This is a genomic window from Mucilaginibacter sp. (genome assembly GCF_965277465.1).
Classification (GTDB): Bacteria; Bacteroidota; Bacteroidia; order Sphingobacteriales; family Sphingobacteriaceae; genus Mucilaginibacter.
Window position 1 is genome coordinate 1,845,489 of sequence record NZ_CBDICW010000002.1, and the last position, 115,343, is coordinate 1,960,831.

Consider the following 115,343-nt stretch of genomic DNA (forward strand, 5'->3'; position numbering starts at 1 on the left):
TAAGGGAGCTGATATTAGCTGGGTAACACAAATGGAATCGTCGGGGGTAAAGTTTTATGATAAAACAGGTACGCAGCAGGATCTTTTTGCCTTGATGAAAAGCCTTGGTTTTAATTCTATCAGGTTACGTGCATGGGTAAACCCAACAGACGGCTGGTGCAATACTGCTGATTTGGTGGCAAAAGCTATCAGAGCTAAAAATGCAGGTATGAAGATCATGATCGATTTTCATTACAGCGACGTTTGGGCTGATCCCGGCCACCAAACAAAACCCGCAGCATGGGCATCAATGGATATAAACGCTTTAACTACTACCTTGGGCACTTATACAGTGAACGTAATGAATACCTTAAAAACCAATGGCATTACCCCTGATTGGGTACAGGTAGGTAATGAAACCAACGACGGTATGCTATGGGAAGATGGCCGCGCTTCAAAAAGCATGGCCAATTTTGCAGCACTCATTAAAAGTGGTTATGCCGCAGTTAAATCAGTAAGCAGCACTACAAAAGTAATTGTACATATTTCAAATGGTTTTGATAATACACTGTTTCGCTGGATGTTTGATGGTTTAAAGGCTAATGGTGCTCAATGGGATATTATAGGTATGTCGCTTTATCCGTCAACAACAAACTGGTCAACCTTAAATGCACAATGCCTTACCAATATAAATGATATGGTTTCTCGTTACTCAACCCCGGTAATGATAGTTGAGGTTGGTTTAGATGCCACGGCAGCAAGCACCTCCAGAGATTTTTTGACAGACATTATCACCAAAGTAAATTCAGTTGCTAATGGCAATGGTCTGGGTGTATTTTACTGGGAACCTGAGGCTTATAACTGGCAAGGTTATGGCTTAGATGCGTTTGACAATACTGGCAAACCAACTATAGCGCTTGATGCTTTTGGTAAGTAATATTATAATTTAAGCAGCAAGCAGCCCTGTAATTAAAAGCACAGTGCTTACACAAAATATAAATACTATAAAGTACATTATTGACATTCCTATCATCTTGGAAATGGTTCTTAAGCTGCTGCGGTGATAAACCTGTTTTAGTGAGCGGAATATATACCAGATGATGTATATAAAAGCACCAAAATTTATCCAGTCGCTGATAACCCATGCCGCGGGGATTATCAACTCAAGCAGCATAATCATTGCCAAAAATATAAACAGAAAGCAATGCAGGTGAAAGGTGTAGATAAGGTGCTCTACATAGAATTTTTTATTGTTTGAAAATGTTACCTTAAGTATCAAAGCAAACAGTGGCAGCATCAGGAACATCATTTTGGGGATGTTATGTTTAAACTCATCAAAAAATACTTCTTTTGATCTGTCGCCATATTTTTGCCTGTAGCTAATTATCTTTTTACGAGCCTGCATCTTAAAAAAGCCATCGCGTTGATTAGCCGGTAATTGTTGCTGTTCTTTTAAGTATTGGCTATAGCTGGTATCTTTTTTACTGAACAAGCCGGTTTTGCTGGTACTGCTATCAGCATCTTCTGTAACTGCTACTAAACCACCACCGTATTGGGTTACTTTTTTTTGTATCTGTTTCTTTTCAACAGCGCTTAAGTCTGGGTCCTGGGCTATCTGTTTATTTAAGGAGTCAATTACCAGGCCCTTAATCCCGGGTTTAACTGCAACAGGTACAGTTTTTACCTTTTCGTGCCCGCTTTGAAAAAGCAGTACAAAATATACAAGGCTTATAAAAATGTACATCTTTACCGGGTGCAGGTATTGTGCCCGCTTACCGGCCATATACTCATTGGTAAGGTATCCCGGTTTAATGAGCAGGGGTTTAAGCGTATGAAAAAACTGGTGATCGAAATGAAAATAATCGCTGATGGCATGGTTCATCATGTGCCCGAAGCTTTCTTTTATCTCCAGGTTTTCCTGCCCGCAATTATGGCAGAACTTACCATCTAAGGTAGTTCCGCAATTAAGGCAATTGTTTTCACTACGATAATGTTTCTTCATCAGGAATTACATTAATATGCCGGCAATAGTGGCTGATAAATAGGAGGCAAGTGTACCGCAAATTAATGCCTTTACACCTAATTTTGACAGATCAGTACGTCTTTCGGGAGCAAGCTCACCTATACCGCCAACTTGTATGGCAATGGAGCTAAAGTTAGCAAAACCACAAAGCGCAAAACTGGTGATCACCAATGTTTTTGGAGCCATAGTGCCTTTTACCTTTATCAGGTCAAGATAAGCCACAAATTCGTTCAATACCATTTTGGTACCCATTAATGAACCTGCGGTTTGAATATCCTTGTGAGGCACCCCCATAGCCCATGCAAAAATGGCGAATAACGAACCCAATATCTGTTTTAGACTGAGTGTCTTCAGATCGATATTGATAAAATCCAGGCTCATGTGCAGGTTAGTTGACAGGAATAAACCGGTTTTGCCCAACACATAATCTAACAAACCTATTATAGCTATAAAGCCAATAAGCATGGCTATAACGTTTAAACCTATTTTTAAACCATCACTTGCACCGTGAGATATGGCACCAACTAAATTAGCATCTGCCTTTTTTACCTCAAGCGATACTTTTCCTTTAGTTTCGGATATTTCTGTTTCGGGCCATACAATTTTTGAGATAACCAAGGCTCCGGGGGCGGCCATTATACTTGCCGCTAATAAATATTCAGCAGGTACACCTAAGGCAATATAGGTTGCCATAACACCGCCAGCTATGCAGGCCATACTACCCGTCATCGAGGCTAAAAGCTCAGACATGGTCATCGCTTTAAGGTAAGGTTTTATCATGATCTGTGCTTCAACCTGGCCAACAAATGCACTGCCTACGTTTGAAACGGCTTCGGCACCGCTAACCCCCATTAGTTTGTACACAATCCATGCAAATACTTTGACTATGCGCTGCATAATGCCTAAGTGATACAATATACTGATGAGCACCGCCACAAAAATAATGGTAGGTATCACCCTGAAAAAGAAAATGAAACTATACTGTGAACCTAATACCCGGGTTAGCTGGGCATCCTTATTAGCTACAATACCGAAAACAAACTCGGCACCCTGATCAGAAAAGGAAAGGATTTTTTTTACCCCTGTCGCCAAAAAACCAAAAATATCTTTACCAATGGTGGTTTTTAAAATAAACAGCGCTAATAATAACTGTATCCCTAAACCTGATAATACTACGCGGTAGTTAATAGCCTTGCGGTTATTTGACATTGCAAATGCGATTCCGAAAATTAATGCAATACCTATTAAACCGGTATATCTTTCCATATAAGCGTGATCAGTTAATTTTGAGGGTTAAATTATTAAAAAGATTTGATATAAGTTACCGGCTTTTGAACCGGAGGACAGAAAATTATAAAATTGCATAACAAAACAATGCTTTATGCTTAATAAAAATAAAGCATTATGATTATACAATTATTAATAATGATAAGATCAGGAAGCTTTACGGCGGTTAAGTTCATCGCGAATTTTGGCAGCCTTTTCGTATGATTCTTCGGCCAAGGCCTCCTGGAGTTTGGTTTTTAACTCATCGGTGCTTAAAGTAGCGAAGCCCCCTGTTGCCGCGGCGGTAGTTTTTTCTTCAGGGGTTTCGTTTATATTTTCTAAATAAACAAAATCATTGCCTTCAATTACAATACCCGCGGTTGATAGTATAAACTCATAAGTAAAAATAGGGCAGTCAAATCTTACAGCAACGGCAATAGCATCACTGGTACGGGCATCTATCTCCACCACTTTTTTACCATCCGAGCAAATTAGCTTTGAGTAAAAAATACCGTCAACCAGGTTATAAATTATAATTTCCTGTACGGTAATATGGTATGCCTGGCCAAAACTTTTAAAAAGATCATGGGTAAGCGGCCTGCTAGGGGTCATTTTTTCAATCTCGATAGCTATTGCTTGTGCTTCAAAACTACCAATAATGATAGGTAATCTTCTGCGGCCGCTAACTTCGCCCAAAACCAAGGCATACGCACCAGACTGCGTTTGGCTATATGACAAGCCAACAATATCCAGTTTTATTTTTTTCATATCATTACCCATCACAACGCATGCTTTTTTTATACCGAAGCTTTATACTCCTTAACAGCCGAAATTAATTTTGGTATTACCTCAAACGCATCACCAACAATACCATAGTCTGCCACTTTAAAAAATGGAGCTTCGGGATCTTTGTTAATAACCACAATTACCTTTGATGAACTGATGCCAGCAAGGTGCTGAATTGCGCCCGAAATTCCTATTGCAATATACAAATTTGGACTGACAGCTATGCCGGTTTGTCCAACATGTTCGCTATGCGGGCGCCAACCTGCATCTGATACCGGTTTTGAGCAGGCTAAAGCAGCACCCAATAAATCTGCAAGTTCCTCAACCATAGCCCAGTTCTCAGGGCCTTTAAGGCCACGGCCGCCCGAAACAACAATATCCGCATCAGGTAAAGAAACTTTATCAGTTGAGCGTACAATGTCTTTTATCATCGCTTTAAAGTCTGATTCTTTAGCCTCTGCCGCAAAATCTTCAACAATTGCTGCCGAACCTGTTTCAACTAACTTGTACGAATTGGGTATTAGCGATATAACTTTATTAGCCGATGTTAGCTCAACTATAGCAAATGCCTTACCCGAAAATGCGGTTTTTTTAACCGTGAATTTACCACCGCTTTGATCTGGCAGTGAAACGGCACCATCGGCTACGCCGGCTTGCAGCTTAACGCCAATACGGGGCGCTAAACCACGGCCCGAAAACGAATTGGATAATACAACAATATCCGCACTTTCTTTTTTAGCTGCTTCGGCAATTACCGAGGCATAGGCCTGGTTAATAAAATTCTTTAATTTCTCGCCGGAAACATTTAAAACTTTTACGGCACCATATTTACCAAGGCTGGTTAACTCATCTGCACTAACGTTACCAATTGAAATGGCAACGAGGCTGGTATTATTTTGATCGGCAACGGCACGGGCATAAGAAACCGCCTCAAAGGTTGATTTCTTGAATTTGCCATCTACATTTTCCGTATATACTAAAACTGACATATTAAAATACTAAGATCATCGATATAGTTAAAAATCCGGTGGTTATATAACCCTTGCTTCTTCGTGCAATAAAGCTACTAACTTAGCCGGATCATCCGCAGCAACTAATTTTACCTGTCCGCGCGGTGCAGGCGTTTCATAGCTGAGTATTTCTGAAAATGTTTTTACTTCAACCGGCTCAATAACGGTTAATGGCTTGGTACGTGCAGACATAATGCCCCGCATATTTGGAATTTTAGGTTCTGCAACGCCTTCGGCAGTTCCGGCTACAATGGGTAGGGGAATGCTCAATATTTCTTTACCACCTTCAATTTCGCGCTCAACGGTTACTTTACTACCTTCAATATCTAATTTTTTGATGATGGATACCGAAGGCAGATCTAAAAGCTCGCCCAGCATAGCTCCAACTTTTGAGCCGTTATAGTCGATAGACTCACGGCCGGTTAAAATCAGATCAAATGAATTTGCTTTGGCATATTGTGCAATTTGATAAGCTACAAACCAGGCGTCGTGCGGTTTAGCATTGATCCTTACCGCATCAGTTGCACCAATGGCAAGTGCCTTGCGGATGGTTGGTTCGGTATTAACTTCGCCAACGTTTATTACCGTTACTGATCCCTTACCACCATCAGTTAGCTCAATAGCACGGGCTAATGCAATTTCATCATAAGGGTTTAATATAAATTGAACCCCGTTGGTATTAAATTGGGTGTTGTTATCAGTAAAAGTTATTTTTGTCGTTGTATCGGGAACATTGCTTATACAAACCAGTACATTCATAAAAATAGATTTGTGCAAATTTAGTTAAAAAAGAGAGAGTTTAAAATGCAGATAAGCAGATTAGAGAAGCTATTGGAATTTATTCAGAATGAACCTGAAGATCCGTTTTTAAAGTATGCACTTGCAACGGAGTATCTGCGTATCAATCAGCCCGATAAGGCCCTTGAATATTATGAAGACCTGGTAAACAACCACCGTAATTACACAGGCACTTATTACCATTTAGGTAAATTATACGAAGCATTGGGCCGCAAGCAGGATGCAATTACCACTTATGAAACCGGAATGATAGTTACCCGCGAACAACGTGATAACCATGCATTTTCAGAATTACAGGGCGTTTATAACCAGCTTACCGGGCTTTATGATGATGACGACGATGATTAAAAATCAAGTAGTTAATAAATGATTGCTCATTTGTATTAATAAACAAGCACTGAATAAGCGAACGGGATTGAATAACTATACTAAATGAACAAACGCCAGCTGATTTTTTTACGGGATGTAGTTTTTTACACCTTTACTGCATTTGGCGGTCCTCAGGCTCATATAGCTGTTTTGCTGCGCGAATTTGTTGAGAAACGTGGCTATATTACCGAAGAAGAATTAATGGAGCTGAACGCTTTATCGCAGGTGTTGCCGGGCCCATCATCAACCCAAACCCTTGTTGGTATTGCCTGGAAAGTTGGTGGGTTGTACCTTGCGCTGGTTACATTTTTTATTTGGATACTGCCTTCAGCAACCATTATGTGCATGGCTGCCATCAGTTATAAAATGTTTGCTGATAAAGCCAAATTTACCGAGATTTTAAGATTTGTACAGCCAATTGCGGTTGGCATTGTAGCTTATGCAACTTATACTTTTGCGCATAAATTTTTAAAAACGCAGGTAAGTACCATGCTGGCAATAGGGGCGCTGATTGCAACGCTGATATTGCAAAATGCCTATGCATTCCCGCTGCTGGTTTTATTAGGTGGTATTATTTCATCAGCGCTGGAAACACAGCCGCATGAAAATGAATTAAGGGTAAAGCTATTTTCAAACGTTAACCCTAAAAAAGTTACTTATTTTATTGGTATCCTGCTGCTTTTTGCCGCTATGGGTGCATTGGTAAATCAAACCTCGCCATTCAGTTTGCCCATTCGCTTGTTCGAAAACTTTTACCGTAACGGCATCCTGATTTTTGGCGGCGGGCAGGTATTGGTGCCATTGATGTATACAGAGTTTGTTGAGGCAAAACATTACTTAACCAATTCTGAATTTCTTTCAGGATATGCCCTGCAACAAGCTTTGCCCGGGCCAACATTTTCATTTACTTCCTTTTTGGGTGGCATTACTATGGGCAATAAGGGTGGGGGAATAACCGGGCAGATAATAGGCAGTGCCGTGGCTGTTATAGGTATCAATGCTCCCGGCTTGATCCTTATTTTATTTATAGTTCCCTTTTGGAACGATCTGAAAAAAATTGCCCGTATAAAAAACTCACTGAGCGGCATAAATGCTGTAGCCGTAGGTTTTATGGCAACAGCGCTTATTCTTTTAGTAAGGCCGTTTGGCTTAAACTGGATGGCTTACCTCATCATGGCCGGTGCATTTTTGCTGCTGCGTTTCACCAAAATAAAAACCCCAATGATTATTATCATCGGGATTGCATTGGGTTTAATATTTTAATGTTTATTATTAAAACGGCGGCTGTTCATCTTCCATATCGTCCATACGTGACGGTCTGATGATGAAGTTACTTGGCTTATCAAAATCATTTGAAGGTGTTAAGCCCGAGAAAGCATTTGCAGGTGCAAATGAGCCGTCCATGCCCTGGTCAATATCAGTGAATTTAACAAACTTGCCAACAAATTTAAGCCTAACCCGTCCAGTTTCGCCATTACGGTGTTTGGCTATAATTACTTCACCAACGCCGGCAGTTGGCAGGTTATCCTCATCAACATCCAAACCATAATATTCAGGGCGATATAAGAACAATACCATATCCGCATCCTGCTCAATAGAACCAGACTCACGCAAATCCGAAAGCATTGGCCTTTTTGAACCACCCGGGCGGCTTTCAACCGCACGGCTTAACTGCGATAGCGCAATTACCGGTACATTAAGCTCCTTGGCTACAGATTTTAAGGCCCTTGAAATACTACCAATTTCCTGCTCACGGTTACCGCCACCCTTGGCATCTGCCGATTTTCCATGCATCAGCTGTAAGTAGTCAATGATGATCAGCTGAATATCGTGCTGTGATTTTAAACGGCGGCATTTGGCCCTGAACTCAAAAATGTTAAGCGCAGGCGTATCATCAATAATTAACGGTGCCTGCTCAAGCCTGCCAATTTTTGAGTGGATCTGTGCCCATTCCCATTCTTCCAGGTTACCCTTACGGATCTTTTCCTGCTCAATTTCTGTTTCTCCGGATATTAGACGGTTAACCAACTGAACAGATGACATTTCGAGCGAGAATACAATAACCGGTTTGTTAAAATCAACTGCGGCGTTGCGTGCGCAGGTTAATACAAACGCGGTTTTACCCATTGCCGGGCGGGCAGCTATAATAACCAGGTCGGATTTTTGCCAGCCTGATGTCATCCGGTCAAGATCGGTAAAGCCTGATGGAACACCGGTTAAACCGTCTTTTTTATCTTTCAGTGCCTCAATATCCTTTAATGCTTCGTGCATCAGGTCATCCATCTTGCGCGAATCGCGGCGAAGGTTGTTCTGTGCAATTTCAAAAAGGTTTTTTTCGGCCTTATCTAAAAGGTCTAACACATCCGAGGTATCTTCATAAGCACTCTGGATCACTTCTGTCGAGATCCTGATCAGCTCACGCTGAATAAACTTCTGGATAATGATCCTGGAGTGGTATTCAATATTTGCTGCTGATGCAACACGGTTGGTAAGCTCGGTAATGTAATAAGCACCGCCTATCATTTCCAGCTCACCTTGCTGGCGTAACTGGGCGGTTACGGTTAAAATATCAACCGGGGATGATTTTTCAAACAGGAGCCTGATGGCATGGAATATTTTTTGGTGACTGTCTTTATAAAATACTTCACCCTTTAAAATATCAATAACTGATGATAGGGCATCTTTCTCCAACATCAGTGCACCTAAAACAGCTTCTTCCAGGTCAATGGCCTGTGGAGGAAGTTTCCCCAACCCGGTAAATGGAGCAGGGGTACTGATTCTGCTCTTGCGGTCGCTGGTATTTGGCTTACTGTATTGGTTATCGTTCTCAAAAATCATACGGAACAAAAATATATTAAAAATCTGCGGATGTACCCATCGTTAACATCTTTTATTTTAATCAGACAAATGTCCAAATTCATAAAAAAAATAACGATTGATATTAACACACGAATGTTGAAAACTAAAATTTTCAGCTGTAAAAAGGCCTTTCAGCAGCCTTGTTAATAAAATGATTTTGCTAATTTCTCTGAAAGTTTTTAATTACAAAACAGCATTATCCTACTCCCGTGCAAAGTTAATTAATATGGCTATTTTTGCAGCCTTAATTTAATATTAATAATGTCTTATAACAACAGGGAAAGTCGCGAAAGTAACCAGGTAGTTTTTGGTACACGTGCAGTTATTGAAGCCATACGTGCAGGCAAGGAGATCGAATCGTTATACATCCAGAGGGGTATCAGCGGCGATCTGATCAATGAGCTTAGGGCATTATTGGTTGAATATAACATTACTGCCCAGCAGGTTCCGGTTGAAAAGCTGAACCGTATCACCATGAAGAACCACCAGGGTGTGGTTGCTTTTATTTCGCCAATTATTTATCAAAAGATAGAAGATATAATCCCGCAGATATTTGAAAAGGGCGAAGTGCCTTTAATATTGGTTTTAGATTCAATTACTGATGTGCGCAATATGGGCGCTATTGCCCGTACGGCTGAATGCAGCGGGGTACATGCAATAGTAGTACCCGCTAAGGGATCGGCACAAATTAATCCGGATGCTATCAAAACATCAGCAGGAGCTTTGTATAAGATCCCGGTTTGCAGGCATGATAACTTTATGCAAACGGTTAAGTTTTTGCAGGAATCGGGTTTACAATTGGTTTGCTGTACCGAAAAAACAACCGAATATATTTACAAGCCTGATTACACCGCACCAACTGCAATTATAATGGGATCGGAAGAGGATGGAGTGCGTAACGAAATCATCAGGATCTCGGATCACCTGGCAAAAATACCGATGTACGGGGAAATCGAATCACTGAACGTTTCTGTAGCTACGGGTATTATTTTATATGAAGCTATTCGCCAGCGATTGGTATAATAAAAAAAGCCGGTGATTAATAACTGGAATTAAATCCTGCTATTAATCACCGGTTTTAATTACTAAATATATTTTGTTCCAAATTGCTGCTTAACGTCAGCAACTACTTTCTTAACGTTCTGTTCCTGGTCGCGCGGACAGATCAACAGTGTATTGTTTGATTCCACAACGATATAATCATGCAGGCCCTGTAATATAACTAACTTATCTTCAGGTACATTTACCATACAGTTAGAGGAATCGTACATGATCACTTTGTCTGACGGGATAACAGCATTACCCACATAATCCTTATCGGCCAGATCATAAATGGATGCCCAGGTACCTAAGTCAGACCAGCCAAATTCCGAAGGTAAAACATATACGTTATCGGCTTTTTCCATAATCCCATAATCGATAGAGATGTTTATGCATTGTAAATATGTTTTATGGATAAGAGCTTTTTCTTCGGCTGTATTGTAAACTGATCTTGCGTCAGCAAATATTTCGTGCATATCAGGTAAATGCTTGTTAAAGGCATTCACAATTGATTTGGCCGACCATATAAAAATACCCGCGTTCCATAAAAAATCGCCACTTTGTATAAAGGTTTTTGCAATCTCAAGTGTTGGTTTTTCGGTAAAGGTTTTTACTTTAAAAAAGTCGCCATTAAGGTTTTGCTCGGTATATTGAATATAGCCGTACCCGGTATCAGGGCGCGATGGTTTTATACCCAGGGTAATCAGGCAATCGTTGCCCGATGCCGCTTCTAATGATTTTTCAATAGCGCTGATAAAAGCTGCTTCATCTAATATCAGGTGATCTGATGGCGCTACAACAATTGCAGCGTTGGGGTCAAGGTTCTCAATTTTAAATGATCCATATGCAACGCAGGGGGCCGTATTGCGCATAACCGGTTCGGTCAGGATCTGGTTATCCGTCATATCCGGCAATTGTTTTTTTACCAGATCAGTATAAATTTCATTTGTAACCACATAAATATTTTCCTTAGGGCATATTTTAAGAAAGCGGTCGTAAGTGTTTTGTATCAGTGTTTTACCCGTGCCAAGTATATCAATGAATTGTTTTGGGTGTGAAGTTCGGCTGATAGGCCAAAAACGGCTGCCAATACCGCCTGCCATAATGATGGCATAGTAGTTTTTATTCATGTGTATTTAAACAATTTTAATTTGGTAAATGTGTGGTAAAGTTGAACAATAATTTGTAATTTATATATTAAATAAAACTAAATAAAAGCCTTGTTCAAATACCGCAAGTTAAACGGCTTAAATAAACAAATTGTTTTTGAAGGAATAATCATTTTTGTATAAAATTTTAAAGTAAATCCATCGTTTATTGAGAAAAATTTGTTACTTTAAACTTTTAATAGAATCAAGGATACGTTATAATGATAGAAACAAAGAAGTCGCTTTTTGATAATCTCCAGAACTTTTTCGGGTTCGATAATTTTAAGGGAGAGCAGGAATCGATTATTACTAATATACTTGCAGGCAATGACACTTTTGTGATTATGCCCACCGGTGGTGGTAAATCCATGTGTTACCAGTTGCCTGCTTTGATGAGTGAGGGGACGGCGATAGTAATTTCTCCATTGATCGCGTTGATGAAGAACCAGGTTGATCAGTTAAGGGCTTTTGGAGGATCAGACAGTATAGCTCATTTTTTAAATTCATCGCTTACAAAATCAGATATTGCAAGGGTTAAGGAGGATGTGTTAGCAGGTAAAACCAAACTGCTATATGTAGCTCCTGAATCACTTACCAAACAGGAAAATATTGACTTTTTACGTTTAAACCATGTTTCGTTCGTGGCGGTGGACGAGGCTCATTGTATTTCAGAATGGGGACATGATTTTCGCCCGGAATATCGCAAGATAAGGCAAGTTATCAGCAACATTGGGGATAATATTCCCATTATTGCTTTAACCGCAACGGCAACGCCAAAAGTGCAGCAGGATATTCAGAAAAACCTGCAGATGAACAATGCCACCATATACAAATCATCGTTTAACCGATCAAACCTTTTTTACGAAGTACGCGCCAAGCGCAATGTGATTAAGGAGATTGTTAAGTTTGTTAAACAGAACCAGGGCAAATCAGGCATTATCTATTGCCTGAGCCGTAAAAAGGTTGAGGAGGTTGCAGAAGCACTAAACCTTAACGGTGTTAAAGCCCTGCCTTATCATGCTGGTTTAGACCCTAAGGTACGCGCCGATACACAGGACAAATTCCTGATGGAAGATGTGGATGTAATTGTTGCAACCATTGCATTTGGGATGGGTATTGATAAACCCGATGTGAGGTATGTAATACACCACGATGTGCCTAAAAGCATGGAGGGATATTACCAGGAAACCGGGCGTTCCGGTCGTGACGGCGGAGAAGGAGTATGTGTTGCCTTTTATTCTGAGAAGGACATCGACAAGCTTCAAAAATTCATGAAGGATAAACCGGTAGCTGAGCGCGAAATTGGCACACAGATACTGAAAGAAGTTATTGACTACGCAGAATCATCTGTTTGCAGGCGCAAGCAACTGCTTCATTACTTTGGCGAAAACTTTAATGAGGCCGGCTGTAATAACATGTGTGATAATTGCTGCGCATCAAAAGATCATTTTGATGGTGAGCTGCATTTGCATAAAACACTGAGCCTGATCAAACAGATTGGTGAAAAATTTGACGATCATTATATTATCAGCATCCTGATGGGTGAAGATAATGCCCAGATAAAAAGCTATGAGCATGATCTGCTTGATTATTTTGGATCGGGTAAAGAAGATGGCCGCAATTTGTGGAACTCCTTATTACGCCAGGCCCTGCTGAATAATTTTTTAGCTAAGGATATTGATCATTATGGGTTGCTGCATTTAACCAAAGCCGGTAACGACTTTATTGAGAACCCGTACAGCATCCGTTTTGTACTGAACAGGCCAATTGAGGTTGCTGATGATGATGACTCTGAAGATGGCCCTAAACAAGGCGGAGGGGCGCTGGATACTGCATTGTTGCAGATGCTTAAGGACCTGCGTAAAAAGCTGGCCAAGCAAAAGGGATTACCACCGTTTGTGATATTCCAGGATCCTTCATTAGAGGAGATGTGTACGCATTACCCGGTATCGACAGAGGAACTTAAACAGATTTCGGGCGTAGGGGCCGGTAAAGCGCTTAAATTTGGTAAGCCGTTTACTGATCTGATCCAGAAATATGTAGAGGATAATGATATCGACCGCCCTATTGATATGGTGATCAAGAGTGCTGCCAATAAATCAGCACTTAAGGTATTTATTATTCAAAATATAGACAGGCACTTAAACCTGGATGATATTGCGGCTTCAAAAGGCTTATCCTACGAAGAGATTTTGAAAGAGGTTGAAACTATTGTTAACTCAGGTACAAAGCTTAACCTTAACTATTATATTGACGAAATTATTGATGAAGACAAGCAGGAAGAGATATTTGATTATTTCCGTACTGCCGAGGTTGATTCAATAGATGATGCGCTGGCTGAATTAGGAAGCGATGATTTCACTATGGAAGAAATTCAGCTGGTTCGCATAAAGTTCCTTTCAGAAATGGGGAACTAAGGCTAAGCAAATCTTAACATAATACTATAAAATGAAAGCCCTTGAATTTGATTTCAAGGGCTTTCCTTTTATGTATTAATATTGTTTACTTTGAAATAATTTTAAACTCTGTCCTGCGGTTCTTTTTCCGGTCTTCGTCTGTTGTATTAGGGCTAATGGGTTGTGTTTTTCCATATCCTTTATAAACTAACCTTGCGGCCTCAATTTTATTGGCAATAAGATATTGATATACGGCTTTAGCCCGGCTTTCTGAAAGCGTTTGATTTAGTTCGTCGTTACCCACATTATCAGTATGCCCCGATATTTCGATATGCAGGGTAGGGTTAGCGGTCATAAACTGCACCAATTGTTGCAGCTCGGCTAATGACTCATCTTTCAAATCAAACTTATTGGTATTAAAAAATATATTATTCAGGATCACCTTATTACCTACTTCTATGGGCTCCAGCAAAACAGTTATTTCAAACGGGTTTTTAGGTTCGTGCCCCACTAACGAAAAATTGGCCGAATAAAACAGGTAACCGCTTTTTGAAATATTCAAACCGTAGTTTTTACCAGAGGTTAGCGTAGCTAAAAAATCACCTTCCCTTGCATCGCTGTAATCCTGAAAAACAGGTTGATCTTTTTGCAGATCTATAATTTCGACGGCGGCCTCTAATGGCACCAACGTTTTAACATCCTTTACAATACCTTTTACATAGGTGACTAAATGCGGTCGCAAATTTGGTGGCAGCTCGAAGGTGTAAATATCAAATCCTCCGTAACCGTTTAAGTTGTTTGATGAGAAAAACGCATAACTACCATTAGCAGTTAACGAAAGGCCGTTTTCATCGCCATTTGAATTTATCGGGTAGCCTAAATTTTCAGGTTTTTGCCACTTACCATCTTTACTTAAACGACTTACGAATAAGTCTTTGCCACCTAAACCCGGCCATCCGTTTGAACAAAAATATAAAGTGCTGTCATCCGGATGAATAAAGGGCGACTGTTCATCATACATGGTATTGATGTTTGGTCCAAGGTTTTCGGGCTCGCCCCAGCCTTTCTCGGTAAGGGTTGATTTCCAAATGTCATAACCACCGTAGCCACCTTTACGGTTACTTACAAAATAAAGCGTACGGCCATCGGCACTGATGGATGGTTGCGATTCCCATCCCGAGGTATTTATTGGCGGGCTCAGGTCAAAAGGTTTACCCCAATCGTCTCCTCTTTTCTGCGCTATATAAATATCACAGCGACCAAGCCCATCAGGGCGGTTACAACCGGTAAAAAACAGGTATTTACCATTTTGCGATATGGACTCGGCACCCTCATTATATTGAGGGGTATTTATTTGATTGCTTAAATAAGTAGCTGTTTGCCACTTGCCATCTAACTTAAGGCTTTTATAAAAATCTTCGTTATTGTTTATTTTGCGTGTAAAAAGCAGCATGCTTTCATCAGCAGTGGCAACGGGCAGGTATTCATCATCGGCTGTGTTAATTTCGGGGCCCATGTTAATAGGCTTAAATGGCACCGGGTGTGCAATAGCCTGGATGCTAAAGGTACAGTCGGCTATCAGCTTTTGCGCATAGGCCATATTGGGCGCAGTAATGTTAGGATAAGTTATATACTTTTCTAAATGCTTTTCACCGGCGGCATATTGTGCTGTATTTACTTCCTCTTCGCCAATTTTAAGGTACACAGAGCGGTTAAAATCGGGGTTTAGTTCAATTACTTTTAGGTATTGATCTATAGCAGGCTTATAGTTACGCATTATACGGTAAACATCAGCTAACTGGGCATGTGCCTCAATAAAGTTTCCGTCAGATTCTATGGCTTTTTGAAGTAGCTGTATGGCATCATCAAACATGTGATCATCCAGACTTTGATTGGCCAGGGCAAAATTCTTAATGGCTTCTCTATCGGTGGTAGAGTATTGTTTTTGCTGGGCAAATGCAAAAACGGATAAAAATAATAACAGAACCGAGAAGAAAATAACTCTCATTGGTTTTGATACGTGATTTTGTATCCTAAGTTACATTTATTATGGAATATTAAGGTATTTATGTGTTTGCAATGATATTTCCCACTGCGGATTATTCATTACGTAATCAACAATCAAAGGGATCATTTCCTTTGATTTTGACCACTCTGGCTGTAAAAATAGCTTGCAGTTTGGCGATACCAGTTTTGCATTTTCCTCAGCAAAAATAAAATCAGATTTATTGAAGATGATCACCTTCAGCTCATCTGCATTGGCAGCAACAAGGTTCATAGGAGCCTTGAATTTTTTGGGTGATAGGCAAATCCAATCCCAGTTGCCTGATAGGGGGTAAGCTCCTGATGTTTCAATAAAAGTTTTAATCCCTTTTGTTTGAAGGCCGGCAGTTAAATAATCAAGGTTATAGATCAATGGCTCTCCACCGGTTACCACAACAGCTTTTGATGGATGTTTGGAGGCATTTTCAACTATCTGATCAGCAGTGGTAAGGGCGTGCAGTTCGGCATCCCAGCTTTCTTTAACATCGCACCAATGGCAACCTACGTCACAACCACCTAAACGAATAAAATAAGCAGCCTTTCCTGTATTAAATCCTTCGCCTTGTATCGTATAAAATTCTTCCATTAAAGGAAGCAGTGTGCCGTCGTCCGGAATCTGGTGTGCCATAATTAAAGTGCAAAAGTACGGTTTTAAGCCGAAAGCAAAAAGGCGAACAGTTAATGCTACATGACGAAGGTTAAATTGTGATATTACACAGACAGGTTTCATGCTTTTTATTCCGGTAAACACCTGATTATTTTATATTTGCTTTAATTTTTTTTTAGCTATCATTACCTTAAATTTTCAACATGAAAAAGATACGCCCCCTGTTTTTGTTTTTTGTGTTGCTCAGCTTATCTTCATGCGTTGATATTGAGGAGCATTACGATTTTAAACAGGATGGATCGTGCAATGTTGTTTACGGTTTTGATATGAGCAGTGCCGTGTCGGTACTGATGAATCTGATGACAGATTCTATTAAAGAAACGCCCCAGTTTTCATTAGTAAAAGATACCACTCTTAATTTTTATACAGCACTGCCGGATAGCACACAGCAAAAAATGACTTTGGATGAGGCCAATATGGCCCGGAGTAGCAACTTATCTATAAAGATGAATCTTAAAAAAAGCATCATGAAGGTAAGTGTTAACCATGTGGCCAAAAATGCTGCCGACCTTGAATACTACCTGAAACACATCTCAAAAATATCAATGAACAGCCAGATCCATTCTGTTACCAATACGGCTGATAATAAACAAGGTTTAGGCTTTGATGCGCAGCAATTAGTAGCCGGAGAGGACTATTACGTGTATGAAATAACCCCTCATAAGTTTTACAGGATTATTGACAAAGCAAAATTCAATGCGTTTTTAAAAAAAACACAGTCGGCTTTTACAATGGCCAAAGCCATGCTGATAGATATGCCTTACAAAGTGATATTGAATTTTGCACACCCTGTAAAAAAAGTAAATAACCCGAGGGCCATCGTATCGGCTGATAGAAAAAGAGTGACCCTTATTACCAATATGGATGATGTGATGAAAAACCCATCGCTCATGAACCTAAAGATTGACTTTTAGTATTATATGAGGTGGTATAAAATACCCGGTATCCAAAATACTGATCAGCCATTTATTAAAAAAGTTAAAGCCGGCAATAAAACTGTTTGTTTAATAGGGTATGAGGGTTCTTTTTATGCCCTGTCGGCAGTGTGCCCGCATGCCGGGGCCGATCTGAGTAATGGCTGGTGCAATAACCAAAAACTAATCTGCCCGTTCCACCGTTATTCTTATGATCTGCGTACCGGCAAAGGAAGTGGAGGACAAAACGATTATATTAGCAGCTTTCCTGTTAAGGTAAAGGATGATATAATTTATATAGGAATAAACACCTTTTGGGAGCGAATAAAACAAGCATTTAAATAGAGATGAACGCAAGAGCGATTGATTATGTGACTGAAGATTTTTACGAATCATTAAGCTTTCAGGATGGAGAAATGCCCGACCTGGAAACGGTAAGAACACTTTTTTATGGGGACGGACTACTTATTAATAACAGCTTTGGCAAGCCGGTTAAATATACGGCCGAATTGTTTGCCCAAACGCTGGAAACACAGGTAGCAGATGGTACCCTGTTACAATTTATGCAAAGAGAACTTTATTCAAAAACTGAAGTTTTTGGCAAGATAGCCCAGCGGATAAGCGTTTATGAGTATAGCCTGGCCGATCACGAAATTGAGAATTTACCCAAAGGGATCAATTACATACAATTTATATTGGTTGATGACAGCTGGCGCATAACCTCAATGGCCTGGAGTGATGAGAATGAAAACTACCAGATCCCCAAAGAATTTGTGAGCTAAACAAAAAGCCATGCCAGATAGATTTTGCAGGGCTTTTTGTTTATAAATATCTTTTATTTATTGATAAACTTCTTTATTGGCGGATGACAGGGTGTTTTTTAACAAGCCTATAATCGTCATTAAACCTACGCCTCCCGGTACAGGAGTTATCCATGAAGCTTTTGGCGCTACATTATCAAAATCTACATCACCATAAAGCTTAAAGCCTGATTTGGTAAGGGTACTGGTTTCGCGGTTCATTCCTACATCAATAACTACCACACCATCTTTTACCATATCGGCAGTGATAAAATTCTTTTTACCAATGGCTACGATCAATATATCAGCCTGAAGCGTAAAGTTTTTAATATCAGGTGTGCGGCTATGGCATATTGTAACTGTACAGTTACCCGGCGAGGTATTACGTGCCATTAAAATGCTCATCGGCGAACCTACTATATTACTGCGGCCAACAACCACACAATGCTTGCCTGCTGTTTCAATACCGTACTCTTTAAGCATCAGTGTGATGCCATAAGGGGTTGCAGGGATGAATGATGGCAGGTTACGTTGCATGCGCCCTAAGTTAACCGGGTGAAAACCATCCACGTCTTTGCGGTGATCAATTTTCTCTGTTACCTTTTCCGGATCGATGTGTTTAGGCAATGGAAGCTGCACAATGATACCGTCAATATCGGTATCAGCATTAAGCTCAGCTACCTTAGCTAATAATTCTGCTTCGGTAACATCACTTTCATACCTAACTAATGATGATTTAAAGCCTACAGCCTCGCAATTTTTAATTTTGCTGGCTACGTAAGTTTCGCTGCCACCATCATGCCCAACCAATACAGCAACCAAGTGCGGTTTACGCCCGGTATCTGCTAATATTTTAGCTGCGGCTATGGCTATTTCGCCCTTAAGTTTTTCTGATACGTATTTTCCGTCGAGTAATTTCATTTTATAGATTCAAGAGTTAAGCCTCAGGAGTCAAGATAAAAGTTCATTTAAATCTTGCTTGCGTGTGCTTGTTCTAATTTATTTAATCCAATTTTAAAACAGCCATAAATGCTGATTGTGGAATTTCCACATTACCTACCTGGCGCATACGTTTTTTACCTTTTTTCTGCTTTTCTAACAGCTTACGCTTACGTGATATATCACCACCATAACATTTAGCAGTAACATCCTTACGTAAGGCCTTCACCGTTTCGCGGGCTATGATCTTGGCACCTATTGATGCCTGGATAATAATTTCAAACTGCTGGCGTGGGATTAGTTCTTTTAACTTTTCGCAGATCTTTTTACCAAAATCGTATGAATTACCCCTGTAGATCAGTGATGACAAGGCATCAACCGGTTCAGCATTCAAACGAATATCCAAGCGTACCAGGTCAGACTGGCGGTAACCTATCTGGTGATAATCAAAAGAGGCGTACCCTTTCGATATGGTTTTTAATTTATCATAGAAGTCAAAAACGATCTCGCCCATTGGCAATTCAAATACCAGCTCAACCCTGTCGGATGTCAGGTAAGATTGATTAACAATCGAGCCTCTTTTTTGAATACAAAGCGACATTACCGGGCCAACATAATCAGATTTAGTGATGATGGTAGCCTTGATGTAAGGTTCCTCCACAAAATCTATACGACTTGGGTCGGGCAGGTCCGAAGGATTGTTAACCACAATCGGATCTCCCTTTGTGGTATGTGCTATGTAAGATACGTTGGGAACAGTATTAATTACTGTCATATCAAACTCGCGTTCCAAACGCTCCTGGATGATCTCCATGTGCAGCATTCCTAAAAACCCGCAACGGAAACCAAAACCTAAAGCCGCTGATGATTCCGGTTCAAAAACCAATGATGCATCATTTAACTGCAGTTTGGCCATTGATTCGCGCAGTTCTTCGTAATCCTCAGTATCAACCGGGTAGATACCCGCAAATACCATAGGTTTCACTTCTTCAAAACCTTGGATCCCGCCAGCACAAGGGCGGTCAATACGGGTTATGGTATCACCAACCTTTACTTCGCGTGCTTCTTTTATACCCGATATAATGTAACCAACATCGCCGGTTTTAATTACATCTTTAGGGAGTTGTTTTAATTTTAATGTACCAACTTCTTCAGCTATATACTGTTTTTCGGTAGCGAAAAACTTTACTTTATCACCTTTTCTTATTTCGCCGTTTACTACTTTAAAATAAGCAACGATCCCTCTGAACGAGTTGTATACCGAATCAAATATTAAAGCCTGTAAAGGTGCTTCCGGATCGCCGACAGGAGCAGGGACACGCTCAACAATAGCACGTAAAATATCATGCACACCCATACCTGTTTTACCTGATGCTGCTAATATATCTTCGCGTTTACATCCTATCAGTTCAACAATCTGGTCTTTCACTTCTTCGGGCATAGCACCCGGCAAATCCATTTTATTTAAAACCGGGATGATCTCTAAATCATTCTCAAGCGCCAGGTATAGATTAGATATAGTTTGTGCCTGGATACCTTGTGCCGCATCCACAATAAGCAATGCACCCTCGCAGGCAGCTATTGAACGCGAAACCTCGTACGAGAAATCCACATGCCCGGGGGTATCAATCAGGTTTAATATATATTTCTGCCCGTCAAGCACATAATCCATTTGTATGGCATGGCTTTTTATGGTAATGCCACGCTCACGCTCCAGATCCATATCATCAAGCAATTGTGCCTGCGATTCGCGCTGGGTAATGGTGTTGGTATATTCAAGTAACCTATCGGCAAGTGTACTTTTACCGTGGTCAATATGTGCTATGATACAAAAATTACGTATGTGTTCCATTGAAGCGCAAAAATAGCTTTTTAGGCTGATAATTTGGCATGCCGAATTATGTAATTCAGGTTTTAAACCTGCGGGACGAATTTTAAAGAATAAATGACCCGTAATTATTTTACACCCTCAACAAATAAAGGGGTTTCAGTTACTTCTATTTTAAGTTTACCATTGGTAGTATTTACGGTGCTTTTTTCCATAGCATCGGCACCAACCCTTAATTTATAAACATTGGCTTTTGCAGTTCCCAAATCAATAGTGTAACTGCCTGTTCTGCCTGTTTCATCAGGGATCATCAGGATATACATGGTTTTATTACCCAATTGATACTGATCAACCAACGGATCTTTATTAATGGTTTTTACATAATTATAATTACCCATTAACTTATTTACCTGCAAAATATAATCGTCAGCGGGGCGCCTTTTTACACCTTCGGCAAGGCCTGAAGTTGCATACTGGCTGGTGCCATTTGCATGATCGTCAAACAGCTGGTAAAAGAATAATCTTTTAATACCGAAACGAATATATAGGAGTGAAGAGCGTAAAATCCAGTTGGCTTGGTTCTCCAACACGGTTTTCTTCCCGATAGATTCAGCCTTTTGATAACTTTCCTGGTTAATATCATAACCAGTTTCAGTAAGCCAAACTTCAGGGTGCTGCGGCAAACTGTTTGCCAGGCTTACAAATGATTTGGCAATGCTGGCAGCATCTGATAGTTCGGGAGCTATGCCGGTTGTAGCTCTTTTATGTATCCTTACGTCGCCATTGTTTGAGTACAGGTGATAGTTTATAATATCGAAGCATAAATTAATACTGCCATCTTTTTTATAACCCCGGTTTTGCTTACACCAGTCAATCATTTTTTGAACATACCCGGCATCGGCTGATGCCAAACCGCCCATAACTACCTGCATGGCTGGATCTGCTGATTTTACGCCAACACCGGGGCCAAGTTTCCCCATATTGCCGTCATAAAATGCCGACATGTTAGCCGCATATTGCTCTGCGGATTGATGGGTTTCATCGCCACCCCACCACCTGTCGCGCTCATTGCCGCATTCAATATATTTGATGAGGCCCATGCCAATTTTAACCTCATTTGGGGTATCGTTATCCCAGCGTTTGCGGGTATCAACCTTAACCAAGGCCTTATTTATATTTTTATTGTATCCATACCTTGCCGTAAACTGAAATGCCGTACGCGCCTGATCGGCATACGAAGCCGGATCCTTCAGACTCAGGCCGTAAGGTGCAGGCGCATTATCATCATCGCGCGAGCTTGCAGGGTAGGTGTTCATCATCCACTCGGGTATGTTTTTAAGATCAGCAAGTACCAAAATATCATCCTGCTTACAACGCTCATAAATAAGGTCATAATCCCAGCCTCCGTTTATTGCGGGGTTAAAAGTGTAGTTGCCTTTAGCGTTCTCAATCCGGTTTATGTTAAGGTAGTGCCTTACTGCCGAAAAGGTCTTGATGAGGGCCATGTTATCCTCAAAAATGTGGTTACGGTCGTTAGGGCTAACCGGATTTTCTAAAAAGTTCCATTCATAACCGTTAATGCCAAACATATTTTTTAAAGGCACAGGTGTTCCCTTAGCTGCAATGTTTATTGCTGGTTGGTTAATGGAATTTATATGAGTGGTATCGGGTAAACCAGTTGAAATATTTTTAACAGCAATTTCATTGGCATCGGGCTTAGCGCCCGACCGGCAATTGGTGCTGAACAAAATAATGAAAGTGACAAAAAGGATAGGCTTGTAATGGAATGTCATATAATGCTTTAGTACTATAGGTAAACACCATTCTTATACGCAATTTTTATTCCATTGTTGTTTTAAATAATTTTATGAGCTAACATCAAACTGTAAACGGCTTAAATAACGGTAAAGTCCCTGCTCGTTGGCTACTAACTCCTGATGACTACCCGACTCAATGATATTACCTTTTTCAAGCACAATGATCTTATCAGCTTCGCGGATAGTTGAAAGCCTGTGGGCAATAATAATAGAGGTACGGTTCTTCATCAGCTCTTCCAGGGCTTCCTGAACCAAACGTTCTGATTCAGAATCTAAAGAGGAGGTAGCCTCATCCAATATCAGTATAGATGGATTTTTTAACAATGCACGTGCAATGGCAATACGCTGCCTTTGGCCACCTGATAATTTAACACCACGTTCGCCAACTATAGTATCATATCCTTCGGGGAACGACATGATGAACTGATCGGCATTGGCTCGTTGTGCTGCCTTTATGATCTCGTCTTTTGTTGCGCTTAATTTTCCGTAAGCTATATTCTCCAGTATCGATCCGCCAAAAAGCATCACATCCTGTGGTACTATAGCAACCTGGTTACGAATATCAGTTAATGAGTACTCACTGGCTGGTTTTCCATCAAATGATAAATTACCACTTTGAGGATGATAAAATTGCAATATCAAAGCTGCCATTGTTGATTTGCCCGAACCGCTTGGCCCCACAATAGCTACTTTTTGCCCGGCAGCGGCATCGAAAGAAATATCTTTTAACACCGTAATTTCTGGGCGGGATGGATAAGCGAATATGACGTTATTAAACGACAGGTTGCCTGTGATTTTTTGCTTAATGGTGTTGTCAATTTCATCAATTGATATTTCTTCGCCTTGTTCAGCTAATATTTCTAATACACGTTCGCTGGCACCAACGGCTTTTTGCACATTGGCATACAGATCAGGAAAGCTTCCCATTGCGCTGCCAACAAATACAGCATATAAGGCAAACTTAAACAGTTCGCCAACGGTAAGCTCATGCTGGCTGACCAGCAAACAGCCGTATCCTACTACCGCTACAATAGCACCAAACATGCAGAAAACTATAAAAGATACAAACATACCCCGGTATTTTGCACCGCTAATGGCTATACCGGCAACTTCCTGTATGTTTTTTTGATACCTGCTGGCCTCGAAAGATTCATTTACAAAAGCCTTTACATTAGCTATACCTTGCAGTGTTTCCTCCACTATGGTATTTGATTCGGCCAACTTATCCTGGGCCTGCCTGGATATTTTACGGATAAAACGCCCAAAAAATATGGCTACTACTACCAAAACCGGTAAAATTATCAATAAGGCAATGGCTAACTTTTTTGAGATCACCGCCATAAAAATGATACCGCCAACCAGTAAAACCAATTGCCTTATCATTTCGGCAATGGTGGTGGTTAAAGTATCCTGCACTTGTGAAAGATCGGCAGAGATGCGGCTGTTTAATTCCCCGACCCTTCGGTTCGAGAAAAAATTCATGGGCAGGGTGATCAGCTTAAAATATGTATCTCTCCTTATATCGGCCAGTGAACGCTCAGCAACCTGTACGAACCACAATATCCTGAAAAAGGAAACAAATGCCTGGGAGAACAAAACGATAAAGGCCAATAATAAAATGCCTTGTATGGTGGTGGGTAAAAATCCGTTATTATGTTTACCCAAGGCGGTATCAATCAAGGCACCTAAAAACGATGGGAATGCAAGACCTACTAAGCTTGATAAAAACAAGAACACTAAAGCGGCTATAAATTTACCCCTGTATGGTTTGATATAAGCTATTAACCTGCTTATATTATTGATGCTTTGCCTGTTTATTTTTGCCTTAGGGAGTTCTTTTTCTGCTGCGTTACCGCTATTAAGTCTTTGTCTTGCCATTTATTTTGAATGTATCCTGATATACAATGAAAGACGATTGATGCGCCTAAACATTTTACAGCAGAATTTAATAATCAGCAAAACTATGCTTTACGTTTGTTTTTTAGGGATAGGAGGATTAAAATTGACGCAAACATGAGTATCAGGACAATGATTAGTATATTCCTTGTTTTGCTTTGCTGCTGTTGTTCTTTTTCTGATTCGGTCTTTAACTTGTCTAACTCGTCGCGCAGTTTGTTAATGGTGTTCATGTAACCCAGCTTGGTATCCTCAATTTCCTGAGAGTGGCTTTGAACCTGCGTTTGCTGAAAGGTGCGGTACTCTAATAATATTTTTAGCTCTTTATAAATATTGTTATCGGTTTTAACAATATCCATTAAAATATCATTAGACCGGCGAATATCCTTTTTAGTTTGCAAACCAAATATGCCGGTATGCATACTTAAGCTTTGATCATACTGCCCAAACTTTTGCGACCGCTGTGCCAGCATGCCATTTATTTTTTTACGTTGTAACTGGTAAGCCAGCGAATCGCTGTTGCCCTGCCCGAAAGCGTTAACCGATAAAATACAAACGATTGCAAAAAGTATTATTTTTTTCATGCTTCTGTAAAGTCAATTATTACGCTATCACCTAAATTTAATCCTAACAAGCCGCTGGCGTTGCCCTTGTTAATGGCAATTTCCAAATGGTCACTTATACCAAACAGGCAAAGCTTTTCGCCTTCCGGCACTTCGTTATAATGCCAGCTTAAATGGTTAATGGTTTCGTTCCTTTTAAACGAGAGCATAAACCTGCGCCCTTGCTGAACGGTGTTAAAAAATTCCTTGGTTATATTGGTGATCACATTTTGAAACGAATCAATATAGATAACCACCCCCTTTATCAGGTTTTTTTCGATCACCGGCTGCAGGTTCATCTTTTTCTCAATATCATTTACCGGGATCCCTATTTCAGTAAGCGGGCCGCCTTTGGCTAAGTGACAAGCGGCCTTAACAAATATATCGGCAAGCGGAAAATGCAGAAATTTAAGGTCCTGCATAATGTTTATTTCTGCAATTTCATCAGGCTCGCTGTCAAACATCAACGAGAATATACCATTATCAGCCCCTACAAAATAGTGCCCCTTGTACTTAACTGCCAGATAACGAGTATCATTATTAAAAACAGTATCAATACCAATTAAGTGTACCGTAGCATCCGGAAAATAGTAAAAACTATTCTTTAAAATAAAGGCTGCCTGTTGTATATTGTATGCGGCAACACTGTTTGTTATATCAACAATATTAACCGTGGGTAATAATTTTAAAATACTTCCTTTTAGGGCAGCCTGATAAATATCTTTATCGCCCAAATCAGTAGTTAAAGTTATTATTGCCATTAATTTTATAAATATTTATCGCTAATCTTGTACAAGCATTAGCAGCTACAAATATTCAATTTTAATTCATAAAATTCTGCAACTAAAAATCAATTTGTATTGAACGAGCTTAAATTGTCAATCGAACAAGTCAACCCCGCAGTATTATGGGGACCTAATAATGATCATTTTGAGATCATTAAAAAACAATACCCCAAACTTAAAATAGTTGCCCGCGGCAGCGAAGTAAAGGTATTGGGCGACGATCATGAGCTGAATATTTTTCAGGAAAAATTTGCTCATTTATTACAGCACGTTGAAAAATTTGAAAATCTGAGCATAACGGACCTGGAAAGGATATTGGGTTCAAAAATATCCCATACACCTGCTGCCGATCCGGCGGCTGATAAATTTGCCAGCGGGGAGGTTATTGTGTTTGGGCCTAATGGGGTTATGGTTAAGGCGCGTACAGCCAACCAGCGCCGTATGGTTGATGGTATTGATAAAAGCGATATTCTTTTTGCCATTGGCCCTGCGGGTACCGGTAAAACCTACACAGCTGTTGCTTTAGCGGTAAGGGCATTGAAAAACAAGGATATTAAAAGGATAATACTAACCCGCCCGGCTGTTGAGGCAGGGGAGAACCTCGGTTTTTTACCCGGCGATCTGAAAGAAAAAATAGATCCTTATCTGCGCCCTTTATACGATGCTTTGGATGATATGATCCCGGCAGAGAAGCTTAAGCTTTACCTGGAGAACCGTACCATTGAAATTGCACCACTGGCATTTATGCGCGGCCGTACACTGGATAATTGTTTTGTTATTTTAGATGAGGCACAGAATGCTACCGATATGCAGTTAAAGATGTTTTTAACGCGTATGGGCCCATCTGCAAAGTTTATTGTAACAGGTGATGTTACCCAGATAGATTTGCCTAAAAAGCAGCAATCCGGTTTGCATACGGCTTTAAGGATACTTACGGATATAAAAGGTATTGAGATAGTTTACCTAAGCGGCGAAGATGTGGTAAGACACAAATTGGTAAGGAAAATATTAGAAGCTTACGGCGATATACAATAATTTAGAAATAAAGAGCAGGAGCGGTAGCAAAGATATTTTGATATTTTATCTTTGCTACCGATTTATACTTCCCGACTCTTAGTAATAACATGAACGCAATAAAAGAAACGCATTTTAATTTCCCGGGCCAAACCAGCTTTTATAAAGGTAAGGTTCGTGATGTTTATACCATTGATAATAAATACCTGGTAATGGTTGTATCAGACCGTATATCAGCTTTCGACGTAGTTTTACCCGAGGCTATTCCATATAAAGGACAGGTGTTAAACCAGATAGCTGCTAAGTTTTTGCAGGCTACTGCCGATATTGTTCCAAACTGGGTGGTGAGTGTGCCTGATCCAAGTGTTACCATCGGGCGTATTTGTGATCCGTTTAAAGTAGAAATGGTGATCCGCGGATACCTTGCCGGCCATGCCTGGCGCGAATACAGTGCAGGCAGAAGAGAGGTTTGCGGTGTAAGCCTGCCGGAGGGATTAAAAGAAAACGATAAGTTACCAGCCCCCATTATAACACCTACCACCAAAGCGTCGGTAGGGCATGATGAGGATATATCAAAAGAACAGATATTGGAGCGCGGAATAGTTTCGGCCACAGATTATGAGCAACTTGAAAAATACACGCAAGCCTTATATAAACGCGGTACGGAGATTGCTGAAAAACAAGGATTGATATTGGTTGATACCAAGTATGAATTTGGTAAGGCTGATGGTACCATTTACCTGATTGACGAGATCCATACACCCGATTCATCAAGGTATTTTTACAGCGAAGGTTATGCAGACCGCCAGGCCAATGGCGAGCCTCAAAAACAGCTTTCGAAAGAGTTTGTAAGAAAATGGTTGATTGAAAATGGTTTCCAGGGAAAGGATGGACAGGTAGTGCCTGAAATGACCCCTGAGATTGTTTTATCCATTTCAGAAAGGTATATTGAACTGTTTGAACAGATAACCGGCGAAGGTTTTGTGAAGCCAGGAAATGAAAGTGTACTGCAAAGGGTTGAAAAAGCCATAAATAATGAACTTAGTGCCTTGTAATTTTTTATTTAAAGACAAATAATTATATCTTAGCTTCTTAATTAGTACAAAATGAAATTTACTGTTGATAAACACGAAAAATATATTCTGTTAAAGCTGAATGAATCAAAGCTAAACTCTTTGATTACACCGCAGCTTAAATCTGAACTTATTCTGATCAACACAGAAGGACAGAGAAATATTATTTTCGATCTTTCACAAGTAAAGTTTGCCGACTCATCAGGCTTAAGCAGCTTATTGGTTGGTCATCGTTTATGTAAAAATGCTTCGGGCACTTTTATACTAACCGGTTTAAACGAACCAGTTGCCCGACTGATCACTATATCACAGCTTGACAGCGTTCTTTCAATTGTACAAACACCAGAAGAAGCTATTGACCTTGTTTTTATGGAAGAAATTGAAAAAGAATTAAGAAAAGAAGCAAAATAATTAACAGATCGTTCTCCAAGTATGAAATTTGAAGTTACAATACTTGGCAGCAGTTCTGCGACCCCCATTTTTAATAGAAATCCTACAGCACAGGCGCTCAATATAAATGACCGCCTGTTTTTGGTTGATTGTGGCGAAGGTACCCAGCAGCAAATGCTGCGGTTTGATGTTAAAGCCAGCCGTATCGACCATATCTTTATCAGCCATCTTCATGGTGATCATTATCTCGGGCTTGTGGGTTTAATCTCATCAATGCATTTAAACGGCCGGATAAAGCCTTTAACTATTTACGGGCCGCCGCCGCTAAAAGAGATCATTGAAATGCAGCTTAAGTTTTCAGAAACTACGCTGCAATACCCGCTTTTATTTAAATTCACTGATCCTACAAAGGCAGAACTTATTCTGGATAATCAGGATGTGGCTGTTGAAACTATACCCCTTGATCACAGGATTGCCTGCACCGGCTTTTTATTTAAAGAAAAGAAAAGACTACGGAAATTACTGAAAGATAAGTTGGAGGCTTTAAATGTGCCGGTGGAATTTTTCTCAGCCCTTAAAAAAGGATTGAATTATGTGGCACCTGATGGTACCGTTTATAAAAATGATACGCTAACCACAGATTCGAGCGAGCCCAAAACATATGCTTATTGTTCAGATACCATGTACAACGAAGCCTACTTTAAGCAGATAAGTAATGTTACCTTGTTATACCACGAAGCTACCTTTTTAAATAATATGCTGGATAGGGCCAATGAAACCCACCATACTACAGCATTACAGGCCGGGGAGATAGCCCTGCTAACTCATGCAAAAAGACTGTTAATAGGCCATTTTTCGGCCAGGTATAAAACGCTGAATGAACTGCTGGATGAAGCAAGGAGCGTTTTTCCGGAAACAGAATTAGCTATTGAAGGGAAAACCTTTATGGTAGGTAGTTAATACTGGCGCACAAAAAAAAAGTTCTTATACGCCAGTATTAAAAATATTAGTCTTTCTTGCCGCCGAAAACAGAGAAGCTTACATAGCGTTTTGGATGAGCCTTAAGGTCAATAAACAAATTGTTCATATTAGCCGAAGCATCCCTTAAATTATTATACATCTTATCATCACTGAGCAATAAGCCCAATGATCCTTTGCTCGAATTGATCTTGCTGATAGTTTCCTGCAGGTCGGCCATTGCCTTGTTAGCATTATCCAGCGTTTGCTTAATATTTGAACTGGCTATGTCATTACTTACCTTTTCAAAATTGGTGGTTATGCCTGTTAGGTGCTGTGTGCTTGATTTTAGGTTTGATGATACTACTTCAGCATTTGATAATATGCCATCAATGTGAACTGTCTGATTGCCTACCAATGCATCAATCTTTTTGGTTGTACCTTCTAAAGTCTGTAAAGAATTAGCAATGCTGGCAAAGCTTTTATCTACATTTTTTTGAAAATTAGGGTTCAATATTTTATTTACAGCGGCTAATGACGAATCTAATTTCGAGATCAGGTTCTCGGCTTTAGCCTGTATTGGTTGCAAGCTTTCTGCCAAACTACCTTGTATATCTGCGCGCAAGGTATCGTTATCATCGGCATAGGTATTGCTGTTTCCATATTCAAATACAATTGCTTTGCTGCCCAATAGATCGGTACTTACCAGTTTGGCCAGTGTATTTGAGGGTACATTATACTGACGGTCAACCTTAAATTCAACAATGGTATGCCCGTTTGATAATAATTTCATTTTTGAAACCCTGCCGATAGGGAAACCATTAACCAATATGGGTTTTGAAACTGAAAGCCCGTCAACGCTTTTATAAACTGCGTAAAACTTATTAGAGCCAGAAAAAATGTCATTACCCTTCAAAAAGCTGTAGCCTAATATAAGTACCGTAATGGTGATGGCCGTTAATGCACCTATTTTAGTTTCGTTTGATATTTTCATAGATATGTATGTTGTTGACAGGAGTTTAAAGATTTACAAGCGTTACTTATTAATTACCCGCTTATTTAATCTCTCAACTCACTGATCCTTTAACTTATTGTGATACTTGTTCAACTTCAGCCTTGTAACTGCCTAAGGCCCTTACAATACTTGCAACTATTTGATTTTGTCCGTCTTCGGAGTTTAAAAAATCTTCCTCTTCGTGGTTATTTATAAACCCTGTTTCAACTAAAACAGCGGGCATTGCGCTGTGGCACAATACCAATACACCTTGTTCTTTAACACCGTCACTATGCCTGCCATCGACTTCGGTAAACTCTGTGTTTAGCAAATTGGCAAAATGGATGCTTTGTTTACGGTATTTAGCTTTAAAGGCATTGATTGTTATAATAGAGGCCGGGTCATCCAAAACATTTGACTGTTCGGTATTATCCTTCTCTTCAAATAAGTTTTCCCTTAAGGCTTCCTGTTCTTCTTCAGACCTGTGAAAACCATAAACTAAAAACAAAACACCCTTACCTGAACGATCAGGAACGGAAACTGTTTTATAAATCGCTTTTCCTTTTCTATGCCCTACAACTTCCCGGCGATGTGTGTCAGAAAGGGAGTTACAATGTATGGATATAAACAGGTCGCCTTTGTTTGCATTCGCAATTTCTGAGCGTGCTTTTAAGCCTACATCCGCCTCTGTGGTGCGGGTCATAACTACTTTAACATCCGGAACATCTTTTTCTATTGCCTTCTGTAATTTAAGTGCTATTTGCAGCGTTACATTACTTTCTGTAGAATATGAGCCTGATGCACCGGAATGACTGCCATTTGGACGAGTACCATGGCCTGCATCAATAACAACAGTTTTAAGTTTATACCCATTGGTAACAACCGTATCATGCTGTACAGAAGAAGCTATTGCAAACGAAAAAAAAGGTAAAGATGCCAGTATTATCGATAAACCGTAAATCAATCTTTTCAATGCCCTATTTTTCATTATTTTTGAACGCTGTTAACTATATCTGCAAAAATACTATTCATAATCAATTTTGAAATTTATAAGCCTTTTTTTTCTTCTTGCAATAATTTTAATGGCACATGTGATGGCTGCATCACCTGTAAGTACTGCTTATAACTTTAATAATAAAGCAGATACAACTTTAAAACGAGATACTACAAAGAACCGTAAAGCACCTAAAGGTAAAAAATCTGCGGCAACATCGGGCACAAAAAGTACAGTAGCTAAAAATGATACCTCAAAAAAGAACGCAAACGGCCTTAATTCGCAGGTAACTTCACACGCAGAAGACTCAACCCATACCGATATAGTGCATGATGTAGTATATTTATACGGCAGAGCACGTGTTACTTATGAAGATTTTGAATTGGATGCCGATTATATCCGGCTCGACAAAAAAAATCATGTTTTATTTGCCAGTGGCGGTACCGACCCGATAACTCACCGTTATGTTGGCCGCCCTATATCTAAACAGGGAAAAGAAAAGCCCATCGAGTCTGACTCTTTGTTATTTGATTATAAAACAAAAAAAGGCAGGCTCTGGAACCCTGCCTCAGACCAGGACGGTAGCTATATATCAGGCGGAGAAGCAAAAAAGCTTAATGAAACAGAGGTTGCCTATCATAACGTTATTTTTAGCACCTGCGATCTGCCTTATCCCGATACCCACTTTGGTATTGTGATCACCAAAGGTATCGCAGAAAAAAACAGGATCATTTCGGGCCCGGCGTACCTGGAAATTGAAGGCATACCGCTTCCTTTAGCTATCCCTTTCGGCTTTTTTCCAAAGCCTGATCAAAGAGCATCGGGTGTAATTATTCCTACTTTTGGCGAGGATCAAAAATTAGGGTTTTATTTAAGAAACTTTGGTTACTATATAGGTATCAGTGATTACATAGATCTGACTACTACGGGTACTGTTTACTCCAAAGGATCGTACGAGTTAAGCACTACGGCGCATTATTTAAAGCGTTATAAATATGGCGGTACATTTACCCTGAGCTATGGCTCGCATAATTACGGCTTAGAGGGAGATCCGGCACAAAAGGATTTTAATGTTACCTGGTCGCACTCGCAGGATCCCAATGCCAATCCTGGCAGTACGTTCAGTGCGTCGGTAAATGCTGGTACATCAACTTATTACCGTAACAACCCTGCGCAATCAAACTATAATATATCATCGCTTACACAAAACAATCTGCGCTCAACTATTAACTATAGTAAAACATGGGCCGGTACACCGTTTAACTTAAGCGTTGGCTTATCACACAGCCAAGATTTAACCAATAAAACTGTTACCCTGCAATTGCCTACGCTTAGCTTTACTATGGCATCACTTAGTCCCTTTGATACCAAGGATAGGGTAGGCGACCAAAAATGGTATCAAAAAATAACCATCAGCTATAATTTGCAGGCTACAAACGAGGTAGATAACGTTCCGGAAGCCCAACTTTTTAAAGGTTCAACCTTGGCTAAAAAACTGCAAAGCCGTGCAACACACCAAATACCTGTTGGTTTAAGCTTAAACCTGTTTAAGAACTTCCAGTTCAATACCAATATTAACTATACCGAGCACTGGTATTTACAAACCATCAGAAAAAATTATGCGCGGGGAAGTATCTCCGGGCAGGATTCATTGGTAATTGATACCGTTAGTGGTTTCAGGCGTGCGGGTTCTTATAATTTTAGTGCGGGATTATCAACAAAGCTTTATAGCACCATCAACTTTAAAAAAGGGAATATTGAGGCGATAAGGCACGTAATGACGCCAACCATCAGTTTTAACTATAACCCTGATTTTTCGGCCTTAAGCTATGGCTATTATAAAACAGTAGCCAGCAATGCAACCATCCCTTATCCTTATAACAGTACAACATATTCTATTTTCGAGGATGGCTTTCCATCTGCAGGTAAACAGGCGGGGATAGGTTTCAACCTTGATAATACCATCGAGATGAAGCTAAAGCCAAAAACGACAGATACTTCGGGTAAGGCGCGCAAAGTATCTATTTTGGATGGTCTGTCCTTTTCAACCTTCTATAATTTTGCACAGGATTCATTAAGGCTTTCGCCGATCGCATTTTCGGCACATACCGCCATCCTGAACCAAAAGGTTAACTTAAGTTTTTTCGGATCATTTAACCCTTATGAAACACTGGTGCTGGATTCTATCTCGAACGGTGCCATTCTGAAATACACCCGTGAAATAAACCGTTATACGTTTCAGGATGGTAAATTACCGAAACTGACGTCAATCAGTTTCTCCATGAGCGGAAGCTTAAACTCCACCTCGTTTAAACCGCATGCCCCGGTAATGCCAGGTAGTGCTTTATCAACCATAAACCCTGTACAGGCACAAAAGCTGGCGTTTATTAACAGCGATCCAAGTGCTTATGTAGATTTTAACGTGCCATGGAATCTTTCGTTCAATTATAGCTTTAGCTACAATAATAATATTATTAACACCAGCAGCACAAACACCATTATGCTTAGCGGGGATGTTAACATTACCAATAAGTGGAAGATACAGTACAATACCAACTACGATATAAAGGCAGGAAGGCTGGCAGTGAGTTCATTTGGTATATACCGAGATCTGCACTGCTGGGATCTGAACGTGCAATGGGTGCCATTCGGGCTTTATAAATCATACAATATTACCTTAAAGGTTAAGGCCGCTATTTTACAGGATTTAAAACTGAGTAAAAGAAGCGATTACACCAGCGGCCAATACTATAATAACAGTTACTAATATGCTTGCAGAAATAATTACCATTGGCGACGAAATACTTATAGGGCAGATTGTTGATACCAACTCGGCATGGATGGCGGCTGAGCTTAATAATATTGGTGTCCGCATCAAACAGATCTCATCCGTGTCTGACGATAAAAAACATATATTAACAGCACTTGCAGAAGCAAGCAAGCGTGCCGATATTATTTTAATAACCGGCGGCCTTGGCCCCACAAAGGATGATATTACCAAAAAGACCATAGCCGAATACTTTGGTGTGGGCATGGTTGAAAGTAAAGAAGCACTGGATAATGTGATTCAGATATTTTCGCGCTACAACAGGCCCATGCTTGATGTTAACCGCCTGCAGGCACAAATACCCGCCAATTGCGAAGTTATACTGAACAAGAACGGTACTGCACCCGGTATGTGGTTTAATGAAAAAGGCAAAATATATGTTTCGATGCCGGGCGTACCGCACGAGATGATGTATATGATGGAAGATGCAGTGATACCCAAACTAAAATCGACCTTTACGCTGCCGGTTATCATTCATAAAACCATATTAACTGTGGGTGAGGGTGAATCGTTTTTAGCAGAAAGAATTGCTGATATTGAAGATTCATTACCTCCGTTTATTAAATTAGCTTACTTGCCAAAGTTGGGCTCGGTGAGATTAAGACTAAGTGGCTATGGCGAAGATGAAGCCATTGTAAAAGCCGGGATCAATGAATTTGCTGCCAAAATAGTTGAACGGGTTAAAAACGTAGTTGCAGCCGAAGAGGATATACCTATTGAAAAAGCCATATTGAACTATATGGAGCAAAAAGGCCTTACACTATCGGTTGCTGAAAGCTGTACAGGTGGCTACATTTCTCATTTAATTACGCAGCATGCAGGCTCATCAAAAGTGTTTTTTGGTGGTGCGGTATCTTATTCGTACGAGTTAAAGGAGCATATTTTGGGTGTAAAAAGCCAGACACTTGAAAAATTTGGAGCAGTAAGTGAAGAAACTGCCAATGAAATGGTAACAGGTGCCCTGAAAAATTTCAAATCAGATTTTGCACTTGCGGTAACAGGTATTGCCGGCCCTGATGGGGGCACTCCGGATAAACCCGTTGGTACTGTGTGGATTGCCGTAGCATCTGCCAACAAAACAGTAGTAAAGAAATTAACATTCGGTAATAAACGCAAGCAAAACATCGAAAGGAGCGCAATTTCGGCTTTAAATATGTTGAATACTTTACTCCGCGAAAGTGAGAAATTACAATAAAATCAGGTAATTTTGGCCTTATATCTATATAGTGTCTATGGCTAAATATAAACTGTTACTGCCAAAAATGGGTGAAAGTGTTGCTGAAGCAACAGTGATCAAATGGAACAAAAATCCGGGCGATCATATTGAAGCCGACGAAACAGTAATGGAAATTGCTACCGATAAAGTTGATTCCGATGTTCCGTCGCCCGTATCGGGCAAGTTGCTTGAGCAACTATACAAAGATAATGATGTAGTACAGGTGGGTGCAGTTATTGCGATAATTGAAACCAACGAACCTGAAGAAGTTAAAGAGCAGCCTGTAGCCGCTCCGGTACATCAGCCAGCTCCTGAAGCACCTGTAGCAACACCAAAACCAGTAGAAGAAGTAAAAGCACCTTTACAGGAGGCTGCTGCTGTTGCGCCGGTTGCTACACCTGAACCTGTTGAGCAAATGAAAACCCCGGAAGAATACAAAGCACCGGTATTTGCTGAGCAACGTAATGAAATTACAGAGGTTCCTTTTACTGAACAATTAGAACAAAAAGCCGACGAAAAAGCTGATGATGCCTCAAAAGGTTCATTACGCTTTTATTCGCCATTGGTTAAAAACATAGCAACGCAGGAAGGTATCAGCAATGCTGAGCTTGATCAGATCCCGGGAACTGGTGCCGAAGGGCGCTTAACCAAGGACGATCTTTTAAACTACGTTCAAAACAGGTACAAAGCAGGTACACCTGCTCCAAAAGCAGCTGAACCAGCTATTGAAAGTTTACCTGAGCCTGTTGCTGCAATACCTGCACCACAACCAGCAGCCGAAGTTAAAGCTCCTGAGCCAGTTGCTGCTGCCCCAAAAACCGCACCGGTTGTTGAAGCAACGAAATCAGAACCAGTTGCTCCGGCTCCGCAGCCCGAAGCAGTAAAACCTGCGCCTGTTGAAAGCAAAGCAATATCCTTATCAGGCGGTGATGAAATTATTGAGATGGACAGGATGCGCCGCTTAATTGCCGATCACATGGTAATGAGCAAGCATACATCGCCACATGTAACATCATTTGTTGAGGCCGATGTTACTAACCTTGTTTTATGGCGCGAGCGTATTAAAGCCAGCTTTGAAAAAAGAGAAGGAGAGAAGATAACCTTTACACCAATATTTATTGAAGCGGTTGTAAGAGCAATAAAAGATCTGCCGATGATCAATGTACAGGTAAACGGTACACAGATCATTAAAAAGAAAGATATAAATATCAGTATGGCTACTGCCTTACCAAGCGGTAACCTGATTGTGCCGGTAATTAAAAAGGCTGATGAACTGAACCTGATAGGGCTTACCAAAGCTGTTAACGACCTGGCAAGCCGTGCCCGTAATAACAAGCTAAAACCGGATGACGTGCAGGGCGGTACCTTCACCATTACCAATGTTGGCACGTTTGGTAATGTTATGGGTACACCAATAATTAACCAACCTCAAGTAGCAATATTAGCTGTGGGTGCCATTAAAAAGAAACCGGCTGTAATTGAAACGCTTCAAGGTGATATGATCGGCATCCGCCACATGATGTTCTTATCCTTATCTTACGATCACCGTGTGGTTGATGGTGCCTTAGGAGGATCGTTTGTTAGGCGTGTAGCTGACTACCTGGAGAACTGGGAAACAGACAGGGATATTTAAAAATTTCCAAATAAAAAAGAAAAAGCCTCATTAGTATTAATGAGGCTTTTTTTTACCCGGCAATGTTAATAATTTATTATGCTGAAATTTCTTTATTAACTGCTAAATCCCGGTCAAAATTACGGGTACAAATCTCATACGTGATTTTTAACCATATTAAAAAGCAGGGAAGTGCCTTTAACTTATAAGGCACTACCAGGTGGAATTTTATATACTGGGGAAACAAATCAGATGGTGACATGATGGTGAACAGGAAAGCGAAAATAAATAGTGAAACTTCAAGCGTTGTGAATGGCCTGTTAAGGTTCATATACCAAATGGCCAGACCAGCTACCGCAATGATATAGGTAGGCGATTCGGACGAGCTGCTGAAAATTATAACAAAGATGAGTGTTGATGCCAGCAACAATAACTGGTAAGGTAAAACCTCATAATATTTTATCCTCAAATACCATAAGCCAAATAGTAATAAACCTGGTACTAACACCACTATGTTTGAAAGTTGGTGGTAATTAAAAATATTGCGGATCATGCCCATTACAGAAACATCCTGTAGGGTAAAGCCCATGTTACTTAGATTTTTGGCAACCAGGTCGCCATACCAATCGTGATAAGTTTGAATAATGTATGCTGGCGACGAAATAAACATCGGCAGTACAAACAGTATAACTGACCAAAATACAAGCCCTAAAATAAACTTCAGTTTATCTTTTGATAAGAAAAAGAAAGCCAGACCAACTATACCATAAAGCTTTATAAAGGTACCGATGATGATCATCAGGGCAGCCCAAAAATCCTTTTTATCCCTGATAAATACAAAACTTAATATAATCAAGCCGCCAATTAAAGGGTTGATCTCCACGTTTGAGGCCGAGGTCATCAGTTCATGTGCACATACCAGCAGAATAATGGTTTTATGCGTATCTTTTATTGGTAAAAGCTGTACCGCCTTAAATAAAACCAAGGCGTTAAACATTACCCAAAGTATTACACCCAATCCATCTGGCAGTAGGGCAAAAGGGGCCATTAAGATGGCAAAAGCCGGGCCGTAATGATTCAGGTCGGTAAAGTGTTCAGGCTGTGGGCCAAATACCGTATGCTGATGAATAACGTTGATAAAGTTATACTTATAAACAAAGTAGTTGTTATGGATATGGCTTAAAATAACACTCTTGGCAACGGCAAAAAAACTCAATCCAAAATACAAAGTATATACCAGGGGTTTGTTAATTAACAGTTTAGCAAGTTTTGACATCAGCCGTTTTTTATTAGGTTAGCGCAAATATAGCAAACCACTATACTAAGGCAATTCATATTTTAATTATAGCCCATAAAAAAGGCCCCGGTAAAGGAGCCATTTTTAAAAACTATAAAATCTATAAAAAAAATCATTAGGAGGCTTCGGCTACCTGGGCTACTTCTTTAGCTAACTCAATACCGGCTAACTGATCTGCAAAAGCAACAAAGGCTTTGCCATCAGCAATCAGTTGCTGGTTATCAACCAGGTTTTGAAGGTTTATCTTCCCGATCACAAACTTATAGCTACCGGAATAATAGCGCTCATGGATATGCGAGAAATTCAATGCTTCAACAAGGCTTTCGTCATCATATCTTAAATAAATATTCAGTTCAATATTGTTGGTAAAGTTAAGGCCCTTACGCTCCTTAGCCTTTTTATATTCGTACTGATAACCATAACGAAGTGCGGCAATGTCTGACAGTACAGCTGATCCTGTTGGGTGGCCGCCGGCTCCCTTACCAAAAAAGAATTGCTGATCGGCAAATGCAGCCTGTACAATTACACCATTATATTCATACTCCACGTTGTATAAAAACTCCTTATCGTTTACAAACTTGGGCAAAACAAATAAGGCAACATGGCGGTCGTCCAATTCCTTCGCAACCGGAACCAGTTTAATTTTCAGGTTCTTTTCGCGGGCATATTGAATATCGTTGGCAGCCAGGTTTTGGATCCCTAAATTAAAAACCTCATCAGGCTGAACAATAACGCCATAAGCATGCGAAGCAGCAATTACTAATTTATATTTAGCATCATAGCCGCCCACATCACTTGTTGGGTCGGTTTCGGCAAAGCCAAGGTCTTGCGCTTGTTTCAATGCCGAATCATAATCCAAACCTTCATTAAATCCTTTTGAAAGTATGTAGTTTGATGAACCATTAAAAATTCCGCTGATGGAGTGCAGCAATTCATTGTCATAATATTCTTCCAGGTTACGGATGATGGGGATACTGCCACAAACCGCACCTTCGTATAATAAAGATGTACCGTGTTTATGTTGCAGGGCTATCAGCTCTTCTAAATGAAGGGCGATCATTTTTTTACTGGCCGATACCACATTTTTCCCCGAGCTTAATGCCCTTGATACAATTTCAAATGCAGCTTCGGTATCGTTTATCAGTTCAACAATGGTATTTATCTCGGGGTTATTCAGCAGCTCATCCCTTTCGGTAGTAAATAAATGTGCCGGCAGGGACCGTTCTTTATGCGAATCCTTAATGGCTATCTTAACAATCTCCAGGTTAAGGTTTTTTGTCTTGATGATGTCGTACAAGCCCTGGCCAACAACGCCAAAGCCAAATAGGCCTATGTTTAATTTTTTACTCATTATGCAGTCCGTTGCAATTCTATAATTTTTCCTTTTACATCCGTTTTAAAAAACGATGTTATTACGTTTGTTAATAATTCTGTTTCAATCAAAAATCCATCATGGCCATAAAACGACTCCAACTCGGCAAAGGCCGATTTTGGAATATGCCTGAAAAGATACTGTTGTTCTTCTATCGGGAATAAAACATCAGATTTAATACCGATAACCAATGTACGTGCCTTTATTAAACTTAAAGCTTTTTCAACACCATGCCTGTTACGGCCCACATTGTGCGAATCCATACATTTTGATAAATACCAATAGCTGTAAGCATTGTAACGGTTCACTAACTTCTCGCCCTGGTAACTCTGGTAAGTTGCTGCTTTAAAGTTATCAAGTAAAGCATCTGCTTCTTCCTGTTGGGTAACTGCATAAGTTTTATAATTACGGTAGGATAGGAGCGCTATGCTTCTTGCTGCCTTTAAGCCTTTGCTACCGCCATCAGGTGTATTTGAATAAAATGTACTGTCGGCATCAATCGCTAATCGTTGCGACTCATTAAATGCAATTCCCCAGGGAGAATGCTTTGCATTTGAAGCAATCAGTATCAGGTTTTTAATTCGTTCAGGTTCAATAATTGCCCATTCAGCGGCTTGCTGACCACCTAATGAGCCACCGATAAGGATATGAATATTTTTAATTTTTAGATGTGCCGCCAATAACTGGTGTGCACCTACAATATCTCTGATGGTAAACTGCGGAAAAGACAGGTAATAAGGCTGCCCTGTTGCCGGATCAATACTTAGAGGGTTAGTTGTGCCGTATGGCGAGCCTAAAATATTGGCACATACTACAAAATGCTCATCAGGGTTAAAGTAGTTATTATCGCCAAAAAGACCTTTCCACCAATCGTAAACGTCGGAGTTTGCAGTAAGGGCATGGCATACCCAAACCACATTATCCGCGTTTTTATTTAATGTTCCGTAAGTATGAAAACCTATTTGTAACTCACTTAACTCCCTGCCCGATTCGAGCTTAAAAGATCCTTGATATTTAAATATTTCGAAGTCCATTTTCATTTTTGTTATCCGGGGCAGGTGCCTGTATTCCAGGCAACCAAACCCTTAATAACTTTACTATATCACTTTAAAAACTATACTAATTCGTGGGCCTGTGCTTTTATTTTAGCAAAGGCTTGTTCCAGATCTGCTTTCAGATCGTCTATATGTTCTAACCCAACTGCAATGCGCAATGAGTTTGGCAGTACACCTGCCGATAATTGTTCTGCATCTGATAATTGCTGATGCGTTGTGGCCGATGGCTGAATGATCAGTGTTTTGGCATCACCAACATTAGCTAAATGGCTTACCAATTGCAGGCTATCAATAAATTTGCTGGCATTTGCTTTATCGCCTTTAATATCAAAGGTTAATACGGCGCCAAATCCATTTTTTAAATACTTTTTAGCTAAAACATGGTGTGGTGATGATGGCAACCCCGGATAGTTTACTTTTTCAACCTGCGGATGTTGTTCCAGCCATTTGGCCAGTTCAAGCGTATTATCTACATGGCGCTGCACACGCAGCGAAAGTGTTTCTAAGCCCTGTATGGTTAACCATGAATTGAATGGAGATTGCGAAGGCCCAAAATCACGCAGACCTTCTACCCGGGCCCTGATGATAAACTGGATATTCCCAAACGGGCCGCCTATGCCAAATACATCGGCAAATACTAAACCATGATAACCTTCGGATGGCTCAGTAAACTGCGGAAACTTGCCATTTCCCCAATTATAATTACCACCGTCAACTATCACACCGCCAATGCTGGTACCATGCCCGCCAATCCATTTGGTAGTTGATTCAACTACTACATTAGCCCCATGTTCTATCGGGCGGAAAAGATAACCACCTGCACCAAAAGTATTGTCAACTATTAAAGGCAGATCATGCTTTTTTGCCAATGCCGATACCTTTTCAAAATCAGCTATGTTAAAACCGGGGTTACCTATAGTTTCAAGGTAAATGGCCTTTGTTTTATTGTCAATTAATAGTTCAAGATTTTCGGCAGTATCATCTTTTGAAAAACGTGCATCAATGCCCAAGCGTTTAAAGGCTACTTTAAACTGATTGTATGTGCCCCCATAAAGAAAAGGGGAGGTCACAAAATTATCGCCAACCTGCAATATATTATTTAATGCAATAAACTGTGCTGCCTGGCCCGATGCTGTTGCTAAAGCGGCAACGCCACCTTCTAAAGCGGCTATGCGTTTTTCAAAAACATCTGTAGTGGGGTTCATTAAACGGGTATAGATGTTACCAAACTCTTTAAGCGCAAACAGGTTTGCACCGTGCTCAGCACTTTTAAATACGTATGATGTAGTTTGATAAAGTGGTACAGCGCGTGAACCTGTTGTTGGATCAACCTCCTGACCTGCATGTAGCTGCAATGTTTCGAATTTTAAATTGGCAGATGACATAATTTTAAGATTTAATGGTTTTTTGAAATTTGTTGATTAATTGGTCACAATGGGGTATAGAACACCTTTGTGAAACACGTAACGTTTTCGGGAAAAAGAAAAGGTAAAACGTGTTAAGGCTTAGCAGCAGCAACAAATACACATATAGCCATTTGTAGGACTATAAACGTATAATATAGCAGTGCTTTTGGGCGCCTTAAAAATGTTTTGGAAAATTGTGTTAATCAAATTTTTCATGGTTGTTAATTTATATTCCCCGGTGTTATTTGCCGGGACAGGAATTGGCACCTTCTTCACCATTGAAGGGTTGCCAGCGGGTAATTGAGCCTGATCTCTCGCCGCTTCTTTATAAATCAAAACCTTTTGCGGAGGTAATGATCATGGTATTGCTACCAAATATTGTTTCAAAGATAAGGTGATAAATATTAAAATACCAAATTTTATTTTTATTTACTGATAGAAAAGCCAAAAGCAGGGAGGTTGATCTCCCTGCTTTTGTAAGTTTTTATTTGGCAAACGCTTGCTCAAGGTCTTCAATCAGGTCGTCGATATGTTCTAATCCTACAGATACCCTTAATAAATTGAAAGGTGTTTTGGTATCAGGGCCTTCAACCGATGCGCGGTGTTCAATTAAACTTTCCACACCGCCTAAGCTGGTTGCCTGGGTAAATATTTTAAGTTTGTTAATTACCCGCCGGGCTTCGTCAGGCCCATCTGCCAGGCAGAAAGACAGCATCCCGCCAAAGTTCATCATCTGTTCTTTTGCTATCTGGTGCTGCGGATGCGATAATAAACCGGGATACATTACTTTTTCAACCTTTGAATGGCTCTCTAAGAATGCAGCTAATAATTGGGCATTGTTTACATGGCCGCGCATGCGGTAAGGTAAAGTTTTAATACTTCGCGTTAGCATATAACAATCCATAGGCGAGGGGATAGCGCCACCCAATTCCTGCACCTTCCTTATCTTTAGCCACCAGTCACTTTTATCATTGGTTATTAGCGCACCGCCTATTAAATCACTATGTCCACCAAAGTATTTGGTGCAGGAGTGCATAACCAAATCGGCACCCAAAGCAAGTGGTTGCTGGCATATTGGGGTGGCAAATGTATTGTCGCATGCCACTTTTATGCCTTTAGTTTTGGCAATAGCTACTACTTTTTTAACATCCGTTATTTTTAATAGCGGGTTTGATGGGGTTTCAATCCATATTAACCCCGTTTCGGGCCTGATATGTTTTTGTAAAACATTGGTATCATTAACATCAATAAAATCAAAGGTCAATATACCTGCAAACAAGTTTTTAAGCTGATTACGTAAACCATGATACATGTCATCGGGGGCTATAATATGTGTACCCGGGAGCAGCGACTGAAAAACAGCCATGCCAGCAGCATTGCCTGATGAAAATGATGCCGCATCAACACCACCTTCTAACTTTGCCAATACATTTTCAAGCAGGGTACGGTTGGGGTTGCTGATCCTGCTGTATATATGCCCACCGGGGTAAGTTCCATCAGTACCGCGCTCAAAAGTACTTGACAGTACAATTGGCTGTATAACTGCTTTTGAGGTTGCATCAACGTGGTTACCGGCATGTATGGCTATAGTTTCAATCTTCATGTGTAGTGATTTTGTAACAAACTTAATGTTCAGTTATGTATTTAAGTATACTTATACAAATAAATTTAAAAAATGAAAGCATTAAGTACTCCATACCCTCAACTGCTCCATAGTTTGATGGTGCTTTAGCAGGGGTTATGTTTGTTTGTGGTTTATACTATACTAACCATTACATCAGTGCATGATTATAGACTTTGAAGAGGCAGTTATAGTTAGGTATTTACCCAAGCAGAAAGTTAATTGGTCAGTTATTGGTCATATTTAATGTTTCAACATTTATCTTAAAGCTAAAGAAGCGTCTTTATATATTTATTAACACATCTTGTTACATTCAGTTCAATCTTTACGTTAACATTTCCTATTTTTGCACAAAGTTTTTTTTAATGGAAGCTGAAAATAATTTACTGCTATTATTACAGAATCCGCATTTATCTGCCGGTTTAAAACAAATTGCCGAAAAAGTACTGCGCAGGGAGCGTATTACTTTTGATGAAGGTGTTTTGCTATATAAAGAAGGCGAACTTGGGTATCTGGGCATATTAGCCAACTATATCCGCGAAAAGCGGCACGGAAACAAAACCTACTTCAACCGTAATTTCCATATCGAGCCAACAAATCTTTGCGTTTACGATTGCAAATTTTGTTCCTACTCCCGCTTACTCAAGCAAAAGTCTGAAGGTTGGGAATATACTATGGACGAGATGTTTGACATAGTTAAAAAGTACGATGGCGAACCTGTTACCGAAGTACATATTGTAGGTGGTGTATTACCGCAGTATGATGTTGCTTTTTACAGCGAACTGTTCAGCCGGATCAGAGAACACCGCCCCGAACTGCACATCAAAGCATTAACCCCGGTTGAATATCATTACATATTTAAAAAGGCCAAAATTGATTATGCAACTGGTATGCGCCTGATGTATGAAGCCGGTTTAGGTTCAATACCAGGCGGTGGTGCCGAAATCTTCCATCCTGAAGTAAGAGAAAAAATTTCAAAAGATAAATGCACAGGCGATCAATGGCTGGCAATTCACGAAGAGTGGCATAAGTTAGGGCAACGCTCAAACGCAACCATGCTTTATGGCCATATTGAAGAGTTTTGGCACCGGGTTGATCACATGGAAAGATTGCGTGAATTGCAGGACAGAACAGGTGGTTTCCAAACCTTTATCCCCTTAAAATTCCGAAACCAGGATAACCAGATGTCGCACGTGCCGGAATCAACCGTGGTTGAGGATTTAAGGAACTATGCTATTGCACGGATCTACCTGGATAACTTTGATCATATAAAAGCATACTGGGCTATGATAAGCCGTACCACTGCACAATTATCATTAAACTTTGGTGTTGACGATATTGATGGTACGCTTGACGATACTACAAAAATATACTCAATGGCAGGTGCCGAAGAGCAGCACCCAGGAATGAGCACCAGGCAATTGGTTGAGTTGATAAAAAATGTTGGCAGGGAACCTATTGAAAGGGATACCTTATATAATGTGGTAACAGATTATACCAACTTTGAGTTTCCGCAGGAAGCAAAACCTCAATTTTATAAATTGCCTGTAATAAATTAGTCAGTGGGTATTTGTCATCAGGTTATTAGCAATGCTATACAATAAGCTGATGACAAATAACTTAATGACAAAGTGAGCTAATGACTAAAACACTATACATCGTCCGCCACGGGCAAACAGATCTGAATAAACAAGGCATTATACAGGGCCGGGGTATGAATACCGACCTGAATGATGAAGGCCGCAAACAGGCGCACTTGTTCTTTGAAGCCTACAAACAGGTACCTTTTGATAAGATCTACATATCTGCGCTTAAACGTACCCAGCAAAGTGTTCAGCCGTTCATTGATCTGGGTATACCTTACGAAAAACTTTCAGGGCTCGACGAGTTAGGCTGGGGCATCCATGAAGGACAGCCAAGTACGCCCGAAAATAAAGCAGCCTTTCTGCAAATTATGCGCGATTGGCTTGATGGCAGGCTCGATTCAAAATTTGAAGGCGGCGAAAGCCCCAACGAAGTAAAGAAAAGGCAGTTAGAGGCCCTTGAAGTAATAATGAGTCATCCGGAAGAAGAAACAGTACTTATTTGCATGCATGGCCGGGCGCTTCGCCTTATTTTATGCCTGCTTACTGATAAGCCGCTTACTGAAATGGATGGCTTTCCGCATCAAAACCTGGTATTGTATAAAGTTGCCTATAATGGCAATAAATACAAGATCATTGATTTTAATGATGCAAATCACCTGAAAAATTCCTAATAATATACATCTACCCCCTGTGAAAAAGATCAGAATATCAGCAGTTAGCTATACCAACACCAAACCTTTTATATATGGCCTTGAACATTCAGCTATTATCAACCAGATAGAACTTAGCCTTGATACCCCAACGGATTGTGCCCAAAAACTGATTGATGATGTAGCTGATATTGGTTTAATCCCTGTAGCAGCGGCTTTAAGCCTGCCGCAGTGGGAAATAGTATCTGATTACTGTATTGGTGCTATTGGTGCAGTAAACTCTGTTTTTATTTTTAGCAATTGCGATATTAAGGATGTAAAAACCTTACAGCTTGATCCACAGTCGCGTTCGTCAAATAACCTGTCAAAAGTATTACTTAAAAACTACTGGAAAATAACACCGGAATTAGTTGTTGATGCTGCCGACTATTCACAATCAACCGATGCAACTACCGCCTTTGTTCAAATTGGCGACCGCACCTTTGGAAAAAAGGGACAATATAAATTTGTTTACGACCTATCCGAAGAATGGCAAAAACTAACCGGCCTGCCTTTCACTTTTGCGGCATGGATAGCTAACAAACCTATCTCAGCAGAATTTATGGCGGAGTTTAACCAGGCCTTAAAATTAGGTTTGGATAACAGGGCCGAAGTATTGAAAACACTTACCCCAAGGGCCGACTTTGATTTGGAAGATTACCTGATGCACAAACTTGATTTTAGCCTTACCGAAGATAAAAAGAAAGCTTTGTATCTGTTTTTAGACTATATAAAGGCCCTGTAAGCTTTAGTTACAGGTGGGTAAAACTTTATTGTTGAAAATATATTAGCTTTATATACAACAATTAACTTACCCCTATGGATTCATCATCATTAAAAGGACAATCAGCATTAGTTACAGGAGCCGACAGCGGCATAGGCAAAGGTGTAGCATTGGCACTGGCAGCAGCCGGAGCAAATGTGATCATCAATCACGTGGATGCCCACGAAGTTGCACAACAAACCGTTGACGAAATAACAGCCGCTGGCGGTAAAGCCTACGCCATTCACGCAGACATAAGTAATGAAAGCGAGGTGCAGGCCATGTTTGCCGAAATGTACCAGCAATATGGCACTATTGATATTTTGGTAAACAATGCCGGCCTGCAAAAGGATTCGCGCTTTGTTGATATGACCTTAGATCAATGGAATACGGTTATCAGCATAAACCTTACCGGCCAGTTCCTTTGCTCGCGCGAAGCAGCTAAAGAATTTATCCGCAGGGGCGTGGTTGAAGGCAGGAGCAAGGCAGCAGGTAAAATAATATGTATGAGCAGTGTACATGAGGTTATACCTTGGGCCGGTCATGTTAATTATGCAGCCAGCAAAGGCGGTATAGCCATGTTTATGAAAAGCATAGCCCAGGAGCTTGCCCCGCATAAAATAAGAGTTGTGGCCATAGGCCCCGGAGCTATCCAAACGCCTATAAATAAATCGGCGTGGGATACCCAGGAAGCATTAAGCAAATTATTAACGCTGATACCTTACAATAGGATTGGCGAGCCCGATGATATTGGCAAACTGGCCACATGGCTGGCATCAGACGAGGCTGACTATATAACCGGTACTACCATTTTTATGGATGGCGGCATGACCTTATATCCCGGCTTTGCCGATAATGGTTGATTTTAACTTTCAAACTAATAGATTATCAGAGCATACTATTAATTATCAATAAGTTTAGATAATTACAAAACAACAAGCGTATTAACTGAAAGCTAATAATCAGCTTTTTTAACGTTAACTCCATGTAAAAAAGCCATTAACAATAGTGTTAGTGGCTTTTTTTATACTTTTTAAAGTTTACATATTGTAAAAAATACACTAAGTAGGTTACAATAATTTAAATTTAGCACCAAAAAACTGGTATAATTATGAAATATTCATAAAAGTGAAATAAAATTGCAATAGTTACCAATAAAACCCTACTTTTGTTATGGATTTAAAATTTAACATAACATGAAAAAGATATTTTTAACTATTACAACTGCTGCTTTATTAAGCGTTAGTGTATTTGCTGCTGATGGTGGTAAAAAAGTAAATGACGGTACAACTACAGCTTCATATGCTGTACAACAAGCATTTAGTGCTGACTTTTCAAATGCTACAAATGTAGTTTGGACAGTTACAAAAAATTGCCAGAAGGTTGACTTCGTTTCTGATGGCGTTAAGAAAACTGCATTCTACAATTTATCAGGTGAATTTTTAGGTACAACTCAATATACTACCTACAAAGCTATCCCTGCTAAATCACAAAAATTGATTGCTGATGACTACAAAGGTTACACAGCAGGCGATGTAATTGTTTACCAGGCTAATGAGTCATTAAACAGCGACATTGAACCAACTTCATATTTTGTTGATTTGAAAAACACAAGTCACGAAGTTTTGGTACGCGTTACCAACTCTGGTAATGTTGAGTTTTTTAAACAGGTAAAATAATTTACCCAACATATTAATTTAACTTTTAAGCTATTCACCTTTTTGGGTGAATGGCTTTTTTTGTTTTAAAAACGGCCTTTTTGAGCATTATTATACATTAATTTAAAACAACTTCAGGCTATAAGCCTTTTAATAATATAACCTTTCAGTTAAATTTTTAATTGATAGGTTGTTTATTAAAATCTACTTATATGTCTAAGACAATAATTGTTTCAAACAGGTTGCCCGTAAAAATTGCCAAAGCTGGTGATGGATATACTTTTTCAACAAGCGAAGGTGGACTTGCTACCGGTTTGGGATCAATATATAAATCCGGTAACAATAAATGGATAGGCTGGCCGGGTATTGAAGTTGGTGACTTCGATGATCGTAAGAAAATTAAAGGTCAGCTCGACGATTTAAGCCTTGTTCCTGTATTTCTGGATCAGGAAGAGATCAGCCAGTATTATGAAGGCTTTTCTAATGATGTACTGTGGCCTGTATTCCATTATTATGTATCCACCTATTCGGTTTACAAACAATCCAACTGGGATTATTATAATATTGTAAATCAGAAATTTAAAGATGCCATATTAGACATTGCCGAACCTGGCGATGTGATATGGATCCATGATTACCAGTTATTACTTTTACCCGCTTTGTTACGCAAAGAAATGCCTGATATTTCGATCGGCTTCTTTTTGCATATCCCATTCCCATCTAACGAAATGTTCAGGCTTATACCCTGGCGTTACGAACTGTTGGATGGAATGCTCGGGGCCGATCTGATCGGCTTCCATACGTTTGATGATGTTCGGCACTTTTTAGGGGCTGCAACCCGTATTTTACCCGTAACATCGTCCTCAAATATTATTACCACCGGAGAAAGATCAATTGTAGTTGAATCCTTCCCGATGGGGATTGATGAAAAGAAATATTCATCACTTCCGTTAGAAAAAGAAGTTATTGATCAGATTGCTTTGATAAAAGAAACGTTTAAAAGCAGCAAGCTCATCCTGTCAATAGACAGGCTTGATTACAGCAAGGGTATATTACAGCGTTTAGAAGCATTTGAGCATTTGTTGCAACGCCACCCGGAATATATTGAAAAAGTAACCCTTCAAATGATTGTGGTACCTTCAAGGGATACTGTACCGCAATATGCACACCTCCGCGATGAAATTGACAAAAGGGTTGGTAATATTAACGCGATGTACCGTAACCTTGACTGGACGCCCATCCATTATTATTACCGATCATTTTCGATAGAAACCTTATCGGCATTATACTATTCGGCTGATGTTTGCCTGGTAACGCCCATCCGCGATGGGATGAACCTGGTAAGTAAGGAATATGTAGCCAGCCGCATAAATAATGATGGCGTATTGATACTAAGCGAAATGGCAGGTGCATCAAAAGAATTGATAGATGCACTGATCGTAAACCCCAATAATACAATTGAGGTTTGCGATGCTATTATAACTGCCCTTAATATGCCTTTGGAAGAACAGCAACGCCGTATGCAGCAAATGAGGCAGTTGGTTGCCAAGTTCAATATCAAACACTGGGTAAAGATATTTATGGAGCGTTTAAAAGAAGTAAAGCTGATGCAGCGCTCCATGCAATCAAGGCACGTAAGTTTTAGTACAGAACAATCCATTATTAACCGTTATATAAAAACCAAAAAGAGGATCATCTTTTTAGATTATGATGGCACACTGGTAAATTTTAAATCCAATATTGAAGATGCATCGCCTGATAAGGAATTGTATTCGATTATAGATAAGCTGAGCGAAGATCCGGCAAATGAACTGGTACTTATCAGCGGGCGAAAGCACGAAAACCTGAGTGAATGGTTTGGCGATAAAAACATGTACTTAATTGCGGAGCATGGTTCATGGTTTAAACAGCAAAATACATCGTGGCATAAAATATCAGGCCTTTCGGATAGTTGGAAGCAGGAGATATACCCGGTGTTAGAAACCTATGTAGACAGAACTCCCGGCTCATTCATCGAAGAAAAAACATACTCCTTAGTATGGCATTACCGTAATGCACAAAAGGGCTTAGGCGAGCTGCGCGCCAACGAATTAATGAACAACCTGAAATACCTGGCAAGCGATAAAGGACTACAACTTTTACCCGGCGACAAAGTGCTGGAGGTAAAAAATATGGAGATCAATAAAGGTAAGGCCGCTATGATGTTGGTTGAAAAAGACGATTATGATTTTATTATAGCTTTCGGCGATGATTATACCGATGAGGACGTATTTAAGGCATTGCCTGATAGTGCATTAACTATAAAAGTTGGAAGTAATGTTTCAGCCGCAAAATTCTATTTAAGAAACCCCGCCGAAGTAAGGAAACTACTGTTAAACTTTACAGAGAATGTACCTGTGCATTAGGCTAAAGGTGAAAAGTTAAAGGATTGAAGTTTAAGGGCGAAAGGTAAAGGCTAAAGCTGGAAGCGTAATGGTAAAAGGTTTAATGTGAATCATTTATTATTCACTCATCTTTAATTTATAATATCGCAAAACCCTTAACCTTTTACCTTTCACCCTTCACTTTTTTCGCCTTTACCCTTTAACCCCTTCTATCTATAAAAATATCGGCCTGTCTAATTTCATGGCTATGCGGTAGGCGGCATTCATTAATCCAACATGGCTATAGGCTTGCGGGAAATTACCCCATTGGCTACCTGTTTCCTCATCAACATCCTCGCTGAATAATAATAGGTGATTAGAGTACTGCAGCAGGTTTTCAAACTCGCGCATGGCATCATCAATGCGTCCTACAGCAGCTAATGCTTCAACATACCAAAAGGCACAGATCAGGAAAGTTGTTTTCGGCTTTCCAAAATCATCTTTGTATAAATACCTGTAAAATAAACCATTGGATGCCTTTAACTCTTTCTCTAATGCAATCAGGTGATCTTTTGCCCTGTCTGATGCCGGGTCGAGATAATTCATCATAATCAATTGAAGGGTACTTGCATCCAGGTTAGAGCTGCCTGCCGAGTTAGTATAAACTTTTCTAACCGGATCATAACAGCTTTCAATATGTACAGCGGCACGTTCTTTTAACGAAATCGCTTTGGCAACTAATTCCTGGTTATCAATTGTTCTGGCCATTTTTTCGGCTGCTGATGCACCGGCCCATTGAAACAGGTTGCTGTAGCAATGAATATTTGCCATATTCCTGAACTCCCAGATTCCGGCATCTTTTTCATCAATGGTGCTTTCTATTTTAGTGAGCAGTGACTCTATCCATCTTACGGAATCCTTTCGCTCCGAAAATATAAACCGGTGATCGGTATAGAGCGGGAGCAATGAAATAAGTACCTGCCCGTAAATATCATTCTGAATATGTTCCGAGGCCTGGTTGCCAATGCGCACTGGCTGGTTCCCCATATATCCTTCAAGGTCTGTTAAAACCTCTTCAACCAAGTCTTTTTTACCGGTGATACCATATAAAGGCTGATAGCGTGAATCCTCATTCGAAGAAATATCAGTAACATAACTAAAGTATTTTTCCATTTCCTCAAAATGGCCAATGTGGTTAAGCGCTGTTATTACATAGTAAGTATCGCGCAACCAGCAGTAACGGTAGTCCCAGTTACGGCCGCTCCCAGGTGATTCCGGCAAACTGGTGGTACTTGCAGCAATTATAGCCCCGGTATCTTCATACTGGTGTATTTTTAAAGCCAATGCAGACCTGATCACAAATGGTTGAAAATAGGTAGCAATAGAAGAGTGTTTGATCCATGTACGCCAGTATTGAACCGTTTCGCGCAAAAATCTTTCGGCCGTACTAATCAATGGTGCTTCTAATGGCTCGCCATAGGTCATCACCAAATATTTTGGCTCATTCAGTACAAATGGCTGCTCATCAAAAACATAGCTGATTGATATATTAGTTGTTAACCTGATGCTTTCATCGCCACCTAAAAACTGGATGTGGTTACTGCCACGGTTTACATGGAGTTTTACTTTACCATAATCAGAAACGGGCTCACACTTCACCACAATCTGTGGCGAACCTTCTAAAGCTTCAATTTTACGGATCAGCATTAAGGGTTTGTAATAACGCTGGTGCTCATATAAACGCGGTGCAAAATCAGTAACCCTGTATTTAGCCCCTTTAGCGGTAGTTATCTCTGTGATCAGAACGTTGGTGTTTTCAAGATAATACTGATGTGAAGTATATTCTTCGTTATTAGGCAAAATAGAGAATATGCCGCCCTTGTTTTTATCAAGCAAGCCTCCAAAAATAAAAGTACTGTCAAAACGCGGCCAGCAAAGCCAGTCGATATTTGTGTTTTTATTTATATGCGCCAAAAAGGAGCAGTTACCAATTATACCGGTATCATAAGTATGTCTTTCCATAGATGTATAGCTTGTAAAAGCATTAAAAATGTACAACAAACATTAATGTATAATGTTGAAGTAATTTTTTATATACAAAGTCTATATAATTTATAGTATTTTTTCTTATTCCTATTTATTTATCAAACAATCGCCTACCTTAGTGCATTATTAAAATATTAAAATTCTATTATTATGAGTTTACGATTGGGAGATTTAGCTCCAAACTTTAAAGCAAAAACATCATTAGGAGAAATTGATTTTTACGATTATTTGGGCGATAGCTGGGGGGTATTGTTTTCGCACCCGGCAGATTATACACCCGTTTGTACTACAGAATTAGGTAAAACGGCATCATTAAAAAGTGAGTTTGATAAACGTAACGTTAAGGTGATTGCCTTGAGCGTTGATTCGGTTGAATCGCATGCAGGCTGGATCAAGGATATAAATGAAACACAGGATGTTGAGGTTAACTTCCCGATAATAGGGGATGAGAATCGTGAAATTGCCCTGAGTTATGATATGATCCATCCAAATGCATCTTTGACTGCAACTGTACGATCATTATTTATCATTGCGCCTGATAAAACCATTAAACTGATTATTACTTATCCTGCATCAACCGGAAGAAACTTCCAGGAGATATTAAGGGTGATAGATTCGTTGCAATTAACTGCCAAATACAGTGTGGCAACACCTGCCGACTGGAAGGATGGCGAAGAGGTAGTTGTAGTGCCTGCAATTAAAACGGAAGACATCCCTGCAAAATTTCCGAAAGGTTTTACACTGGTTAAACCCTATTTACGCCTAACTCCGCAACCTAATAAATAATTTTATTTGGTTATTAATTATTTTATATATTTGATAAAGATTGGTTTTTCTATGTCCTTTCTGAAAGTAAACGCTATTTTATTCAGGTTGGATTTAGTTTTTTAATCTTTAACACAATTTTTTTATACAACAATTATAATAATTTATGAAAACTGGAAAAGTAAAATGGTTTAACACACAAAAAGGTTATGGTTTTATTGTTACCGACGATGGTAAAGATCTTTTTGTACACTTTAAAGATGTACAAGGCGGCGTAAACGCCATTAAAGATAACGATAACGTTACATACGAAGTAGAAGAAGGCAGAAAAGGATTACAGGCAGTAAATGTAAAAAAAGCATAATTTAAAGTATCGCACTTTAACAGACCTCTGTAACCGCAGGGGTTTTTTTATTGTTATTTTTTTACTAATTATTAATATTCTGCTACTTTAGCTTAACCAATCATTGCAATTATGACCGATGCTACCGCTGCCAAAGCCACAAGGAATATTGTTTTTTTAGTACTTGTTGCCTCCCTTGGATATTTTGTTGACATCTATGATCTGCTTGTTTTTTCAATCGTTAGGAAAAGCAGCCTGCTTGATATTGGTGTTAGTGCGGCAGATGTGCTTCCAAAGGGATTGTTTATTATCAACGTTCAAATGTTCGGGCTTTTGCTTGGTGGTATTTTATGGGGTGTTGTTGGCGATAAATTAGGCAGAATAAAAGTATTGTTCGGCTCTATCTTACTTTACTCTATAGCAAACTTTGCCAACGGATTAGTTCATGATGTTAATACATACGCAGCCATCCGTTTTATTGCAGGGATAGGCCTTGCCGGTGAGCTTGGTGCCGGTATTACTTTGGTAACTGAAACATTAAGTAAAGAAAAACGCGGTTACGGAACTACCATAGTAGCCGTTATAGGTCTTTTTGGTGCAGCAGCAGCCGTTATAGTAGCCAAACATGGTTGGCGTAATGCCTATTTTGTTGGTGGTGGCTTGGGCGTATTACTGTTATTATTAAGAATAGGCACCTTTGAATCGGGGATGTTTAAAAACATAGAGCAAACCAATGTTTCAAAAGGTAACTTCTTTATGCTGTTCAGCAACTGGGCCCGGTTTAAAAAATATCTTTTCTGTATTTTGATAGGTGCTCCGCTTTGGTATGTGGTAGGGGTACTGGTTACCTTATCGCCCGAATTTGGTAAGGCCCTTGGTGCAAAAGATGTTTTAAGTGCCGGCGATGGCATTTTATACACTTATATAGGTATAGCTGTAGGTGGTATATTTGCCGGATTATTGGCTCAGCTCACCAAATCACGAAAAATAACAATGGCGGTTTTTCTGCTATTATCAGTTGTAAGTGTGGTAAGCTATTTGAGTTCAAAAGGCCTTAACAGCCAGCATTTTGTTTGGCTTTGCTTTTTTATGGGTTGTACTGTTGGCTATTGGGCCACTTTTGTCACCATAGCTGCAGAGCAATTTGGTACAAATATCCGCTCAACAGTAGCTACAACAGTTCCTAATTTTGTACGTGGATCATTAATACCTATAAACCTGGCATTTACGGCATTGGTTGCCCATTATGGGATGATAAACAGTGGGTATATTATGATGGGAATACTTACCGTTATAGCTTTACTTTCATTAAGTCAGTTAAAGGAAACTTATGGCAAGGATCTGAACTATATTGAGGTTTAATTTTACCTGATAACCTGAATTTATAAATATTCAATTTATTTACTTTTCCCTTAATCAACCCAATCAATTACCTTTGCCGCGATGATTAACAGGGAGCAAATAACTGCCGATTACCAACTGATACAAGACGAGATCTGTGCAGCACTTGAATTAGCCGACGGGAAAGCACATTTTGAAGAAGAAAAATGGGAGCGAGAAGGCGGCGGTGGCGGCCGTACCAGGGTTATTCAAAATGGTAATATATTTGAAAAAGGTGGGGTTAACTTCTCCGCAGTTCATGGCAAGCTTCCTGATAGCATGATAAAAGCCTTCAAAGTGGAGCAGGATGATTTTTTCGCGACGGGCATCTCTATCGTGATCCATCCAAATCACCCGTTGGTACCAATCATCCACATGAATATCCGCTACTTTGAAATGCCATCGTCATTTGGCGAAGGGCAAAAGCCTGTCAGATGGTTTGGCGGCGGCATAGACCTTACCCCGCATTATGTAATTGATGAGGATGCCCGGTACTTTCATGCTTACCTAAAATCAGTTTGCGATAACTATAACCATGATTTTTATCATCGCTTTAAGCTTTGGGCCGATGATTACTTTTTTATAAAACACCGCAATGAAACACGGGGTATCGGCGGTATATTTTATGATCGTTTAATGGAAAATGAGGAGAATAGCTGGGACTCCATTTTTGAATTTTCAAAAAGCCTTGGCCGTTCATTTATCCCTATTTATACCGAGCTGGTTAAGCGTAACCGCGATAAAACATTTACAGAATTGGAGCAGCAATGGCAATACCAGCGCCGAAGCCGCTATACCGAATTTAACCTGGTATACGATGCAGGCACTAAATTTGGTTTAGAAACCAATGGCCGTATAGAATCAATCCTGATGAGTTTACCTCCAACTGCTAAATGGCTTTACAATTACCAGCCGGAAGCAGGCAGCGAAGAAGAAAAAACACTTTCGTTATTAAAAAAAGGAATTAATTGGGTTTAGTTATGAAAAGAGTTTTAGCCGCAGCGGCCATGCTGTTTTTGTTATCATCCTTTTATGCCAGGCCTACTTTATCGGGCATGTGGGAGTACAGCGGTGGCATTTACAATGACAAGCCTGAAAAGGCACCCACTGAATATGCCTTGCATAGAAATTATGATGCCAATCAGTATGAAGCATTTTTACTTGAAAAAGGGCAGAAGCCGGAAAAGTATGAAGCAGGAGATTATACACTTACTGCCGATAGCTGCCTTGAAACCCAAACCTTTAGCGAACAGCCTTCAAAAACACTTAATGTAGCTATACATTATCAATATACGGTGCGTAATGATACCCTTACTTTTAACGGAACATTGCCAAATGGTACCCAGGTAAAGGAGTATTGGAAAAAGATCAAATAAAGGTTTTAAACATACTGTTTGCAGGCCTTATTTACACCAGATAATTGTGGAAAACCCCATAAATGTTACTAAAAATGGCATGGTAAAGCCATTAATTTTCTTAACTTCGCAGGTCGTTTAAAATTCAATTTTAAACACACCAATATAGAGAAGAATCTACAGAGAAATAAAAATGGCCGAAGGAACAGAAAACGATAATCCGCACAAAGAAGACAGAATAATTTCGATAAATATTGACGAAGAAATGCGATCAGCGTACATTGATTATTCAATGTCGGTTATCGTATCAAGAGCATTACCTGATGTTCGCGATGGCTTAAAGCCAGTTCACAGACGCGTTTTATACGGAATGCTTGACCTGGGTTTAAGTAACAATAAGCCTTATAAAAAATCTGCCCGTATTGTGGGAGAGGTGTTGGGTAAGTATCACCCGCATGGTGATAAATCTGTTTATGATGCAATGGTACGTATGGCCCAGGATTGGAGCCTTCGTTACCCATTTGTTGAAGGACAGGGTAATTACGGATCAATAGATGGTGATGAACCTGCAGCAATGAGGTATACAGAGGCAAGGCTTGAAAAGATTGCCGAGGAAATGCTTGCCGACATCAATAAAGATACCATTGATTTCCAGCTAAATTTTGACGATTCATTACAGGAGCCAACTGTATTGCCAGCTAAGTTTCCTAACTTATTAGTAAATGGTGCATCGGGTATTGCGGTAGGTATGGCCACTAACATGGCGCCTCACAACTTAACCGAAGTTATCAATGCTACATTAGCATTGATTGACAAGCGCGATATTGAGGTTACGGAATTAATGACCTATATAAAAGGTCCGGATTTTCCAACCGGGGGTATTATTTATGGTTTTGAAGGTGCTAAAGAAGCTTTTGAAACCGGCCGCGGCAGAATTGTAATAAGAGCACGAGCTGAAATTGAAACTTATAACAATGATCGCGAACGTATTATTGTTACCGAAGTTCCGTACCAGATCAATAAATCATTAATGATTGAGCGTACTGCTGAATTGGTTAATGAGAAAAAACTGGAAGGTATCTCTGCCATCAGGGATGAATCCAACCGCTTGGGTATCCGAGTTGTTTATGAGATAAAACGCGATGCCAATGCAGCTATCGTACTAAATAACCTGTACAAATACACGGCGCTTCAAACATCATTCAGCATCAATAATATTGCGCTTGTACATGGAAGGCCAATGTTACTGAACCTTAAAGACCTGATCCACCACTTTGTTGAACACAGGCACGAGGTTGTTGTACGCCGTACAAAATTTGAACTATCAGAAGCACAAAAACGTGCACATATATTAGAAGGTTTGTTAATTGCATTAGATCATCTTGATGAAGTTATCAGGCTGATCCGTGCATCAAATACACCTGATGACGCCCGCGAAGGTTTAATAACCCAGTTTGGATTAACAGACATCCAGGCACGTGCTATTCTGGATATGACCTTAAGAAGGTTAACCGGACTGGAGCGTGACAAGATCAAGGATGAGTATGATGGACTGATGAAACTGATCGATTACTTAAACTCAATACTTAATGATGAAGGTTTGCGGATGCAGATCATCAAAGATGAGTTAATAGAGATCAAAGATAAATATGGTGATGAGCGCAATACCGAAATGGTACACTCATCTGCCGAAATGAATACTGAAGACTTTATTGAGGATGAGGATGTTGTAATTACCATCTCTCGCGAAGGCTATATTAAACGTACGCCTTTGACTGAATATCGCAGACAGGGCAGGGGCGGTAAAGGATCAATAGGCAGTAACAGCCGCGACGCTGATTTTATTGAGCATTTATTGATCGCATCAAACCACAATTACATGTTGTTCTTTACCGAATCAGGACAGTGTTTCTGGTTACGTGTATTTGAAATTCCTGAAGGCAGCCGTACTTCTAAGGGCCGTGCTATTCAAAACATCATCAATATCCCTAAAGAGGAGAACATCAAGGCTTACATCAAACTTATCAACCTTAAGGATAAGGATTACCTTGAAAATAACTTTATCATTATGTGTACCAAGAAAGGTACCATTAAGAAAACTTCTTTAGAAGCATACTCCCGTCCGCGTGCTAACGGTATCAATGCTATTAACATTAATGAAGGCGATTCATTATTAGAGGCAAACTTAACCAGCGGAAGCAGTGAAATTGTAATGGCACTTAAATCGGGCCGTGCAATCCGCTTCAACGAATCTACAGTTAGGCCGATGGGACGTACTGCAACGGGTGTTCGTGGTATCTCGTTAGAGGATGAGCAGGACGAAGTTGTTGGTATGATCAGTATCGATAACCCGGAAACTACCGTATTGGTGGTATCAGAAAAAGGTTATGGTAAACGTACCGATATTGACGACTACCGCGTAACAAACAGGGGTGGTAAGGGTGTTAAAACTTTAAACATTACTGATAAAACCGGAAAACTTGTTGCCATAAAAGGTGTTACTGATAATGAAGATCTGATGATCATCAATAAATCGGGTGTTATTATAAGGATAGCCATCAGCGAACTAAGAACTATGGGTAGAGCTACCCAGGGTGTTAGGCTGATAACCCTGAAAGGAAATGATGAGATTGCATCCGTAGCAAAAATTGAGCACGACGAGGAAGAAGAAAAAGAGGGTGATGAAAATGCAGAAAATACAGATACTGAAAGCGCAGAAGGTGCAGAATCAGCCCCTGATGATATAATTGAATAAAAATGACTGGCCGTAAAATAGTATTACCGGTTTTGATCTTGCTGTTTAGTTCTTCGTCTGTTTTTTGTCAGACAGAGGCACTTAAAAATGTAGTTAATGGTCTTGCTTTTTATAAACAAAAGAAAGACCTTAAATACTTAGCTAATGCAAAAAAATCGGTTGATAGTTTAGTTACCACACGTGCTGACTCTGCCGATGTAGAGAAAAGCGTGTACAGGGCCATTGTTTATTCAAGCATTCTATATATCGACTCATTAAATAAGCTTAATCAACCGGCTAAGTTGTTTACCCAAACTACAGACCTGGTTGATAAGCTCTCTGCAAGCAGAAAAATTTACAGGTATCAGCCCGAAATGGACTATGCCAAACATTGTTTAGCCAATGTTTATATCCGTAAAGCTTTTGTTTACATGAAAAGCTCTGATTTTATAAATGCCTTGCAATTATTTGAAGCCGCGCAGAGATATGCACCTGCATTTAAACCGCTTAATGAGTATATAGCTTATTCGCATAATAAGTTAGGCAACTCTCAGTTAGCGGCAAAATACTATGCAAATTTAGTAGCAAATGATAGCACCAAGGCCGAATATGTACAGGCAGCATCAAACACCTATAAATTATTAGGCGATACAGCAAGTGCGCTCAGCATTATTAAAAAAGGCCGTAAGCTATTACCCAATGATAAAATGCTGCTGCTTGATGAGGCCAATATTTATAGTAACCGTAAGGATTACCGTTCATTAACCCCATTATTGCCCGCATTACTTGACATTAACTCAAATAACGCCGATATTGCCTTTGTTGCAGCGGTTTGCTATGATAATTTGGATCAATATGATAAAGCAGAATCACTTTATCTGCATTCGATAGAGCTTAACAGCTCGGCTTATGATCCCATATTTAATCTCGGCCTGCTTTACTTTAAAGAAAGTGAAGTAAAAAAGGAGAGGGGTAATAGTCCGAATAAAACACGTGCCGCCCAATGGCTTGAAAAAGCAAATGAAATATCACCAAACGATGCCAATTGCCTGCATTTATTGCAGTTACTATACGCACAGGCAGGAAACCAGGACCAATATAATAAGGTAAATAATAAACTAAAACAGTTAACAAATCAATAACCCATGAAAATCAAAATTTTGATGACATGCCTTTTAGGCTTAGCTTCTGCAACAGCGTTTGCGCAAAAAGGAGAATTAAAAAATGCCCAGGAAGGCTACGATAGCTATGAATCACTGCGCGGACAAAAAGCAGCCGCATTAGCAGCCAAAGCTAAATCAAGCATTGCCGATGCCAAAACATCTATAGATAAGGCCGCTGTAAACGAAAAAACAGCCACTTTACCACAAACTTATGCTTTAAAAGGCGCCATTTATTCGGCTTTAGCTGTTGATGATACTGTTGCTACAACATCAGAACCATTATTTGCTACCGCTGATGAAGCCACTAAGAAAGCTAAGGATCTGGATACCAAAGGCGAAAACAAAAAGCTTATTGATGCAGCCAATCTTAACCTGGCTCAATATAAATTAACAATGGGCGTAAAGGAGTATCAAACCGGAAAGTATACCGATGCTTACAGGGATTTTGATTACTACCGTACCGTATTACCTGAAGATACAAACGCTATCTATTACACAGGTCTTTCTGCTGCAAACGCCGGAAAAACTGATGCTAAGTATTATCCGTTAGCAGTAACTAACTATACTAAATTATTAACTACTAAATATTCAGGTAATGCAAGAGTGTATCTTGACCTTTCAACAATTGATTTGTTATCAAAAGATACTACAGCAGCGTTGAAAATTATAGGTGAGGGTGTAACCAAATACCCATCTAACTCTGATTTGCGTAAACGTGAGGTAGAGATCGCGCTTCAATCAGGCAAACAGAACGATGTATTGGTTAAAATACAGAGTGCAATAACCAATGATCCAAAAAATAAAGACTTATATTACTACGAAGGGCTTACATATTCGCAGTTAGCTGATGCTGCTGATGCAAAAAGTGATAAAGCAAAAGATGATGCAACTAAAAAAGCACAGCACCAGATAGCACTTGATAATTATGCAAAAGCGTCGGAGTCGTACAAAAAGGCATTAGAAGTTGATCCTAATTATTTTGAAGCAAATTTAAATTTAGGATATGTTTTAATGAGACCGGCTATTGATATTTACAATGCTGCAAACAAATTACCATCAAACAAGCAAAAGGAATACGAAGCTGAATTAGCAAAATCAAATGCACAGTTTGATTTAGCTAAGCCATACCTGCAAAAAGCAGTGGATCTCAATCCAAAATCAGCTGATGCATTATCAAACCTGAGAAACTATTACAGAGGTAAATCAGACCCGGCACATGCTGCCGAAAATAAGGCTAAAGCCGATGCGCTTAAAAAACAAATAGACGCATTAAACTAATATAAGATAGGGCCTTTACATCAAAGGCCCTATTAATTGAATATATTACTTAACATAATGTTAATTATGAGAATAAAATAATTGAGTTAAAGAAAACCTTTAGTCAGGCGTTTTCCATCTTTTTTAAAAGCTTGGAATGCAATTAAAAACATGCTTACCATTGTACTGTTAATTAACATCTATCAATTTTAAATAAAATGGATCTTAAAATAAAAAATAAAATAGCATTGGTAACCGGTTCAACTTTGGGCATTGGTTATTCGATTGCAAAAGCTTTGGCTAATGAAGGCGCCCGGGTAATTTTAAATGGCCGCTCTGCCGAACGTGTTAATTCGGCTGTTGAAAAATTAATTGAGGAGACCGGGAATAAAAATATCAGTGGCATTGCTGCAGATTTTGCAGATGTTGCGCAGATAAATAAGCTGATCGCTGAACTTCCTGAAGTCGATATTTTAATTAATAACGTTGGAATTTTTGAGCCAAAAGCATTTGCAGCTATTACTGACGAAGATTGGTTAAGATTTTATGAAGTAAATGTGCTGAGTGGCATTCGTTTATCGAGGGCTTATTTTGATAAAATGATCAGTAAAAACTGGGGCCGTATTATATTTATTTCGAGCGAGTCGGCCATTCAGATCCCCGAAGAAATGATCCATTATGGTATGACCAAAACTGCACAGATAGCAGTAGCCCGTGGCCTTGCCGAACTTACAAAAGGCACAAATGTTACTGTTAATTCAGTTTTACCCGGGCCAACCTTGTCTGAAGGTGTTGGTGGTTTTATTAAAGATCTGGCTAAAGAGAAAAGAAAAACAGAAAAAGAAACTGAACAGGATTTTTTCAAAACTGCACGGCCATCATCCATATTACAACGTTTTATTGAAACGGATGAAATTGCCAGTTTAGTTGCTTACCTGGCGAGTGATATTGCGATAGCTACAAATGGTGCTGCCGTAAGGGCCGATGGTGGCGTTATCAGGAGTGCTTTTTAAACTTGTATTACAAAACAAAGGCCCGGTTTATACCAGGCCTTTGTTTTGTATTTTTTAGTGATGCGTTGTGTCTTTCTTAGTCGTATCTTTTTTATTGGTATCCACCATTGGGGTACTCATTTTGGTAGTGTCTTTTTTGGTAGTTGTATCACTACTGCTTGCATTTTTTGACGAACTGCAACCCGTTGCTATAGATCCGATCATTGCGGCTATTAATGCAACGCTTAAAATGTGCTTTTTCATAGGTTTTTTATTTAATTTTTTAATATTATACTCATTAAATACAATTACTTAACGTTGAAAATCAACTTATTGTTTGCAATTCTTTTTATTGTGCGATAGCCTGTGGGTTGTTTATAATGGGGACGGAAGTAAAAGTGTTCATATCTTTCTGTTAAACTTTTGGAGAAATTTCTGATATTAGCCAGTAAGGCAATATTATGAATAACGAGGGAGCAGGCTTCTCCCCTCTTTTAAATTTCATTAATCCGCTTAATAAAATCAGATCAAAAATGCATGTTATAATGAACGATGATACTTTCCTTAAAAAAGGGTTTCATATTTCTACCGATCAAAGCTTGCTCGATTTTGATATGATATTCACTTACCTTGATGAGGAATCATATTGGGCACAGGGAATTCCAATTGCAACGCTAAAAAAGGCAATCAGCAATTCGCTATGCTTTGGGGTGTATAAACAAAATGTGCAGGTTGGCTTTGCAAGAATAGTTACTGATAAAGCAACATTTGCTTATCTGTGCGATGTATTTATCCTACCTGAATTTCGTGGAGCAGGGCTTTCAAAGTGGCTGGTTCAAACCATTATTCAATATCCGGATTTGCAGGGCTTAAGGCGATGGTCGTTAGCCACAGCCGACGCACAAGGTTTATACAAACAGTTTGGTTTTACAGAAATAACGCGTCCTGAAAGATGGATGGAAATATTTACCCCTTATCAATCGTTCAAAAAGGAGATACAGGACTGATGAATATTAAAAGGTTGATTTTTGAGGGCGAAGGTGTAACACTTGATTTTAAAAAGACAATTACCAGCTGCGAAAAAATTGCACGCACAATGGTGTCGTACGCTAATAACAGGGGTGGTAAGCTATTGATCGGTGTAGCTGATGATGGTACAATTAAAGGTGTAAAATCTGAAGACGAAGAACGCTACATGATAACCAAGGCGGCCCATCTGTATGCAAAGCCAGCGTTGGAGCCTACCTTTGAAGAAGTTTATGTAGATGATAAGCTGGTATTGATTGTTGAAATTGCAGGCAGCTTAACCAAGCCACATTATGCACTTGCCGAAGATGGTAAATGGTGGGTTTATGTGCGGGTAAAAGATAAAAGTATACTGGCCAGTAAAATTGTTGTCGACGTTTTAAAAAGATCGGCGGGTGATGAAGGTGTATTGATTGAATATTCGACCAATGAGAAAGCGCTTTTAGAATACCTGGAAAAGGCAGCGCGAATAACCATTATAGAATGCTGCGACCTGCTTAAAATAGGGCGCAAAAAAGCGCAGCGCCTTTTGGTAGATCTCATCCTTTCCGGGATAATCAAAATTAATACTACCGAAAAGGAAGAATTTTATACTGCCGCAATTTGAGGTTAAAGAACAGCCGGTAATTAATAATCCATTTTTTAACAGTTCATAATCTTTAAAAATCTGCTATACCATTATCCTAATAAATGAAAGCCATCTACCATAAATACAAAGATCATTACCGCGAAAACCTGCATCTGGCTATCCCGGTAGTAATTTCGCAGGTTGGCCATACCCTTGTACAAACTTCGGATAGTATTATTGTAGGGCATTTTGCAGGCACCGTGTCATTAGCGGCAGTAGCTTTGGCAAACAGTATTTTTGTAGTGCTGCTGGTTATTGGGATAGGTATCTCCTATGGTTCCACCCCATTGATAGCACAGCACAACGGCAGTAATAATTATGATGAATGTGGTAAGCTGCTTTCAAACAGCCTTTTCATTAATGTAGTTACAGGCGTAGTGTTATTTGCCATAACTTACTTTAGCTCAATCATTTTCTTAAATCATTTAGATCAAACGGAGCAGGTTGTAAGGCAGGCCAAACCATTTTTATTGCTGTTGGGGGTATCCATTATTCCCATGCTGGTATTCAATACCTTTAAGCAGTTTGCCGAGGGTTTGGGCTTTACCAAGCAAGCCATGATGATCTCTATATGGGGTAATGTGCTCAATATTTGCCTGGGTATAATTTTTGTAAAAGGTTTGTTTGGTGTTCCGCCAATGGGCATAAAAGGCGTTGGCTACAGTACGCTGATTGACCGTTGTTTAATGGCAACCGTGATGGGATTTTATGTTTTTAAATCCGTCCACTTCAAAAAATACCTCAAAAGCTTTGTGCTTACCAACGTGAAACGTATTTATTGTGCGAAGATTCTGCGTATTGGTGCGCCGGTTGCGCTTCAATATACTTTTGAGATCAGTGCCTTTAGCGGAGCGGCTATTTTAATTGGTACAATTGGATATAATGAGCAGGCCGCGCACCAGGTGGCCATTAACCTTGCATCCATCACGTATATGATGGCCAGTGGATTATCGGCCGCAGCGGCTATAAAATCAGGGAATTATTTTGGTAGTAATGATCATCAGAAGCTCAGGCATTCGGCTATCTCAAACTATCACATAGTTATTGTGTTTATGATGTTTACCGCCCTTATTTTTACTTTAGGCAATCATATATTACCATGGATGTACACTTCAGATAAAAAGGTTATAGCTATTGCAGCACAGTTACTTATCATAGCCGCATTTTTCCAGCTGTTTGATGGTACACAAGTAGTTGGTCTTGGCATTTTGCGCGGTATGGGCGATGTAAATATCCCTACCATAATTACCTTTTTAGCTTATTGGGTAATTGGTTTACCTGTAGGTTACCTGTTAGGCATATCAATGCATTTAGGTGTTGCCGGCATTTGGTATGGCTTGGTATTGGGATTAATGGTATCCGCAATCCTGCTGTTTTTTCGTTTTCAGTTCATCAGCAAAAAGCTTCGGGATAAAACGGTTTTAATTTTAGCGCAGGATTAGTCAGCCGCCTATTGATTTTTCAGCACCAGTTCGCCATTAACTTTAAACTTAAGGGTAATAAATCCATCATGGGTATTGATGATTTCTACTCCTTTTTTAGATGATACTGACCATTGCGCAAAAGGTAATTTCAATTTGGTATTTCCGCCTTTTTCTGCAAATATCTTTACTTCAGATGTCTGTCCGCCTTTTTTACTTGCGCTCACCAGGAAAGCACCCTGAGCCCTTAAAGTATGAAACGAAACATCTTTCCATTCGGCGGGTACAGCCGGGAAAACTTCAATAAAACCGGCATAGCTTTGCAGCAGCATTTCCTGCAGACCAGATGCAAAAGCGAAATTACCTTCGAGTGTGAAAGGGCGATAGGTAAATTTTGAATAGCCAGATTTTGTTTGATCGCCATTTAAATGGAAGCTATTGATAGAGCAGAATGCTTTGGCAAAAATAGTAAGGTCCTTAGCTGCCCCATCACCATCTTTGGCACGGGCTTTCATATTTGCTAACCACGAATACGAATAACCACACCAATAGGCCGGCCCTATACTGTCTAATAAATGAATGGTATTTTTAATAATAGTCTGTGATTTTGGACCATCCTCCCATTTGATTTCGCCAAGCGGATAAATAGACATGGCATGCGAAAAATGCCTGTGTGATTGATTATAGGCCATCGATGGCGAAAACATCAATTCATTATTTGGTGTAAGCGCAAAATCTCCAAACTGCGCATAGATCTTATTCCAATGGGCAGCCTCATCTTTTAAACCCAGTTCGTTAGCAAGTTCGGCTGCTGCATGAAATGTAAATTTCATTAAAGACAGGTCATAATTGGTATTCTGCGGAAACCAAGCTTCGGGTGAGTTGTCATTAATTTCCGGACTTGAACTTATTGGAAGTTTTCTTTTCCCGGCAGCATCAATAGTGGTGATGCCTTCTAAAAAAAAAGCGGCATCCCTAATCCACGGATAAGCCCGGTTTTTAAGAAAAACCTTATCCATACTATAACGCCATTGCAGGTAGTAATGCTGCCCCAGCCAAGATGATACTGTGGGCGATAGGGAATATTGGATCCAGCCACCCATTTCTGTACCGTTAAGTGTGGTTACGCCGGGTACTGCCAAACCATTTTTACCAAAATACAATTTGGTGTATCGCTTATAATTGGCTTTGTTAGCATCCAGGTGGTCGAGATAGCCAATTCCCTCATCCAGGTGATTGCCGCTATATGATGGCCAGTAGCTGAGCTGGGTATTTAAATCGTGATGGTAATCACCTTTCCAGGGTGGTATGCGGCCGTTATCTGCTGTCCATACCGCCTGTAATGAAATTGGCGGCGCACCTTGCCTGGCAGCCGAGCCAAATTTATATTGCTCCAGATACCATTGTTTCTCTATCAGTGTATCCGGGATATGGATGGCTGATTTACTCCAGAACAACCTCCACCAGTTTTGGTGGGTTAAGTAATCAGTGGTATAGCCACCTTTCAAAGTTACTGCTGTAACCATTGCAGCAGGGCTATTTGTCTTACTGTCTTTCTTTTGCGATGAAATGCTCCAAACGCCCTCAATAATTTTTCCGGTTCTTTTCCATCGTACGTTAACCTGGTAGGAGAAACCGCCCCAGCCTTCCTGCGTGTAAGTTATGTTGTTACCCTGCCTGTTTACAAATCCCTGTTTGTATCCTAATTTTGAAAGATCCTCGCCCACTACTGAATTTGAGTTCTCCTTTGTTATAGCTGCCTGGTATAATGGCGGAATAAGCTGCGGGTAAATATCAGTTGATAAATTCTCAAACCTGAACCAGCCAACCGGCTTGGTGGCATGTACAAAAGTTTTTAAAACAATGCCATTTGCCCATTTCACTTCGCATAGGGCGTTATCTACAAACAAGTGTACAGATTGTACCTTACCCCAATTTTTAGTATCAAACTCCATTGCCGCGCCGGGGATTTTTGATGGCGCAGGTTCATTATCGTAAGGATCATCAAAATATTTTTGTACAAGGCTGTAGTCTGCTTTATTCTTAACCTGCTCATAAACCCACTGATAGCTAAATTCTTTACGGTGCAGGCCTTTCATAGGGCGCTCATCCCAAAGATCGACCCTGTCGAGCGAGAAGCGCAGGTGATTTTGTTTTTGCCAGATAAGTGCACCCACAGTTCCGTTTCCTAATGGGATACCTTCGTCCCAGTGAGCAGCTAATGTATCAAAATGCAGATCGTGCTTTGAGGATACAATTTGGGCAATGGATGTCATCTGCCATAAAACAAAAATGATGATTAAGGCTGATCGGAACGTTTTAAACATACGAGCTGTTTTGAAATGGTAACAGGCTTGAAATTACTATTTTTAAGTTATAAATAATGTCAAAAGTACAATTCATTTGCGACACGGTATGTATTACAATGCGCCTCAACTATATCTTTTATATCAGGGGAATACCCGCCGCCCATACTTACCTGTACCGGGATGTTATTTTTTATACATTGCTCAAATACAAATACATCTCTTTGTTTACATGCGGTTTTACTTAAAGACATTTTACCTAACTTGTCAGAAACAAGTACATCAACTCCTGCTAAATAAAATATAAAATCAGGCTTTTGGGCGGCTATTAATTGGGGTAACGTTGTGTTCAGTAAATGCAGATATTCCTCATCGGCAGTACCATCAGGGAGTGCAATATCCAAATCAGAATGCTCTTTGCGGAAGGGAAAATTATTGGCTCCATGCATGGAAAATGTAAAAACGGCAGGGTTGTTCTCAAAGATCTGTGCTGTACCATTTCCCTGGTGCACATCAAGATCAACGATTAAGATAGATTGTGCAAGTTTGTTTTTCAATAAGTAATTAGCAGCTATGGCCTGGTCATTCAGTAAGCAAAAGCCTTCGCCCCAATTGGTGCCAGCATGGTGCGTACCGCCCGCAATATTAAAAGCAACTTTGTTTTGAAACGCATAATGACAGCCATCGATAGTGCCTTTTGCAATGTGGATCTCGCGCTCAACGAGTTGAGCGGATAACGGGAAACCCGTACGCCTTTGTTCTTTTGGCGGCAATGTCAGATCGCGCAACTGCTCCCAATACTGTTTATCATGTGTCCATAAAATTACCTCTTCATCAGCCAGGCCAGGTGAGAATAAGTTTTGAGGTTCAATAATGCCCTCATACAATAACTGAGCAGGGATCAGTTCATATTTGAGCATCGGGAAACGATGCCCTTCTGGTAAAGGATGTGCATATATAGGATCATAAGCTATTTTAAGCATAATTAAGCCCTATGATCAATTTTATTGTACTGACGCGGCAAGTATTCGCCCGGTTTCAAAAACTTGCTTAAAGCTGTTATAAAGCGGCACAGGGCTTAAACGAATAACATTAGGTTCCCGCCAATCGCCAATTAGGCCGTTTTCCGTCAGGTAATTAAAAGTCGCCTTTGCATTTTGCTTACAAACAATGGATAACTGGCAACCCCGTTCGTTTTTATTTTTAGGAGTAATGATGGTAAACAATTCGTCACCTTTAGTTTCATTGATACTATTTATTAAAAACTCTAAATAGCCGGTAAGCAATTCGCTTTTGGCTCTTAGGGGAACTAATCCGCCAGCCTGTTTAAAAATATCAAGGGCAGCCTTATGTAGTGTAAGCAGCATAATTGGGCTGGTACTTAATTGCCAGCCTGCTGCACCTTTATCGGCTTCAAAGCCCTTAGCCATTAAAAAGCGTTTATCTTCCCGGTAACCCCACCAGCCTGCAAAACGGTTTAGTTCCTTGTTATCAAAATGCTTTTCGTTCACAAAAACACCACTTATACCACCCGGACCTGAGTTCATGTATTTATACGAACACCAGCAGGCAAAATCGGTATCCCAATCATGCAGTTTCAAGGTTACGTTTCCGGCAGCATGCGCTAAGTCAAAACCCGCATAGGCGCCAATATTATGTGCTGCTTTGGTTATTGCTTCCATATCAAACAGCTGGCCGGTGTAGTAATTTATTCCGCCAAAAAGTACCAGGGCCAGTTCACCCGCATTATCATTTATGGTTTTGATGATGTCATCAGTGCGTAAAATATGCTCACCCTCGCGAGGAAACATTTCAATTATGGCTTCATCGGGCGCATGGCCATGAAATCTGGCCTGGCTCTCCATAGCATATTGGTCTGACGGAAAAGCGCCACCTTCCATCAGTATTTTAAAACGTTTATTTGTTGGTTTATAGAAACTTATCATCAGTAAATGAAGATTTACTGTAAGTGAATTCATAATCGTAACCTCTTCAGTTTTTGCGCCGACTATCTCCGCCAAAGTACCCGTAAGTTGTTTGTGATAGCTTAACCAAGGATCATCCCCCATAAAAAAACCTTCGATTGCAAGCTCCTCCCAATTTTTGAATTGATCGCTGATATACTGCCGGGCCGTTGCAGGTTGCAGACCCAGCGAATTACCGCAAAGATAAATTGCATCCTTACCATTATGCTTAGGCGATAAAAACTGACTTTGGAAACCCTTTAACGGATCCTGTTCATCAAGCTGCAAGGCGAAGTCTAAATTATTCTGATAGTTCATTGGTTGGCTTTAAAAATATACCAGTGTAAACACAATGCTTTGTGCCTTTCAACCGGATTAATGTAGTGTAAAAATAATTATTTATTCGGCTTGCTAACGTGAGGATTACCTTTAACATAAAAACGATAAGGCAGCAATGCATCGTCACCCGCATAATCAACCCCTACGCGTGGTACCGCTGCAATTGCTTCATCAGGAAAAATTAATCCCCTGTCTTCAATCCAGATGGTATCGCTTTGCAAACTAAATGCATTGATATTGCGCGATATACCCAGCGCTTTTGCAACAGAACCCGGCCCCATAGTTATATTGGGTTTTACCACTGGCATGTTACGACGATATTGCATAGCTTCCAAACCCTCAGTTGGTTGTATAGCCCTGATCAGTATGGCATGAGGTTGCCCCTCTACCGAAGTTACTACGTTAAACATCTCGTGAATACCATAGCAGAGGTACACATAGGCGATACCTCCCTGCATAAACATAGTCTTGGTACGGGGAGTTATCCTGTTTCCAAAAGAGTGTGAAGCTTTATCAACAATGCCATTATAAGCTTCTGTTTCAACAATATATCCACCTGTAGTTATACTGTCGATACAGGTAAATAAATACTTGCCAATCAAATCTTTACTTAAGGCAACAACATCGGTGCTATGGTAATAAGAATCTGCTAACTTCATTTTTTGAGGATCTTTTTCAATAGTTTATTGATCTCTTTAGCTTTATCAAATATCATAATATGCGTACCGCCTTTTACAATGATAGCATCCTTTATTTTTCTATAATTAAACACATGATCGTGATCCCCGGTTATATGAACCAGGTTTGGCGGCACAATCTGATTATCCCAGTGCAGGATAGCACCCATAGCCCATTTCATAAAAACAGGTGATGAGTTTTTAAGCATATCATTAAACAACCAGCTATCGGCATCGTTCATTTTACCGAACGCAAAACGGATTAGAAACTCCATTGAAGAAAACAGCTTTGGAGATATTAGCTTATAAACCGGAAGATTTTTAAAAAGGCTGAAATACCCCGGCGCTTCGTTGATCGTCTTGATACTTGAGATCAGGATTACCTTTTGGAGTGTTAATATTTTGGCTATCTCGACAGCCAACATACCACCTAAAGAGTTACCTACTACAATAGATTTGGGTGTGATATTATATTGGTAGACAAGTTTTTGTGCGTAAGTTGTTAAAGTATCTGTTTGATGTGGAAGTATCCAATCAACACAGGTAACGTCATGGTCATAAAAATCTAAATTATTGTAGATGCGGGTATCGGCACCAAGGCCGGGGATCAAAAATATTTTACTCATTTAAACCTTACCAGTTCAACAATCTTATTAAGGTAAAGCGCGTCGGTATCATCAAACTGATCTAACTCTTCGCTATCCACATCTAATACCGCAACAACCTGGCCATTATGAAACACAGGTACAACGATCTCTGAACGTGACAATGAACTGCAAGCAATATGACCAGGGAAAGCATCTACATCGGGTACGATCAGCGTTTCCTCCTGCTGCCAGGCTGCACCGCAAACACCTCTGCCCAAAGCAATCCTCGTACAGGCAACCGGCCCCTGGAAAGGGCCTAAAACCAACTCATTATTTTTAACCAGGTAAAAGCCTACCCAAAACCATTTAAATTGCTCTTTAAGGGCTGCGCTGATGTTTGCAAGGTTCGCAACAAGGTCATCCTCTCCCGTAAGCAATGCTTCAATCTGCGGAACTAACGACTGGTACTGTGTTTCTTTATTTGCTGATACAATTATGTTTAAATCCTCTGCCATGACACAAAAATAGGGATGATGTTTTAAAAGTAAATAAAGCCAATCTCATATTTGAGATTTTATTTGACTTTCTTTGGGTTGTTTACAAATTTTGTCTGCTTGCCAGGATCATTAAATTTAATACCATGAGAATTATTGCAGAATTACCACACCCGGATTTTAAAATATCTATCCTGAACATGAACCGGAAGTTTATTATAAAGATAGAGCAGGGGAACCTTGAGCAGACCTACAAAATTGCCGAGGCCGACCTGATGGATGGTGTAAACAGCGTTTTTGAATTGCTGGATGAAGCGCTTTTAAAAACTGTTGCCGCCCGTTTTATAGAGATGCGGAAAGATTTCAAAGAATCATACAATAGGTATAATTATTAATTCAATTAAATCATATAACTAATTGAAATATAGGTTATTAATTATTATTAAAATGCATCACAGAATTTTATTTGGCATTTTAGCTATTAATTATACTAATAAAAGGTTCTAAATTCAATTAATCTACATTGAATTTATATTTAATTTACTGATTATTAGAAATTTATATAAATATAAAATACAACGCAAAATTATATTTGGTGGGTTAAAAATGCCAAATAAATGGGAGGTCAAGCCGGAATAAGGTCACAATACCAAAATCCGGAGAGTTTTTTGGTGGTATCAGAAACACAGGTGTCATCAGCATTTTCGGGGGACTTATATTCCTTAAAAACCTTTATGCCGGTTTTGTATTTTATTTCGTTTTTAAAGATTGGACCTTTAAAAGAAAAGGTGTGAAACTCGCCATTCTCACCGCAAACGTCCACATCAACGGGTAATGATAAAATCAGTTCGTGGCTTATCTCCTTCCCCACTATATACTCCAACCGCTCCTGTGTGCAGGCTATAACTGTACCAAAACCGAGTGTCAAAAACTCGTTGATCAGTTCGGTAGTGTTGCGTTGCCATAAAGGATAGATACCTTTCATCCCTGCTTCGGCAAGGTGCTCGTCGCGGTATTTCTTCAGGTCTTCTAAAAATATATCTCCGAAAACAGCGTATTCAATGCCCTCCTCTTTGAAGCGTTCCATGTGCTGCCGCATAATGGCATCATAAGCATTCATCCCTGGCATTTCGGGCAGGCGGATCTGGTATAAAGGAATCCCTATACTTTCGGCCTGCTGAATCAAAAGCTCAGTGCGCACACCGTGCATAGATACCCTGTCTACCTCATCATTAACAGTTGTTACCAGATATCTAATATCCAGATCAGAATCTTGCAGGCAATGGTATAATGCTAAGGAGCTATCCTTGCCCCCGCTCCAGTTAAAAATGGCAGACTTTCTTTTACCTTGATTTACTGGTAGAATTGATTCTTCCATTTTGTTTGTTGAAACCATTAGCTATCTAAATCATCAGTCAGCAATTCATTAACCAATTGCGGCACGCCCACTGATGCTTTTTCTTCTATCCGGATAAAAGAACTATCGCTCAGATAAGGTATTTTGGGATCAATAATATACTTTGGTGTGTGTCGCGGTACAAAATCTATCAACCCTGCAGCGGGGTAAACGGCAAGTGATGACCCTACGAGAATAAAGATTTCGGCACCGTCACAAATTTGTGCTGCCTTTTCAATCATTGGCACAGCTTCGCCAAACCAAACTACATGCGCCCGCAACGGGGAACCTAATTCGCAAACCTCATCCATTTTTATCTCCCAGCCGTTGATAGGATAAGTAAGATTTGGATTGATGCTGGATTGTGAGCGGGTTATAATGCCATGCAAATGAACAACATTGGTTGATCCTGCACGTTCATGCAGATCGTCAATATTTTGGGTGATGATAGTTACATTAAACTTATCCTCCAGTTTGGCTAAGGCATAGTGGGCTTCATTAGGTTTTGCTTCTAATACCGATTTTCGCCGCATGTTGTAAAACTCCTGCACCAATGCCGGGTTCCGCTGCCATGCTTCGGGTGTGGCCACTTCTGCAATGTCGTATCCCTCCCACAGCCCATCGCTGTCCCTGAAGGTTTTTAAGCCGCTCTCAGCGCTGATCCCGGCCCCGGTTAGTATTACTATGCTTTTCATTTTTGTTAGTTTAAAGAGATACACAAAGCATTGTGTCGTTTTGTTGCGTCGTAATGCTTTGCAACACTTTTTAACTTTATAGATACACAAAGTATTGTGCCTCTACAAATAACTACACAATATTTCAAAAAAAAAGCGATCCTTTTATTTTCGGATCGCTTTTCAATTTTATAATCTTGCTTATAAAGCTAATTCGCTTTGGCTGCGCAAAACCGTGTATTTGTTTTTGGCAAATTCAAACCCGCCGAACAATATCGCACAAAATACAATATCGCCTAAAACCATATTCTTTTCAAACGGAATGGCTGCTATTAATGATTGGCCGTATCCTGCTAAGGTATGCGGATACATTGTTCCGTATAACCATGGCAGATCCATTATTAACCAATGTATAGCTACCGATACTAATGAGGCCATACCTACATTGGCAACATTTACCTTTTTTATCAGGCTGCCAACAAATACCATTATGGCAAATGTTAAATAAACCCAAAAAGAACCACCATAAAACAACACCAATTTTGAGGTGTACAAATAGTTGATCAGAATATCGCTCGAGAACAAGGTGATCAGCACCACGAGGTAAGCTTTCCACTTGTTAGTAAAGTAAGCACCTCCAAACAAGGCAATAGCACCTACGGGTGTAAAATTGCTCAGGATGTATGGAAACTTATAACTAACCAAACGCATGGCAGCTGCAGCTACTATCATCAGGATAAGTACAATGGTGCGGATATTGATTTTCTGTAACGACATATTTGAATTTATGAGGTAAAATTACGGATTATCCTTATAAATAGGATGATAATTTATTGTTCTTATTTGTTAACGATAGCGATCTTACCCGGGCTGATGCCTGTAGTAATTGCGTATTCCTTTTTACCTGTTTTATCAAAGGCATATAATACACCGTTTGATGAATAATCCTTGGCATCTGTAATAAAAATTTCGCCTGTTAAAGGATCGGCTGTTATTGCAAATGGAGTTGTGATAACGGTACCATCAGTAATAAAGTTTGTCTGCGCAGCAGTTTGTGTTTTTGCATTGTATACTGCTATTTTATTATCGGCAGTAACATAATAAACAAAATCGCCCTGTACGGTAATTGGGATATTGTAGCCCAGGTTTACAGCCGGCTGTGATTTTACAGCATCAGTTGTATTGTCAATAATGGTCATGCCGGCAGCTATGCTTGCAAAATCACCTAATGATAATACATATACATTACCATAGGTATCAGCTGCTAACGAAACAGGGTCAGCAATAACAGTGATCTTTTTAGTTTCGGTTAATGAAGTTAAATCTACTACCGATACCGTTTTATCAGGATTACCAAAACTTAAGCCACCTGAATTGGCCACATATAATTTACCATTTGATATTAACAATTGCTCAGGATTACGACCTACCGTAATAGTTTTATTTATGGTTAGTGTGGTGGTATCCATAACAGCAACATAACCATCATACGAAGTAATAAAGGCATTTCCCTTGTAAAATGCGATGCTTCTGCATTGGTGCAGGCTATCCTGTTTAATCAGTTTGCCTGTTTTAGCATTAACTACATCAACCCTGTTTGAATTATTTACAGTGATGTACATTTTTGATCCGTAGATCTCAATATCATTACCGGTATCGCCAAGCTTGGAACCGTTAACACTGCTGAAAAAATCAGCTGTTAACTGCTTGGTGGTATAATCGTAATAGGTTAATGTACTGTTATTGCCGCCAAAGTTACCCTGATTTAGTATATATAAACCCGCCCTTGTAACTGCTGTTGGCGTATCAGATTTTGGAACTATCTTGTCTTTATGGCAGGCAGAAAGTACCGATATAAGAGCAAGGGCGATAAATAGATAGTTAAGTTTAAATTGTTTCATGATGAATTATTATATAGTTATTTGAAATGAGATTCTGTATGAACGACCTGGCATTGGGTAGCTTTGCACCACGAAGTAGCTTTTATCAAACAAGTTATTCACCTCAAATGAGGCTCGTAATTGCTTATTATTTAATAGCTTATGGTAAACCAATGAAGCATCACTTATTGAGTAGGCAGGAATAAGGTCATCCGGAAGGTTATTGTTGGTATAATACCTTGATGATGAAATTACCTGGTTATAGTACAAACCAAAAGGTCCATGATCTATCCCCGCATTAACCGCAACTGTATTTTTAGGCGTATAAGGTAACTGGTTTAAATACACCGACGAGGTAGGGTCTGTTATATTAAGCGCCTGCAGATAACTGTAATTTACGGTCAGCGAACCTTTCCAATCAGTTGCTATTTTGGCTTGTGTTTTTATACCTAAATCCAATCCTTTAATATCAACCTTACCAAAGTTTTGGATAGATCCGTTATAGGCGTCCTTAGGGATAAATACAATTTTATTGGTTACATGGTTATAATAAGCATCGGCAGTAAAGGTTATGTAATTAAAAAATCCGTTTAGTGCTTTACTGTAGGTTGTACCCAAATCGTACTCGTTGGTAAACTCAGGCTTTAAGTTAGGGTTGCCTATACCGCCATAATACAGGTCATCAAACGTTGGGTTACGGAATATATATTTGTAAAATCCACGAAACTGAAAGTTAGGATCGGCAAAGGGCAGCCAGGTAGCCATTAATGTTGGCGAAAAGTTATTGCGTGCAGGGGCTGCCCTGCCTGTCCGCACGGTTTCAGTAATATTGGTATTCAACAGGCTACCCTGGAATTTAAACTCTCCTAAAGTTAAGTTCGATGCTAAAACATTTAACAGCGTAATCCGGGTTGGGTACGAGAAATTGAACAAATTGGTGTTCAGATCATTCACAGCAAAATCAACACCATAGGATACTTCCCAATTTGTTGTTACATGATAGGCCAATGCGGCTGACTGATACAACTCGCGCTGGGTAAAACGTTGATCTAATAAATGCTGTGCATTCAGAAAATCCGGATCCAGGTAGCGTAAATAGTTTTGCGATAACTTGGTATGCAGCAGCAAATGAAAGCCATTGTGCCAGATGCGCTCGTATCCACCCTGTAAAAAAAAGTCGCGGTTATATAATCGCTGATTGGATGGTGCAGCACTGTAAAGAATCACCGCACCGGGCAAACCGCGGTCTGACGTGTAATAATTAAAGTGCAAGTCAACCTTATTGCTATCACTTTTAGCCCAGTACAATGCACCGTCAACTTGCTGTGCACTGATGCCTGCATTGTTACGGGTTCGAACTGAGTCTGTTCCGTTGCCGCTGTTTTTATATTTGTAACGACCGTTGGCGTTTTCGGTATAACCATTTATAATGAACGACCAGTTATTATTGATCCGCTGCTGCCATTGCAAATAAGGCTCAACCAGACCAAAGGAGCCTGCTTTAATACCTGCGGTTATTTGATAAGGCTTATCTGCACTTAATGCAGGCTTTATTGTTTTAATGGATAATATACTTGCTGCCGAGAATGATTTTGCAGGCATGCAGATAATTGCTGACTGCCCGTTATACAGCGTAATTTCCTGTACATTATTCAGATTGATCTTGCTCAGATCAATTTGCCCGTTTTCGGCATCATTAATTTGCACGCCATCGTATAATACTTCGGTGTGGTTAGCACCTAAGCCACGTACAGATACCGTTTTTAACCCTCCTATCCCACCGTAATCCTTAATAATTACCCCGGCAAAGTTTCTGATGGCATCGGCAACATTGAAGGCATTATACCGCACAAACTCATTAGCCGAAATTTGCTGCATTGGCGTAATGCTTTGCACCTTAGGTATAGGCGAAGTTTTGATTTTAACCTCTTTTAGTTTTTTAGCAGTATCTGTTTGGGCTACAGATGTAAAAGGTAATGCAAAGCAAATACACAGCCATAAAGCGGATATAGGGTATAAACTACTTTTTAAGTAAAGTACTTTTCTTTGCATTTGCATGAGTTAAACTCACAGCAATAGAAATACAAGGTTTGAACAAGAAACCGTAACAGAAGAGTTTCACATTCAAGCTTCAATCCCCGAAAGCTGTGAATAATATATATGCTTTGGGCAGGTCTTCTGACTTACTCCCCTGTTGCCCGGTCTTCCCATCCCGGTTATACCGAAGACAGTGACCAAATGATTGGGCAATGGTTATGGAGCTTACAGCTGCGGGACAGTTACGGAGTTACGCCGTATTCCCTTTTAATTTCTTAAAATAATTGTTTTTAAGAAAACCTAAAGCGCTGCAAAAGTAGAATAAGAATTGATAAACAACAACTAAGCTCTGCATTTAATTAATACTTGTTGATAAGGCCAATTATTGCTGATTTAAGTTCAGGGCGCAGTAAATCATAAAAATCAAAACTAATCAGTACTATGGGTTGTTAAAAGATTATCTATTTAAAACAAAAATATGGCAACAATAGCAGTACAGCGGATAAATGGAAGTAAACCTGCACCCGCAAGCGACCTTATAAATTTAAACTGGCCCGAGCGTTATGTATCCATAGCTGCCGGTGTTAAACTAAGTTTTTCTGGTATCAGGAATATATTTTCAAGTCCGTTTACCAGTTTATTAAAACTTGGTGCAGGTGGCTACCTGGTTAACCGGGGCATCAGCGGGCATTGTGAATTATATTCGCAGATAGGTAAGATAAGTACCGATCCTGTTAATGTTTCTATTAAATCATCGTTCACAGTTGATAAACCACGTGATGTAGTTTATGATTTTTGGCGAAAACTGGATAATCTGCCACTTTTTATGAACCATTTGGAAAGTGTTGACGTTTTGGATAATGAACGTTCGCACTGGGTATTAAAATTACCTACAGGGGTAGCCAACGTAAGCTGGGATGCCGAGATTGTGATGGATGTTCCCAACGAAATTATTGGATGGAGCTCTTTACCGGGCTCAATTATTGATAATGCAGGCAAGGTACGTTTCCGCGAAACAGAAAATGGCGGTACTTTAATTGATGTATTGATCTCTTATCAGCCACCTGCTGGCGGTATTGGTGCAAGCCTTGCGCATGTATTAAACCCCGTATTTAAAAATATGGTTGATAAGGATGTACAAAACTTTAAGCAATTTATGGATATTGATAATAGCGAAGATGTTGTGATCATTCTATAAGGCTCATCACAAAACATATTCAAAACAGAAAAGGCCCCGAATTTCGGGGCCTTTTCTTATAATAGAAGAGATTCTGATTATTTTACAGCATCAACAACCGCTTTGAAAGCGTCTGGATGGTTCATTGCTAAATCAGCTAATACCTTACGGTTTAAACCAATTTCTTTAGCAATTAATTTACCCATTAATTGTGAGTAAGAAATTCCGTGCTGACGGGCACCAGCGTTGATACGTTGGATCCATAAAGCTCTGAACTCTCTCTTTTTGGTCTTACGGTCACGATAAGCGTACTGTAAACCTTTTTCTACTGTGTTTTTAGCAACGGTATAAACCTTGCTGCGTGAACCCCAATAACCTTTTGCAAGGTTCATGATTCTTTTCCTGCGTCTTCTCGACGCTACTGCGTTAACTGAACGTGGCATGTTGTTGTTTTTTGGTAGTGAGTGCCAGCTTTATGCTGAACTTAAAACTCTAATACCTGGTTAAAAATTTGTTAATTACTTACCTATGCAAAGCATACGTTTAACGTTACCCATGTCAGCTTTTGAAACAAGGCTGGTGTGTGTAAGGTTACGTTTACGTTTAGTCGACATCTTTGTTAAGATGTGGCTTTTGAAGGCGTTCTTCCTGGTGATTTTACCTGTTCCAGTAAGCTTGAAGCGCTTTTTGGCACTGGAATTGGTTTTCATTTTTGGCATAACCGTTGTATATATATTTATTTAATTAATTACTTTTTAGCGGCCTTTGGGGTAACGGTTAAAAACATCCGCTTGCCTTCCAATTTTGGTAATTGCTCAACCTTACCTACTTCTTCTAATGCTTGTGCAAAACGCAACAGAAGTATTTCGCCCTGTTCCTTGTAAACAATTGCACGGCCTTTAAAGTGTACGTAAGCCCTTACCTTTTCGCCTGCTTCCAAAAACTTAATGGCATGCTTTAATTTAAATTCAAAGTCATGGTCATCTGTGTTCGGTCCAAACCTAATCTCTTTAATAACAGTTTGTTTGGCGTTACTTTTAATCTCCTTCAGCTTTTTCTTCTGCTCGTAAATGAACTTGTTATAGTCCGTAACTTTACAAACAGGTGGTACAGCGTTAGGGGATATTTCAACCAGATCCAATTCCTGTTCCTCGGCAATAGCCAAAGCGTCTCTTAACGAGTATATACCAGGTTCCACGTTATCGCCAACCAGACGAAGTTCAGTAGCCCTGATAAATTGATTGATGTTGTGTTCGGCTTCCTTTTTCTTAAATGGAAGCCTTGGTCCTCTGTTGAAAGGTTTGTTTAATGCCAAGTTATACTGTTATTTCTTTAATTATTTGTTGCTTAAATTCTTCTATGCTCATACTTCCCAAATCGCCCTGACCATGTTTACGTACAGAAACCAGGCCTTCGGCTGTTTCCTTCTCTCCCACAATCAGCATATAAGGGATTTTTTTGACTTCGGCATCACGGATCTTACGACCAATTTTCTCATCCCTGAAATCAATAAGCCCGCAAATATCGGAATCTTTTAATGATTCTGAAAGTTTTTTTGCATAATCTTCATATTTTTCAGAGATCGGCAAAATAATAAACTGCTCTGGCGAAAGCCATAACGGGAAATTACCTGCACAATGCTCAATCAATACTGCAATAAAGCGCTCTAACGATCCAAAAGGTGCCCTGTGGATCATTACCGGGCGATGTTTCAGGTTATCGCTGCCTGTGTATTCCAACTCAAAACGTTCAGGTAAGTTATAGTCAACCTGGATAGTTCCTAATTGCCATTTACGGCCTAAAGCATCCTTCACCATAAAATCAAGCTTAGGGCCATAAAAGGCAGCCTCGCCGTATTCTACTATAGTCGACAGTCCTTTTTCTTCAGCCGCTTCAATAATTGCAGATTCGGCCAGTGCCCAGTTCTCATCAGTACCAATATACTTGGCTTTGTTATTTGGATCGCGCAGGGATACCTGAGCTGTATAGTTATCAAAGCCTAATGCACCAAATACATATAATACCAGGTCAATTACCTTTTTAAACTCATCTTTTACCTGGTCGGGGCGGCAAAATAAGTGTGCATCATCCTGAGTAAAACCACGTACACGGGTTAAGCCATGCAGCTCGCCGCTTTGCTCGTATCGGTATACCGTGCCAAACTCAGCATAACGAACCGGAAGATCCTTATATGAGCGTGGTTTAGTTTTGTAGATCTCGCAGTGATGCGGGCAGTTCATTGGTTTTAAAAAGAACTCCTCTCCTTCCTGCGGGGTTTTTATTGGCTGGAATGAATCGGCTCCGTATTTTTCATAATGACCAGATGTTACATACAAACTTTTATGACCAATATGCGGTGTAATTACCTGCTCATAACCTGCCTTAACCTGTGCTTTTTGTAAAAAGTTGGTTAATCGTTCGCGCAATGCAGCACCTTTTGGTAACCATAAGGGTAAACCCATTCCCACCTTTTCAGAAAAGGCAAACAGTTCCATTTCCTTACCTAACTTACGGTGATCGCGTTTTTTAGCTTCTTCTAATAAATGCAGGTATTCAGTTAGCTCACTGGCCTTTGGGAAGGTAACTCCATAAATACGGGTTAACTGTTTCCGGCTTTCATCTCCGCGCCAATAGGCACCGGCAACGCTCATCAGCTTTACAGCTTTGATAAAACCAGTATTTGGAATATGCGGCCCGCGGCACAGATCGGTAAAGTTACCCTGGCTATAAAAAGTAATGGCACCATCAGGCAGATCTTTTAACAGATCAAGCTTATACTCATCGCCTTTTTCGGTAAAATATTCAATGGCATCAGCCTTGCTTACAGGCTTACGGATAAATTCTTCTTTGGTTTTAGCCAGTTCTATGATCTTGTCTTCAATCTGCTTAAACTCATCGGAAGAGAATTCACGATCGCCGAAATCAACATCATAATAAAAACCAGTTTCAATCGCCGGGCCTATACCGAATTTTGTACCCGGATACAGCGCCTCTAAAGCTTCGGCCATTAAGTGGGCCGATGAATGCCAAAAAGTAGCTTTTGCCTGGGTATCGTTCCAGGTTAATAATTTAACATGCGAATCCTTTTCGATGGGGCGGCTGGCATCCCAAACCTGGCCATCAACTTCGGCTGCTAATACGTTTCGTGCTAATCCTTCGGAGATCGATTGTGCAATCTGCATGGATGAGATCCCTTTGTCATACTGACGAACGGAACCATCAGGGAGTGTAATACTAATCATCTACAACTATGATTTAAAAGTTTATAAAATTATTTTTTTATTGAATCACCTACAAAGTGATTTATGATTTAATTGCAAAAATAGAATAATTTGGCAGGAATGCACTGATTATTTTAATCGGATTAACCTTTGATTAATAACGATTCTATAAGCTAAATGGATAAAAGCTTATCAAAAATGAATCTTTAAGAAAAAAAATCAGCTGAATATGTGATCAGATGTTCCCCCAGCCCATAGCCAATACATCAGCCAGGTGATGAGTTTTAATGGGCAGGCTATTTTTATCAATATAGCTTTGCAGGTGCATTAAACACGATGCATCGGTCGAGATGATATAATCGGCTCCGGCTGCCAATGCGTTATCAACCTTTTGCTGCGCCATTGCTGTTGATATGGCATCAAACTTAACGGCAAACGTACCGCCAAAACCGCAGCAGGTTTCATTGTCTTTAAGGTCTACCAATTCCAAACCCAATACCTTTGATAATAGCTGGCGGGGTTCTTCCTTAATTTTACATTCGCGTAAGGCACCGCAGCTATCATGGTAAACTGCCCTGCCATCAAGCTCGGCTCCAAAATAATCAAACTGGAGTATGTTCACTAAAAAATCAGAAAGCTCGTAAATATTGGCTTGTATGCTGCGGCATTTATTATGTGCGGCAGTATTGGTAAACAGATCATTATAATAATTTTTCACCATACCTGTGCACGATGCTGATGGCGATACGATTACGCTGTCTTCCGAAAAATCATTCAGAAATTTGCTGCCTACAGCTTTGGCATCGTCCCAAAAACCGGCATTAAATGCGGGCTGCCCACAACAGGTTTGGGTTGGATTGTATTCAACAATACATCCGGCTTTTTCAAGCACTTTAACGGTATTAAAAGCAGTATCAGGAAACAACTGATCTATAAAACATGGAATAAATAACTCAACCTTCATCAATTCAAAAAATTATTCGGTGCTAAAATCAGCATTTTCATTGTTTTTACGTTCAAAAACATGCAAAGAAATTAATAACAGCAAGCCAATCACAAAAAATATAGCCAGTATCAGGGCCGAATTACGCATGCTGCTGGTTAACTCCTCAACAAAACCAAATGTAAACAATCCAATCACAATGGCCAGCTTTTCGGTAACATCATAAAAGCTGAAATACGACGCCGTATCCGGAATATCCTGTGGCAGGTATTTGGAATAAGTTGACCGTGAAAGCGACTGGATACCTCCCATTATCATACCCACAACAACTGCCAACAAGTAAAATTGTGTGGCCGTGGTGGTTAAATAAGCTGCGATACAAGCCATTATCCATATCAGCACCACCCCTATCAGCACACGTGTATTTCCATACTTGTCTGAAAGGCGCGACATGATGTTTGCCCCGGCAATAGCAACGATCTGTATAATGAGGATGATCAGGATCAGCGATTTTTCGGGCAGTAATAATTCCTTAGCTCCAAAGTTGGCAGCTACTAACATAATAGTTTGTACACCCATTGAATAAAAAAAGAAAGCCGGCAGGTATCGTTTTAAAGTGGGCATTGTTTTTACCTTATGCCACACCTTAACTAACTCTTTAAAACCACCGCTTAATACATTAACATCCTGAGCGCCACTATTGGGTTCGCCTTTGGGTAATACGGTATAAGGAATCATGGCGAAACCTATCCACCATACACCTACCAACAAAAATGATAAGCGTGCCGGGAAAGAAGCATCGGTAATACCAAAAGTTTTAGGCGACAGCACAAATATAAAACAGATGATCTGCAATATAACGCTGCCAACGTAGCCATAAGTAAAGCCTTTGGCGCTCACCGCATCCTGCTTATCTAAAGTAGCTATTTGCGGTAAGTATGAGTTATAAAATACAAAGCCTCCGCAATAACCTATAGCCGCCAGGCCAAAACACAACATCCCAAATTCTAATGAATCGAGCTTGAAAAAGTACAGGCAGCAGCAGGATATACCGCCTAAAAGGGTAAACCCCTGCATATAGCTTTTTTTGTTACCACGATAATCAGCAATGGAAGTAAGAATAGGCAGCAGCAACACAATAATAAGATAAGCCGCAGCCAACACATAGTTTGACAGAGCTGTATTAACAAAGCGATGCCCGAAAAACATCACCTTATCGCCATTTTGTTTAGTGGTGGTAATGGCGGTATAATATGCCGGGAAAATAGTTGAGGTTATGACCAGGTTATATGCCGAATTTGCCCAATCGAACATGGCCCATGCCCGTATCGTTTTTTTATCGTTCTTGATTTCCATCTATGTGATAAATGTATATAAAATTTGGTAGTTGCAAAACAGGTAAAGGAGATCGAATAAATAATTCGTTGTATTAATTTTCTAAGTTCATTATCAATATTTTTCACTTATGGTAATTTCTAACCAAATCCTAAATATACTTTGCTATTTTTGATTAGAGATAATTCTTTATCCCCACTATCAAACCAATTATTTATGAAACCAATTTTTTGTTTGCTGCTGCCTGCAGTATTTCTATTTAATCTGGCTATGGCACAACCCGATAATTCTCTTCAGGTTAAAATAAGCAATGGCACGCTTCAGGGTACTTTTAATCCGGCTACCAACATCCGTAGCTTTAAAGGTGTGCCTTATGCACAGCCCCCCGTTGGCGACCTGCGCTGGAAAGAACCACAACCTGCCGCTAATTGGACAGGCGTACTTAAAGCCGACCATTTTAGCCATATGCCTATGCAAAAACGTATGTTCAGCGATATGATCTTTCGTGCCGATACGATGAGCGAAGATTGTCTTTACCTCAATATTTGGACGCCCGCAAAAGCAGCAGCTGAAAAACTGCCTGTATTGGTTTATTTTTATGGAGGCGGATTCGTAGGTGGTGATGGATCAGAATTTAGATATGATGGCGAAAGCATGGCCACCAAAGGCATAGTTACCATAACCATCAGTTACAGATTAGGGATCTTCGGTTTCTTTAGTCATCCGGAATTAACAAAAGAATCACCGCATAATGCATCCGGCAATTATGGCTTGTTAGATCAAACCGCTGCCATACGCTGGGTGCAGGCTAATGTTGCAGCTTTTGGAGGCGACCCAAAACGGGTTACCATAGCAGGCGAATCGGCAGGATCAATAGCTGTATCGGCACAAATGGCATCGCCTTTAGCAAAAAATCTGATAGCAGGTGCAATTGGCGAAAGCGGCGCTATGATAAAACCAACACTACCTGCTATTCCACTTAGCGATGGCGAAAAGGCCGGTTCTGCTTTTATGGATAAAGTAAACGCCAAATCACTGGCCGATCTGCGTGCCATACCGGCAACGCAGTTACTTGATATGGCTTCAAAACCGGGCGCATTTAAATTATCGGCTACTATTGATGGTTATTTTCTACCAAAACCTGTTGTAGATATTTTTGAAGCCGGCGAACAGGCCCACGTTCCGTTATTAGTTGGATGGAACTCGGCAGAGATCCCTTACCAGGCATTTACCGGCGGCGATATGCCAACACCCGAAAACTATGCAGCCAAAGTAAAACAACAATTTGCTGATAAAGCCGACGAGGTTTTAAAACTATACCCCGGTAACACGCAGGATGAGGTTATTAAATCGGCCACGGCATTAGCCAGTGATCGTTTTATTGCCTATGCTACCTGGAAATGGGCCGATATGCAAAGTAAAACAGGCGATAAACAGGTATACCGTTACCTATTCTCGTGCCCCCGCCCGCCCGAAGTAACGCCCAATAAAGCACCTGCAGGAAAATTGCCTCCCGCTATGATAGGTGCCTCCCATGCATCAGAGATTGAGTTTGCAATGGGTAACTTAGCTTACGATAGGGTTTATGCCTGGACACCGGCAGAATACAAGGTATCGGCCACCATGGAGAATTATTTTGCCAACTTTATAAAAACAGGTAACCCTAATGGTAAGGGATTACCAAAATGGGCGCCTAATACAAAAGATAGTCATGTTAAATTCATTAATATTAATGTGGATACCAAGCTTGAAAATGAAAGCGACCGTGCCCGTTATTTGTTTTTAGACAAACAATACAACAAATAAAAACTGAAGATTACATTATTGAGACTGCTCCGTTTGGGGCAGTTTTTTTGTTTATTTTAGACCGGACGGATAAACCGGATCACAATTTTAAATGGACGAAATAAAAGAAACCGGTGGGGCAAGAATTGGAAACGGAAATGCTACCTGGCCTTTTGCAAAACTGATTGTAAATAAAGACGAACTACAATTAAATGCTGGAATAATTGGCAACCTTGTTTTTTGCCCGGCTGATATTATGTTTATTGAACCCTATACGCCGGTACCGTTTTTGGGGCAAGGGATAAGAATTATTCACAATGTTAATAATTACAACAATGATGTAATATTCTGGACATTTGCCAATCCTGTTGAACTTATTGAAAGGATAAAACAAACAGGCTTTTTAAACAATACAGCGCCACCACTTACAAATGATATTACAACCCATATAAGATCCGTACAATCAAGTGGAAGTTTCCCCATAAAGAAACCTGCTGCTTTTACTATTATCCTGATCTGGAATTTATTTTTCCTTATCGATCTTACTAAAATATTTAAACACAGCCAGGGTGCAGTTGTAGGTTTTGGAGCACAGTTAGGTTTGGGCTTTTTATTTTTAACAACACTTGCTGCTTTGCTGATTGAGCCCTTTAGAGACTTAATTTTAAAACCAGGCCGCACGCTTAATGATATTAAAACATCGGCTTGGTTTATATTATTCATTACGGGAGTAATGTTCGTTTTTTTAACGTTTCTTCAATAGCATTCCAAACGCTGTTTATTTGTTTTTGTATGATCTGATTACATCAGGATACTTTAAACTAAAACCATCTTTTTATCGCGCCACATTTTATGTTAGCGGTTTATTTAGAGTTTAGCTTCCCGTTAACTATCCTATCAGTATAATCCTGGATAAAGGCTTTGCAATCAAGCATTCCTTTACTTATTTCGGGATTGGTTGTGCTGGTTATCAGGTTCTTTTCAAGGCCTTTGTCTGATGCGGCAAACACACCTGTAACTATCTTTCCATCAAACAGGTAAATATAATTACCCTGCATAAACTGGTATATATTACCCGGCGAATTGATCACTCTCGGTGTTTCGGCAGCCGAATTAGTGATCAGGCTCCTTCCCCATGATCTGAAGGGTTTTTTATAGCCTATCAGGTCTATAATGGAAGGGTAAATGTCCATCTGCGAAGCAAGGTCAGTTCGTACACCTTTTAAAGCATAAGCTTTATTCGCACTAAAAAATAGTATAGGTACAGCAAAACGATTTATAGCTTTACTGTATTCGGGATAATAGGTTTGGCTGGTATGATCGGCCGTGATTACAAAAATGGTATTGCTATACCAAGGCTGCGTTTTGGCGTAATTAAAAAATGCCCGTAGCGCATTATCTGAGTATTGCACACATTTATCAATAGCTAAGGGGCCACCTTTAAATCTTTGTTTATATTTTTCGGGGATCTGGAAAGGATCATGTGATGACAGTGAAAACAAAGTAGCCATAAATGGTTGTTTTTGTTTACTAAGGGTTTTACCCATAAATTGAAAGAATGATTCATCCCAAATACCCCAGATGCCATCAAAATCACCATCGTTATTATATTCTGTTCTGCCGAAATAGTTTTTAAATCCTAAAATATTACCAAAACCCTGAAAGCCCATCGAGCCATTTGCCGCCCCATGAAAAAAAGAGGTTTGATAACCTAAACTATCACAAATTGACACCATCGACTGTATTTTTTGTTTAGCATAAGGTGATGAAGTAAAGGCTGTTTGAAACGATGGGATTCCGGCCAAAATTGACGATACGGCATGGATAGACTGGCGGCCATTGGCATAAGCGTTGGTAAATACCAGGCTGCTATCAGAAAGCGAATCTAAGAATGGCGTATACGTTTTAAAGCCGGTTATTTTAGTACCCCTGTTCATACTCCCCCAATACTCCCTGGCCATACTCTCTAATATAATGATCACCACATTGGGCTTTACAGCCGGGTTGCCGTTGTACTGCTTAATGGGTTTAATATTTGCATTGATATAGGCGCTGTCTGTCCAGTGTTCAAGCTTAAAGTTATTGCTGCTCAGGGTTCTTAAAATGGCAAATGGCGTGTTCAATACAATATCACCCTGGTTGGGGATAGTTACATGCTTGTAGGCATCAACCATATTAATTGGGCGGGTACTGTGGCTAAAATCTCCCCTTATGCCGCCTATAAGTAAAGCAATAACTATAAGGAACGAAACTACAGATGAGTAAAAGTAAGCTCTCTGATTTTTTACTATGCCGGGTTTAACCCTTACACGATAATAAAGCCATATCCAGCAAAGGCAACATATAATATAAACTGCTATTACATACCAGTATGCCCATGAAAAATGTTCAAATAAGGCTTTTTTATTAGTTTCATCAGTAAGCAAATCGAGGGTAGCTTTGGTTGATCTTACCTGGCTAAAACGGTAGTAAACAATATCAACAAAATTGGTAGCATAAGCTATTAAGTTGGTTACAAAATACAGTATGCTTAGGCCTTTTTGATACTTAGCACCAGTATTGATTTTTAAAGGGAGAATACTCAGGATAACGAAAAGACTGTTGATGTAAAATAAAGCCGTGGTATCAAATGCCATCCCATAATAGCATAATCTTAGCAGGCTATGCACATCATCAACAGCAAAAAGATTGGTATTAAATGCAAAAAATAAAACCCTGCTTACAAAGTAAAAGAAATAGCCTAATAATATTCTGTATAAGAGTGCTTTATATTCACCTAATCTAAATTTAACGTCCATTAAATAAAATGTTTTATTTACCCTTAAGTGGCATCAGGCAGGAGATATTTAGACCCTGTTTGCGATGGGTGAGAACTCTTATATACCTTAGCTTATAACTGGATATTTGTAAAAAAAACGAATATACCAAAAAATGCAATTAAGCATGAGTTATGTACCCCGCATAGTGGTTACAGCTATAAATATGAGATTTGCTTTACAATTATCAGGAATATTATAGCAAAATAAGGATAAGAAAGGTTAATCAACATTTCCCTTAATTTAACTTTACTTATCAATTAATAACCCCCTTTAAAATGAATTAAAGAGGGTTTATTAATTACGCAAAGGCTGTGCTCACATAACATTATTTTATTAAAGGTCTCTGAATCCACCGTCAAGCAACAGATCGCCCCCGGTCATGTAAGAGGAATCGTCTGATGCCAGGAATAAAAATCCTTTTGCCATTTCTTCAACGGTTCCGGCTCTTTTCATAGGGGTTACACTTACAAAAAAATTATTCATTTCGTCTTCTTGTTCTTGTGCAAATCCGGCTTTTTTAAATATTGGGGTATCAATTGAACCAGGAGAAAGCGCGTTAACCCTGATATTCTTACCCACTAATTCGGCTGCAAAAGCTCTTACCAATGCACGTTCAGCTGCTTTGGTTGATAAATAAACAGACCCGCCGGATAAACCCTTATTGGCCACCGTTGAAGATGTAATAATAATTGATGCACCATTATTAAGATACGGAAGAGCCTTTTGAACAGTAAAAAACACCCCTTTATAATTAATATCAATTACCTGGTCAAACATTTCTTCGGTAACACCTTCTATCGGTGATAGCGATACTATACCAGCATTTACTACAAGCACATCAATTTTACCAAAGGTGTCTTTAACTCTTTCGTAAAGCGGCTCAAAGCTGTTAATATTGATTACATCGCTAACTATACCAATAGCATCATAACCTATTTCGGTTATAGCCGTTTCAATAGTGGCAGCGTTACGGCCGGTAATGGTAACTTTTGCACCTTCGGCTGCAAATAATTTTGCAGTTCCTAATCCAATGCCGCTGTTACCCCCGGTAATTACGGCTACTTTATTTTTTAATTTAAATGACATTTTCGTATTGTTTTAATACCTCAAAATTGCCACATCTCATAAAATTTAAAGATGAACTACATTAGGAAATTTGATTGAACCAGTTCAACCTTTCTTACGCACTTTATGATTACGTATCTTGGAAAGAAACTCGGCCGTCATACCCAAATAAGAAGCAAGGGTGTATTGCGGCAAGCGTTGGGCTACACCCGGATAGGTTTCTAAAAAATCATTATACCGTTCTTCTGCAGTTCGGGTTAGTGACGAAATAATTCTTCGTTGATGAAAAGCGGCTGTACGTTCGGCTGATATTCTGAAAAAACGCTCAAACTTATGATTGGCTTGTTTTAAAAATTGTTCGGTTTCAAAATCAATTTGCATAACCAGGCTGTCTTCAAGGGCTACAACAAACATGGTTGCCGGTTTTTGATAGAGGTAGCTATTAATATCTGATATCCACCAGTCTTCAACAGCAAATTGAATAGTATGATCGATACCGTCCTGACTGATTACATAAGACCGAAAGGCACCATTTAAAACATAAGTACGGTATTTAGCAGTAAAATCGGGCTGAATAATAAACTGTTTTCTTTTTATGCTCCTTTGTTTAAAGGCTGCTAAAAAATCAGCAAGTTCATCGGGTTCCAGTGTTACAGCCCTTTGGATATACTTTATAAAAAGACTTATATCATTCATCCTACACTAATTATATAAAGCAAATTAACAAAAAAACCCGGCCAAACTGACCGGGTTTAATGCTTGTGCGGAAGAAGGGACTCGAACCCCCACGCCTCGCGGCGCCAGATCCTAAGTCTGGTGCGGCTACCAATTACGCCACTTCCGCATTTGGTTTTTTATGAGGTTGCAAAGATAGACTAAAAAGGTAAATTTAAAAATCTTTTTTACCATTGATTGCTTACTGTATGATTTTCAGCAGGTAAACTTTTAAAAGCAATAAAATAACAGGCTTTTAACCGGGGGATTAGCACCATCGTACTTTGATTTGAGCACAAACTACATCATAAAAAATATAAATGAGGCGTAGCTGTTATACTCCCATCTTCTAAACTCATTTTAGTATGGCTATATATCTGTGCTCTAATGGAATATAATAATACTTTTTTAATTTAAACGAAAGCACCTTTTAATTTCTGTACCTTTCCGCAGTAATTCATCCGTCAATAATGATGCTTGTTTTGTGTGCCAAATGGAAGATATCAAAACATTGAGAGAGCAGCTTGCTCGATCCAACAGACGAGAACAGGAACTTGAACTACGCCTTGCTAAACTAATTGATCCTGAAAAGGATAAAGCAATTTCGGATGAACTGGAGGAAAGCCAGGCAAGATTAAAAATGGCCATTGAATCAACCCATTTGGGTACCTGGGAGTACAACCCTGGCGATGATAAACTAATCTGGTCGGATGAATGCCGGAAAATTTACGGATTTGCACCCGACGACGAGATCACATTCAAAATATTTCTTGATCATATTTATCCTGAAGACAAATTATTTGTTGAACAGGAGATTCAAAAATGCCTTGAACCTGCCGGCAACCGGCTTTATGATCTAACTTTCCGTATTGTGCGATTGGATACTATCGAGGTGCGTTGGGTAAAAGCCCAGGGTAAGGTTTATTTCAAAAACGATCATCCTGAAAGGTTTATAGGTACTGTAATAGATATTACGGATAGCAGACTGGCCGAAGAAAAAAACTCCCGTTTAGTTGCTATAATAGAATCATCGGACGATGCAATTATAAGTAAAACGCTGCATGGAATAGTCACTACCTGGAATGAATCGGCTACACGAACTTTTGGGTATACCCCGGAAGAAATGATTGGCCAGTCGATAATAAAACTAATACCTGCAGACCGGCAAGAAGAAGAACCGCAAATTTTATCGCGGTTAACCAATGGCGAACGTGTGGAACATTTTGAAACCATCCGCTTAACTAAAGACGGCAATTTTTTAAATGTTTCACTAACTATTTCGCCAATTAAGGATAGCCAGGGCAAAATCATCGGGTTATCAAAAATTGTAAGGGACATTACCGAGAAAAAGCAGGAAGACATACGTAAAAACGATTTTATCGCAATGGTTAGCCATGAGTTAAAAACGCCATTAACTTCCATGAAATCATACGTGCAGGTATTATTGGCCAAAGCCAAAAAAGATGGTGATCCTTTTACAATTACTGCACTTACCCGGGCCGATGTACAGGCACAAAAAATGACTACCATGATCCATGATTTTTTAAGCCTGGCACGCTTGGAAGATGGTAAAATAGCGTTAAATAAGGAACGGTTTGACCTGCATCCGTTAATTAAAGAAACGGCGCATGATGCGCAATATCTGTCCTCTAATCACCACGTACAATTAAAGGATTGTGAGGATATTAATATATATGCCGACCGCGATAAAATTGGACAGGTGTTGATGAACCTTTTAAGTAACGCTATTAAATATTCGCCTAAAGGTGGAAATATCATAATTGGCTGCGAAAAAATGGCCGGCAAAGTAAAGGTCTATATAAGCGACGAAGGAGTAGGTATTAGTGAGTTTGATAAAAAACGCTTATTTGAACGTTTTTTCCGGTCAAAAAATGAAAAGATAAGAACAGTATCAGGTTTTGGGATTGGCCTGTTCCTTGTTTCCGAAATATTGAGGTATCATGACAGCAAAATTGAGGTAGAGAGCCAGGAAAACAAAGGCTCAACGTTCTATTTTATTTTAGATGCCAAAATAAGTTAAGTCAGGTTAATGCATCAACTCTTTAATCAAACTTTTAAAATACCCGTGGACCATTAGTAAGCGGCTACCATACCAGGAAAAGATTTCACCGTCGACCAATTTTATAATCGCCGAAGGCATAATTGCCCGCAGCTCCTCAATATGTTTTTGTTTAAACGGATAAGGTTCTGATGATAGCAGGATAATATCTGGCCGGGCCTCTATCAGCATAGCAGCATCAATTTCAGGATACCTTGGCAGATCAAAGGCGTTGATCAGACCACATTTTTGCAGCATATCATCAATAAAGGTATTTTTAGCCGCTACCATATACGGTTTTCGCCATATAAAATAGGCCGCCTTTAAGCCTGATGGTTTTATAAAAAGCGAAGCAAACAGTTGTTTAATGGCATTACTAAGTTCAAGTGCTTCAATTGGTTTACCAACCAATGCACCTACCCTGTTAATCATATCCGCAGCGCCATCAAGGTTATAAATATCACTTATCCAAACCGGGAAAAGTTTCATTAGCTCTTCTAACTGCCCGCGTTCGTTCTCTTCCTTATTGGCAATGATCAAATCTGGTTGCAGGGCTATGATCCCCGCAATATCCAATTGCTTGGTACCCCCTACTTTAGTGCTTAATTTAAATTTATCCTTTGGGTGGATACAGAATTTTGTTATGCCAACTACTTCCTCGTTCAACCCTAAATAAAACAACAGTTCGGTTTGCGATGGCACTACCGATATGATCCTTTTAGGGATAGACGGTAAAATGATCATCCGGCCTAACTGATCCTCAAAAACGGGCATAGCAATAGGTTATTGTAATACTATTATTGATTATAGATCTGGTAGATCCCGCTGATGCTGCGCTTATCAGCCGAGCCTACTAAAACGGTAGTGATCCTTTTATCCAGCATCAGTACTTCGGCCTGGTTTATAAATTCTTCTTCCTCAATAAAAACCGGCGTTTTGGTCATCATATCAGGCACGGTAAGCATTGTAGTATCAGGTGTGCGTACAAGTGCACGGCGAAGGTCGCCATCGGTTACAATACCTTTAACATGGGTAGTATCGCCCACTATTACCATCCCCAATCTACCTTCCGACATGCGGAGCAGCAGTTCTGTAAACGTTGCATCCTCATTTATAAAAGGCAGGTTATCGGTACGCATCAAATCCTTTACCCTGATCAGCAATTTACGCCCAAGGCTGCCCCCGGGATGAAACCTTGCAAAATCCTCGTGCTGAAACTGGCGCGATTCCATCAAGGCAACAGCCAGCGCATCGCCCATAACCAATGCGGCCGTGGTTGATGATGTTGGAGCCAATGCCAGCGGGCAAGCCTCCTGTTTTATATTGATATTAAGGTGGTAATGACTGTTTTTAGCCACGGTGGAGTTAGGGTTACCGGTAATACCGATAATGATATTTTTATTCCACTCCAAAAAAGGGATCAGTTTAAGTACTTCGTCAGTTTCGCCGGAGTAGGAGATCAGGATGATCATGTCATCGGTTCCCACCATTCCCAAATCACCATGAAAAGCCTCCCCGGGATGCAAAAAGAAACTGGGCGTACCTGTACTGGCCAGCGTAGCCGCAATTTTTTTACCAATAATGCCTGATTTGCCTATACCGATAACAATAAGTTTACCAGTGGTTTTTAATATCGCCTCAACAACTTTGTTAAATTCATCATCGAGCGAATCAGCTACAAAACGCAGGGATTCAATCTCGGTATCAAAAACTCTTTTGGCTATGTCCTTCATATTTTCAAGGCTGGTTTATACTAATGGCGCCATTACCTTATCTAAATCCTGTAGTTTGATCATGTTAGGGCCATCGCTCAACGCATTATCCGGATCAGGGTGTGTTTCCATAAAGTAGCCATCGGCACCAAAAGATTTTGCCGCTAAGGCCATCATCGGTACAAAAGTACGGTCGCCACCTGTTTTGCCGCCAGCACCACCCGGGCGCTGTACCGAATGGGTACAATCCATACAAACCGGATGACCGAATGCTTTCATATCATAAATATTCCTGAAATCTACCGCAAGGTTATTATAGCCGTACATGTTGCCACGCTCGGTTAATATAACCTGTGTATTACCGGCCTCAATTACTTTTTGCGCCGGGTAAAACATATCCTGGCCCGATAAAAACTGGGCCTTTTTAATGTTAACTATTTTACCTGTTTTTGCTGCAGCAACCAACAAGTCTGTTTGGCGGCATAAAAACGCGGGGATCTGCAATATATCAACCACCTCACCAACTATGGCAGCCTGGTAGCTTTCGTGTATGTCGGTTATTAATGGCAGGCCGAAACGTTCTTTAACTTTTAAAAGCATTTCCATGCCTTTTTCAAGTCCGGGGCCGCGGTATGAGTGAATGGAGGTACGGTTGGCCTTATCAAAAGATGATTTGAAAATAACCGGGACATTATATTTATGGCCAGCTTCGGCTACCTTTTCGGCAACGGTATATAATAGCTCCTGGTTTTCCATAACACATGGACCCAATATAAAGAACGGCTTTTGCCGCATTTGATCAAACAACATATTAATGAGATATAATAAGCAAAGATGATAATTTATTTGGGAAGTGCGAATTTGAAGCCATACCTGAAAAAGCAAGTATTTTAATTAATGATTTGCAGGTGACCTAATGATGTTTTGCCACCTTCGGACTTGACGGCACAATTGTATACCTTTGCTGCATGAATTATTTTGAATTTTACGGTATCGACGAATCATTTACCCCGGATACCGCATTGCTAAAAAAGAAGTTTTACGAATTAAGCAAAAAATACCACCCTGATTTTTATGCTACCGAAAGCGATGAAAAACAACAGGAAATATTAGAACTTTCTACGCTGAATAACAAGGCTCATCAAACGCTTTCTGACCCTTACAAGCGGCTTGAATACATATTAAAGACTCATAATTTGGTATCAGATGGTGCAAAACCACAGCTTCCGTCAGATTTTTTGATGGAAATGATGGATTTAAATGAGCGCCTGATGGAAGTTGATGATGCCAACGAATTAGGCCACATAACTGCCGAAGTACTTGCTATTGAGGGAGATATTGACGAGCGTATTGCCGTTTTGACCGCTGATTATGCCTCGCTGGATGACACCGCTAAGGAAAGCCGGCTGAACGAAATTGCAGATTGTTATTTTAGATCAAAATATCTGTTGCGTATTAAAGAGAGTTTAAATACATTTGCATCCCGTTTCTGAACGAAATAATCCACCGTTCAAAAACATGCCCAGCTGGCGGAATTGGTAGACGCGCTGGTCTCAAACACCTGTGGGCAACCGTGCCGGTTCGACTCCGGCGCTGGGTACAAAGCCCTCTCTGAGATATCAGGAGGGCTTTGTTGGTTTACAAGATTATCTTCGTCAGACACAACCAAATCATTGATTATCGGTATTTGTTGTAATTGAAATAAGTTTCCGGTTTATTAAAAAGGAACGCCTACGTTTTTCTTAAACAGTAAGCAAAAAGCTTCATCTCCGCCTGACCCGTACATTTTTTCATACCCAACTAAATTATCGATATAATTATTTATTGCTTTGTTTTTTAGTGTAGTAGTTGATTTCAAGTCTGAGATTTTAAATGGAAACCGTTTATTATTAGGTACGGGCGGGTGTAAGTATAATGAATCGTTTGCACTGTGAAAATCCAGCAACATGATATATAATTGAAATTCTATTCCTAAGCTTTTAGTTTCTTCAACTAAAATATCAAAATGCTTGAACAGTTTGTCAAGATGTGGCTTCCTTCTTTGAAAGCTATTGTTTCCATAACCATACCAATCGAAATGTAAATGCCAATAGCCACTTTGCTTATAACAATCTCGCCAATTAAATTTTTCAAAGTCGTTTTGAATGGCGAGATTTTTATAATATCGTTTTAGTCCTCTATGCTTCCTAAAACCTATCATCCTTTTAAAATCATATATATAACTGATTGATTATAACAAGTTCAATCGGTAAATCTTACCTAAACTACTCATTTCCCTCAATCTTCACTAAATTAATTCGAACTTTCTACGGTTGGGAGTACAAAGCCTAATACTAAAGTATCGGCTTTGTTGTTTAAGACTTAAATAATTATCCAACCTTCTTCAAAAAAAGTAAGTTTTGCACCGTTTACAAAATTGAAAGTTGATGTACTTATTATTGCCTTATTATTTGTTAACTCCATAAAACATACAGTTGGATTTATCAAACGATTTCTAAATAACCAAAAACGGAATCTCTTCCTTTTTGAATTTGTGCTCATATATTTCAATTCTTCAAAATTTGATATTGTCAGCGTATCTAATATGGAATCATTAGATAGAATTTTAGGTTTAGTTACGACTTTATCGGTTTCTGTTACAGGAATGTTAGTTACTGACTGCACCTTAAACCTACACCTTTCACAATATTCAAAAGCTTTTGATAAAATTTCGGGATAAAAAATTCCCTTTTGAATAATTGCAGTTACATAATTATTAGGAATCACTTTTATTGCAATGGTGCCAAACATATAAAATTCATTTTTTTTGATGATTCTTTTCTTATATTTTTTATAATTCTGAACTTTATAGTCTTTAGTAAATAAATCTTTTGCCCAATAATCTTCTTGTTCTCCTTGATTTTTAAATTTGGGTGTAATTGTGGTATCCTCAAAGCTATTTTTTACCATTTTAGCTATGACAGAATAAGAAGAGGTAGTTAGAAGTATAATTAAGAAATAGACTTTCATAAAATATCGGACATCATATTCTAAGTTAGCATTAACCAATTTAGAAATTGGTTAAAATTTTTTAAATTTTGAAAATAGCCTATTACAAAAAGAATTTTTTCAACTCATCATCCTTATCTTGACAGATTCCATTTTCCTCTATCATCCAAGAACTGTAAATTTGTTTTGAAGCAACAATTAGAAACAGATGCCATTTTTATCCCGTATATCGCTCCCGCCCCTGCAAGATGGCAGTTACCTGCAACAAATCCCAAGCCTTAATCAAGGCTTGCAGCTCAAACTGACAAATAATTTAACCTTCTTTGTTGGCGAAAACGGATCGGGTAAATCAACCCTATTAGAAGGCATTGCTGAGCAATGCGGATTTAGCCTGCGTGGTGGCAACCGCAATCATAATTTGAATACAGGCTACCGGTTTAAAGGATATGAATCGGCACTGGCGCCTCATTTGCAGCTGGCATGGACGCCACGCAGAATTACCGAAGGTTTTTTTATGCGGGCCGAAAGCTTTTTTAACTTCGCATCCTACATAGATGAATTAGCCATTGACGACAGCCGTATTTTAAAGGCCTACGGCGGGCGGTCGTTGCATGAGCAATCTCACGGAGAATCTTTCCTCTCTTTATTCAATAACCAGTTTGAATCGGGTATTTATATCCTTGATGAGCCAGAAGCGGCGTTGTCGCCTGCAAGGATAATGGCCTTTATGTCTGTAATCCATCAGCTTGACCAAAGCGGCAGGGCCCAATTCCTGATAGCAACCCACTCCCCTATGCTTATTTGTTATCCTTATGCAACCATATACCAGTTTGATGAAGACGGTGTGCGCGAAACTACTTACCAGAATACCGAGCATTTTAACCTCACCAAATCATTTCTGAATAACCCGGACTTATATCTTCGCCATTTAATGGGTAGTTAATATCTATTAAACTAATAATAACAGCCCCCATTATTATAAAACGAGAAAATCTGCCTCAAATAATAAATAATTAAAGTAATAGTTATTAATAAGGGATAAAAATTACTGAAATCAGACTAATATTATCGTCTTATCTACAGAAACCCTACAGATTTTTAAGCTATATTAGTAAAATAAAAAAACGGTTTACCTTTAATCATTGATATGGCTATATAAATACTCATTCGGTATTTTTTTTACACATAACTATTATTCAATTTGTCACGTATTTTCTGGGGTTATTTAGCAAAAGATGTTTTTAGGTTGTGGAGGATGCTCCTGTTCAAATACACTGAAAAGTCAAAAAAATTAAGTTTACTTTTATTTCTTATTATTCCTTTAAGTGTTGCTGCACAGCAGTCAAATACGCTTAAAAGCAAAAGTGATACCGTATTTACCCGGGTAAGCGGTGTAATTGCCGATGCCGTTTCGGGGCAGCCGCTTCCTTTTATAAGCATTCGTTTTAATGGTAGCGATTACGGTGTAAATTCTGACAAGATGGGCCAGTTTACATTAAGCGCGCCTGGCTCCTTTACCCATATTACGTTTTCGTATGTGGGTTATCAGTCTGTAACAAAAGTTATTAAACCGGGGCAATCCAATAAACTACAAATCCGTCTGCATAGCAGCCAAACACAGTTAAAAGAAGTTTCTATAAGTTCGGGCAAAAATAAAAAATACCGCAACAAGGGTAACCCAGCGGTTGAGCTTATCCAGCAGATAATTGACCATAAGCCCCAAAACCGGATGGAGAGCTCTGATTATTTGCAATACGATCAGTATGAGCGGATTGGCTTATCGTTTTTCAACCTGTCGCCAAAATTTATTAACGGTCGCTTTTTCAGCAAGTATAAATTTATGCTGGATACTACGCAAAAAATAAACGGGGTAAAACAAACATCGCTCCCGGTATTTTTCAGCGAAAAATTATCCCAAAATTATTACCGTAAAGATCCCTCCAAATCTATACAGATATTAAACGCACAAAAGCAGATCAATATCATCAAGTTTGTTGATACAGTGGGTCTCGATATTTACCTTAACAGGCTATACGGCAATAATTTAGATATCTACGAGAACAATATTTTCATTATTACCAACCAGTTTTTAAGCCCTATTGCCAACCATGCACCCGATTTTTATAAATTTTTTATAACCGATACCATACAAACGGCAAAGGGGAAATTGATAGCGGTTAGTTTTACACCGCGTAATAAAGGTGATTTATTATTTGAGGGCAAGCTATTGGTTACAATGGATGGGCGCTATGCTGTTGAAGGCTGTGAGCTAAACGTAAATAAGCAGATCAATATAAACTTTATGCGCAGCCTCAAGATCAGGCTTGACTTTGAGCAGTATCCGGGCGGTCGTTACTACCTAAGCAAAAGTGACGTTAAAGCCGATTTTGGCATTACGCGCAACAAAGGTTTAGGTGTTTTTGGGGAAAGGGCGGTATTTTATTCAAATTATAAATTAAACCAACCGCTTGCAGCTTCGTTTTACCAAGGTAAAAGCCTGCAAACGGCAGCTAATCCAAACCAATCAGATACCAGTTATTGGCTTAAACACCGTACCGATACCTTAAACCCGCAGCAAGCCCAGATCTATACACATATTAATAAACTGGAAAGCATGCCGTCCTTTAAAAAACTCACTTGGATAGCATCAACTTTTACAGGTGGTTATGCAGCCTGGGGGCCTGTTCAGATTGGGCCTATCGGGCAATTTTTCTCTTTCAATAACCAGGAAGGTGCCCGTTTCCAGGTTGGCGGACGCACAACACCAGACTTCAATAAATCTATTTATTTAGAAGGATATGCAGGCTATGGCACAAAGGACAAGCAAGCAAAATACGACCTGAGCACTTATTTTTCGTTAAACAAAACTGCCCCCTACCGTTTCCCTAACGACTACTTTAAAATCAGTTACCTGTATGATGTTGACCTACCGGGGCAAAGCTTTTCTATCAATAATTCGCAGGCTGCATTATCTTCTTTTCATACAGGTAAAACAGATTATTGGTTATACAATAAAATTTTCACCGTGGCTTATGTAAAGGATTTTGAAAATCATTTTTCCTATAACCTATCCTTCAGAAACTGGAACCAGCAAGCCGCCGGGACATTGGTATACCAGCTGAATGATGCCAACAGTACCATTGTGCATAATTTAACCACCAGCGAATTTGATATTGCCTTAAGGTATGCACCGCACGAGCAAATATTACAGGGAACCCAGCAACGGCATACTATTTACAGTAAATATCCCATTTTTAATTTACAGATAAACCACGGTTTTGAGGGTGTGCTTAATGGCTCTTACAGTTATACCAATATAAAGGCAAATATTAGCAAGCGTTTTTATTTCTCGCAGTTAGGATATTCGGATGTTACCTTATTAGGGAGTTTGATAACCGGGAAAGTTCCTTTCCCGCTATTAAATATCAGTCCGGCAAATCAATCCATTGCCTATGATCCGGATGCCTATAATAAAATGGATTACCTGGAGTTTGTGAGCGATCATTACGTGGGCTTTAATATGACACAAAGCTTTAATGGGTTTTTCCTGAATAAGATCCCCTTGATAGAACACCTTAAATGGCGTGAATATTTATCATTTAAAGTATTATACGGCGGTTTACGTAATGAAAACAACCCGCTTTATTCCAAAGGCTTATATCAATTACCTGTAGGTTCAAACGGTGGTAATAGTACCTACGCTTTAGGTAATACACCTTATGTTGAAACCGGGGCAGGTATTGGAAATATTTTTAAGATAATGCGGATTGATGTAATTAAAAGGTATAATTACCTGAGCCATCAGGGCATATCGCCTTATGGTATTAAACTAAGTTTCAGCCCTGATTTTTAAATTATATTTGCGACTATAATCAATTAAACAAATGAGTAATCCGGTTATCCATAATACCTATTTTGAAGGACAGGTTCAAAGCCTTGGGCTGCAAACAGCAAAGGGCACTGCCACAGTTGGGGTAATGAAAAAAGGAAGTTACCGGTTCTCGACATCATCGGCTGAAACGATGGTTATAATTGCCGGCGGATTAAATGTAAAATTAGCAACCGGCGATTGGACTGCTTATAATGAGCAGGAAAAATTTGAAGTAGCTGCCGGAACTTTTTTTGATGTGAGCTGCGAAACTGATGTAGCTTATATTTGCTATTACGCCTGATAATCTAAACCAAGCCAAGTTTAAGAATAGCTTCGCTCAATGTTTCTTCGAGTGGTAAAAAAGCAGGTGGACATGCTGGTTTGTCGGCTATATAAAACTTACCTTCCTCATTGATCTGCATATGAAAACGCTTGCGCGCTGCCCCATCGTTTACATATACCTGGTAAAGCTGTAAGCGCACACGGTTCATGGAAATAAACTCAAATTCCGCACCCTCAAAATCTATCTTAAAATTCTTGGTCATGCGGCGAAGATAAGTTATATTATAATAAATTGATTAGATGAGATAGTTAATCCGGTACTACATTACAGTCACCTACCGCAGTCAAATCTTAATTTACTCAATACCGGGCAGTTCAATAAAAAATATGGATCCGCCAAAAGGATTGTTTTCAAACCCTATTTTTCCATGATGCATTTCTATTATCCTTTTTGAGATCGACAGGCCGAGCCCAAATGGTTGCTCGCCATCGGTACCTGTTTTTTTAGCTGGAGTAAACATCTCAAAAATAGTATCCTTTTGATCGGCGGGTATACCAATACCGTTATCAGCAACCCATATAGTAATTTGATTTTTGATAATTTTTATACCTACCTTAATTATACCACCTGCATGGCTAAATTTTATAGCGTTTACTATCAGGTTATTGACAACGCGCCATATCTTTTCGTGGTTAACCTCGGCCATTACCGGCCCTGTTTCATTACATTCAAACAGTATTTGCTGCTGCTTTTCTTTCGCTTTAAACTGAAGCAGTTCAACACAATCATAAACCAATGATTTCAGATCTGTTTTTTGAGTTACCAGTTTCTCATTCTCATCAGCCAAACCAGTTTTTAGCAACTCATTGATCATCTGCATCGAATGCATCCCTGTTGTTTCAATCAGCCTGAGCATACTCTTACTATCTTCTGAAAACTCATTCTCATCAATAAGCAATGTGGCAAGGCCAGTAATACCTGAAAGCGGGTTCCTGAGATCGTGTGCCATCACCCGCATTATGCGGATATAGTTTTTATTAACCCGTTCAAGCTCGGACAGGGTATACTGTAACTTTTGGTTTTGTAAAATTGTTTCTTTCTGATTCTCCTTTGTTTTTTTAAGGATCTGGTTGATCATTAAAATTATAGCAACTGCAAAAATCACAAAGATGCTAAACCCTGTGAGGTAGATCTTTTTTTGCTTGTTTTGCTTTTCGAGCTCAACAACAACATTTTTTTGTTGGGTAATGTTCAGTTCCTGCTCAATATCCAAACGGTAAAGCTTTAATGAGCTGTTGTCTGATGAATCCCTGAGCCTGATGTAGGCAGATTGGTAATTATATGCTTTATCGGGCTGGCCAATTTTATTTAAGTATCTGGCATATAAAAGGTTCCACTTAATTTCTTGCAGCTCATTGTTTTTTGGAAAGCGGTTTAATAAATCCCCGCTTTGCATAAAAGCTTCGTTTGCTTTGGCATCATTATTCATGCGGATATATAACTCGGCCACTTTAAGTAATGGCGTTACCCTTGATCCGTTAATATCGTTTACATTTAATGCCAGGCATTTGTTAAGATAGCTTTCTGCAAGTGGCAGATTACCTTTCTTTAAATTTAACCCTCCAAGGTTATCATAAACAACCACCCATGAAGAACTGATGTTGTGCTGATCAATTAATTTGGTTTTTTCGGCTTTATTTATCAGGTCAACATCTTTTAAATAATAATATTCGGCACTATCCAAAACATCAGCCTTAAAATAAGAGAAACCAGTATTGTTTAATGCTGCCTGGTTCATGAAAAATAATTGTTGAGCAGTTACGTTTTTATGGCATACCTGTAATCTTTTATAGCTTTCGCCCCAATACCTTGCAGCTAACAAGTAATTTCTTTGCTCAAAATAAATAGCCCCTATTTTATTTGCTACGTTTCCATTGTCGCAATTATCATCCGACAATGTTTTTTTCCCCGTATAATAATAGTTAAGCGCCCCGCTATAATTCTTAGCCCTAATACATGCATCACCCTTTGCTAATAGTGATTGAAAATATATGTCAGGGTATTTCTTTTTAACATCATCGTTTGAGAAAAACACAATAGCGCTATCGGCATACCTGTTCATCAACATAGCGTTGGGGTTATAGTGCTCAGACATTAATCTGTAATAGACGCATATTAACGGATCAGACTCTGAAATTTCTGGCCGTAATTTACGTAATACATAAATGGCACTATCGCCTTTACCCGCAAAAATGAGACTATCAACAATTCTGAATTTTTCTTTGAGCTGGTTATGCGAGTCTTCTCCTTTTTGAGTACAGGAAGACAGGTATATTACCACAAACAAAAAGCATAGCCGTGCAGCATGAGTTATTAGTCGTAAACTTAGTGGCAAACTTTGCATAAAAGTGGTACGGAATTAGGCCTAATTGATTTGCAATTAAGGTAATGCGTTTCAGAAAGCGAAAATAGCTGAAAAGCGATAATAACAAACAATAATATTTAAAGAAATGTGATATTTTTTAAAAATCAGATAAAATAACTCCATCTAAAGTTAAATTTTGGCATTAAATTGAAAAATAACTATTGTATTTTGTAATACTATATCGTGAATTATTAATAAACCCGGTCAATAAAAGCATAACAATTTGTTAATGGTTTTAGATTGTAAACAAGTTACTTTTGCAGTTCAATTATTATTTATACCCATGCTTTATTCAATTAAAAGGTGCTTAACATTTATTATATTATTGAGCGCTTCGGCAGTATTTGCACAAACAAAAATTAAAAAGGCGGTATTTATTATTGCTGATGGTATCCCGGCTGATGTTATTGAAAAACTGAATATCCCTAACCTTAAACTGATAGTGCAAAAAGGCGCATACCTGCGTGCGCATGTTGGTGGCGAAAAGGGCGGCTATTCGCAAACGCCAACCATATCAGCCAATGGCTATAATAGTTTACTTACAGCAAGCTGGGTAAATAAGCACAATGTTTGGGGCAACGATATAAAAGCACCTGATTATAATTACTGGACGATTTTCAGGATGCTGAAAAATCAATATCCGGATAAAAAGACAGCTATATTTTCTACATGGACAGATAACCGTACCAAACTGATAGGCGAAGGCTTAACACAAACAGGCGGATATAAGGTGGATTATGTAGCCGATGGTTATGAATTGGATACTGCGCACTTCCCGCATGATAAATTGAGCAATTATACGCAACTGATTGATGAAAAGGTAGTTGATGAAGCTGCTCGATGTATTAAGGATAAGGCACCCGACTTAAGCTGGGTTTACCTGGAGTACACCGATGATATGGGCCACCGTTATGGTGATAGCCCGCAATACTATGATGCTATTGAGAAAATGGATGCACAGGTTGGCCGCGTTTGGGCAGCCATACAATACCGCGAAAAGCATTTTAATGAGGAATGGCTGATATTTGTTACTACGGATCATGGCAGGGATGAACAAACCGGCAAAGATCATGGTGGACAAAGTAACAGACAGCGATCTACCTGGATGGTAACTAATTATAAACCGCTAAACAACTACGCCCGCTATTATTATCCTGCTATAACTGATATTACACCTTCCATTACCCATTTTATGGATATCAAGGTGCCTCAACCTCAATTACGCGAACTTGATGGGATATCGCTAATCGGCACAGTATCAGTTGCTGAACCTGCAGTTAATTTTGTACAGGGAGCACTTGATGTGAGTTGGAAAGCATTGAACGAAAAAGGAAATGTTAAAATATACGTGGCAGCCACCAACAATTATAAAGTTGGCCAGCCAGATGAATATAAACTATTAGCCGAAGTACCCGTAACCCAGCAGCATACGTTGCTTAATGTTAAAGACATGCCCTCCAAATTTTATAAAATAGTTATTGAGGGAGCTTATAATACGGTTAACAGGTGGGTGGTAATTAACTAATATGCCACAGTGTTTTAACTTATAAATGTTAGGTGAAAGTAAAGTGTTATTTTTACACTATATAGGTGCTGTTAATCTGCTTAACTTTGCATGCATACTCATTAACGCTTTAATATGCAGGCAGAAACAAGTGTAAATAATCCCTCGTCAAAAATCCGTTTAACTATAATAGGTTTTGTTACATTTACCTTTATAGGGTATTTTACTATTGGTTTGGCACTTGGGATATTACCTGTTTTTATTCATCAGCAATTAGGGTATAGCACCATGATAGCGGGTATAGTAATCAGCCTGCAATACGTTACTACTTTTCTTTTCAGGGGATATGCAGGTAGTATTGTTGACAAAAAAGGCCCTAAACCTGCAGTTATTTTAGGGATGACAGGCTTTGCCATAAGCGGCGTTCTGTTGTTTTTGGCTTATTTTTTAAGGTTTAATCCTATACTTAGTTTGAGTATACTGGTAATAACGCGCCTGGTAACAGGTTTTGGTGAAGGCCTAATTGGTGCCAGCCCTATAAACTGGGCCATATTTGCCGTTGGAGATCAGCATACCAGTAAAGCCATATCCTTTAATGGTATTGCCAGCTATGGAGCCCTGGCAGCCGGTGCGCCTATAGGCATCATCCTTAATAATAGTTTTGGAATTGGCAGCATAGGGATAGTAATTATTGCAATTGGCATAATGGGTTTTTATTATGCTAAAAGCAAAGTGGCAATCACAGGCAATAGCCAAGCACCAAGAGAATCTTTTATCCGGGTTTTAAAAATCGTTGCGCCTTATGGTATTTGCCTTACCCTTGCAGGTTTGGGCTTTGGCACCATCTCAACCTTTATAACGCTTTATTATGCCTATTTAAACTGGACCGATGCAGTTTTGTGCCTGTCGGTATTTAGTTTATTGTTTATTCTTGGCCGCGTTTTATTTTCAAAGGCTATAGATAACTATGGCGGCATGCGTACAGCCATCGTTTGTCTTTCTATAGAATCAGTTGGGCTATTAATCCTTTGGCTGGCCAATACCCCTCACATTGCCCTTTTTGGCGCCGGAATCACCGGGCTTGGCTTTTCATTAATATTTCCAGCATTAGGCGTTGAAGCTGTTAAATTAGTACCCGGCTCAAATAAAGGTACTGCGCTTGGTGGCTATGGCCTTTTTTTGGATCTGTCACTTGGCCTAACCGGCCCATTGATAGGTGGCGTTGCCAGTCATTTTGGTATGCTATATATATTCCCCTTTAGTATGGCAATGGTGTTTACAGGCTTTGTTTTATCCACCTTTATTTACAGGCGTCAAAAAATTACGCTTACAGTCAGCTAAGTTTTTTTTTATTCCCCTTGTCTTTTCAACTAAACTGTACCACCTAATTAAATACTAATATTTTTAGTATTTAATAGTGAGGATTGAAAAATATTTTCCATTTTTGTTTAATTATGTTAAACAATACTTATTTGATAAAAGAAGCCCGGGCATGGCTTAAACGGGCAAAAGGCCCGGATGAGATTGTGCGGATTGAACGGGATACAGATAATGAGGCCCCCATACTAACCTATCATTTGTATGTTGCCTATGGAGGTGATTACTTGGGTCGTATATTGTTTGATAAGCAGCTTTACTGGATTTATGATGGCGATATACTTTCTGTTAATGAGCAGGAGCAATTAGCAAAGTTTATTTTAAATTATGTTGAAACACTTTAGGGAATTATTCTTTTATCTGATATAGCGTTTACTTGTAAAGATATTTACACCAAAAACCTGCCGTAGTACTTTTAACAAGTATAATTTCGTTATCAATCAGATTACCTGCCCGATGAAATTAAATTTTTTTAGTTGCCTGTTTGTTTTTTGCTTGTTTGCTGGCTGTGCTGTATTTGCGCAGGATAAAAGCCCGGTTATTGCTTTTACCAGTGATACGCAGGAGCCAATGTGGATAGAAGAACTTTTGCTGAAATCAAACCAGAATCAAAAAGCTACGGCTATGATTTTTAAGGATGTGCTTGCAACGCATCCGGCAGCTCTATTTATTCTTGGCGATGTAGTTTCCATGGGTTACAAAAATAAAAAGTGGACTAAAATTGATGCTTATATCAAACAGCTCACACAAAAACACATCTCTGTTTATGCTACCCTTGGTAATCACGAATTAATGTTCAATGCCGCCAAAGGAGAACAAAACTTTCAAACAAGGTTTCCGATGCATAACCATGCTGGTTATTTAGAAACGGTTGACTCTGTAGCGGTAGTTCTGCTTAATTCAAATTTCTCCAAAATGAGCGATTCAATTATTGTAAAACAGGATAAATGGTATTTGGCTACTATTAACAAGCTAAATCACGATCCGGCAATAAAATTCATTATAGTTGGTTGCCATCACTCCCCTTTTACAAACAGTAGTATCGTAAGTCCTAATTTAACCGTTCGTCAAAAATTTGTACCGGCTTTTATCAGTTCAAAAAAATGTGTTCTTTTTCTTTCAGGACATTCCCATAATTTTGAGCAATTCAATATACAGGGAAAAAGCTTTTTAGTGATAGGTGGTGGTGGCGGCCTTCACCAACCTTTATATGCTACCGAAGTAAGCCACGATATTGCAGCTAAATATAAACCTATGTTCCATTACCTGCAGGTGCAGCGTGATCACGATTCTTTAAACGTCACATCAAGAGAATTAGCAAAAGATTTTTCAGGCTTTAAAAATGGATTGAGCTTTAAAGTGGCCATCAATTAATTGCCCTCTTTATTAATCACAATACATTATGAAATAAAAGGCTATCTATAATTATCGATCAATACCATTACCCGGCTATTAAAATTTGCAGGATTAATACCAACAAGCTTATTTACTACACTAAAATAATTACTGTCTCCTTTACCGCAAGTAATCAATTCTTTAACCCCGGCAACCCCCTTCTGCCGCTCTACATTATCGCTGATAAGGCTGGCTATTAATGATCTTACCTTAGCATTTTCCTTAAATATCATAGGTCCTTTGCTGAACAGATCAAAAAGTTTTACCTCCGGGTGCTCCGTTATATATTGTTTTAACTCCGGCATTAATTGCTTTTGGGTAATCATTTCACCCTTATCATCTGTATAGTAAGCATTTCCCCAACTGTAGGCTATACCCTCTTCGGCGGCTGAATTACGGCTGATGCTACCCCTTATAATTGCTGCATATTGGTGAAAAGTATCATGCGAAAAATCTTCATTGTGCATTACTGAAAAAATAAAACCTTCATCAATGCCGTATCCTTCACTTATTACGCCAGCCTGCTTACTGTCATATTGACAACCCAAAAGGCTAATTATTTCCTGGTAATTATCGCACAAATAAAATTGAAGCCGTTCAGGTTTTAATCCCAATTTCATCGCGATCTGCTTGTTTTTCTTATCAAATGCTTTAGCTCTTGAAATATTTATCTGATCAGCATAATGATAGGTAATGTTGCCTGTAACGGTGGTTTTCCAATTTCGGGTGAGGTAACGCAGCGGAATAGAAAACTTTATCTTATCACCATCAACCACCGTTATAAAATTGATAATAGCCCTGAGAGAAGATTGATCTGACGACATAAAGGCAACAGAAATAAAATACTGGCCACCTTTAAGTGGGTACAGGTTGATTAATTGCGGCTTATAATAATGCAGATCCTTTTCCCTGATCTCTATTCCCTTAAACGAATTAAAAGTAGATCTGCTTAAGGCAGAATCAACGGGATTTATTTCCCCGGGAACTACTTGACTTGTACTGATATGGAGTAACAAGGTATCAAGGGCGTTCAACAATTTAACCTGCGCTGCAGCAGGTATTTTTGTATACAGCTTAATACTTCTGTCTATTGGTGTTTGAGCCGAGCTGACAAAACAAACCGATAACAGAAATAGCCCTGAAAGTAAATGCCGCCTCATTACTTAGCCGCCTGAACCTTTATGCTGATAACTTGCTTTATACACCTTGCGGGCTTCTTTTCATCCTGAACAATAATGCGGAATGGCCCTTCGGTTGCCGCTAATGGTTTGCCGTCTATTTGATTAGCCAGTATAATGGTGCGGTTAGTAAAATCCTTATCTAATTCAGCTAAGGCGAAAACAACCTGGTAACCATCAATTGCCTCAATCAATATATATTTTGTTAGATTTTTGCCCCTAAGATCTTTACCTAAAGTTACTCCTGCTTTGGCTAATATATCTGAAAGTACTACGCCCGAATATTTATGATCATTACCATCCTTATCCTTACGTATCACCTCTGTTTGCTTAAACTGGGTTAGGTCGGCTAATTTTAAATCAAGCGGGGTAATAACCTCGCCTGTTACTTTTACTGATGCTTGTTTTTCTGCAGTTTGCGCCTGTGTTTGGCTGGGCTTAATTATTAAACCAAACAGGGCTATGATCATTAAAAAAGTATACTTCTTCATTTTTAGTTTTTATAATTTGTTAAATACCTAAATCCTGGCTGTGCAGCGCCAAAAATTCATTAAACTTATTTTGCAGATGTTGATACCGGCCAATAGCTTTTAAGCCATATTCAGTTACTGCAGCCTTGCCCCCTCCTTTTCCACCACGTTGCGAGATTACCACCGGGGCTTCAAAATTTTCATTCATGTAATTTACCAGGTCCCAGGCCTGTTTGTACGACATTTTCATTTGCAATGCAGCCTGCCGGATGGATCCTGACAACTTTATACGCTCTAATAGTTCTACACGGCCATGCCCTAAAAGCTTTCCTTCAGGTGTTTCAATCCATATTCTACCGTTCAGTTTAAACTTTGCCTGTGTCATTAAAAGCTTATTGGTTTCAGGCAAAAATAGCATATAAAAGCTAATGTGTTTGTAAATACAGTTTACTTATATACATTTATGGATTGTACATTAATCCATTTTATAATGCGTTTTAAAATACTTACCCTGTTTACTTTAGCTACGTTATTTATTAGTTGTAAGAAAGATAAATCTACTCTGCCGCCGGTAATTAATGTAAGCGTACAGCTGGCTGATAACTCTGCAGTAAATAATGCCGTTATCAGTTTACTTGATGCCAATCATGCAACTGTTGCTACTGCAACAAGTGGCAGTGATGGCAAAATAGCGTTTACCGCAACTGCTAATAACACCTATTATTTATACAATAATCTGGCTGATAGCAAAATTATTGCAGACCCGGATGCTACTTATTTTATTACCGGCACGTTTACCAGTCAACAGCAAATTAATAATTCGCCGGTACAAACTCCTGCTGCCAAAATAGGTGATAATGTTTACTTGGATATAAATGGTGATGGTGCTATTAATTACTATGACCTGGTAAAAAAAGTTACGGCTCCAGCTGCTGGCAGCTCAACAAACGTTAAGCTAATTATGGAAGCACATTAAATTGTTATTTGCCTATGGCATATTCAATACCACCCAAAAGATGGCCTAAATAAAGCGGATCAGCGTATGATTCGTCAGTATGACCTAATTCGGTATAAAACGCCCTGCCACCATCATAAGTATGGTACCAGCTCATGGGGTGCATATCTCCATTTGTGCCACCGGTATAGCTTTTTTCATCAATGGTGATGAGTATGTGCAGGTCTTTAGCAATCCATTTAAAGTTGTACCATTCATCAAACCTTTTCCATTCGGCTGGTAAGTGTTTAGTGGCAATAAATTTGTTATCTACAACATGCAAAATAGCAATTTGCTGAGCCGGGTGACTTTTAAAATAAGCTCCTACTAAATTACCATACCATTGCCAGTCGTATTCTGTATCAGTAGCTGCGTGTACGCCAACGAAGCCGCCGCCGTTACGGATATATTTTTCAAACTCGCCTTGTTGCCTATCGTTCAAAACATTGCCTGTGGTACTTAAAAATATCACAGCTGCATACTGCTTCAAATTTTCAAAGCTGAACTTTGTAGCATCTGTAGTGGTATCCGCATCAAAATTATTCTCCTCCCCAAGCTTTACTATTGCAGCAATACCTACCGGTATTGACGCATGATGAAAGCCTGCCGTTTTACTGAATATTAACACTTTAGGCTTTGCATCAACACTTAAAGAAGTAAAGCATAACAATAAGTAAATGAATATTTTATATTTTAAATTATTGGTCATCTTCATTATGTTTTTAATTAACTTCAATCTTTTTAATCCTATAATCCAAATTGGTTTAATCATCTAAATCAGTATAAATCTGTTATCAGATATTACCTTTTTTTAATTCATCTACTGCAAAATTTGCAGCACGTGCGGTTAGCGCCATATAAGTTAAGGATGGATTTTGGCAAGCCGATGATACCATGCAGGCACCATCGGTAACAAATACATTTTTGGCATCCCAAACCTGGTTGTTCCCGTTAAGCACCGATGTTTTAGGATCGCGGCCCATACGTGCCGTACCCATTTCGTGAATGCCGTCGCCTACGTTGTGCCCATGATCCCATGATGAGATATTTTTAACACCCGCAACCTCCAGCATTTCGCGGGCTTCTTTAACTATATCCACCCGCATCTTTTTCTCATTTTCTTTTATCTCGGCATCCATCGCTAAAATTGGCAGGCCCCATTTATCCTTCCGGGTTGGGTCAAGTGTTATTTTGTTTTCGTGATAAGGCAATAGCTCACCAAAGCCGCCAATACCAATTGTCCATTGCCCTGGTTCAGTAATTGCTTCCTTATAAGCCGATCCTATGCTCAGTTCGGCAACGTTACGGCTCCATCCTTCGCGGCTTGCACCACCCTGGTAACCAAAGCCGCGCATATAATCGCGTTTATCATCGTATAAATTGGCAAATCGCACTACATAGATCCCATTGGGTCTTCTGCCGAAATAATATTTATCCTCATATCCCTCCACCGTGCCTGATGCACCCAGGTTGTAGTGGTGATCCATTATATTATGCCCTAATTCGCCGCTGCTGCTGCCTAAGCCACCCGGCCATATATCAGTTGCAGAATTCATTAATACCCAGGCACTATTTAAGGTAGATGCATTTACAAACACAATTTTTGCATGGAACTCATAGGTTTGATTGGTTTCGGCATCTAATACTTCAACCCCTGTGGCCTTTTGGGTATTTTTATCATAAATAATTTTGGTAACTATAGAAAATGGCCTTACCGTTAAATTACCGGTTGCCATAGCGGCAGGCAGTGTTGATGACTGTGTACTAAAGTATCCCCCAAAAGGGCACCCTTCCCAGCAACGGTTACGGAAGTGGCATGCTATCCTATCAGGTATGGCTTCGGTTAGGTTAGCGCTGCGGCCAATTATCATGTGCCGCATGTTGTTGTAATGCTTTTTTAGCCGGGCCGATACATCCTTCTCTACACAATTCATATCCATAGGCTTTAAAAAATGCCCATCGGGTAATTGTGCCAGACCCTCCATAGATCCGTTTACGCCTGCAAATTTTTCAACATGATCGTACCACGGTGCAAGATCTTTATAACGGATGGGCCAGTCAATTGCCCAGCCATCTTTGGCGTTTGCCTCAAAATCAAAATCACTCCAGCGATAGCTCTGCCTCCCCCATAAAATAGACCTTCCACCTAATTGGTACGATCTCCACCAGTTAAAAGGCTTTATTTCGGTATATGGAGCATCCTGCTCATTTGCCCAGTAGTCCATAATAGGTTCTGAAGCTCCCCAGCCGCGCGATATTACGGGCCGCTCTTTCCGCTGTTCCTGGGTAACAGCGCCGCGGTGTTCAAATTCCCAGGGATCTTTGGAGGCAGATTTATAATCTTTTAAATGTTCAAAATTGCGGCCGCGCTCCAGCATAATTGTTTTTAAGCCGCGCCCTGTTAATTCTTTGGCCGCCCACCCGCCGCTTATGCCCGATCCTATAACTATTGCATCATAAGTATTATTGATTTTAGCCTTGCCGTTTATATTAACAGTATCTGCTGACATAATGATTGGATTTTTTAAGAGCGTGAAGAAATAATTGGTTATACAATAATATAGATTTAGGCTAACTATAACAAAGCTTTAATTGTATTAAAAACAATTACACAAAAGCTCTGTAATAACATATACTACAAAATTTAGTAATTTGGCATTCTATTTATCAGCATGAGCATAAGCACCTATGGTTTACAGGATATAAAAAAAGAGATACAGCATTTGCCTAATGAGCAGGTTGCTGAACTTTGCCTGCGCCTGGCCCGTTACAAAAAGGAAAACAAGGAATTGCTTGCCTACTTGTTGTTTGAGGCCAATAACGAAACAGCTTTTATTGAAAAGGTTAAAGCCGAAGTGGGCTTTATGTTTAGCCAGCTACCATCCCAAAGCTACAACGCGGCTAAAAGCATCCGTAAAATTTTAAGACTGATTAGTAAATATGTTAAGTTTATGGGATCAAAGCCAGCCGAAATTGATTTGCTTATCAACTTTTGCAATAATTATCTGCAATACACCGACCGGAAAGCATCTTACAAACCACTGCGCCTGATATTGGTTAGGCAGGTTCAAAAAACAGCCACCCTGATAAAAAAACTGCACGAAGACCTGCAATTTGATTATGTGCAGGATTACAACACTTTACTGGATGAAAGCGAAAAAAAGTTTTCCTGGTTTTTTAAGAATGACTTTTTGTTGTAACATTGGGCCTGTTTAAACATCTAAACAATAAAATTAACTGAATAGTGGTAGAAAAAGAAGCAGCTTTTAAGAAGATCTATGAAGCCAATTCAAAAAAGATCTACCATTTATGCTACGGTTATACAGGGGATGATGACGCTGCGAACGACCTTTTACAGGAAACATTTTTAAAAGTTTGGCAAAATTTAGATAAGTTCCGTAACCAGGCAATGATTTCAACCTGGATCTACCGGATTGCTGTCAATACCTGCCTTACTTACCTGCGATCAGAAAAGCGACAGGCTAAGGACGAGATCACGCCACTGTTATCCGAAACCAAAAAAGAAGAGCTTTCTGAAAAAAACGAACAGGTAGCTTTACTGTATAAGTGCATATCAAAATTAGAGGAATCAGAAAGAATTATAATAACAATGGTGCTGGACGAAGTACCATATCCCGAAATTGCTGACGTTTCGGGTATATCAGAGGGGAATCTGCGGGTGAAGATATATCGTATTAAACAGAAGTTAAC

Annotated in this window: 105 protein-coding genes, 2 tRNA genes and 2 riboswitches (2 of these 109 cut by a window edge); of the genes, 50 read left to right on the plus strand and 57 right to left on the minus strand. The window is 39.6% G+C overall.

Features of this window, described 5'->3' with window-relative positions; translation table 11 throughout:
* Positions 1-916 carry the 3' portion of a glycoside hydrolase family 53 protein gene (locus tag ACQY4U_RS20370; protein ID WP_428331303.1) on the plus strand. The gene continues 137 nt to the left of window position 1, outside the view, so 916 of the gene's 1,053 nt are visible here — the last part of the coding sequence; its start codon lies off the left edge, out of view; the stop codon is at positions 914-916.
* A gap of 9 nt (positions 917-925) precedes the next feature.
* Here ACQY4U_RS20370 and ACQY4U_RS20375 read toward each other — a convergent pair whose 3' ends face one another.
* The 5 genes from ACQY4U_RS20375 to ACQY4U_RS20395 form a co-directional block, all read right to left on the minus strand.
* Complete coding sequence (locus ACQY4U_RS20375; protein ID WP_428331304.1) at positions 926-1,981, minus strand: DUF3667 domain-containing protein; 1,056 nt, start codon at positions 1,979-1,981, stop codon at positions 926-928.
* 6 nt (positions 1,982-1,987) lie between these two features.
* Positions 1,988-3,268: a NupC/NupG family nucleoside CNT transporter gene (locus ACQY4U_RS20380; protein WP_428331305.1), complete on the minus strand. Its 1,281-nt coding sequence runs from the start codon at positions 3,266-3,268 to the stop codon at positions 1,988-1,990.
* A 168-nt stretch (positions 3,269-3,436) separates the two neighbouring features.
* Positions 3,437-4,036, minus strand: a complete 600-nt coding sequence (locus tag ACQY4U_RS20385) for a bifunctional nuclease domain-containing protein (RefSeq protein WP_428331306.1) — start codon at positions 4,034-4,036, stop codon at positions 3,437-3,439.
* A gap of 29 nt (positions 4,037-4,065) precedes the next feature.
* Positions 4,066-5,043, minus strand: a complete 978-nt coding sequence (locus ACQY4U_RS20390) for an electron transfer flavoprotein subunit alpha/FixB family protein (RefSeq protein ID WP_428331307.1) — start codon at positions 5,041-5,043, stop codon at positions 4,066-4,068.
* Between the two features lie 42 nt (positions 5,044-5,085).
* Positions 5,086-5,823 (minus strand): electron transfer flavoprotein subunit beta/FixA family protein, encoded by a 738-nt coding sequence (locus ACQY4U_RS20395; RefSeq protein ID WP_428331308.1) that lies wholly within the window; start codon positions 5,821-5,823, stop codon positions 5,086-5,088.
* 45 nt (positions 5,824-5,868) lie between these two features.
* On the opposite strand from ACQY4U_RS20395, the gene ACQY4U_RS20400 reads away from it, so the two are divergent.
* On the plus strand, positions 5,869-6,210 hold the full coding sequence (locus tag ACQY4U_RS20400) for a tetratricopeptide repeat protein (protein ID WP_428331309.1): 342 nt from the start codon (positions 5,869-5,871) through the stop codon (positions 6,208-6,210).
* A gap of 84 nt (positions 6,211-6,294) precedes the next feature.
* Positions 6,295-7,494 carry a chromate efflux transporter gene (gene chrA, locus ACQY4U_RS20405; protein ID WP_428331310.1) on the plus strand — a complete coding sequence of 400 codons (1,200 nt, stop codon included), beginning with the start codon at positions 6,295-6,297 and terminating at the stop codon, positions 7,492-7,494.
* Positions 7,495-7,503: 9 nt separating this feature from the next.
* Here chrA and dnaB read toward each other — a convergent pair whose 3' ends face one another.
* Positions 7,504-9,069: a replicative DNA helicase gene (dnaB, locus tag ACQY4U_RS20410; protein WP_428331311.1), complete on the minus strand. Its 1,566-nt coding sequence runs from the start codon at positions 9,067-9,069 to the stop codon at positions 7,504-7,506.
* Between the two features lie 282 nt (positions 9,070-9,351).
* Here dnaB and rlmB point away from each other — a divergent pair, with 282 nt between their 5' ends.
* Entirely contained in the window at positions 9,352-10,113 is a 762-nt protein-coding gene (gene rlmB / locus ACQY4U_RS20415; RefSeq protein WP_428331312.1) for a 23S rRNA (guanosine(2251)-2'-O)-methyltransferase RlmB, read from the plus strand.
* A gap of 62 nt (positions 10,114-10,175) precedes the next feature.
* Here the strand turns inward: rlmB and ACQY4U_RS20420 are convergent, their stop codons facing one another.
* Complete coding sequence (locus ACQY4U_RS20420) at positions 10,176-11,261, minus strand: mannose-1-phosphate guanylyltransferase (RefSeq protein WP_428331313.1); 1,086 nt, start codon at positions 11,259-11,261, stop codon at positions 10,176-10,178.
* Positions 11,262-11,503: 242 nt separating this feature from the next.
* Here ACQY4U_RS20420 and recQ point away from each other — a divergent pair, with 242 nt between their 5' ends.
* On the plus strand, positions 11,504-13,696 hold the full coding sequence (gene recQ, locus ACQY4U_RS20425; protein WP_428331763.1) for a DNA helicase RecQ: 2,193 nt from the start codon (positions 11,504-11,506) through the stop codon (positions 13,694-13,696).
* Between the two features lie 85 nt (positions 13,697-13,781).
* Here recQ and ACQY4U_RS20430 read toward each other — a convergent pair whose 3' ends face one another.
* Both ACQY4U_RS20430 and ACQY4U_RS20435 read right to left on the minus strand, forming a co-directional pair.
* Positions 13,782-15,683: an OmpA family protein gene (locus ACQY4U_RS20430; RefSeq protein WP_428331315.1), complete on the minus strand. Its 1,902-nt coding sequence runs from the start codon at positions 15,681-15,683 to the stop codon at positions 13,782-13,784.
* 39 nt (positions 15,684-15,722) lie between these two features.
* Positions 15,723-16,346: a 7-carboxy-7-deazaguanine synthase QueE gene (locus ACQY4U_RS20435; protein WP_428331316.1), complete on the minus strand. Its 624-nt coding sequence runs from the start codon at positions 16,344-16,346 to the stop codon at positions 15,723-15,725.
* A 182-nt stretch (positions 16,347-16,528) separates the two neighbouring features.
* On the opposite strand from ACQY4U_RS20435, the gene ACQY4U_RS20440 reads away from it, so the two are divergent.
* The 3 genes from ACQY4U_RS20440 to ACQY4U_RS20450 are packed head-to-tail and all read left to right on the plus strand — an operon-like array spanning position 16,529 to position 18,081.
* Positions 16,529-17,299 carry a hypothetical protein gene (locus ACQY4U_RS20440; protein ID WP_428331317.1) on the plus strand — a complete coding sequence of 257 codons (771 nt, stop codon included), beginning with the start codon at positions 16,529-16,531 and terminating at the stop codon, positions 17,297-17,299.
* Between the two features lie 6 nt (positions 17,300-17,305).
* A complete protein-coding gene (locus tag ACQY4U_RS20445) occupies positions 17,306-17,644 on the plus strand; it encodes a Rieske (2Fe-2S) protein (protein ID WP_428331318.1) in 339 nt (112 codons plus the stop codon).
* 2 nt (positions 17,645-17,646) lie between these two features.
* A complete protein-coding gene (locus ACQY4U_RS20450) occupies positions 17,647-18,081 on the plus strand; it encodes a hypothetical protein (protein ID WP_428331319.1) in 435 nt (144 codons plus the stop codon).
* A 57-nt stretch (positions 18,082-18,138) separates the two neighbouring features.
* Here the strand turns inward: ACQY4U_RS20450 and ACQY4U_RS20455 are convergent, their stop codons facing one another.
* The 6 genes from ACQY4U_RS20455 to ACQY4U_RS20480 all read right to left on the minus strand — a co-directional run bounded on the left by ACQY4U_RS20455 (position 18,139) and on the right by ACQY4U_RS20480 (position 25,942).
* A complete protein-coding gene (locus ACQY4U_RS20455) occupies positions 18,139-19,020 on the minus strand; it encodes a bifunctional 5,10-methylenetetrahydrofolate dehydrogenase/5,10-methenyltetrahydrofolate cyclohydrolase (RefSeq protein WP_428331320.1) in 882 nt (293 codons plus the stop codon).
* Between the two features lie 82 nt (positions 19,021-19,102).
* Positions 19,103-20,890 carry a translation elongation factor 4 gene (lepA, locus tag ACQY4U_RS20460; RefSeq protein WP_428331321.1) on the minus strand — a complete coding sequence of 596 codons (1,788 nt, stop codon included), beginning with the start codon at positions 20,888-20,890 and terminating at the stop codon, positions 19,103-19,105.
* Positions 20,891-20,994: 104 nt separating this feature from the next.
* Positions 20,995-22,659 carry a hypothetical protein gene (locus tag ACQY4U_RS20465; protein WP_428331322.1) on the minus strand — a complete coding sequence of 555 codons (1,665 nt, stop codon included), beginning with the start codon at positions 22,657-22,659 and terminating at the stop codon, positions 20,995-20,997.
* Between the two features lie 72 nt (positions 22,660-22,731).
* Positions 22,732-24,561, minus strand: coding sequence for an ABC transporter ATP-binding protein (locus tag ACQY4U_RS20470; RefSeq protein ID WP_428331323.1), 1,830 nt, complete (start codon positions 24,559-24,561; stop codon positions 22,732-22,734).
* Positions 24,562-24,644: 83 nt separating this feature from the next.
* Positions 24,645-25,163 (minus strand): hypothetical protein, encoded by a 519-nt coding sequence (locus ACQY4U_RS20475; protein WP_428331324.1) that lies wholly within the window; start codon positions 25,161-25,163, stop codon positions 24,645-24,647.
* The gene (locus tag ACQY4U_RS20480) at positions 25,160-25,942 is read right to left on the minus strand and encodes an SAM hydrolase/SAM-dependent halogenase family protein (RefSeq protein WP_428331325.1); all 783 of its coding nucleotides are present in this window, start codon (positions 25,940-25,942) and stop codon (positions 25,160-25,162) included. Before ACQY4U_RS20480 ends, ACQY4U_RS20475 begins: the two co-directional genes overlap by 4 nt.
* A gap of 99 nt (positions 25,943-26,041) precedes the next feature.
* Here ACQY4U_RS20480 and ACQY4U_RS20485 point away from each other — a divergent pair, with 99 nt between their 5' ends.
* The 4 genes from ACQY4U_RS20485 to ACQY4U_RS20500 all read left to right on the plus strand — a co-directional run bounded on the left by ACQY4U_RS20485 (position 26,042) and on the right by ACQY4U_RS20500 (position 29,403).
* Positions 26,042-27,001, plus strand: coding sequence for a PhoH family protein (locus ACQY4U_RS20485; RefSeq protein ID WP_428331326.1), 960 nt, complete (start codon positions 26,042-26,044; stop codon positions 26,999-27,001).
* A gap of 89 nt (positions 27,002-27,090) precedes the next feature.
* On the plus strand, positions 27,091-28,035 hold the full coding sequence (locus ACQY4U_RS20490; protein WP_428331327.1) for a phosphoribosylaminoimidazolesuccinocarboxamide synthase: 945 nt from the start codon (positions 27,091-27,093) through the stop codon (positions 28,033-28,035).
* Between the two features lie 51 nt (positions 28,036-28,086).
* Positions 28,087-28,464: an STAS domain-containing protein gene (locus ACQY4U_RS20495; RefSeq protein WP_428331328.1), complete on the plus strand. Its 378-nt coding sequence runs from the start codon at positions 28,087-28,089 to the stop codon at positions 28,462-28,464.
* Between the two features lie 21 nt (positions 28,465-28,485).
* The gene (locus tag ACQY4U_RS20500; RefSeq protein WP_428331329.1) at positions 28,486-29,403 is read left to right on the plus strand and encodes a ribonuclease Z; all 918 of its coding nucleotides are present in this window, start codon (positions 28,486-28,488) and stop codon (positions 29,401-29,403) included.
* A 46-nt stretch (positions 29,404-29,449) separates the two neighbouring features.
* Here ACQY4U_RS20500 and ACQY4U_RS20505 read toward each other — a convergent pair whose 3' ends face one another.
* A complete protein-coding gene (locus tag ACQY4U_RS20505) occupies positions 29,450-30,394 on the minus strand; it encodes an MlaD family protein (RefSeq protein WP_428331330.1) in 945 nt (314 codons plus the stop codon).
* Positions 30,395-30,488: 94 nt separating this feature from the next.
* On the minus strand, positions 30,489-31,382 hold the full coding sequence (locus ACQY4U_RS20510; RefSeq protein WP_428331331.1) for an N-acetylmuramoyl-L-alanine amidase family protein: 894 nt from the start codon (positions 31,380-31,382) through the stop codon (positions 30,489-30,491).
* Between the two features lie 106 nt (positions 31,383-31,488).
* On the opposite strand from ACQY4U_RS20510, the gene ACQY4U_RS20515 reads away from it, so the two are divergent.
* From ACQY4U_RS20515 to ACQY4U_RS20525, 3 genes are read left to right on the plus strand one after another with little or no spacing between them, the layout of a single operon-like run.
* Positions 31,489-34,155: a putative LPS assembly protein LptD gene (locus ACQY4U_RS20515; RefSeq protein WP_428331332.1), complete on the plus strand. Its 2,667-nt coding sequence runs from the start codon at positions 31,489-31,491 to the stop codon at positions 34,153-34,155.
* A gap of 1 nt (position 34,156) precedes the next feature.
* Positions 34,157-35,410: a competence/damage-inducible protein A gene (locus tag ACQY4U_RS20520; RefSeq protein ID WP_428331333.1), complete on the plus strand. Its 1,254-nt coding sequence runs from the start codon at positions 34,157-34,159 to the stop codon at positions 35,408-35,410.
* Positions 35,411-35,447: 37 nt separating this feature from the next.
* A complete protein-coding gene (locus ACQY4U_RS20525) occupies positions 35,448-37,064 on the plus strand; it encodes a 2-oxo acid dehydrogenase subunit E2 (RefSeq protein WP_428331334.1) in 1,617 nt (538 codons plus the stop codon).
* Positions 37,065-37,140: 76 nt separating this feature from the next.
* On the opposite strand, the gene ACQY4U_RS20530 is transcribed toward ACQY4U_RS20525, so the two are convergent.
* From ACQY4U_RS20530 to ACQY4U_RS20550, 5 genes are all read right to left on the minus strand, one after another.
* Entirely contained in the window at positions 37,141-38,319 is a 1,179-nt protein-coding gene (locus tag ACQY4U_RS20530; RefSeq protein ID WP_428331335.1) for a glycosyltransferase family 87 protein, read from the minus strand.
* Positions 38,320-38,455: 136 nt separating this feature from the next.
* Positions 38,456-39,691 (minus strand): homoserine dehydrogenase, encoded by a 1,236-nt coding sequence (locus tag ACQY4U_RS20535; RefSeq protein WP_428331336.1) that lies wholly within the window; start codon positions 39,689-39,691, stop codon positions 38,456-38,458.
* Positions 39,691-40,746: a homoserine O-acetyltransferase family protein gene (locus tag ACQY4U_RS20540; protein ID WP_428331764.1), complete on the minus strand. Its 1,056-nt coding sequence runs from the start codon at positions 40,744-40,746 to the stop codon at positions 39,691-39,693. Before ACQY4U_RS20540 ends, ACQY4U_RS20535 begins: the two co-directional genes overlap by 1 nt.
* Before the next feature lie 80 nt (positions 40,747-40,826).
* Entirely contained in the window at positions 40,827-42,152 is a 1,326-nt protein-coding gene (locus ACQY4U_RS20545) for an O-acetylhomoserine aminocarboxypropyltransferase/cysteine synthase family protein (RefSeq protein ID WP_428331337.1), read from the minus strand.
* 244 nt (positions 42,153-42,396) lie between these two features.
* A riboswitch (SAM riboswitch) is annotated at positions 42,397-42,507 on the minus strand.
* A 150-nt stretch (positions 42,508-42,657) separates the two neighbouring features.
* Positions 42,658-43,776: a trans-sulfuration enzyme family protein gene (locus ACQY4U_RS20550; RefSeq protein WP_428331338.1), complete on the minus strand. Its 1,119-nt coding sequence runs from the start codon at positions 43,774-43,776 to the stop codon at positions 42,658-42,660.
* 383 nt (positions 43,777-44,159) lie between these two features.
* Here ACQY4U_RS20550 and mqnE point away from each other — a divergent pair, with 383 nt between their 5' ends.
* From mqnE to ACQY4U_RS20580, 6 genes are all read left to right on the plus strand, one after another.
* On the plus strand, positions 44,160-45,353 hold the full coding sequence (gene mqnE, locus ACQY4U_RS20555; protein ID WP_428331339.1) for an aminofutalosine synthase MqnE: 1,194 nt from the start codon (positions 44,160-44,162) through the stop codon (positions 45,351-45,353).
* 80 nt (positions 45,354-45,433) lie between these two features.
* Positions 45,434-46,051, plus strand: coding sequence for a histidine phosphatase family protein (locus ACQY4U_RS20560; protein WP_428331340.1), 618 nt, complete (start codon positions 45,434-45,436; stop codon positions 46,049-46,051).
* Positions 46,052-46,070: 19 nt separating this feature from the next.
* On the plus strand, positions 46,071-46,814 hold the full coding sequence (locus ACQY4U_RS20565; protein ID WP_428331341.1) for a menaquinone biosynthetic enzyme MqnA/MqnD family protein: 744 nt from the start codon (positions 46,071-46,073) through the stop codon (positions 46,812-46,814).
* A 74-nt stretch (positions 46,815-46,888) separates the two neighbouring features.
* A complete protein-coding gene (locus ACQY4U_RS20570) occupies positions 46,889-47,695 on the plus strand; it encodes an SDR family oxidoreductase (protein WP_428331342.1) in 807 nt (268 codons plus the stop codon).
* A gap of 333 nt (positions 47,696-48,028) precedes the next feature.
* Entirely contained in the window at positions 48,029-48,511 is a 483-nt protein-coding gene (locus ACQY4U_RS20575; protein WP_428331343.1) for a hypothetical protein, read from the plus strand.
* Positions 48,512-48,702: 191 nt separating this feature from the next.
* Positions 48,703-50,895 carry a bifunctional alpha,alpha-trehalose-phosphate synthase (UDP-forming)/trehalose-phosphatase gene (locus ACQY4U_RS20580; RefSeq protein ID WP_428331344.1) on the plus strand — a complete coding sequence of 731 codons (2,193 nt, stop codon included), beginning with the start codon at positions 48,703-48,705 and terminating at the stop codon, positions 50,893-50,895.
* 192 nt (positions 50,896-51,087) lie between these two features.
* Here ACQY4U_RS20580 and ACQY4U_RS20585 read toward each other — a convergent pair whose 3' ends face one another.
* On the minus strand, positions 51,088-52,875 hold the full coding sequence (locus ACQY4U_RS20585) for a glycoside hydrolase family 15 protein (RefSeq protein WP_428331345.1): 1,788 nt from the start codon (positions 52,873-52,875) through the stop codon (positions 51,088-51,090).
* 174 nt (positions 52,876-53,049) lie between these two features.
* Here ACQY4U_RS20585 and ACQY4U_RS20590 point away from each other — a divergent pair, with 174 nt between their 5' ends.
* The 9 genes from ACQY4U_RS20590 (at position 53,050) to ACQY4U_RS20630 (ending at position 62,909) form a co-directional block, all read left to right on the plus strand.
* Positions 53,050-53,685: a peroxiredoxin gene (locus ACQY4U_RS20590; protein ID WP_428331346.1), complete on the plus strand. Its 636-nt coding sequence runs from the start codon at positions 53,050-53,052 to the stop codon at positions 53,683-53,685.
* Positions 53,686-53,830: 145 nt separating this feature from the next.
* Positions 53,831-54,028, plus strand: a complete 198-nt coding sequence (locus tag ACQY4U_RS20595; protein WP_073400201.1) for a cold-shock protein — start codon at positions 53,831-53,833, stop codon at positions 54,026-54,028.
* Between the two features lie 111 nt (positions 54,029-54,139).
* Entirely contained in the window at positions 54,140-55,369 is a 1,230-nt protein-coding gene (locus ACQY4U_RS20600; protein ID WP_428331347.1) for an MFS transporter, read from the plus strand.
* A gap of 81 nt (positions 55,370-55,450) precedes the next feature.
* The gene (gene hemF / locus ACQY4U_RS20605; protein ID WP_428331348.1) at positions 55,451-56,365 is read left to right on the plus strand and encodes an oxygen-dependent coproporphyrinogen oxidase; all 915 of its coding nucleotides are present in this window, start codon (positions 55,451-55,453) and stop codon (positions 56,363-56,365) included.
* Positions 56,366-56,367: 2 nt separating this feature from the next.
* A complete protein-coding gene (locus ACQY4U_RS20610; protein ID WP_428331349.1) occupies positions 56,368-56,763 on the plus strand; it encodes a hypothetical protein in 396 nt (131 codons plus the stop codon).
* Between the two features lie 172 nt (positions 56,764-56,935).
* Positions 56,936-59,497 (plus strand): DNA gyrase subunit A, encoded by a 2,562-nt coding sequence (gene gyrA, locus ACQY4U_RS20615; protein WP_428331350.1) that lies wholly within the window; start codon positions 56,936-56,938, stop codon positions 59,495-59,497.
* Between the two features lie 2 nt (positions 59,498-59,499).
* A complete protein-coding gene (locus ACQY4U_RS20620; protein ID WP_428331351.1) occupies positions 59,500-60,618 on the plus strand; it encodes a tetratricopeptide repeat protein in 1,119 nt (372 codons plus the stop codon).
* Between the two features lie 3 nt (positions 60,619-60,621).
* Positions 60,622-61,917: a tetratricopeptide repeat protein gene (locus tag ACQY4U_RS20625; RefSeq protein WP_428331352.1), complete on the plus strand. Its 1,296-nt coding sequence runs from the start codon at positions 60,622-60,624 to the stop codon at positions 61,915-61,917.
* Positions 61,918-62,114: 197 nt separating this feature from the next.
* Positions 62,115-62,909 (plus strand): SDR family NAD(P)-dependent oxidoreductase, encoded by a 795-nt coding sequence (locus tag ACQY4U_RS20630; protein ID WP_428331353.1) that lies wholly within the window; start codon positions 62,115-62,117, stop codon positions 62,907-62,909.
* Positions 62,910-62,963: 54 nt separating this feature from the next.
* Here the strand turns inward: ACQY4U_RS20630 and ACQY4U_RS20635 are convergent, their stop codons facing one another.
* Positions 62,964-63,152, minus strand: coding sequence for a hypothetical protein (locus tag ACQY4U_RS20635; RefSeq protein WP_428331354.1), 189 nt, complete (start codon positions 63,150-63,152; stop codon positions 62,964-62,966).
* A 197-nt stretch (positions 63,153-63,349) separates the two neighbouring features.
* On the opposite strand from ACQY4U_RS20635, the gene ACQY4U_RS20640 reads away from it, so the two are divergent.
* From ACQY4U_RS20640 to ACQY4U_RS20650, 3 genes are all read left to right on the plus strand, one after another.
* A complete protein-coding gene (locus ACQY4U_RS20640; RefSeq protein ID WP_428331355.1) occupies positions 63,350-63,895 on the plus strand; it encodes a GNAT family N-acetyltransferase in 546 nt (181 codons plus the stop codon).
* The gene (locus ACQY4U_RS20645) at positions 63,841-64,521 is read left to right on the plus strand and encodes an AlbA family DNA-binding domain-containing protein (RefSeq protein WP_428331356.1); all 681 of its coding nucleotides are present in this window, start codon (positions 63,841-63,843) and stop codon (positions 64,519-64,521) included. The genes ACQY4U_RS20640 and ACQY4U_RS20645 overlap by 55 nt, the downstream gene beginning before the upstream one ends.
* Positions 64,522-64,604: 83 nt before the next feature.
* Positions 64,605-65,984 (plus strand): MATE family efflux transporter, encoded by a 1,380-nt coding sequence (locus tag ACQY4U_RS20650; RefSeq protein WP_428331357.1) that lies wholly within the window; start codon positions 64,605-64,607, stop codon positions 65,982-65,984.
* Between the two features lie 8 nt (positions 65,985-65,992).
* Here the strand turns inward: ACQY4U_RS20650 and ACQY4U_RS20655 are convergent, their stop codons facing one another.
* The 6 genes from ACQY4U_RS20655 to ACQY4U_RS20680 all read right to left on the minus strand — a co-directional run bounded on the left by ACQY4U_RS20655 (position 65,993) and on the right by ACQY4U_RS20680 (position 72,351).
* Positions 65,993-68,290, minus strand: a complete 2,298-nt coding sequence (locus ACQY4U_RS20655) for a glycosyl hydrolase family 95 catalytic domain-containing protein (protein ID WP_428331358.1) — start codon at positions 68,288-68,290, stop codon at positions 65,993-65,995.
* 59 nt (positions 68,291-68,349) lie between these two features.
* Positions 68,350-69,252 (minus strand): histone deacetylase family protein, encoded by a 903-nt coding sequence (locus ACQY4U_RS20660; protein ID WP_428331359.1) that lies wholly within the window; start codon positions 69,250-69,252, stop codon positions 68,350-68,352.
* A gap of 21 nt (positions 69,253-69,273) precedes the next feature.
* Positions 69,274-70,551: a kynureninase gene (gene kynU / locus ACQY4U_RS20665; RefSeq protein ID WP_428331360.1), complete on the minus strand. Its 1,278-nt coding sequence runs from the start codon at positions 70,549-70,551 to the stop codon at positions 69,274-69,276.
* 77 nt (positions 70,552-70,628) lie between these two features.
* A complete protein-coding gene (locus ACQY4U_RS20670) occupies positions 70,629-71,231 on the minus strand; it encodes a DNA-3-methyladenine glycosylase (protein ID WP_428331361.1) in 603 nt (200 codons plus the stop codon).
* The gene (locus ACQY4U_RS20675) at positions 71,228-71,875 is read right to left on the minus strand and encodes an alpha/beta hydrolase (protein ID WP_428331362.1); all 648 of its coding nucleotides are present in this window, start codon (positions 71,873-71,875) and stop codon (positions 71,228-71,230) included. The genes ACQY4U_RS20670 and ACQY4U_RS20675 overlap by 4 nt, the downstream gene beginning before the upstream one ends.
* Complete coding sequence (locus ACQY4U_RS20680; RefSeq protein ID WP_428331363.1) at positions 71,872-72,351, minus strand: GAF domain-containing protein; 480 nt, start codon at positions 72,349-72,351, stop codon at positions 71,872-71,874. Before ACQY4U_RS20680 ends, ACQY4U_RS20675 begins: the two co-directional genes overlap by 4 nt.
* Before the next feature lie 125 nt (positions 72,352-72,476).
* Here ACQY4U_RS20680 and ACQY4U_RS20685 point away from each other — a divergent pair, with 125 nt between their 5' ends.
* On the plus strand, positions 72,477-72,725 hold the full coding sequence (locus ACQY4U_RS20685; protein ID WP_428331364.1) for a hypothetical protein: 249 nt from the start codon (positions 72,477-72,479) through the stop codon (positions 72,723-72,725).
* A 230-nt stretch (positions 72,726-72,955) separates the two neighbouring features.
* On the opposite strand, the gene ACQY4U_RS20690 is transcribed toward ACQY4U_RS20685, so the two are convergent.
* The 5 genes from ACQY4U_RS20690 to ACQY4U_RS20710 all read right to left on the minus strand — a co-directional run bounded on the left by ACQY4U_RS20690 (position 72,956) and on the right by ACQY4U_RS20710 (position 78,332).
* Complete coding sequence (locus tag ACQY4U_RS20690) at positions 72,956-73,708, minus strand: diphthine--ammonia ligase (RefSeq protein ID WP_428331365.1); 753 nt, start codon at positions 73,706-73,708, stop codon at positions 72,956-72,958.
* 17 nt (positions 73,709-73,725) lie between these two features.
* On the minus strand, positions 73,726-74,421 hold the full coding sequence (locus tag ACQY4U_RS20695; protein WP_428331366.1) for an SIR2 family NAD-dependent protein deacylase: 696 nt from the start codon (positions 74,419-74,421) through the stop codon (positions 73,726-73,728).
* 180 nt (positions 74,422-74,601) lie between these two features.
* Positions 74,602-75,177 carry a DUF6580 family putative transport protein gene (locus ACQY4U_RS20700; RefSeq protein WP_428331367.1) on the minus strand — a complete coding sequence of 192 codons (576 nt, stop codon included), beginning with the start codon at positions 75,175-75,177 and terminating at the stop codon, positions 74,602-74,604.
* 62 nt (positions 75,178-75,239) lie between these two features.
* Entirely contained in the window at positions 75,240-76,301 is a 1,062-nt protein-coding gene (locus tag ACQY4U_RS20705) for a DUF5074 domain-containing protein (RefSeq protein ID WP_428331368.1), read from the minus strand.
* Positions 76,302-76,310: 9 nt separating this feature from the next.
* The gene (locus tag ACQY4U_RS20710; RefSeq protein WP_428331369.1) at positions 76,311-78,332 is read right to left on the minus strand and encodes a TonB-dependent receptor; all 2,022 of its coding nucleotides are present in this window, start codon (positions 78,330-78,332) and stop codon (positions 76,311-76,313) included.
* A 99-nt stretch (positions 78,333-78,431) separates the two neighbouring features.
* Positions 78,432-78,636, minus strand: a riboswitch (cobalamin riboswitch).
* A gap of 159 nt (positions 78,637-78,795) precedes the next feature.
* On the opposite strand from ACQY4U_RS20710, the gene ACQY4U_RS20715 reads away from it, so the two are divergent.
* On the plus strand, positions 78,796-79,515 hold the full coding sequence (locus ACQY4U_RS20715) for an SRPBCC family protein (protein WP_428331370.1): 720 nt from the start codon (positions 78,796-78,798) through the stop codon (positions 79,513-79,515).
* Between the two features lie 77 nt (positions 79,516-79,592).
* Here the strand turns inward: ACQY4U_RS20715 and rplT are convergent, their stop codons facing one another.
* The 6 genes from rplT to ACQY4U_RS20745 form a co-directional block, all read right to left on the minus strand.
* Positions 79,593-79,937, minus strand: coding sequence for a 50S ribosomal protein L20 (gene rplT, locus ACQY4U_RS20720; protein ID WP_428331371.1), 345 nt, complete (start codon positions 79,935-79,937; stop codon positions 79,593-79,595).
* A 75-nt stretch (positions 79,938-80,012) separates the two neighbouring features.
* Positions 80,013-80,213 carry a 50S ribosomal protein L35 gene (gene rpmI, locus ACQY4U_RS20725; protein ID WP_073400151.1) on the minus strand — a complete coding sequence of 67 codons (201 nt, stop codon included), beginning with the start codon at positions 80,211-80,213 and terminating at the stop codon, positions 80,013-80,015.
* Positions 80,214-80,242: 29 nt separating this feature from the next.
* Entirely contained in the window at positions 80,243-80,809 is a 567-nt protein-coding gene (gene infC / locus ACQY4U_RS20730) for a translation initiation factor IF-3 (protein ID WP_428331372.1), read from the minus strand.
* Between the two features lies 1 nt (position 80,810).
* Positions 80,811-82,736, minus strand: a complete 1,926-nt coding sequence (gene thrS, locus ACQY4U_RS20735) for a threonine--tRNA ligase (RefSeq protein WP_428331373.1) — start codon at positions 82,734-82,736, stop codon at positions 80,811-80,813.
* 214 nt (positions 82,737-82,950) lie between these two features.
* Positions 82,951-83,679 (minus strand): (Fe-S)-binding protein, encoded by a 729-nt coding sequence (locus ACQY4U_RS20740; protein WP_428331374.1) that lies wholly within the window; start codon positions 83,677-83,679, stop codon positions 82,951-82,953.
* Positions 83,680-83,691: 12 nt separating this feature from the next.
* Positions 83,692-85,014: an MFS transporter gene (locus ACQY4U_RS20745; protein ID WP_428331375.1), complete on the minus strand. Its 1,323-nt coding sequence runs from the start codon at positions 85,012-85,014 to the stop codon at positions 83,692-83,694.
* Between the two features lie 195 nt (positions 85,015-85,209).
* On the opposite strand from ACQY4U_RS20745, the gene ACQY4U_RS20750 reads away from it, so the two are divergent.
* Positions 85,210-86,799, plus strand: a complete 1,590-nt coding sequence (locus ACQY4U_RS20750; protein ID WP_428331376.1) for a carboxylesterase/lipase family protein — start codon at positions 85,210-85,212, stop codon at positions 86,797-86,799.
* Positions 86,800-86,890: 91 nt separating this feature from the next.
* Positions 86,891-87,541 carry a hypothetical protein gene (locus ACQY4U_RS20755; RefSeq protein WP_428331377.1) on the plus strand — a complete coding sequence of 217 codons (651 nt, stop codon included), beginning with the start codon at positions 86,891-86,893 and terminating at the stop codon, positions 87,539-87,541.
* 100 nt (positions 87,542-87,641) lie between these two features.
* Here ACQY4U_RS20755 and ACQY4U_RS20760 read toward each other — a convergent pair whose 3' ends face one another.
* From ACQY4U_RS20760 to ACQY4U_RS20775, 4 genes are all read right to left on the minus strand, one after another.
* A complete protein-coding gene (locus tag ACQY4U_RS20760) occupies positions 87,642-89,576 on the minus strand; it encodes an LTA synthase family protein (RefSeq protein WP_428331378.1) in 1,935 nt (644 codons plus the stop codon).
* Positions 89,577-89,930: 354 nt separating this feature from the next.
* A complete protein-coding gene (locus ACQY4U_RS20765; protein ID WP_428331379.1) occupies positions 89,931-90,683 on the minus strand; it encodes an SDR family oxidoreductase in 753 nt (250 codons plus the stop codon).
* An 84-nt stretch (positions 90,684-90,767) separates the two neighbouring features.
* A complete protein-coding gene (locus ACQY4U_RS20770) occupies positions 90,768-91,358 on the minus strand; it encodes a Crp/Fnr family transcriptional regulator (protein ID WP_428331380.1) in 591 nt (196 codons plus the stop codon).
* A gap of 66 nt (positions 91,359-91,424) precedes the next feature.
* Positions 91,425-91,506 (minus strand) — tRNA-Leu (locus ACQY4U_RS20775).
* 363 nt (positions 91,507-91,869) lie between these two features.
* Here ACQY4U_RS20775 and ACQY4U_RS20780 point away from each other — a divergent pair.
* Positions 91,870-93,417: a PAS domain S-box protein gene (locus ACQY4U_RS20780; protein ID WP_428331381.1), complete on the plus strand. Its 1,548-nt coding sequence runs from the start codon at positions 91,870-91,872 to the stop codon at positions 93,415-93,417.
* A gap of 6 nt (positions 93,418-93,423) precedes the next feature.
* On the opposite strand, the gene ACQY4U_RS20785 is transcribed toward ACQY4U_RS20780, so the two are convergent.
* Genes ACQY4U_RS20785 through kdsA form a run of 3 tightly spaced genes read right to left on the minus strand, consistent with a single transcriptional unit; the run spans position 93,424 to position 95,957 of the window.
* Positions 93,424-94,209, minus strand: coding sequence for a helical backbone metal receptor (locus ACQY4U_RS20785; protein WP_428331382.1), 786 nt, complete (start codon positions 94,207-94,209; stop codon positions 93,424-93,426).
* A 23-nt stretch (positions 94,210-94,232) separates the two neighbouring features.
* The gene (locus ACQY4U_RS20790) at positions 94,233-95,168 is read right to left on the minus strand and encodes a KpsF/GutQ family sugar-phosphate isomerase (RefSeq protein WP_428331383.1); all 936 of its coding nucleotides are present in this window, start codon (positions 95,166-95,168) and stop codon (positions 94,233-94,235) included.
* A 15-nt stretch (positions 95,169-95,183) separates the two neighbouring features.
* Positions 95,184-95,957, minus strand: a complete 774-nt coding sequence (kdsA, locus tag ACQY4U_RS20795; RefSeq protein ID WP_428331384.1) for a 3-deoxy-8-phosphooctulonate synthase — start codon at positions 95,955-95,957, stop codon at positions 95,184-95,186.
* A 158-nt stretch (positions 95,958-96,115) separates the two neighbouring features.
* Between kdsA and hscB the strand changes: the two genes are divergently transcribed.
* On the plus strand, positions 96,116-96,640 hold the full coding sequence (gene hscB, locus ACQY4U_RS20800; RefSeq protein WP_428331385.1) for a Fe-S protein assembly co-chaperone HscB: 525 nt from the start codon (positions 96,116-96,118) through the stop codon (positions 96,638-96,640).
* A 27-nt stretch (positions 96,641-96,667) separates the two neighbouring features.
* Positions 96,668-96,747, plus strand: a tRNA-Leu gene (locus ACQY4U_RS20805).
* 117 nt (positions 96,748-96,864) lie between these two features.
* On the opposite strand, the gene ACQY4U_RS20810 is transcribed toward ACQY4U_RS20805, so the two are convergent.
* Together ACQY4U_RS20810 and ACQY4U_RS20815 are read right to left on the minus strand one after the other, a co-directional pair.
* On the minus strand, positions 96,865-97,347 hold the full coding sequence (locus ACQY4U_RS20810; protein ID WP_428331386.1) for a hypothetical protein: 483 nt from the start codon (positions 97,345-97,347) through the stop codon (positions 96,865-96,867).
* A 161-nt stretch (positions 97,348-97,508) separates the two neighbouring features.
* Positions 97,509-98,096 carry a hypothetical protein gene (locus ACQY4U_RS20815; RefSeq protein WP_428331387.1) on the minus strand — a complete coding sequence of 196 codons (588 nt, stop codon included), beginning with the start codon at positions 98,094-98,096 and terminating at the stop codon, positions 97,509-97,511.
* Positions 98,097-98,343: 247 nt separating this feature from the next.
* Between ACQY4U_RS20815 and ACQY4U_RS20820 the strand changes: the two genes are divergently transcribed.
* The 3 genes from ACQY4U_RS20820 (at position 98,344) to ACQY4U_RS20830 (ending at position 102,307) form a co-directional block, all read left to right on the plus strand.
* A complete protein-coding gene (locus ACQY4U_RS20820) occupies positions 98,344-99,078 on the plus strand; it encodes an AAA family ATPase (RefSeq protein WP_428331388.1) in 735 nt (244 codons plus the stop codon).
* 258 nt (positions 99,079-99,336) lie between these two features.
* Positions 99,337-101,988 (plus strand): DUF5686 family protein, encoded by a 2,652-nt coding sequence (locus ACQY4U_RS20825; protein ID WP_428331389.1) that lies wholly within the window; start codon positions 99,337-99,339, stop codon positions 101,986-101,988.
* Between the two features lie 31 nt (positions 101,989-102,019).
* Positions 102,020-102,307 carry a pyrimidine/purine nucleoside phosphorylase gene (locus tag ACQY4U_RS20830; protein ID WP_428331390.1) on the plus strand — a complete coding sequence of 96 codons (288 nt, stop codon included), beginning with the start codon at positions 102,020-102,022 and terminating at the stop codon, positions 102,305-102,307.
* Between the two features lie 4 nt (positions 102,308-102,311).
* On the opposite strand, the gene ACQY4U_RS20835 is transcribed toward ACQY4U_RS20830, so the two are convergent.
* Both ACQY4U_RS20835 and ACQY4U_RS20840 read right to left on the minus strand, forming a co-directional pair.
* Complete coding sequence (locus ACQY4U_RS20835; protein WP_428331391.1) at positions 102,312-102,551, minus strand: hypothetical protein; 240 nt, start codon at positions 102,549-102,551, stop codon at positions 102,312-102,314.
* Between the two features lie 93 nt (positions 102,552-102,644).
* A complete protein-coding gene (locus ACQY4U_RS20840; protein WP_428331392.1) occupies positions 102,645-104,693 on the minus strand; it encodes a tetratricopeptide repeat-containing sensor histidine kinase in 2,049 nt (682 codons plus the stop codon).
* Positions 104,694-105,039: 346 nt separating this feature from the next.
* On the opposite strand from ACQY4U_RS20840, the gene ACQY4U_RS20845 reads away from it, so the two are divergent.
* The 4 genes from ACQY4U_RS20845 (at position 105,040) to ACQY4U_RS20860 (ending at position 108,969) form a co-directional block, all read left to right on the plus strand.
* Positions 105,040-106,239 (plus strand): alkaline phosphatase family protein, encoded by a 1,200-nt coding sequence (locus ACQY4U_RS20845; protein WP_428331393.1) that lies wholly within the window; start codon positions 105,040-105,042, stop codon positions 106,237-106,239.
* Positions 106,240-106,353: 114 nt separating this feature from the next.
* Positions 106,354-107,559, plus strand: coding sequence for an MFS transporter (locus tag ACQY4U_RS20850; RefSeq protein WP_428331394.1), 1,206 nt, complete (start codon positions 106,354-106,356; stop codon positions 107,557-107,559).
* A gap of 113 nt (positions 107,560-107,672) precedes the next feature.
* Entirely contained in the window at positions 107,673-107,939 is a 267-nt protein-coding gene (locus ACQY4U_RS20855) for a hypothetical protein (RefSeq protein WP_428331395.1), read from the plus strand.
* Positions 107,940-108,051: 112 nt separating this feature from the next.
* Positions 108,052-108,969, plus strand: coding sequence for a metallophosphoesterase family protein (locus ACQY4U_RS20860; RefSeq protein ID WP_428331396.1), 918 nt, complete (start codon positions 108,052-108,054; stop codon positions 108,967-108,969).
* A gap of 41 nt (positions 108,970-109,010) precedes the next feature.
* Here the strand turns inward: ACQY4U_RS20860 and ACQY4U_RS20865 are convergent, their stop codons facing one another.
* Genes ACQY4U_RS20865 through ACQY4U_RS20875 form a run of 3 tightly spaced genes read right to left on the minus strand, consistent with a single transcriptional unit; the run spans position 109,011 to position 111,023 of the window.
* Positions 109,011-110,150 (minus strand): hypothetical protein, encoded by a 1,140-nt coding sequence (locus ACQY4U_RS20865; protein ID WP_428331397.1) that lies wholly within the window; start codon positions 110,148-110,150, stop codon positions 109,011-109,013.
* The gene (locus tag ACQY4U_RS20870) at positions 110,150-110,659 is read right to left on the minus strand and encodes a molybdopterin-dependent oxidoreductase (RefSeq protein ID WP_428331398.1); all 510 of its coding nucleotides are present in this window, start codon (positions 110,657-110,659) and stop codon (positions 110,150-110,152) included. The genes ACQY4U_RS20865 and ACQY4U_RS20870 overlap by 1 nt, the downstream gene beginning before the upstream one ends.
* A 19-nt stretch (positions 110,660-110,678) precedes the next feature.
* Positions 110,679-111,023 (minus strand): winged helix-turn-helix domain-containing protein, encoded by a 345-nt coding sequence (locus ACQY4U_RS20875; protein ID WP_428331399.1) that lies wholly within the window; start codon positions 111,021-111,023, stop codon positions 110,679-110,681.
* A gap of 78 nt (positions 111,024-111,101) precedes the next feature.
* Between ACQY4U_RS20875 and ACQY4U_RS20880 the strand changes: the two genes are divergently transcribed.
* A complete protein-coding gene (locus ACQY4U_RS20880) occupies positions 111,102-111,614 on the plus strand; it encodes a hypothetical protein (RefSeq protein ID WP_428331400.1) in 513 nt (170 codons plus the stop codon).
* Between the two features lie 4 nt (positions 111,615-111,618).
* Here ACQY4U_RS20880 and ACQY4U_RS20885 read toward each other — a convergent pair whose 3' ends face one another.
* Together ACQY4U_RS20885 and ACQY4U_RS20890 are read right to left on the minus strand one after the other, a co-directional pair.
* Positions 111,619-112,347 carry a ThuA domain-containing protein gene (locus ACQY4U_RS20885; RefSeq protein WP_428331401.1) on the minus strand — a complete coding sequence of 243 codons (729 nt, stop codon included), beginning with the start codon at positions 112,345-112,347 and terminating at the stop codon, positions 111,619-111,621.
* Positions 112,348-112,426: 79 nt separating this feature from the next.
* Positions 112,427-114,142, minus strand: a complete 1,716-nt coding sequence (locus tag ACQY4U_RS20890) for a GMC oxidoreductase (protein ID WP_428331402.1) — start codon at positions 114,140-114,142, stop codon at positions 112,427-112,429.
* Positions 114,143-114,304: 162 nt separating this feature from the next.
* On the opposite strand from ACQY4U_RS20890, the gene ACQY4U_RS20895 reads away from it, so the two are divergent.
* Both ACQY4U_RS20895 and ACQY4U_RS20900 read left to right on the plus strand, forming a co-directional pair.
* On the plus strand, positions 114,305-114,832 hold the full coding sequence (locus ACQY4U_RS20895; protein WP_428331403.1) for a hypothetical protein: 528 nt from the start codon (positions 114,305-114,307) through the stop codon (positions 114,830-114,832).
* A 44-nt stretch (positions 114,833-114,876) separates the two neighbouring features.
* A protein-coding gene (locus ACQY4U_RS20900) for an RNA polymerase sigma factor (protein WP_428331404.1) crosses the window boundary here: on the plus strand, positions 114,877-115,343 show its 5' portion. The gene runs 31 nt beyond the window's last position; the window shows 467 of its 498 coding nt (coding positions 1-467); it begins with the start codon at positions 114,877-114,879; its stop codon lies off the right edge, out of view.

Bases quoted from the DNA above. Each gene is read 5' to 3' on its own strand.
- ACQY4U_RS20375 (WP_428331304.1), bottom strand. From the start codon at position 1,981: ATGAAGAAACATTATCGTAGTGAAAACAATTGCCTTAATTGCGGAACT.
- ACQY4U_RS20380 (WP_428331305.1), bottom strand. From the start codon at position 3,268: ATGGAAAGATATACCGGTTTAATAGGTATTGCATTAATTTTCGGAATC.
- ACQY4U_RS20385 (WP_428331306.1), bottom strand. From the start codon at position 4,036: ATGAAAAAAATAAAACTGGATATTGTTGGCTTGTCATATAGCCAAACG.
- ACQY4U_RS20390 (WP_428331307.1), bottom strand. From the start codon at position 5,043: ATGTCAGTTTTAGTATATACGGAAAATGTAGATGGCAAATTCAAGAAA.
- ACQY4U_RS20395 (WP_428331308.1), bottom strand. From the start codon at position 5,823: ATGAATGTACTGGTTTGTATAAGCAATGTTCCCGATACAACGACAAAA.
- ACQY4U_RS20400 (WP_428331309.1), top strand. From the start codon at position 5,869: ATGCAGATAAGCAGATTAGAGAAGCTATTGGAATTTATTCAGAATGAA.
- chrA (WP_428331310.1), top strand. From the start codon at position 6,295: ATGAACAAACGCCAGCTGATTTTTTTACGGGATGTAGTTTTTTACACC.
- dnaB (WP_428331311.1), bottom strand. From the start codon at position 9,069: ATGATTTTTGAGAACGATAACCAATACAGTAAGCCAAATACCAGCGAC.
- rlmB (WP_428331312.1), top strand. From the start codon at position 9,352: ATGTCTTATAACAACAGGGAAAGTCGCGAAAGTAACCAGGTAGTTTTT.
- ACQY4U_RS20420 (WP_428331313.1), bottom strand. From the start codon at position 11,261: ATGAATAAAAACTACTATGCCATCATTATGGCAGGCGGTATTGGCAGC.
- ACQY4U_RS20430 (WP_428331315.1), bottom strand. From the start codon at position 15,683: ATGAGAGTTATTTTCTTCTCGGTTCTGTTATTATTTTTATCCGTTTTT.
- ACQY4U_RS20435 (WP_428331316.1), bottom strand. From the start codon at position 16,346: ATGGCACACCAGATTCCGGACGACGGCACACTGCTTCCTTTAATGGAA.
- ACQY4U_RS20440 (WP_428331317.1), top strand. From the start codon at position 16,529: ATGAAAAAGATACGCCCCCTGTTTTTGTTTTTTGTGTTGCTCAGCTTA.
- ACQY4U_RS20445 (WP_428331318.1), top strand. From the start codon at position 17,306: ATGAGGTGGTATAAAATACCCGGTATCCAAAATACTGATCAGCCATTT.
- ACQY4U_RS20450 (WP_428331319.1), top strand. From the start codon at position 17,647: ATGAACGCAAGAGCGATTGATTATGTGACTGAAGATTTTTACGAATCA.
- ACQY4U_RS20455 (WP_428331320.1), bottom strand. From the start codon at position 19,020: ATGAAATTACTCGACGGAAAATACGTATCAGAAAAACTTAAGGGCGAA.
- lepA (WP_428331321.1), bottom strand. From the start codon at position 20,890: ATGGAACACATACGTAATTTTTGTATCATAGCACATATTGACCACGGT.
- ACQY4U_RS20465 (WP_428331322.1), bottom strand. From the start codon at position 22,659: ATGACATTCCATTACAAGCCTATCCTTTTTGTCACTTTCATTATTTTG.
- ACQY4U_RS20470 (WP_428331323.1), bottom strand. From the start codon at position 24,561: ATGGCAAGACAAAGACTTAATAGCGGTAACGCAGCAGAAAAAGAACTC.
- ACQY4U_RS20475 (WP_428331324.1), bottom strand. From the start codon at position 25,163: ATGAAAAAAATAATACTTTTTGCAATCGTTTGTATTTTATCGGTTAAC.
- ACQY4U_RS20480 (WP_428331325.1), bottom strand. From the start codon at position 25,942: ATGGCAATAATAACTTTAACTACTGATTTGGGCGATAAAGATATTTAT.
- ACQY4U_RS20490 (WP_428331327.1), top strand. From the start codon at position 27,091: ATGAACGCAATAAAAGAAACGCATTTTAATTTCCCGGGCCAAACCAGC.
- ACQY4U_RS20495 (WP_428331328.1), top strand. From the start codon at position 28,087: ATGAAATTTACTGTTGATAAACACGAAAAATATATTCTGTTAAAGCTG.
- ACQY4U_RS20500 (WP_428331329.1), top strand. From the start codon at position 28,486: ATGAAATTTGAAGTTACAATACTTGGCAGCAGTTCTGCGACCCCCATT.
- ACQY4U_RS20505 (WP_428331330.1), bottom strand. From the start codon at position 30,394: ATGAAAATATCAAACGAAACTAAAATAGGTGCATTAACGGCCATCACC.
- ACQY4U_RS20510 (WP_428331331.1), bottom strand. From the start codon at position 31,382: ATGAAAAATAGGGCATTGAAAAGATTGATTTACGGTTTATCGATAATA.
- ACQY4U_RS20515 (WP_428331332.1), top strand. From the start codon at position 31,489: ATGGCTGCATCACCTGTAAGTACTGCTTATAACTTTAATAATAAAGCA.
- ACQY4U_RS20520 (WP_428331333.1), top strand. From the start codon at position 34,157: ATGCTTGCAGAAATAATTACCATTGGCGACGAAATACTTATAGGGCAG.
- ACQY4U_RS20525 (WP_428331334.1), top strand. From the start codon at position 35,448: ATGGCTAAATATAAACTGTTACTGCCAAAAATGGGTGAAAGTGTTGCT.
- ACQY4U_RS20530 (WP_428331335.1), bottom strand. From the start codon at position 38,319: ATGTCAAAACTTGCTAAACTGTTAATTAACAAACCCCTGGTATATACT.
- ACQY4U_RS20535 (WP_428331336.1), bottom strand. From the start codon at position 39,691: ATGAGTAAAAAATTAAACATAGGCCTATTTGGCTTTGGCGTTGTTGGC.
- ACQY4U_RS20540 (WP_428331764.1), bottom strand. From the start codon at position 40,746: ATGGACTTCGAAATATTTAAATATCAAGGATCTTTTAAGCTCGAATCG.
- ACQY4U_RS20545 (WP_428331337.1), bottom strand. From the start codon at position 42,152: ATGTCATCTGCCAATTTAAAATTCGAAACATTGCAGCTACATGCAGGT.
- ACQY4U_RS20550 (WP_428331338.1), bottom strand. From the start codon at position 43,776: ATGAAGATTGAAACTATAGCCATACATGCCGGTAACCACGTTGATGCA.
- mqnE (WP_428331339.1), top strand. From the start codon at position 44,160: ATGGAAGCTGAAAATAATTTACTGCTATTATTACAGAATCCGCATTTA.
- ACQY4U_RS20560 (WP_428331340.1), top strand. From the start codon at position 45,434: ATGACTAAAACACTATACATCGTCCGCCACGGGCAAACAGATCTGAAT.
- ACQY4U_RS20570 (WP_428331342.1), top strand. From the start codon at position 46,889: ATGGATTCATCATCATTAAAAGGACAATCAGCATTAGTTACAGGAGCC.
- ACQY4U_RS20575 (WP_428331343.1), top strand. From the start codon at position 48,029: ATGAAAAAGATATTTTTAACTATTACAACTGCTGCTTTATTAAGCGTT.
- ACQY4U_RS20580 (WP_428331344.1), top strand. From the start codon at position 48,703: ATGTCTAAGACAATAATTGTTTCAAACAGGTTGCCCGTAAAAATTGCC.
- ACQY4U_RS20585 (WP_428331345.1), bottom strand. From the start codon at position 52,875: ATGGAAAGACATACTTATGATACCGGTATAATTGGTAACTGCTCCTTT.
- ACQY4U_RS20590 (WP_428331346.1), top strand. From the start codon at position 53,050: ATGAGTTTACGATTGGGAGATTTAGCTCCAAACTTTAAAGCAAAAACA.
- ACQY4U_RS20595 (WP_073400201.1), top strand. From the start codon at position 53,831: ATGAAAACTGGAAAAGTAAAATGGTTTAACACACAAAAAGGTTATGGT.
- ACQY4U_RS20600 (WP_428331347.1), top strand. From the start codon at position 54,140: ATGACCGATGCTACCGCTGCCAAAGCCACAAGGAATATTGTTTTTTTA.
- hemF (WP_428331348.1), top strand. From the start codon at position 55,451: ATGATTAACAGGGAGCAAATAACTGCCGATTACCAACTGATACAAGAC.
- ACQY4U_RS20610 (WP_428331349.1), top strand. From the start codon at position 56,368: ATGAAAAGAGTTTTAGCCGCAGCGGCCATGCTGTTTTTGTTATCATCC.
- gyrA (WP_428331350.1), top strand. From the start codon at position 56,936: ATGGCCGAAGGAACAGAAAACGATAATCCGCACAAAGAAGACAGAATA.
- ACQY4U_RS20620 (WP_428331351.1), top strand. From the start codon at position 59,500: ATGACTGGCCGTAAAATAGTATTACCGGTTTTGATCTTGCTGTTTAGT.
- ACQY4U_RS20625 (WP_428331352.1), top strand. From the start codon at position 60,622: ATGAAAATCAAAATTTTGATGACATGCCTTTTAGGCTTAGCTTCTGCA.
- ACQY4U_RS20630 (WP_428331353.1), top strand. From the start codon at position 62,115: ATGGATCTTAAAATAAAAAATAAAATAGCATTGGTAACCGGTTCAACT.
- ACQY4U_RS20635 (WP_428331354.1), bottom strand. From the start codon at position 63,152: ATGAAAAAGCACATTTTAAGCGTTGCATTAATAGCCGCAATGATCGGA.
- ACQY4U_RS20640 (WP_428331355.1), top strand. From the start codon at position 63,350: ATGAATAACGAGGGAGCAGGCTTCTCCCCTCTTTTAAATTTCATTAAT.
- ACQY4U_RS20645 (WP_428331356.1), top strand. From the start codon at position 63,841: ATGGATGGAAATATTTACCCCTTATCAATCGTTCAAAAAGGAGATACA.
- ACQY4U_RS20650 (WP_428331357.1), top strand. From the start codon at position 64,605: ATGAAAGCCATCTACCATAAATACAAAGATCATTACCGCGAAAACCTG.
- ACQY4U_RS20655 (WP_428331358.1), bottom strand. From the start codon at position 68,290: ATGTTTAAAACGTTCCGATCAGCCTTAATCATCATTTTTGTTTTATGG.
- ACQY4U_RS20660 (WP_428331359.1), bottom strand. From the start codon at position 69,252: ATGCTTAAAATAGCTTATGATCCTATATATGCACATCCTTTACCAGAA.
- kynU (WP_428331360.1), bottom strand. From the start codon at position 70,551: ATGAACTATCAGAATAATTTAGACTTCGCCTTGCAGCTTGATGAACAG.
- ACQY4U_RS20670 (WP_428331361.1), bottom strand. From the start codon at position 71,231: ATGAAGTTAGCAGATTCTTATTACCATAGCACCGATGTTGTTGCCTTA.
- ACQY4U_RS20675 (WP_428331362.1), bottom strand. From the start codon at position 71,875: ATGAGTAAAATATTTTTGATCCCCGGCCTTGGTGCCGATACCCGCATC.
- ACQY4U_RS20680 (WP_428331363.1), bottom strand. From the start codon at position 72,351: ATGGCAGAGGATTTAAACATAATTGTATCAGCAAATAAAGAAACACAG.
- ACQY4U_RS20685 (WP_428331364.1), top strand. From the start codon at position 72,477: ATGAGAATTATTGCAGAATTACCACACCCGGATTTTAAAATATCTATC.
- ACQY4U_RS20690 (WP_428331365.1), bottom strand. From the start codon at position 73,708: ATGGAAGAATCAATTCTACCAGTAAATCAAGGTAAAAGAAAGTCTGCC.
- ACQY4U_RS20695 (WP_428331366.1), bottom strand. From the start codon at position 74,421: ATGAAAAGCATAGTAATACTAACCGGGGCCGGGATCAGCGCTGAGAGC.
- ACQY4U_RS20700 (WP_428331367.1), bottom strand. From the start codon at position 75,177: ATGTCGTTACAGAAAATCAATATCCGCACCATTGTACTTATCCTGATG.
- ACQY4U_RS20705 (WP_428331368.1), bottom strand. From the start codon at position 76,301: ATGAAACAATTTAAACTTAACTATCTATTTATCGCCCTTGCTCTTATA.
- ACQY4U_RS20710 (WP_428331369.1), bottom strand. From the start codon at position 78,332: ATGCAAAGAAAAGTACTTTACTTAAAAAGTAGTTTATACCCTATATCC.
- ACQY4U_RS20715 (WP_428331370.1), top strand. From the start codon at position 78,796: ATGGCAACAATAGCAGTACAGCGGATAAATGGAAGTAAACCTGCACCC.
- rplT (WP_428331371.1), bottom strand. From the start codon at position 79,937: ATGCCACGTTCAGTTAACGCAGTAGCGTCGAGAAGACGCAGGAAAAGA.
- rpmI (WP_073400151.1), bottom strand. From the start codon at position 80,213: ATGCCAAAAATGAAAACCAATTCCAGTGCCAAAAAGCGCTTCAAGCTT.
- thrS (WP_428331373.1), bottom strand. From the start codon at position 82,736: ATGATTAGTATTACACTCCCTGATGGTTCCGTTCGTCAGTATGACAAA.
- ACQY4U_RS20740 (WP_428331374.1), bottom strand. From the start codon at position 83,679: ATGAAGGTTGAGTTATTTATTCCATGTTTTATAGATCAGTTGTTTCCT.
- ACQY4U_RS20745 (WP_428331375.1), bottom strand. From the start codon at position 85,014: ATGGAAATCAAGAACGATAAAAAAACGATACGGGCATGGGCCATGTTC.
- ACQY4U_RS20750 (WP_428331376.1), top strand. From the start codon at position 85,210: ATGAAACCAATTTTTTGTTTGCTGCTGCCTGCAGTATTTCTATTTAAT.
- ACQY4U_RS20755 (WP_428331377.1), top strand. From the start codon at position 86,891: ATGGACGAAATAAAAGAAACCGGTGGGGCAAGAATTGGAAACGGAAAT.
- ACQY4U_RS20760 (WP_428331378.1), bottom strand. From the start codon at position 89,576: ATGGACGTTAAATTTAGATTAGGTGAATATAAAGCACTCTTATACAGA.
- ACQY4U_RS20765 (WP_428331379.1), bottom strand. From the start codon at position 90,683: ATGTCATTTAAATTAAAAAATAAAGTAGCCGTAATTACCGGGGGTAAC.
- ACQY4U_RS20770 (WP_428331380.1), bottom strand. From the start codon at position 91,358: ATGAATGATATAAGTCTTTTTATAAAGTATATCCAAAGGGCTGTAACA.
- ACQY4U_RS20780 (WP_428331381.1), top strand. From the start codon at position 91,870: ATGGAAGATATCAAAACATTGAGAGAGCAGCTTGCTCGATCCAACAGA.
- ACQY4U_RS20785 (WP_428331382.1), bottom strand. From the start codon at position 94,209: ATGCCCGTTTTTGAGGATCAGTTAGGCCGGATGATCATTTTACCGTCT.
- ACQY4U_RS20790 (WP_428331383.1), bottom strand. From the start codon at position 95,168: ATGAAGGACATAGCCAAAAGAGTTTTTGATACCGAGATTGAATCCCTG.
- kdsA (WP_428331384.1), bottom strand. From the start codon at position 95,957: ATGTTGTTTGATCAAATGCGGCAAAAGCCGTTCTTTATATTGGGTCCA.
- hscB (WP_428331385.1), top strand. From the start codon at position 96,116: ATGAATTATTTTGAATTTTACGGTATCGACGAATCATTTACCCCGGAT.
- ACQY4U_RS20810 (WP_428331386.1), bottom strand. From the start codon at position 97,347: ATGATAGGTTTTAGGAAGCATAGAGGACTAAAACGATATTATAAAAAT.
- ACQY4U_RS20815 (WP_428331387.1), bottom strand. From the start codon at position 98,096: ATGGTAAAAAATAGCTTTGAGGATACCACAATTACACCCAAATTTAAA.
- ACQY4U_RS20820 (WP_428331388.1), top strand. From the start codon at position 98,344: ATGCCATTTTTATCCCGTATATCGCTCCCGCCCCTGCAAGATGGCAGT.
- ACQY4U_RS20830 (WP_428331390.1), top strand. From the start codon at position 102,020: ATGAGTAATCCGGTTATCCATAATACCTATTTTGAAGGACAGGTTCAA.
- ACQY4U_RS20835 (WP_428331391.1), bottom strand. From the start codon at position 102,551: ATGACCAAGAATTTTAAGATAGATTTTGAGGGTGCGGAATTTGAGTTT.
- ACQY4U_RS20840 (WP_428331392.1), bottom strand. From the start codon at position 104,693: ATGCAAAGTTTGCCACTAAGTTTACGACTAATAACTCATGCTGCACGG.
- ACQY4U_RS20850 (WP_428331394.1), top strand. From the start codon at position 106,354: ATGCAGGCAGAAACAAGTGTAAATAATCCCTCGTCAAAAATCCGTTTA.
- ACQY4U_RS20855 (WP_428331395.1), top strand. From the start codon at position 107,673: ATGTTAAACAATACTTATTTGATAAAAGAAGCCCGGGCATGGCTTAAA.
- ACQY4U_RS20860 (WP_428331396.1), top strand. From the start codon at position 108,052: ATGAAATTAAATTTTTTTAGTTGCCTGTTTGTTTTTTGCTTGTTTGCT.
- ACQY4U_RS20865 (WP_428331397.1), bottom strand. From the start codon at position 110,150: ATGAGGCGGCATTTACTTTCAGGGCTATTTCTGTTATCGGTTTGTTTT.
- ACQY4U_RS20870 (WP_428331398.1), bottom strand. From the start codon at position 110,659: ATGAAGAAGTATACTTTTTTAATGATCATAGCCCTGTTTGGTTTAATA.
- ACQY4U_RS20875 (WP_428331399.1), bottom strand. From the start codon at position 111,023: ATGACACAGGCAAAGTTTAAACTGAACGGTAGAATATGGATTGAAACA.
- ACQY4U_RS20880 (WP_428331400.1), top strand. From the start codon at position 111,102: ATGGATTGTACATTAATCCATTTTATAATGCGTTTTAAAATACTTACC.
- ACQY4U_RS20885 (WP_428331401.1), bottom strand. From the start codon at position 112,347: ATGAAGATGACCAATAATTTAAAATATAAAATATTCATTTACTTATTG.
- ACQY4U_RS20890 (WP_428331402.1), bottom strand. From the start codon at position 114,142: ATGTCAGCAGATACTGTTAATATAAACGGCAAGGCTAAAATCAATAAT.
- ACQY4U_RS20895 (WP_428331403.1), top strand. From the start codon at position 114,305: ATGAGCATAAGCACCTATGGTTTACAGGATATAAAAAAAGAGATACAG.